The organism is Gilliamella sp. M0320 (assembly GCF_016101635.1).
GTDB lineage: Bacteria > Pseudomonadota > Gammaproteobacteria > Enterobacterales > Orbaceae > Gilliamella > Gilliamella apis.
Genome location: NZ_JACFQD010000005.1, coordinates 1 through 115,343 on the forward strand (window position 1 = coordinate 1; position 115,343 = coordinate 115,343).

At 34.2% G+C, this 115,343-nt stretch carries 99 protein-coding genes, 1 pseudogene and 2 riboswitches (1 of these 102 running past the window's edge); of the genes and pseudogenes, 41 read left to right on the plus strand and 59 right to left on the minus strand.

Annotated elements, in window-relative coordinates; translation table 11 throughout:
- Positions 1 to 155: 155 nt before the first annotated feature.
- The gene (locus tag H3T83_RS11575) at positions 156 to 245 is read right to left on the minus strand and encodes an HAD hydrolase family protein (RefSeq protein WP_110453591.1); all 90 of its coding nucleotides are present in this window, start codon (positions 243 to 245) and stop codon (positions 156 to 158) included.
- Between the two features lie 258 nt (positions 246 to 503).
- Here H3T83_RS11575 and H3T83_RS07245 point away from each other — a divergent pair, with 258 nt between their 5' ends.
- A complete protein-coding gene (locus tag H3T83_RS07245) occupies positions 504 to 1,109 on the plus strand; it encodes a hypothetical protein (protein ID WP_065650868.1) in 606 nt (201 codons plus the stop codon).
- A gap of 282 nt (positions 1,110 to 1,391) precedes the next feature.
- Here the strand turns inward: H3T83_RS07245 and clpB are convergent, their stop codons facing one another.
- On the minus strand, positions 1,392 to 3,962 hold the full coding sequence (clpB, locus tag H3T83_RS07250; RefSeq protein ID WP_110453593.1) for an ATP-dependent chaperone ClpB: 2,571 nt from the start codon (positions 3,960 to 3,962) through the stop codon (positions 1,392 to 1,394).
- Between the two features lie 274 nt (positions 3,963 to 4,236).
- A riboswitch (PreQ1 riboswitch) is annotated at positions 4,237 to 4,282 on the plus strand.
- Between the two features lie 3 nt (positions 4,283 to 4,285).
- Here clpB and queD point away from each other — a divergent pair.
- A complete protein-coding gene (queD, locus tag H3T83_RS07255; protein ID WP_065577977.1) occupies positions 4,286 to 4,714 on the plus strand; it encodes a 6-carboxytetrahydropterin synthase QueD in 429 nt (142 codons plus the stop codon).
- Positions 4,711 to 5,325, plus strand: a complete 615-nt coding sequence (locus H3T83_RS07260) for a 7-carboxy-7-deazaguanine synthase QueE (protein WP_110453594.1) — start codon at positions 4,711 to 4,713, stop codon at positions 5,323 to 5,325. The genes queD and H3T83_RS07260 overlap by 4 nt, the downstream gene beginning before the upstream one ends.
- Before the next feature lie 205 nt (positions 5,326 to 5,530).
- On the opposite strand, the gene pgeF is transcribed toward H3T83_RS07260, so the two are convergent.
- Together pgeF and rluD are read right to left on the minus strand one after the other, a co-directional pair.
- Positions 5,531 to 6,298: a peptidoglycan editing factor PgeF gene (gene pgeF / locus H3T83_RS07265; protein ID WP_110453779.1), complete on the minus strand. Its 768-nt coding sequence runs from the start codon at positions 6,296 to 6,298 to the stop codon at positions 5,531 to 5,533.
- 8 nt (positions 6,299 to 6,306) lie between these two features.
- Positions 6,307 to 7,281 (minus strand): 23S rRNA pseudouridine(1911/1915/1917) synthase RluD, encoded by a 975-nt coding sequence (rluD, locus tag H3T83_RS07270; RefSeq protein ID WP_065577979.1) that lies wholly within the window; start codon positions 7,279 to 7,281, stop codon positions 6,307 to 6,309.
- A gap of 93 nt (positions 7,282 to 7,374) precedes the next feature.
- On the opposite strand from rluD, the pseudogene bamD reads away from it, so the two are divergent.
- From bamD to infA, 6 genes and pseudogenes are all read left to right on the plus strand, one after another.
- A pseudogene (gene bamD / locus H3T83_RS07275) lies at positions 7,375 to 8,097 on the plus strand (outer membrane protein assembly factor BamD); the annotation flags it as partial.
- 255 nt (positions 8,098 to 8,352) lie between these two features.
- A complete protein-coding gene (gene leuS / locus H3T83_RS07280) occupies positions 8,353 to 10,935 on the plus strand; it encodes a leucine--tRNA ligase (RefSeq protein WP_065614277.1) in 2,583 nt (860 codons plus the stop codon).
- 38 nt (positions 10,936 to 10,973) lie between these two features.
- Positions 10,974 to 11,465, plus strand: coding sequence for an LPS assembly lipoprotein LptE (lptE, locus tag H3T83_RS07285; RefSeq protein ID WP_065614278.1), 492 nt, complete (start codon positions 10,974 to 10,976; stop codon positions 11,463 to 11,465).
- 9 nt (positions 11,466 to 11,474) lie between these two features.
- The gene (gene holA, locus H3T83_RS07290) at positions 11,475 to 12,479 is read left to right on the plus strand and encodes a DNA polymerase III subunit delta (protein WP_034903005.1); all 1,005 of its coding nucleotides are present in this window, start codon (positions 11,475 to 11,477) and stop codon (positions 12,477 to 12,479) included.
- Positions 12,473 to 13,129, plus strand: coding sequence for a nicotinate-nucleotide adenylyltransferase (nadD, locus tag H3T83_RS07295; protein ID WP_034903002.1), 657 nt, complete (start codon positions 12,473 to 12,475; stop codon positions 13,127 to 13,129). The genes holA and nadD overlap by 7 nt, the downstream gene beginning before the upstream one ends.
- 235 nt (positions 13,130 to 13,364) lie before the next feature.
- Positions 13,365 to 13,583: a translation initiation factor IF-1 gene (gene infA / locus H3T83_RS07300; protein WP_025315083.1), complete on the plus strand. Its 219-nt coding sequence runs from the start codon at positions 13,365 to 13,367 to the stop codon at positions 13,581 to 13,583.
- Between the two features lie 127 nt (positions 13,584 to 13,710).
- On the opposite strand, the gene H3T83_RS07305 is transcribed toward infA, so the two are convergent.
- Together H3T83_RS07305 and H3T83_RS07310 are read right to left on the minus strand one after the other, a co-directional pair.
- Complete coding sequence (locus H3T83_RS07305) at positions 13,711 to 15,177, minus strand: amino acid permease (RefSeq protein WP_255518728.1); 1,467 nt, start codon at positions 15,175 to 15,177, stop codon at positions 13,711 to 13,713.
- A 178-nt stretch (positions 15,178 to 15,355) separates the two neighbouring features.
- Complete coding sequence (locus tag H3T83_RS07310; protein WP_232351133.1) at positions 15,356 to 15,721, minus strand: YkgJ family cysteine cluster protein; 366 nt, start codon at positions 15,719 to 15,721, stop codon at positions 15,356 to 15,358.
- Between the two features lie 12 nt (positions 15,722 to 15,733).
- On the opposite strand from H3T83_RS07310, the gene yeiP reads away from it, so the two are divergent.
- Together yeiP and ttcA are read left to right on the plus strand one after the other, a co-directional pair.
- Positions 15,734 to 16,306: an elongation factor P-like protein YeiP gene (gene yeiP, locus H3T83_RS07315; protein ID WP_034884126.1), complete on the plus strand. Its 573-nt coding sequence runs from the start codon at positions 15,734 to 15,736 to the stop codon at positions 16,304 to 16,306.
- A gap of 14 nt (positions 16,307 to 16,320) precedes the next feature.
- A complete protein-coding gene (gene ttcA, locus H3T83_RS07320; RefSeq protein WP_034901359.1) occupies positions 16,321 to 17,217 on the plus strand; it encodes a tRNA 2-thiocytidine(32) synthetase TtcA in 897 nt (298 codons plus the stop codon).
- Positions 17,218 to 17,337: 120 nt separating this feature from the next.
- On the opposite strand, the gene glnE is transcribed toward ttcA, so the two are convergent.
- The 8 genes from glnE to rplM all read right to left on the minus strand — a co-directional run bounded on the left by glnE (position 17,338) and on the right by rplM (position 28,414).
- Positions 17,338 to 20,175: a bifunctional [glutamate--ammonia ligase]-adenylyl-L-tyrosine phosphorylase/[glutamate--ammonia-ligase] adenylyltransferase gene (glnE, locus tag H3T83_RS07325; RefSeq protein WP_198215443.1), complete on the minus strand. Its 2,838-nt coding sequence runs from the start codon at positions 20,173 to 20,175 to the stop codon at positions 17,338 to 17,340.
- Positions 20,176 to 21,404: 1,229 nt separating this feature from the next.
- Positions 21,405 to 22,322, minus strand: a complete 918-nt coding sequence (locus tag H3T83_RS07330) for an inorganic triphosphatase (RefSeq protein WP_198215444.1) — start codon at positions 22,320 to 22,322, stop codon at positions 21,405 to 21,407.
- Positions 22,323 to 22,389: 67 nt separating this feature from the next.
- On the minus strand, positions 22,390 to 24,120 hold the full coding sequence (locus tag H3T83_RS07335) for an ABC transporter ATP-binding protein (RefSeq protein ID WP_198215445.1): 1,731 nt from the start codon (positions 24,118 to 24,120) through the stop codon (positions 22,390 to 22,392).
- Positions 24,113 to 25,978, minus strand: coding sequence for an ABC transporter ATP-binding protein (locus H3T83_RS07340; RefSeq protein ID WP_198215446.1), 1,866 nt, complete (start codon positions 25,976 to 25,978; stop codon positions 24,113 to 24,115). Before H3T83_RS07340 ends, H3T83_RS07335 begins: the two co-directional genes overlap by 8 nt.
- 205 nt (positions 25,979 to 26,183) lie before the next feature.
- A complete protein-coding gene (locus H3T83_RS07345; RefSeq protein WP_198215447.1) occupies positions 26,184 to 26,594 on the minus strand; it encodes a ClpXP protease specificity-enhancing factor in 411 nt (136 codons plus the stop codon).
- 51 nt (positions 26,595 to 26,645) lie between these two features.
- Positions 26,646 to 27,278 (minus strand): glutathione S-transferase N-terminal domain-containing protein, encoded by a 633-nt coding sequence (locus H3T83_RS07350; RefSeq protein WP_110453601.1) that lies wholly within the window; start codon positions 27,276 to 27,278, stop codon positions 26,646 to 26,648.
- Between the two features lie 303 nt (positions 27,279 to 27,581).
- Positions 27,582 to 27,974, minus strand: coding sequence for a 30S ribosomal protein S9 (gene rpsI / locus H3T83_RS07355; RefSeq protein WP_034901366.1), 393 nt, complete (start codon positions 27,972 to 27,974; stop codon positions 27,582 to 27,584).
- Positions 27,975 to 27,985: 11 nt separating this feature from the next.
- Positions 27,986 to 28,414 (minus strand): 50S ribosomal protein L13, encoded by a 429-nt coding sequence (rplM, locus tag H3T83_RS07360; protein WP_034901369.1) that lies wholly within the window; start codon positions 28,412 to 28,414, stop codon positions 27,986 to 27,988.
- Between the two features lie 275 nt (positions 28,415 to 28,689).
- Between rplM and H3T83_RS07365 the strand changes: the two genes are divergently transcribed.
- Positions 28,690 to 29,310, plus strand: a complete 621-nt coding sequence (locus tag H3T83_RS07365) for a YrbL family protein (protein WP_065614287.1) — start codon at positions 28,690 to 28,692, stop codon at positions 29,308 to 29,310.
- Here the strand turns inward: H3T83_RS07365 and pmrB are convergent.
- The 10 genes from pmrB to H3T83_RS07415 form a co-directional block, all read right to left on the minus strand.
- Positions 29,282 to 30,379, minus strand: a complete 1,098-nt coding sequence (gene pmrB / locus H3T83_RS07370; RefSeq protein ID WP_198215448.1) for a two-component system sensor histidine kinase PmrB — start codon at positions 30,377 to 30,379, stop codon at positions 29,282 to 29,284. The two genes, H3T83_RS07365 and pmrB, sit on opposite strands and share 29 nt — an antisense overlap.
- Positions 30,380 to 30,411: 32 nt before the next feature.
- Complete coding sequence (pmrA, locus tag H3T83_RS07375; protein ID WP_034901372.1) at positions 30,412 to 31,074, minus strand: two-component system response regulator PmrA; 663 nt, start codon at positions 31,072 to 31,074, stop codon at positions 30,412 to 30,414.
- Between the two features lie 89 nt (positions 31,075 to 31,163).
- Entirely contained in the window at positions 31,164 to 31,700 is a 537-nt protein-coding gene (locus H3T83_RS11580; protein WP_370528020.1) for a phosphatase PAP2 family protein, read from the minus strand.
- A gap of 122 nt (positions 31,701 to 31,822) precedes the next feature.
- The gene (locus H3T83_RS07385) at positions 31,823 to 32,509 is read right to left on the minus strand and encodes an amino acid ABC transporter permease (protein WP_198215449.1); all 687 of its coding nucleotides are present in this window, start codon (positions 32,507 to 32,509) and stop codon (positions 31,823 to 31,825) included.
- Positions 32,510 to 32,515: 6 nt separating this feature from the next.
- A complete protein-coding gene (locus H3T83_RS07390) occupies positions 32,516 to 33,241 on the minus strand; it encodes an amino acid ABC transporter permease (protein ID WP_198215450.1) in 726 nt (241 codons plus the stop codon).
- 3 nt (positions 33,242 to 33,244) lie between these two features.
- Positions 33,245 to 34,072: an ABC transporter substrate-binding protein gene (locus tag H3T83_RS07395; protein WP_065577995.1), complete on the minus strand. Its 828-nt coding sequence runs from the start codon at positions 34,070 to 34,072 to the stop codon at positions 33,245 to 33,247.
- Between the two features lie 173 nt (positions 34,073 to 34,245).
- Complete coding sequence (locus H3T83_RS07400) at positions 34,246 to 35,526, minus strand: MFS transporter (protein WP_065650881.1); 1,281 nt, start codon at positions 35,524 to 35,526, stop codon at positions 34,246 to 34,248.
- A gap of 32 nt (positions 35,527 to 35,558) precedes the next feature.
- Positions 35,559 to 36,509, minus strand: coding sequence for a phosphoglycerate dehydrogenase (locus H3T83_RS07405; RefSeq protein WP_086365214.1), 951 nt, complete (start codon positions 36,507 to 36,509; stop codon positions 35,559 to 35,561).
- A gap of 82 nt (positions 36,510 to 36,591) precedes the next feature.
- Complete coding sequence (locus H3T83_RS07410) at positions 36,592 to 37,470, minus strand: dihydrodipicolinate synthase family protein (protein ID WP_065650883.1); 879 nt, start codon at positions 37,468 to 37,470, stop codon at positions 36,592 to 36,594.
- A gap of 26 nt (positions 37,471 to 37,496) precedes the next feature.
- Positions 37,497 to 38,633 carry an iron-containing alcohol dehydrogenase gene (locus H3T83_RS07415; protein WP_198215451.1) on the minus strand — a complete coding sequence of 379 codons (1,137 nt, stop codon included), beginning with the start codon at positions 38,631 to 38,633 and terminating at the stop codon, positions 37,497 to 37,499.
- A 227-nt stretch (positions 38,634 to 38,860) separates the two neighbouring features.
- On the opposite strand from H3T83_RS07415, the gene H3T83_RS07420 reads away from it, so the two are divergent.
- From H3T83_RS07420 to H3T83_RS07430, 3 genes are read left to right on the plus strand one after another with little or no spacing between them, the layout of a single operon-like run.
- Positions 38,861 to 40,123 carry a four-carbon acid sugar kinase family protein gene (locus H3T83_RS07420; protein WP_198215452.1) on the plus strand — a complete coding sequence of 421 codons (1,263 nt, stop codon included), beginning with the start codon at positions 38,861 to 38,863 and terminating at the stop codon, positions 40,121 to 40,123.
- Positions 40,124 to 40,135: 12 nt separating this feature from the next.
- The gene (gene pdxA / locus H3T83_RS07425) at positions 40,136 to 41,116 is read left to right on the plus strand and encodes a 4-hydroxythreonine-4-phosphate dehydrogenase PdxA (protein WP_198215453.1); all 981 of its coding nucleotides are present in this window, start codon (positions 40,136 to 40,138) and stop codon (positions 41,114 to 41,116) included.
- Positions 41,117 to 41,161: 45 nt separating this feature from the next.
- Positions 41,162 to 41,923 carry a DeoR/GlpR family DNA-binding transcription regulator gene (locus H3T83_RS07430; RefSeq protein WP_086357046.1) on the plus strand — a complete coding sequence of 254 codons (762 nt, stop codon included), beginning with the start codon at positions 41,162 to 41,164 and terminating at the stop codon, positions 41,921 to 41,923.
- 67 nt (positions 41,924 to 41,990) lie between these two features.
- On the opposite strand, the gene ndk is transcribed toward H3T83_RS07430, so the two are convergent.
- The 8 genes from ndk to coaA form a co-directional block, all read right to left on the minus strand.
- Positions 41,991 to 42,413 (minus strand): nucleoside-diphosphate kinase, encoded by a 423-nt coding sequence (gene ndk / locus H3T83_RS07435; protein WP_086357045.1) that lies wholly within the window; start codon positions 42,411 to 42,413, stop codon positions 41,991 to 41,993.
- A gap of 15 nt (positions 42,414 to 42,428) precedes the next feature.
- Positions 42,429 to 44,726 carry a penicillin-binding protein 1C gene (pbpC, locus tag H3T83_RS07440; RefSeq protein WP_198215454.1) on the minus strand — a complete coding sequence of 766 codons (2,298 nt, stop codon included), beginning with the start codon at positions 44,724 to 44,726 and terminating at the stop codon, positions 42,429 to 42,431.
- A gap of 97 nt (positions 44,727 to 44,823) precedes the next feature.
- Positions 44,824 to 49,950: an alpha-2-macroglobulin gene (locus H3T83_RS07445; protein ID WP_198215455.1), complete on the minus strand. Its 5,127-nt coding sequence runs from the start codon at positions 49,948 to 49,950 to the stop codon at positions 44,824 to 44,826.
- Between the two features lie 255 nt (positions 49,951 to 50,205).
- Positions 50,206 to 50,877, minus strand: a complete 672-nt coding sequence (locus H3T83_RS07450; protein ID WP_065614295.1) for a 7-cyano-7-deazaguanine/7-aminomethyl-7-deazaguanine transporter — start codon at positions 50,875 to 50,877, stop codon at positions 50,206 to 50,208.
- A 44-nt stretch (positions 50,878 to 50,921) separates the two neighbouring features.
- The gene (queC, locus tag H3T83_RS07455) at positions 50,922 to 51,578 is read right to left on the minus strand and encodes a 7-cyano-7-deazaguanine synthase QueC (protein WP_198215456.1); all 657 of its coding nucleotides are present in this window, start codon (positions 51,576 to 51,578) and stop codon (positions 50,922 to 50,924) included.
- Between the two features lie 23 nt (positions 51,579 to 51,601).
- Positions 51,602 to 52,075, minus strand: coding sequence for a preQ(1) synthase (queF, locus tag H3T83_RS07460; RefSeq protein WP_065578003.1), 474 nt, complete (start codon positions 52,073 to 52,075; stop codon positions 51,602 to 51,604).
- A gap of 2 nt (positions 52,076 to 52,077) precedes the next feature.
- Positions 52,078 to 52,122: riboswitch (PreQ1 riboswitch) on the minus strand.
- Between the two features lie 156 nt (positions 52,123 to 52,278).
- Positions 52,279 to 52,734, minus strand: a complete 456-nt coding sequence (locus tag H3T83_RS07465) for a DUF1090 domain-containing protein (RefSeq protein WP_034901394.1) — start codon at positions 52,732 to 52,734, stop codon at positions 52,279 to 52,281.
- Between the two features lie 17 nt (positions 52,735 to 52,751).
- Positions 52,752 to 53,687 (minus strand): type I pantothenate kinase, encoded by a 936-nt coding sequence (coaA, locus tag H3T83_RS07470; protein ID WP_198215457.1) that lies wholly within the window; start codon positions 53,685 to 53,687, stop codon positions 52,752 to 52,754.
- Between the two features lie 166 nt (positions 53,688 to 53,853).
- On the opposite strand from coaA, the gene yihI reads away from it, so the two are divergent.
- Positions 53,854 to 54,354: a Der GTPase-activating protein YihI gene (yihI, locus tag H3T83_RS07475; protein ID WP_065614299.1), complete on the plus strand. Its 501-nt coding sequence runs from the start codon at positions 53,854 to 53,856 to the stop codon at positions 54,352 to 54,354.
- A 222-nt stretch (positions 54,355 to 54,576) separates the two neighbouring features.
- A complete protein-coding gene (gene hemN, locus H3T83_RS07480) occupies positions 54,577 to 55,974 on the plus strand; it encodes an oxygen-independent coproporphyrinogen III oxidase (RefSeq protein WP_086354206.1) in 1,398 nt (465 codons plus the stop codon).
- Positions 55,975 to 56,019: 45 nt separating this feature from the next.
- Here hemN and rsmC read toward each other — a convergent pair whose 3' ends face one another.
- Positions 56,020 to 57,060 carry a 16S rRNA (guanine(1207)-N(2))-methyltransferase RsmC gene (gene rsmC, locus H3T83_RS07485; RefSeq protein ID WP_198215458.1) on the minus strand — a complete coding sequence of 347 codons (1,041 nt, stop codon included), beginning with the start codon at positions 57,058 to 57,060 and terminating at the stop codon, positions 56,020 to 56,022.
- An 86-nt stretch (positions 57,061 to 57,146) separates the two neighbouring features.
- Between rsmC and H3T83_RS07490 the strand changes: the two genes are divergently transcribed.
- The 6 genes from H3T83_RS07490 to cyaY all read left to right on the plus strand — a co-directional run bounded on the left by H3T83_RS07490 (position 57,147) and on the right by cyaY (position 60,439).
- Positions 57,147 to 57,548, plus strand: a complete 402-nt coding sequence (locus H3T83_RS07490; RefSeq protein WP_034901402.1) for a DNA polymerase III subunit psi — start codon at positions 57,147 to 57,149, stop codon at positions 57,546 to 57,548.
- Positions 57,523 to 57,984: a ribosomal protein S18-alanine N-acetyltransferase gene (gene rimI, locus H3T83_RS07495; RefSeq protein ID WP_086354204.1), complete on the plus strand. Its 462-nt coding sequence runs from the start codon at positions 57,523 to 57,525 to the stop codon at positions 57,982 to 57,984. The genes H3T83_RS07490 and rimI overlap by 26 nt, the downstream gene beginning before the upstream one ends.
- Before the next feature lie 21 nt (positions 57,985 to 58,005).
- A complete protein-coding gene (locus H3T83_RS07500) occupies positions 58,006 to 58,635 on the plus strand; it encodes a thiamine diphosphokinase (protein ID WP_198215459.1) in 630 nt (209 codons plus the stop codon).
- A gap of 76 nt (positions 58,636 to 58,711) precedes the next feature.
- Complete coding sequence (locus H3T83_RS07505; protein ID WP_065614304.1) at positions 58,712 to 59,509, plus strand: hypothetical protein; 798 nt, start codon at positions 58,712 to 58,714, stop codon at positions 59,507 to 59,509.
- A complete protein-coding gene (locus tag H3T83_RS07510) occupies positions 59,510 to 60,025 on the plus strand; it encodes a surface-adhesin E family protein (RefSeq protein WP_198215460.1) in 516 nt (171 codons plus the stop codon).
- A gap of 102 nt (positions 60,026 to 60,127) precedes the next feature.
- Positions 60,128 to 60,439: an iron donor protein CyaY gene (cyaY, locus tag H3T83_RS07515; protein WP_198215461.1), complete on the plus strand. Its 312-nt coding sequence runs from the start codon at positions 60,128 to 60,130 to the stop codon at positions 60,437 to 60,439.
- Between the two features lie 60 nt (positions 60,440 to 60,499).
- On the opposite strand, the gene uvrD is transcribed toward cyaY, so the two are convergent.
- The 12 genes from uvrD to H3T83_RS07570 form a co-directional block, all read right to left on the minus strand.
- A complete protein-coding gene (gene uvrD, locus H3T83_RS07520) occupies positions 60,500 to 62,719 on the minus strand; it encodes a DNA helicase II (protein WP_198215462.1) in 2,220 nt (739 codons plus the stop codon).
- A 183-nt stretch (positions 62,720 to 62,902) separates the two neighbouring features.
- Positions 62,903 to 63,616 (minus strand): 5-amino-6-(5-phospho-D-ribitylamino)uracil phosphatase YigB, encoded by a 714-nt coding sequence (yigB, locus tag H3T83_RS07525; RefSeq protein ID WP_034901415.1) that lies wholly within the window; start codon positions 63,614 to 63,616, stop codon positions 62,903 to 62,905.
- The gene (gene xerC / locus H3T83_RS07530) at positions 63,616 to 64,539 is read right to left on the minus strand and encodes a tyrosine recombinase XerC (RefSeq protein ID WP_065614306.1); all 924 of its coding nucleotides are present in this window, start codon (positions 64,537 to 64,539) and stop codon (positions 63,616 to 63,618) included. The genes yigB and xerC overlap by 1 nt, the downstream gene beginning before the upstream one ends.
- A gap of 9 nt (positions 64,540 to 64,548) precedes the next feature.
- The gene (locus H3T83_RS07535) at positions 64,549 to 65,283 is read right to left on the minus strand and encodes a DUF484 family protein (protein ID WP_086320380.1); all 735 of its coding nucleotides are present in this window, start codon (positions 65,281 to 65,283) and stop codon (positions 64,549 to 64,551) included.
- Between the two features lie 57 nt (positions 65,284 to 65,340).
- Complete coding sequence (gene dapF / locus H3T83_RS07540; protein WP_034901419.1) at positions 65,341 to 66,165, minus strand: diaminopimelate epimerase; 825 nt, start codon at positions 66,163 to 66,165, stop codon at positions 65,341 to 65,343.
- Between the two features lie 117 nt (positions 66,166 to 66,282).
- A complete protein-coding gene (lysA, locus tag H3T83_RS07545) occupies positions 66,283 to 67,536 on the minus strand; it encodes a diaminopimelate decarboxylase (RefSeq protein ID WP_198215463.1) in 1,254 nt (417 codons plus the stop codon).
- 12 nt (positions 67,537 to 67,548) lie between these two features.
- The gene (locus tag H3T83_RS11585) at positions 67,549 to 67,689 is read right to left on the minus strand and encodes a lipoprotein (RefSeq protein WP_108720888.1); all 141 of its coding nucleotides are present in this window, start codon (positions 67,687 to 67,689) and stop codon (positions 67,549 to 67,551) included.
- A gap of 393 nt (positions 67,690 to 68,082) precedes the next feature.
- Positions 68,083 to 68,973: an L-ribulose-5-phosphate 3-epimerase gene (locus H3T83_RS07550; protein WP_065650899.1), complete on the minus strand. Its 891-nt coding sequence runs from the start codon at positions 68,971 to 68,973 to the stop codon at positions 68,083 to 68,085.
- Between the two features lie 67 nt (positions 68,974 to 69,040).
- Positions 69,041 to 69,685 carry a 3-keto-L-gulonate-6-phosphate decarboxylase UlaD gene (locus H3T83_RS07555; protein ID WP_034901424.1) on the minus strand — a complete coding sequence of 215 codons (645 nt, stop codon included), beginning with the start codon at positions 69,683 to 69,685 and terminating at the stop codon, positions 69,041 to 69,043.
- 14 nt (positions 69,686 to 69,699) lie between these two features.
- Positions 69,700 to 70,398 carry an L-ribulose-5-phosphate 4-epimerase gene (locus H3T83_RS07560; protein WP_198215518.1) on the minus strand — a complete coding sequence of 233 codons (699 nt, stop codon included), beginning with the start codon at positions 70,396 to 70,398 and terminating at the stop codon, positions 69,700 to 69,702.
- 3 nt (positions 70,399 to 70,401) lie between these two features.
- On the minus strand, positions 70,402 to 70,875 hold the full coding sequence (locus H3T83_RS07565; RefSeq protein ID WP_086320379.1) for a PTS sugar transporter subunit IIA: 474 nt from the start codon (positions 70,873 to 70,875) through the stop codon (positions 70,402 to 70,404).
- 24 nt (positions 70,876 to 70,899) lie between these two features.
- Positions 70,900 to 72,663 carry a PTS ascorbate-specific subunit IIBC gene (locus H3T83_RS07570; RefSeq protein WP_034901427.1) on the minus strand — a complete coding sequence of 588 codons (1,764 nt, stop codon included), beginning with the start codon at positions 72,661 to 72,663 and terminating at the stop codon, positions 70,900 to 70,902.
- 424 nt (positions 72,664 to 73,087) lie between these two features.
- Between H3T83_RS07570 and ulaR the strand changes: the two genes are divergently transcribed.
- Both ulaR and ulaG read left to right on the plus strand, forming a co-directional pair.
- Positions 73,088 to 73,849 carry an HTH-type transcriptional regulator UlaR gene (ulaR, locus tag H3T83_RS07575; protein WP_034901429.1) on the plus strand — a complete coding sequence of 254 codons (762 nt, stop codon included), beginning with the start codon at positions 73,088 to 73,090 and terminating at the stop codon, positions 73,847 to 73,849.
- A 26-nt stretch (positions 73,850 to 73,875) separates the two neighbouring features.
- Positions 73,876 to 74,943, plus strand: coding sequence for an L-ascorbate 6-phosphate lactonase (ulaG, locus tag H3T83_RS07580; protein WP_198215464.1), 1,068 nt, complete (start codon positions 73,876 to 73,878; stop codon positions 74,941 to 74,943).
- A gap of 156 nt (positions 74,944 to 75,099) precedes the next feature.
- Here the strand turns inward: ulaG and recG are convergent, their stop codons facing one another.
- From recG to pmbA, 6 genes are all read right to left on the minus strand, one after another.
- Complete coding sequence (recG, locus tag H3T83_RS07585; RefSeq protein WP_198215465.1) at positions 75,100 to 77,193, minus strand: ATP-dependent DNA helicase RecG; 2,094 nt, start codon at positions 77,191 to 77,193, stop codon at positions 75,100 to 75,102.
- 5 nt (positions 77,194 to 77,198) lie between these two features.
- Positions 77,199 to 79,307, minus strand: a complete 2,109-nt coding sequence (gene spoT, locus H3T83_RS07590; protein ID WP_198215466.1) for a bifunctional GTP diphosphokinase/guanosine-3',5'-bis pyrophosphate 3'-pyrophosphohydrolase — start codon at positions 79,305 to 79,307, stop codon at positions 77,199 to 77,201.
- Positions 79,308 to 79,326: 19 nt separating this feature from the next.
- On the minus strand, positions 79,327 to 79,617 hold the full coding sequence (gene rpoZ, locus H3T83_RS07595) for a DNA-directed RNA polymerase subunit omega (RefSeq protein ID WP_034903119.1): 291 nt from the start codon (positions 79,615 to 79,617) through the stop codon (positions 79,327 to 79,329).
- Positions 79,618 to 79,756: 139 nt separating this feature from the next.
- Positions 79,757 to 80,977 (minus strand): CinA family nicotinamide mononucleotide deamidase-related protein, encoded by a 1,221-nt coding sequence (locus H3T83_RS07600; RefSeq protein ID WP_198215467.1) that lies wholly within the window; start codon positions 80,975 to 80,977, stop codon positions 79,757 to 79,759.
- A gap of 37 nt (positions 80,978 to 81,014) precedes the next feature.
- On the minus strand, positions 81,015 to 82,751 hold the full coding sequence (locus H3T83_RS07605; protein WP_034903113.1) for a SulP family inorganic anion transporter: 1,737 nt from the start codon (positions 82,749 to 82,751) through the stop codon (positions 81,015 to 81,017).
- Between the two features lie 6 nt (positions 82,752 to 82,757).
- Entirely contained in the window at positions 82,758 to 84,110 is a 1,353-nt protein-coding gene (pmbA, locus tag H3T83_RS07610) for a metalloprotease PmbA (protein WP_198215468.1), read from the minus strand.
- Positions 84,111 to 84,187: 77 nt separating this feature from the next.
- Here pmbA and yjgA point away from each other — a divergent pair, with 77 nt between their 5' ends.
- The 3 genes from yjgA to H3T83_RS07625 all read left to right on the plus strand — a co-directional run bounded on the left by yjgA (position 84,188) and on the right by H3T83_RS07625 (position 85,930).
- Entirely contained in the window at positions 84,188 to 84,724 is a 537-nt protein-coding gene (yjgA, locus tag H3T83_RS07615) for a ribosome biogenesis factor YjgA (RefSeq protein WP_198215469.1), read from the plus strand.
- Between the two features lie 69 nt (positions 84,725 to 84,793).
- Positions 84,794 to 85,324, plus strand: coding sequence for an inorganic diphosphatase (gene ppa / locus H3T83_RS07620; protein WP_065578025.1), 531 nt, complete (start codon positions 84,794 to 84,796; stop codon positions 85,322 to 85,324).
- A 396-nt stretch (positions 85,325 to 85,720) separates the two neighbouring features.
- Positions 85,721 to 85,930, plus strand: coding sequence for a cold shock domain-containing protein (locus H3T83_RS07625; protein ID WP_025315032.1), 210 nt, complete (start codon positions 85,721 to 85,723; stop codon positions 85,928 to 85,930).
- A 140-nt stretch (positions 85,931 to 86,070) separates the two neighbouring features.
- Here H3T83_RS07625 and gapA read toward each other — a convergent pair whose 3' ends face one another.
- Complete coding sequence (gene gapA, locus H3T83_RS07630; protein WP_034903096.1) at positions 86,071 to 87,066, minus strand: glyceraldehyde-3-phosphate dehydrogenase; 996 nt, start codon at positions 87,064 to 87,066, stop codon at positions 86,071 to 86,073.
- A 454-nt stretch (positions 87,067 to 87,520) separates the two neighbouring features.
- On the opposite strand from gapA, the gene mutS reads away from it, so the two are divergent.
- Positions 87,521 to 90,079 (plus strand): DNA mismatch repair protein MutS, encoded by a 2,559-nt coding sequence (gene mutS, locus H3T83_RS07635; protein WP_198215470.1) that lies wholly within the window; start codon positions 87,521 to 87,523, stop codon positions 90,077 to 90,079.
- A gap of 83 nt (positions 90,080 to 90,162) precedes the next feature.
- Here mutS and dld read toward each other — a convergent pair whose 3' ends face one another.
- Positions 90,163 to 91,878: a D-lactate dehydrogenase gene (gene dld / locus H3T83_RS07640; protein ID WP_198215471.1), complete on the minus strand. Its 1,716-nt coding sequence runs from the start codon at positions 91,876 to 91,878 to the stop codon at positions 90,163 to 90,165.
- Between the two features lie 243 nt (positions 91,879 to 92,121).
- Positions 92,122 to 92,502 carry a hypothetical protein gene (locus H3T83_RS07645; RefSeq protein WP_198215472.1) on the minus strand — a complete coding sequence of 127 codons (381 nt, stop codon included), beginning with the start codon at positions 92,500 to 92,502 and terminating at the stop codon, positions 92,122 to 92,124.
- Between the two features lie 231 nt (positions 92,503 to 92,733).
- Between H3T83_RS07645 and H3T83_RS07650 the strand changes: the two genes are divergently transcribed.
- Together H3T83_RS07650 and H3T83_RS07655 are read left to right on the plus strand one after the other, a co-directional pair.
- Positions 92,734 to 94,572 (plus strand): DUF262 domain-containing protein, encoded by a 1,839-nt coding sequence (locus H3T83_RS07650; RefSeq protein WP_198198535.1) that lies wholly within the window; start codon positions 92,734 to 92,736, stop codon positions 94,570 to 94,572.
- Between the two features lie 103 nt (positions 94,573 to 94,675).
- A complete protein-coding gene (locus H3T83_RS07655; RefSeq protein WP_110453625.1) occupies positions 94,676 to 95,110 on the plus strand; it encodes a hypothetical protein in 435 nt (144 codons plus the stop codon).
- Between the two features lie 127 nt (positions 95,111 to 95,237).
- On the opposite strand, the gene proP is transcribed toward H3T83_RS07655, so the two are convergent.
- A complete protein-coding gene (proP, locus tag H3T83_RS07660) occupies positions 95,238 to 96,737 on the minus strand; it encodes a glycine betaine/L-proline transporter ProP (RefSeq protein WP_065614167.1) in 1,500 nt (499 codons plus the stop codon).
- Between the two features lie 482 nt (positions 96,738 to 97,219).
- Here proP and H3T83_RS07665 point away from each other — a divergent pair, with 482 nt between their 5' ends.
- Both H3T83_RS07665 and surE read left to right on the plus strand, forming a co-directional pair.
- Positions 97,220 to 98,089, plus strand: coding sequence for a neutral zinc metallopeptidase (locus H3T83_RS07665; RefSeq protein WP_198215473.1), 870 nt, complete (start codon positions 97,220 to 97,222; stop codon positions 98,087 to 98,089).
- Positions 98,090 to 98,111: 22 nt separating this feature from the next.
- Positions 98,112 to 98,891 carry a 5'/3'-nucleotidase SurE gene (gene surE / locus H3T83_RS07670; protein WP_065650911.1) on the plus strand — a complete coding sequence of 260 codons (780 nt, stop codon included), beginning with the start codon at positions 98,112 to 98,114 and terminating at the stop codon, positions 98,889 to 98,891.
- A gap of 79 nt (positions 98,892 to 98,970) precedes the next feature.
- Here surE and H3T83_RS07675 read toward each other — a convergent pair whose 3' ends face one another.
- Positions 98,971 to 100,152: a sugar efflux transporter gene (locus H3T83_RS07675; protein WP_198215474.1), complete on the minus strand. Its 1,182-nt coding sequence runs from the start codon at positions 100,150 to 100,152 to the stop codon at positions 98,971 to 98,973.
- Positions 100,153 to 101,276: 1,124 nt separating this feature from the next.
- On the opposite strand from H3T83_RS07675, the gene H3T83_RS07680 reads away from it, so the two are divergent.
- Positions 101,277 to 103,586, plus strand: a complete 2,310-nt coding sequence (locus tag H3T83_RS07680) for a zinc/cadmium/mercury/lead-transporting ATPase (protein WP_198215475.1) — start codon at positions 101,277 to 101,279, stop codon at positions 103,584 to 103,586.
- Between the two features lie 67 nt (positions 103,587 to 103,653).
- Here H3T83_RS07680 and birA read toward each other — a convergent pair whose 3' ends face one another.
- The 3 genes from birA to murB are packed head-to-tail and all read right to left on the minus strand — an operon-like array spanning position 103,654 to position 106,774.
- A complete protein-coding gene (gene birA / locus H3T83_RS07685; protein ID WP_065578326.1) occupies positions 103,654 to 104,607 on the minus strand; it encodes a bifunctional biotin--[acetyl-CoA-carboxylase] ligase/biotin operon repressor BirA in 954 nt (317 codons plus the stop codon).
- A gap of 7 nt (positions 104,608 to 104,614) precedes the next feature.
- Positions 104,615 to 105,727 (minus strand): MFS transporter, encoded by a 1,113-nt coding sequence (locus tag H3T83_RS07690; RefSeq protein WP_065650915.1) that lies wholly within the window; start codon positions 105,725 to 105,727, stop codon positions 104,615 to 104,617.
- Positions 105,728 to 105,763: 36 nt separating this feature from the next.
- Positions 105,764 to 106,774: a UDP-N-acetylmuramate dehydrogenase gene (gene murB / locus H3T83_RS07695; RefSeq protein ID WP_198215476.1), complete on the minus strand. Its 1,011-nt coding sequence runs from the start codon at positions 106,772 to 106,774 to the stop codon at positions 105,764 to 105,766.
- A gap of 482 nt (positions 106,775 to 107,256) precedes the next feature.
- Between murB and H3T83_RS07700 the strand changes: the two genes are divergently transcribed.
- The 7 genes from H3T83_RS07700 to H3T83_RS07730 form a co-directional block, all read left to right on the plus strand.
- Positions 107,257 to 108,486: a phosphopentomutase gene (locus H3T83_RS07700; RefSeq protein ID WP_198215477.1), complete on the plus strand. Its 1,230-nt coding sequence runs from the start codon at positions 107,257 to 107,259 to the stop codon at positions 108,484 to 108,486.
- A gap of 57 nt (positions 108,487 to 108,543) precedes the next feature.
- Positions 108,544 to 109,257: a purine-nucleoside phosphorylase gene (gene deoD, locus H3T83_RS07705; RefSeq protein ID WP_198215478.1), complete on the plus strand. Its 714-nt coding sequence runs from the start codon at positions 108,544 to 108,546 to the stop codon at positions 109,255 to 109,257.
- A 199-nt stretch (positions 109,258 to 109,456) separates the two neighbouring features.
- A complete protein-coding gene (locus H3T83_RS07710; RefSeq protein ID WP_065578321.1) occupies positions 109,457 to 110,710 on the plus strand; it encodes a nucleoside permease in 1,254 nt (417 codons plus the stop codon).
- 302 nt (positions 110,711 to 111,012) lie between these two features.
- Positions 111,013 to 112,182, plus strand: a complete 1,170-nt coding sequence (gene add, locus H3T83_RS07715) for an adenosine deaminase (protein WP_081300009.1) — start codon at positions 111,013 to 111,015, stop codon at positions 112,180 to 112,182.
- A 26-nt stretch (positions 112,183 to 112,208) separates the two neighbouring features.
- The gene (locus tag H3T83_RS07720) at positions 112,209 to 114,185 is read left to right on the plus strand and encodes a bifunctional 2',3'-cyclic-nucleotide 2'-phosphodiesterase/3'-nucleotidase (protein ID WP_198215479.1); all 1,977 of its coding nucleotides are present in this window, start codon (positions 112,209 to 112,211) and stop codon (positions 114,183 to 114,185) included.
- A gap of 7 nt (positions 114,186 to 114,192) precedes the next feature.
- The gene (locus H3T83_RS07725) at positions 114,193 to 114,609 is read left to right on the plus strand and encodes a cytidine deaminase (protein WP_305040921.1); all 417 of its coding nucleotides are present in this window, start codon (positions 114,193 to 114,195) and stop codon (positions 114,607 to 114,609) included.
- A 151-nt stretch (positions 114,610 to 114,760) separates the two neighbouring features.
- Positions 114,761 to 115,343, plus strand: the beginning of a protein-coding gene (locus H3T83_RS07730; RefSeq protein ID WP_198215480.1) for a pyrimidine-nucleoside phosphorylase. Its footprint extends 719 nt past the window's final position; the window shows 583 of its 1,302 coding nt (coding positions 1-583); the start codon lies at positions 114,761 to 114,763; the stop codon falls past the right edge of the window.

Consider the following 115,343-nt stretch of genomic DNA (forward strand, 5'->3'; position numbering starts at 1 on the left):
TTCTATACGGTGATTACGTCCGAGTTAAGAGGGTTGGCGCGAACCCTCTTTACAATCTCCCGCGGCGACCACGCAAGTGGTCACTACGTGACTGCCTTCCGCCTTCGTTCGCTTTTAACGCTCCTTGGCAAACATCCCTGTTTGCCATGCTAACCTCACTCGATAGTTTTCATCACAGCACTTTCGTTATTTGATCCAGTAATAAATTTAGCTACTGTTTTGATATCATCAAAGGCGTTTCGCATAGCAAAGCTATAGTTGAATCCCGATCATAATCGCCTTGATCATTTAAAAATGTTCCATCTAAATAAGTGATAATTAACTTTATCATGTCTGCTTTCTTTGGGGGGATTTGATCATCTTGATGTTTATTGTGCTTAATTATTTTTAGACACACAATATATTGTATTTGAAATATCAGGTCGAGATTAATATAAATATTTATTTGAAATTTAATCATTTTTAATTAGAATGAGTTTTTTGCATTATTAAAAGGATGACTTATGACCAATGAAACCACCCCAAAAAAGAAAAGTTCTATAATTAAGAAAATTTTGATTGTCGTTATAATTTTAGTAGTCATTGTAGCTATTTTTGGGAATAGTAAGAATGATGAAACTAAGAAAGAAGCAACACCTGAAATCCAATATCCTCAAGATCAAACTACATTAATTGAAGCAAGTAAAACTGCTATGGATAAAGCTATAAAAGCTGATAACGATATGCAAAAAGGCAGTGCCCTTAGAGAGAGAAGCAAGGCAATTTGTAACGGTATCACTAATTTGTCAGTTAAAGATTGGGTAGGAACTATTAAGAAGATTGATTCAAATTCTGATGGTTACGGTGTATTAGAAATTGAAATTGCCAGAAAAATATATGTTAAAACTTGGAATAATGCATTATCAGATTCGTTCCATAAAACATTACTTAAACCTGATACTCCTTTATTCGATAAAATTGCTAATATGAAAAAAGGTCAAAAAGTGAAGTTTTCAGGTAACTTTTTTAAAGATAACGAGACCTGCATCTATGAGTCAAGTTTAAGTTTGGATGGTAAGTTAACAGAACCTGAGTATATTTTTAGATTTTCCGATGTAAATCCATTGTAAAGTAAAGCCTTTTTTAGATAACTAAAAATAAGCCTGAAAAGCAATTTTCAGGCTTTTCATATTCTGATTGTCAAATGAGTTAACCTTTCCAAATCTATCAACTTAATTTTAATAAACCGTCAAAAACCCCTTTCCTCAATTTTTTTGTCAAACTAAATAAATTTGATTTTTTATAATCAAGAATACTAATGCTATAGATAAAAAAAAGCCTGAAAATTAATTTTCAGGCTTTTTGGCTTGTTTAATATTGTTGTATTTTCGACAACCAATCAATAAGTAGTTTTACTGTTTGGCAACAATATTACCTTCATCCAAATCTAGATGAATCGTTTTACCAGGAACTAATTTTCCAGATAGAATCTGTTGAGCTAATGGGTTTTCAATCTCTTGTTGTATTGCACGTTTTAATGGTCTTGCACCATAAATTGGGTCAAAACCAACTTTAGCTAGTTGTTCTAGTGCAGCATCAGAGATATCCATTTCATATCCACGCTCATCAAGACGTTTTTCAACATGAGCTAATTGAATTTTCGCAATTGCTTTGATGTTTTCTTGTCCTAATGGATGGAATACCACTGTTTCATCAATACGATTAATAAACTCCGGTCTAAAGTGTTTAGTTACCACGGTCATGACTAACGCTTTCATCTCGTCGTAACTTAGTTCGATTTGACCTTGAATCAGATCAGAACCTAAGTTAGATGTCATGATGATTACTGTATTGCGAAAATCGACAGTTCGACCTTGTCCATCAGTTAATCGTCCATCATCCAATACTTGTAATAAGATATTAAAGACATCTGGATGGGCTTTTTCGACTTCATCGAGTAAGATGACAGAGTATGGTCGTCGTCTCACAGCTTCAGTTAAATAGCCACCTTCTTCATAACCTACATAACCAGGAGGAGCACCGATTAATCGAGCCACAGAATGTTTTTCCATAAACTCAGACATGTCGATACGCACCATAGCATCTTCACTGTCAAACATAAAGTTAGCCAATGTTTTGCAAAGTTCAGTTTTACCAACACCTGTTGGTCCTAAGAATAAGAAGGAACCAATCGGTTTATTCGGATCAGAAAGCCCTGCTCGACTACGACGAATAGCATTGGCCACAGCAACCACCGCTTCATTTTGACCAATAACGCGTTTATGTAAGGCATCTTCCATATGTAACAGTTTTTCTTTTTCACTCTCTAGCATTCTCGATACAGGAATACCTGTTGCTTTCGATAAAACTTCAGCAATTTCGTTATCGGTGACTTTGTTACGCAATAACTTCATGGTTTTACCTTCTAGCTGTGTGGCTGTAGCTAGTTTCTTCTCTAATTCGGGGATTTTGCCATACTGTAGTTCGGACATCTTGTTTAAGTCACCCATTCGGCGTGCCTGTTCTATTTCAGTACGTGCTTTTTCCAACTCGGCCTTGATATTTTGAGTACCCGAAAGTGCAGCCTTCTCTGATTTCCACTCTTCTTCAAGTGATGCATAAGCCTTTTCTTTTTCAGCAAGTTCATCATTTAACATCTCAAGTCGTTTTTTACTTGCATCATCAGACTCTTTCTTGAGTGCTTGTTGTTCAAGTTTGAGCTGAATAATACGTCGTTCAAGCCGATCCAATGACTCTGGTTTTGAGTCCATTTGCATACGGATACTTGATGCTGCTTCATCAATTAAGTCGATCGCTTTGTCTGGTAACATACGATCAGAGATATAACGATGCGATAAAGTTGCTGCTGCAACAATTGCTGGATCGGTAATTTGCACATGATGATGCAGTTCATAACGTTCTTTTAAACCGCGCAATATTGCGATGGTATCTTCAACTGACGGTTCTGCTACATAAACTTTTTGGAAACGACGTTCTAATGCCGGATCTTTTTCGATATATTGGCGATATTCATCAAGCGTGGTAGCACCAACACAGTGTAACTCACCTCGAGCTAAAGCTGGTTTTAACATATTACCAGCATCCATTGCACCGTCACTTTTACCGGCACCGACCATAGTATGTATTTCATCAATAAAGAGAATAATACTACCTTCGGCTTTGGCGATGTCTTTAAGTACCGCTTTTAATCGTTCTTCAAATTCACCACGATATTTAGCACCGGCAATTAATGCCCCCATATCTAATGATAATACGCGTTTGTTACGTAAACCCTCTGGCACTTCACGATTAACAATACGTTGTGCTAATCCTTCAACGATAGCTGTTTTACCTACGCCTGGTTCACCAATAAGTACTGGGTTGTTTTTGGTTCGACGTTGTAATACTTGTATTGTACGACGAATCTCTTCATCACGACCAATGACTGGGTCAAGCTTGCCTTGTTCGGCTCTTTCGGTTAAATCAATGGTGTATTTTTTCAATGCACCACGTTGATCTTCAGCATTAGGATCGTTCACGTTATCACTCCCTCTTACTTGGTTAACTGCTTGGCTAAATTTGTCTTTGCTGACACCTGCTCTTTTTAAAATATCAGTTAAATTACCTTTTTCATCTAACGCAGCTAGTATGAATAGTTCAGATGAAATATAGCTATCGCCATTTTTTTGCGCTAGTTTGTCACATAGATTCAAAATTCTTACTAATTCTTGTGATGGAATAACTTCACCACCAATGCCTTGAACTTGGGGTAAACGTTCAATTGCTTGATTTAATTCTTGTTGTAATGTCGCAATATTTGCGCCTGACGCCACCAGTAATGGATTAATCCCACTGCCTTCTTGATTGAGCATGGCAGATAATACATGGATGGGCTCTATATATTGATTGTCTTTACCTAATGCGATTGATTGCGCATCAGCTAAAGCTTGTTGAAATTTGTTAGTGAGTTTATCTAACCTCATATTATTTATCTCCTAAGCAATAAATTTGGTTTAAATGTGTAACACATTCAATCCATTTGCATAATCACTAAATGAGTGTGGAAGAATAAATTTCAAGAGCTGATTAACAATATTTTTGACGAATTTTTGCAATAAAATCGTTTATATTTTACTCGCGTCTTTATAAAAGATAAAGTAGTTTGAAAAACCAGCACTTAAGCAAAAATGTTTAGTAAATTTGGATGACACTCAAGCTGTTATCCTTTATATTAGCCAATTCATTTTGTTAGGTTAGCTAACCGTGGTTCGTAATCCATCCCACGAAAAAAAACTAGGAAAGAAATATGTTTAAAATTGCTAAAGAGTTCCAGTTTGATGCTTGTCATATGTTAGATGGGCACAATGGAAAATGTCATAACCTACATGGTCATACCTACCGTTTGTTAGTCGAGATCAGCAATGAACTTATTACCAGCGGTTCAAGTGCTGATATGGTAATGGATTATGCTGACATAAAATCAATTGTAAAACAGCAAATTATTGACCAACTCGATCATGCTTATCTTTATAATCAAAATAATGCTAATGAAAGCCAAATAGCTGAGCTTTTACAGCAAATGCAACGTAAAATTTTTGCTTTCCCTTGTCGCACTACTGCAGAAGGAATGAGTAAATTTATTTTTGACCGCTTATCACAATTTCTACCTGTGTCGATGATTAAGCTTTGGGAAACCCCTACTTCTTATTGTGAGTATCATCGGAGCGAAAAATGATTGAATATCGTATTGTTGAAATCTTCGAATCTTTACAAGGCGAAGGTTATAACACTGGTATGCCAGCTATTTTTATTCGTTTTGCCGGTTGTAATTTAAACTGTAGTTGGTGTGATACTAATTTCCGCAAATTCCAACGTTTTACGTTAGAGCAAATACTGACAAAAGTTAAACAATATAAAAGTAGCAATATTATAATTACCGGTGGTGAGCCCACAATGGTTAAAGAGTTATCTTTATTATTAATGCATTTAAAACAAGCTGGTTACTATATTGCAATTGAGAGTAATGGACTAGGTAAAGTCGATCCGCTGATTGATTATATTGCACTGAGTCCTAAATTTTGTTATCACCATCGTTATCAAAAAATTTTGCAATCAACAGCCAGTGAAGTAAGAATTGTCGCAGAGAAACAAATGGGATTTATCGATTTTTGTTACTATATTGAGCAGCATATTCAAGCTAAGCGTTATTATTTGTCACCTTGCGAAGTCAATGGTGAGATGAATATGTTTGATACCATTAAGTTGTTAGGTAAGATTAATCATAATCGTATTGACAATAAATGGATGCTAAGTCTACAAACACATAAATTTGCCAATATTGAATAGTTAGATTGGCAAACTTTCACTATAGGTTATAAAAATAAAATAGACTATTATCCTATACGATAAAATACCTTCAGTTATGATGATTCATTATTAAGGGAATAAGGATTTTTACCTAGTTATTGGTATGGCAGAAATGATAAAAACAGATCATCTAGATCTGTTTTTATCATGATTAATAGATTATTCGAAGCCTTGTTTAGTGGTTTTATTCAAACCAAATCATTGTTGCCATCCTTCCTGTCTTATTTTCTCGACGGTAGGAGTAAAACAAGTCTCGCTCGGTATAGGTGCAATAGTTACCACCATAAATCTGGCTTATACCGATTGAATTTAATCGCTGTTTGGCAATCATATAAAGATCCGCTAAATATTTTTGTTGTTTAGCATCTATTAGTTTAAATGCATGATGCGCATTTGCATCGTAAGCTTCAAACTGTTTTTTTACTTCGCCACCTACTTCAAATTTTGTAGCGCCAATTGCAGGACCAAGCCAAACTATGATATCAGAGGCCTTACAGTAAAATTTCTTTGCCGTTTCTTCTAAAATACCATGACAAAGTCCACGCCAACCTGCATGGGCAGCGGCAACTTGATTACCGTCGACTGAACAAAATAGTACTGGCATACAATCAGCCGTTAACACGACACTAACTTGATTTGCTTGCCGGGTATATGAGCCATCAGCTTCAAAACGTTCACTATTACCAATCAATCCATGTGCGGGTTGTAGTTGAATTTCTGAAATATCAAGTACAGTTGTGCTATGGGTTTGATTTAACCAATAAGGTTCGCTAGGGATTTTTTCAGCACTAATGATAAGACGACGATTTTCAACAACATCATTTAAATCATCACCAGTACGGCTACCTAAATTTAGGCTATCAAACGGCGCAGAACTCACGCCCCCGATGCGAGTTGTAGTAAAAGCACGAATATTTGTCGGTGCCGGCCAATAGGGATAAATTGATTTAATCATAACTATTACCAATCAAGTTCATCTTTGTGGAGTTCGGTATCTAATTGTAATTCTTGAATTAATTTTTGCATATCATCAGGTATTGGTGCATGCCATTCCATTAGCTCGCCAGTAATTGGATGATATAAACGTAACATAGTGGCATGTAAGGCTTGGCGATCAAAATCACGTAAAGTTTGGATAAATGATTCGCTAGCACCTTTCGGTGGTCTTGGTCGACCACCATAAAGAGGATCACCGACTAATGGATGGGCAATATGTGCCATATGTACACGAATTTGATGGGTACGCCCTGTTTCAAGTCTTAAACGTAATCGGGTATGTAACCGATATTTTTCCATAACACGATAATGGGTTACTGCTGGTTTTCCGGTTGGAAAAACCGCCATATGGGTCCGTTTAGTTGGATGGCGAGTAATTGGTTGATCTACGCTACCGCCAGCGGTAATGATCCCCATAGCAACCGCTTCATACTCACGAGTAATTTCTCGTAATTGTAATGATTCTACTAAATGAGTTTGTGCTTCAATGGTTTTAGCAACCACCATTAATCCTGTGGTATCTTTATCTAGACGGTGGACGATGCCTGCTCTTGGTACCCGTGAGATATCTGGATAGTGATAAAGTAATGCATTTAATACGGTACCATTTGGATTCCCTGCACCAGGATGAACAACTAAATCTCGAGGTTTATTAATAACCAAGATATGATCATCTTCATAAACGATATTAAGTTTTATATCTTCTGGTTGGTGATAGGTTTCTTCTTCAATTTCAACTTCAATAATTATTTTTTCGCCACCAAGTACTTTATCTTTGGGTTTATTTACAATATTATTGTTAACTAGTACTTTATTATTTACGATCCATTCTTTAATTCTTGACCTTGAGTAATCAGGGAAAAGCTCGGACAAAGCCTGATCCAAACGCATTCCAAGCTGGGTTTGTTCGATTTCAGATGAAAGTTTTAACTTATGCATGTGTAATTTATCTATTTTAAGCTGTTATGTTTTAGAGTATTATATACTAATCATCGCCTTTAATGTTTAATTATATTTTGGATTGAAAACTGAATGAAATTGCGTTTACAAACTTTGTTAGCTATCGCTTTAAGTAGCATGCTAATTGGCTGTACAAGTACAAAGCATGATGTTGAAAATGTGCCAGAGATTGAGCTCCACAATAAAGCTAAAACAGAGCTTGAGAGTGGAAATATCAAATCCAGTATTAGTGTTTTAGAGGCTATAGACAAAAATTATCCATTTGGACCTTATTCACAACAAGTTCAATTAGATTTGATTTATGCCTACTATAAAACAGCGGATTATCCACTGGCCATTGCATCAATTGACCGCTTTTTAAAATTAAACCCAACGCACCCAAATATTGATTGGGTAATTTACATGCGCGGAATTTCAAATATGGCGCAAAATGACAATACAATTCAGGGTTGGTTTAATGTCGATCGTTCAGACCGAGATCCTGAGTTTGCTATGGCTGCATTCAAAGATTTTACTTATTTGGTAACTAGTTTTCCAAATAGTAGTTATGCCGCAGATGCCAAAAAGCGTTTAGTATTTTTGAAAAACCGTATTGCTCGTCATGAATTAAAAGTATCGCAATATTATACTAAACGTGGTGCATATGTTGCAGTGATTAATCGGGTTACCCAAATGTTAGCTTTATTCCCTGATACTGATTCAACTAAGAGCGCACTGTTATTGATGCGTAATGCTTACAATGAATTAGGTTTAGTTGATGAGAGCCAAAAAGTTGATCAACTTATTCAGGCCAATTTAGAAAACATACCAAAAGAAGAACAAAAATCATTCTTCTCCAAGTTTACTAGTGTATTCAATGGTGGCTAATTATTTACTAAGCGGGCATAGCCCGCTTTTTACGCTTTTATTAATGCACAATATCCAAATTACATCTTTTAATTCCTAATAAATCAATCTTACAATTCACATAACGTTTGTAAAACACCTCAATAACCAATACAATTAGCAAATTATTTTTATTAGCAATAATAGATAGGACATTAATTCGTCATGCAAGAACAATATCGCCCAGATGAAATTGAAGCCAAAGTACAAAAACATTGGCAAGAAGACAAAACATTCCACGTTACTGAAGATCCATCTAAAGAGAAGTATTACTGTTTATCGATGCTTCCATACCCTTCAGGTCGTTTACATCTTGGTCATGTTCGAAATTATACAATCGGTGACACTATTTCGCGCTACCAACGTTTAAATGGTAAGAATGTATTACAACCTATCGGTTGGGATGCATTTGGTTTACCCGCCGAAGGTGCAGCAGTTAAAAATAATACAGCACCAGCCAAATGGACTTATGAAAATATTGCTTACATGAAGAAGCAATTACAGCTACTTGGTTTTGGTTATGATTGGGATCGTGAAGTGACAACTTGCCGTCCTGAGTATTACAAATGGGAACAATGGTTCTTTACTAAGCTATTTGAAAAAGGTTTAGTTTATAAAAAAACTTCAGCTGTTAACTGGTGTCCAAACGACCAGACTGTATTAGCTAACGAGCAAGTAGTTGAAGGTTGTTGTTGGCGTTGTAATACTCCAGTTGAGCGTAAAGAAATTCCTCAATGGTTTATCAAAATCACTGAATATGCTGATGAATTATTGAATGACTTAGATACTCTTGAAAGCTGGCCAGAACAAGTCAAAACAATGCAACGAAATTGGATTGGTCGTTCTGAAGGGGTAGAGTTTGATTTTGCCGTTGAAAACTATAGCGACAAGTTGCGTGTTTATACGACTCGTCCTGACACGCTAATGGGTGTGAGTTTTGTTTCGGTAGCTGCGGAACATCCACTCGCTCAGTTAGCTGCACAAAATAATCCAAAAATTGCTGAATTTATTGCTGAATGCAAAACGACTAAAACCGCTGAAGCCGACATGGCAACAATGGAAAAGAAAGGTATGGCAACAGGATTTTTTGCTATCCATCCATTAACCGGTGATAAAGTTCCAGTTTGGATTGCAAACTTTGTTTTAATTGAATACGGCACAGGTGCCGTAATGGCGGTTCCTGGTCACGATGAACGTGATTATGAGTTTGCATCAAAATATAATCTACCAATTAAACCTGTTATTTTAACACAAGATGATCAAGTGCCCGATCTATCACAACAAGCTTATACTGAACATGGTAAATTATTTAATTCTGGTGAGTTTGACGGTCTTAATTTTGAACAAGCCTTTAATGCCATCGCAGATAAACTTATCGCATTAGGTATTGGTAATCGTAAAGTAAATTATCGTTTACGTGATTGGGGAGTCTCTCGTCAACGTTATTGGGGTGCACCTATTCCTATGGTGACACTTGAAGATGGCACAACAATCCCGACACCAGAAGATCAACTGCCAGTCATTTTACCAGAAAATGTTGAAATGAATGGTATTACTAGTCCAATTAAAGCAGATCCGAATTGGGCAAAAACTACAGTTAATGGTCAACCTGCACTACGTGAAACGGATACTTTTGATACCTTTATGGAGTCGTCTTGGTACTATGCACGCTATACCTGCCCTCATTATGACAAAGGTATGTTAGATGAAAATGCAGCAAATTATTGGTTGCCTGTTGATCAATATGTTGGTGGTATTGAACATGCAATTATGCATTTACTCTATTTTAGATTCTTCCATAAATTAATGCGTGATTTTGGTTTAGTAAAATCAGACGAACCAGCTAAACGCTTGTTATGCCAAGGTATGGTTTTAGCTGATGCGTTCTATTACACCAGCCCTACCAATGAACGAATTTGGGTTTCACCAACTGAAGTCACTATTGAACGTGATGACAAAGGTCGTATTGCTAAAGCCACAGATAGCAAAGGTAATGAACTTGTTCATGCTGGTATGACAAAAATGTCTAAATCGAAAAATAATGGTATCGACCCGCAAGAGATGGTTGAAAAATATGGTGCAGATACCGTTAGATTATTTATGATGTTTGCGTCTCCAGCCGATATGACTCTTGAATGGCAAGAATCTGGTGTAGAAGGTGCTAATCGATTTATTAAACGTGTATGGCGTTTAGTATATGAACATGCTCAACTAGGTAAAACAACAACTCTTGATCTATCTAATTTGACTGCCGATCAAAAAGCGTTACGTCGTGAACTACATAAAACGATTGCTAAAGTCAGCGATGATATTGGTCGCCGCCAAACCTTCAATACCGCAATCGCAGCAGTAATGGAATTTATGAATCGCCTACAAAAAGCGCCACAAGATACAGATCAAGACCGTGCGTTAATGGATGAATCATTAAATGCAGTTGTTAGATTACTTTATCCTATGATGCCTCACGCTTGTTTTATTATGTGGCAAGCATTAGGTAATGGTGAAACCATTGATAATGCGTCATGGCCTACTGCTGATGAGTCAGCAATGGTTGAAGATGAAAAATTAATTGTGGTACAAATCAATGGTAAAGTGCGTGGTAAATTTACCGTTCCTGCGGATGCCGAACAAGATTTTGTAGTAGAGCAAGCGAAGCAAGAACCAAACATTCAAAAATATTTAGCTGATACAACTATTCGTAAGGTTATTTATGTGCCAGGCAAATTATTGAATTTGGTTGTAAGTTAATAATGTTGGATATAACTAAGATATAGGTGATGATACCAATGAAAAAATATTTGGCTTTGATGTTATTGACAATATTGTTGTCTGGATGCGGTTTTCATTTGCAATATGAACCCGAAGTTCCTGCTCGCTTTAAGACACTGTCTTATGAGAGTGGTGATCCATACGGCCGATTGTCAAGGGATATTAAAGAGTTGCTACGCGATAATGGGGTTACATTAGCTGAAGCCAATAATAAAGCTAAATATCCATCATTACGCATAGTCAGTGATTCATTGGATAGAAGTACTATATCAATCTATCAAGATGGTAAAGCTGCGGAATATCAGTTAGTATTGGCTATTCAAGCTCAAGTAGTCATCGCTGGCGAACAAATTCATCCAATTACCGTTCGTATATTCCGTACCTTCTTCGATAATCCAGCAGCTGCATTGGCTAAGACTGTAGAACAAAATTTGATTGAAGATGAAATGTATAAGCAAGCAGCTAAAGACATCATCCGTAAATTGAAAGCAGTTGATGCAGCAAACTAACGACTTGTTATGATAAAAATTAGTGCTGAAAAAATAACCCAGCAATTAGGATCGCCTTATTATTTAATTTTAGGTAGCGATCCTTATCTGCAACATTATGTACAAACTCAATTACGTTATGCTTTTAAGCAAGCTCAATATGACGAGCAACTTTCTTTTACCATAAATAGCCAAACAGATTGGTCGGCAATGTATGATAGTTGCCAAGCAATGAATCTATTTTCAAGCAAGACTTTACTCTGTATAGATATTGGAGAAGGTGTGTTAAATGTTTCGGTCGCAGCAAAATTAAACACATTATGTGAAATGTTGACGCCTGATATTGGCTTGATAATTAGTCTAGTTAAGATCACTAAGAACCAAGAAAATGCATCATGGTATAAGGCTTTATCTGACAAATTAGTGGTAGTGAATTGTTCAACACCTGAAGCAGCACAATTACCACAATGGATCAAAAGCTATTTGCAACAAATGCAAATAGTTATTGAATCTCCTGCGATTGAGTTACTTAGCTATTATTATGAAGGTAATTTGTTGGCGTTGACACAGCTTATTGAACAATTAAATTTACTCTATCCCAATCAAACTATTTCTTATGAGCAAGTTGAATCAAATATTAATGATTCAGCAATATTTACGCCTTTTCATTGGATTGATGCAATGCTTTCCCATAAAGCAAAACGTGCAACACATGTTTTACAACAGCTAAAAATGAATGACTTTGAGCCATTAATATTGATGCGGATTATTCAACGTGAATTGATTTTGTTGATTAATTTAAAATTAGCTTTGGCCGAAAAATCACCCCGTCAAGTTTTTGACGAATACAGAGTGTGGCAAAATAGAAGAACCATGTATAGCTATTATTTGAATCGTTTTGATATCAAAGCATTATTCGCCCTTCTAGCAACTTTAACCGACATTGAAATTAGTCTAAAACATAATAATGATTTACCTATCTGGGATGCGCTGTTGAGTTTAACTATGCAGTTTATGGGGCTAAATAAGTGCTAACTGCGTTATTTGGTGGAACCTTTGATCCAATCCATTATGGACATATACGCCCAGCTTTAGCCCTAGCCAAAGAGGTAGGATTAACTAAAATTAATCTGTTACCTAACCGTATTCCACCTCATAAACCACAACCTGAGGCCAATACTGAGCAACGTTTAGCTATGTTGGAGCTGGCTATAGCTGATTATTCTCTATTTTCAATTGATACTCGAGAATTAGAACCAACGCTAATCAATCAGCCCTCTTTTACCATTGATACTCTCAAATCATGGCGTCAGCAAAATGGTACTCAGCAAAGTTTAGCTTTTATAATGGGGCAAGATTCTTTGCTTAGTTTACCAACATGGAAAGAATGGCAAAAATTACTTGATTATTGTCATTTGCTAATATGTAAGCGGCCTGGTTATGCTCAAACCTCTTGTGATACCAAGTTACAACAATGGATTTATCAACACCAAACCCAAGTTAGTCAAACATTACATCAATGTCCTAATGGCTATATTTACTTTGCTAATACTCCGCTTGAAGCAATTTCAGCAACAGAAATCCGACAAAATATTGATAATCAACAAAGCTGTGAAAAGTTATTATCGCCTAAAGTTTGGCAATATATACATGAAAATAGGCTCTATAATGCAAAGAAATGTTAGAAATGACTTTACATCTGAGAGTTTTTTCGGCATTATTTCGCCGCTATATTTAGATAATTTGGATGTAGCTGTTCTGTGTTTATACTCAAATCAATCACTTTATCTTGATCAAAAAACATTTTGGTAATTTAGTTGAGTTTGATTAATTCGCTTTTCTAGTTAATCGTAAAGAAAATGAGAATGATGTTTTTTAATTTGAGTGTATTTAATTTGTATTTAATATTAAGAGGCCCCAATGGCAAAAGAAGATAACATTGAAATGCAAGGTACTATTCTTGATACTCTTCCGAACACGATGTTTCGTGTTGAACTTGAAAACGGTCATGTTGTTACTGCACACATTTCTGGAAAGATGAGAAAGAACTATATTCGAATTCTAACTGGCGATAAAGTAACGGTAGAAATGACACCTTACGATCTTTCAAAAGCACGTATCATATTCCGTAGTCGTTAATATCGTTATCACGCTTGTTGTTTTACATTATTAACTAATAAGTTGATTAGTTATTTTCTCTTTTTTAATACAATTCCGTCGACTAAAGTCGACGGAAGTGCAAGTCATAATTTAGGTTACTATCTAATTAATCCATTTGAGAAAAATCCATTTGCTCATACTTTATCCATTTAGTCTTTTTAACGATTTTATAACCAAAATAAATCGAAAGAAATAATGGAATACCAATGTAAGTGGCAATGACACCGTTCCAATCAATGGTCTCTTGTAAAAATGCTTCATAATTTTGACCTAATGTTATCGTCAAACAAAGTATAAAGGCAAAAATAGGGCCAAATGGGAAACAACTCGAACGATATGGTAATTTATTTAGATCATGTCCTTGTGCTATGTAGCCTTTTCTAAAACGATAATGGCTAATAGCAATACCAAGCCAAGCAATAAACCCTGTCATACCTGACATATTAAGTAACCATAAATAAACTTCCTGATCTTTGTATAGTGAGGTTAAGAAGCAAAGCATAGCCACTAATGTTGTCGCAAATAATGCCATATCAGGTACACCTGATGAAGATAATCTTCCGAAGATCTTCGGTGCTTTACCTTCTTTAGCTAAAGCATATAGCATACGGGTTGAAGCGTATAACCCTGAGTTACCGGCAGAAAGTACTGAAGTTAAAATCACCGCATTCATAATAGCTGCTGCAGATAATAATCCAGCATGCTGAAAAACTAAAGTAAATGGACTTACGCTGATATCAGTTTCATCATTACGTAGTAAGTTAGGATCAGTATATGGGATGATTAAACTAATAACTAAAATTGCCAAAATATAAAATAATAATATCCGCCAAAATACTTGTTTCATTGCTTTTGGAATATTTTTTTCTGGATCTTTTGATTCTCCTGCTGCTATACCAATTAGTTCAGTACCTTGGAATGAGAAACCAACTACCATCGCAACGCCAATCATTGAGGAAAAACCGCCAACAAATGGGGCATCGCCAACTTGCCAGTTTTGCCAACCAGCAGTTTCAGCACCTTTTAAAATGCCAATAATCATTAATAAACCAACTAAAATAAATAAAATCACAGTGACGACTTTAATTAACGAAAACCAAAATTCTGCTTCACCAAAGCCTTTTACAGAAATATAGTTCAAGCAGAAGATGATGCTTAGGAACAATAAACTCCATAACCAACTATAAGCACCTGCATCAAACCAATAGGAGATCACTAATTGTGCCGCAACTAAGTCAACGGCAACGGTAATCGCCCAGTTGTACCAATAGTTCCAACCAATAGCGAAACCAAAGGCTTCATCAACATAGCGAGCCCCGTAAGTTGCAAAAGTTCCTGAAACAGGAAGATAAGCAGCAAGCTCACCAAGGCTAGTCATTAAAAAATAAACCATTATGCCAATAATCGCATAAGAGAGTAAGGCGCCACCTGGTCCCGCTTGTGCAACAGTAGCGCCTGAAGCGACAAATAACCCGGTTCCGATAGAGCCACCAATGGCTATCATCGCTAAATGACGGGCTTTTAAATCACGCTTTAATTTATTATTCATATCAATTTTCTTCTTGTTAAACAGATTCTAAATATACTTAGTTACTACCTTATGCTTTATATCTAGGTTAATAACTGATTTAAAATAATTTATTCCGATATTTATCATTAGCTGATAAATTGCGTTGAAGTGTATCAAAAAAATTTCTTTGCGAGATAAATAATTCTAATAATACAACTGATATGTTAAATATTCGCAATACTTAGTTGCTAGTTAACTGTTCTAATTGAGTTAAATAATCCATCGCTTGATCGCGATTTGTTCCACACATTTCAAAACAAGGTTTTAAACGACTACAGACTAGAGGTCTACTAGCATTACCAAATAATTTACATTGAAAATTCTCATCTAAATGAAAACAGGCAATCCCAGCTGGTTTACCATTAGGCATACTAGGTATAGTAGATGAAATTGATGGCGCAATACAGCATGCACCGCAATTTTTACGACATTTAAATGAATCAGTCATTGGATTTAGAGGAATTTGTTGTTGTTTTATAAATTTTAATGGTGACAATAGCAAGTTAAGGGTAAAATAGCGAGCTAAATTTTTAAATCTATTAAACATGAAGAAAGTATTATGGCTAAAGCAAATGAAATAAAACGTGGTGATGCGGTCACCTATAATGGCAAACTATTATTGGTGAAAGAGATTGATGTTCAAAGTCCTAGTGCACGTGGTGCTAGTACCCTTTATAAAATGCGTTTTACCGATGTGAAATCTGGCGGTAAAGTTGAAGAACGTTTTAAAGGTGATGATATTTTAGATACTATCGAATTATTTCGACGCCCTGTTAGCTTTTCTTATATTGACGGTGATGAATATGTGTTTATGGATAATGAAGACTATACGCCGTTTATTTTTAAGAAAGATCAAATTGAAGAAGAACTGCTATTTATTCCTGAAGGTGGTATGGATGGCATTCAAGTTTTAATGGCTGAAAGTGAAGTTGTGGCTTTAGAATTACCACAAACAGTTGAACTTGAAATCATTGAAACGTCGCCAAGTATTAAAGGTGCGTCGGCAAGTGCACGCACTAAACCGGCTACACTCTCTACTGGTCTTGTTATTCAAGTACCTGAATATATTGATAACCACGAAAAAGTTAAAATTCATATTGCTGAACGCCGATATATGAGCCGAGCGGAATAATCAATTAAATCGTGATGAATACATACAATCAAAATAAATTACATAAACGCTTACGCCGTCTTACTGGCGAAGCAATCGCTGATTTTAATATGATTGAAGAAGGCGATCGTATAATGGTCTGTTTATCAGGCGGTAAAGATAGTTATACATTGCTAGACATTCTTATTAATTTAAAAATCAGTGCTCCAGTGCAATTTGAATTAGTTGCCGTTAATTTAGATCAGAAACAGCCAGGATTTCCAGAGCATGTTTTACCTCAATACCTAGAATCCTTAGGTATTGAATATAAAATTGTTCAAGAAAATACTTATGGTATTGTTAAAGAAAAAATCCCTGAAGGCAAAACTACATGTTCACTCTGTTCTCGGCTTCGACGTGGTATTTTATATCGCACTGCAACTGAACTTGGTGCAACCAAAATAGCGCTTGGACATCATCGTGATGACATTTTGGAAACCTTGTTTTTAAATATGTTTTATGGCGGCAAACTTAAGGCTATGCCACCTAAATTGATGAATGATTCAGGTGAGCATATTATTATTCGACCTCTTGCATATTGCAAAGAGAAAGATATTGCAAAATATGCTGAAATAAAACAGTTTCCTATCATTCCTTGTAATCTTTGTGGTTCACAGCCTAATTTACAACGGCAAGTGATCAAAGAGATGCTAAATGATTGGGATAAGAAATATCCTGGCCGTATCGAAACCATGTTTCGTGCTACACAAAATATCACCCTTTCGCATTTATGTGATACCAATCTTTACGATTTCAAAGGGATTAAGAAAGGTGATATTGATATCAATGGTGGCGATTTAGCCTTTGACCGTGAAGAATTGCCAGCCATGGTCGGATTTGATGCGTCAGAACTCGACGATCAAGATCTAATTCTGTGGAAAGAGGCTAACTAGCAATTAGCTATTCTCTATAAATTATCTTTTTATCGGTGATAATCTATATCGCCGATAAATCACCTAAAATTTATATTTATTAACGATCTTAATTAATCATAACTATATTCAGGCTAATTATTATTTAAGCCATTTCAACCAACTTTGGTTAACAATCTGTTTTTCTGATTTAAAACAGGAATCATCAACGGTGCTAGGTAAAAGTTGTAATGATAATTGATGTATTTCATTACGCATATCAATATAAGCTTTAGTTAGTTGCTCTGCTTCTTGACTATCCATAATTTGATAATTTGCCGCTAACTCTAGAATTCGTACGTTATCACTCCATGTTGTCATTTTAGGATATTGATGAGCATAATTAAGTACCAGATATTGAGATAAGAATTCAATATCACCAATACCGCCTTCATCAATTTTCAAATTAAACCGATGAGATTCAGTAGTACCTAAATGGGCTCGCATCTTTTCACGCATCTCTCGGACTTCGGTTTTTAATATATTTTCCTCACGTTTTTTACATAGAACATCATGTCTGATTTGGTTAAAGCGTTTAATAAGGTCTATTTCACCATAAACAGCTCTTGCTCGAACCAGTGCTTGATGCTCCCATGTCCAAGCTTCATGCATTTGATAGTCATAAAATGCATTTAAACTACAAGCTAATAAACCAGCATCACCTTGTGGACGTAAACGAACATCAACTTCATAGAGAATTCCAAAGCTGGTGCGAACATTAAATAGATGAATGATCCGTTGTACTAATCGTAAATAAAATTGACGACTATCAATTTGCTTATCTCCATTAGTCATGCTATCTACAGGACAATCATGAAGAAATACCAGATCTAAATCTGAACCATAACCCAATTCCCAACCACCTAATTTGCCATAAGCGATAATAACCAATCCTTTTTGATTGTCAGTTAAATGTGTAGGTTTTCCATAACGAGCAACCATTTGATTCCATGCCATTTGCACAACAAAATCAATTAGTGATTCTGCAACATAGGTCAAATGATCGCTTACTTTCATAGTACTTAATACTTGTTCAACATCAGCAGCAGCTATATGCAGTAATTGCATTTGCTTAAATTGTCTTAAAGCTTCAAGTTGTTGTTCTTCATCATCAACCTGAATTCTCAGTAAATATTGATAAAGTTCACTTTTGTATTCATTAGGTGCAACAGTTTGATAAAGAGAATTAATATCTATTAGTTCATCTAATAAGATTGGATAATGAGCAAGTTGCTCACTAATCATTGGCGAGGCACTACATAATCGAATTAACTGTTTTAATGCTGTTGGGTATTCAAGTAGTAATTCTAAATACGTTGTTCGACTAACAATATTCACTAATAGCGGTAAAATCCGCGACAATACGATTAGCGCATGCTTATCATTACAAACCGACTCCAATAATCTTGGCATTAGCTGATCAAGGATTTCTCGGCCGCGAACACCAATCGTCCTTTTACCGATATCATCACGAAATTGGCAAAGCATCTGATAGAGCTTTTCAGCATCATCATGTGCATAGTTGGTTAATATCGAAGTAACGTCACTTAATTGTAAATCTGGTACCCAAAGATCAGCATATTGGTCGTTGTTTACGTTATGAACTGTTTCTGTTGATTCATCACCGATAAGCTGATTGAATATTTGTCGAGTAAATTGCATTCTTCGAGTGAGTTCCGTTACAAATTCGTTCCAGTTACTAAAATTCATGCCGATTGCTAAACGTATTTGGTCTAATTCATCTTCTGGTAGAGTTTGCGTTTGCTCATCATGTATCGCTTGTAATAGATTTTCACAGCGACGTAAGAAAAAGTAATTTTCTCGTAAAGTATCTACTTCATTAACACTAAGTAACGATTCTTGTTCTATTACTTGTAAGGCATTTAATAATGAGCGAGTTTGTAGACCTACAACACGTCCACCTCGTATAAGTTGAAAAACTTGTACAATAAACTCTATTTCACGAATACCACCTGCACCAAGTTTGATATTGTTAGTCAAACCTCGACGCCGAACTTCACGCTCTATCATACTTTTCATATTTCGTAATGACTGCAATACACTGAAATCAATGTAACGGCGGTAAACAAATGGTTTTAACATTTGGTAAAGCTCTTTGGTGTAAGGATCTTGCTGATCACCAAGTATTTTTGCTTTTACCATGGCATAACGTTCCCAGTCTCTCCCCTGCTCTTGATAATAATCTTCCATAGCAGAAAAACTTAAAACCAGCGGACCGCCATCGCCAAGTGGGCGTAAACGCATATCAACGCGGTAGACAAAACCATCTTCAGTAATTTGGTCTAGTGTTTTAATTAAGCGTTGCCCTAAACGGGTAAAAAACACCGCATTATCTAATTCTCGCCGGCCACCTTGTGTTTGACCATGTTCAGGGTAGGTAAAAATAAGATCAATATCGGAGGAAAAATTCAGTTCGCCACCACCTAATTTTCCCATACCTAGGATAAGTAAAGGTTGTGCTTGTCCTTGTAAATTACATGGCGTTCCCCATTCTTTACAACTAAGCTCATAAAGCCAATCACGTGCAGTGATAATAATCACTTCAGCTAACTGCGAGAGTTGTAATAAAATCTGCTCATCACTACTTGTGCGGGTTAATTGTGACCATTCAAGCCTTATCAGAATATAACGCCTAAATAATCTTAATACTTTCATTAGAGCTAATTCATCAAATACTGATACTAGTCTTTCATTTAACCATTGTTGATAGAAACATCTTTCATCAGCTTGAGGGGGGTAAGTAATAATATCTGTCAGCCACTCGGGAAATCGATAAAAAGCATCAACCAGAAAATCACTTTGCAGCAAAATATCAAGGTTATCGAGCACCTCTTTTGCATTACATTGTGACAATTGGGATATAATCTTTTGTTTTTGCTCAACAATTAATGGTGAAACTAACGAGCTTGGCTGGGACATAATTAGCACTCACTTAAAATATTTATATATACATAAAATCACCTAATTAAATATTATAAATGACTTTTTAAGTTCACCTATCTTTTTATTAAACAAATCGTGAAAAACAGTATTGATACTTTTTCGCAATCTGTTTACCGATAAAACTATAACTGCTGACTATCGTTAGGTCTTATATTGCTTGTTTACCTTATCATTGTTATTGGTTATAACGTAACGGCCAATAACAATGTTATATTCTTTGATTCGAATAGCGGGTTAATGTTTATCAAAAAACAACTTTGTCATCTTTCTTACCAATAAACAACTTGAAATCAACAAAGTAATTAAAAACATCCATAAGTAGAACAATTTAAAAGTATTAGAGATAATATCGAATGGTAGGAAATTATAGATATAGTTGTAAATGTATAGAATAAGTATTAATAAAAGGCAGTTTAATATAAAGGTAATAAGCGAACTAAAAATTACCTTTTTTAAAGCCAAAATTTCTGTTACTGCTGTAAAGCATTTTCTTAGCAAGAAATAACCAATTAAATTTACTATTGATAAAAATATCGCCAATAAGACTATAGAGAAAATCAGGTTACTTAAACTGTAATACATACCATCGAAAAGCAACAAATATGACATGGTTATAAAGAAACAGTTATAAAAACAGATGAATAACACCATATGTAAGTTCTGACTTTCTGTTTCGGTTAATATGATTTCGTTACAGATATAATTTTTTTTGCATAATTTAATACTAAGATAAGTACCAAGTGTTATAAAAAAATAGAAAATGAGATACTCTGCGAGATGAAATATATATGCCGAAAAATTATCTCCATCATTAATATTTAAAAATCTTAGTTTAGACACAATCCAATCATAACTATAAGAGTAGTAACTCAAGCGAAAAACCATATCGCTTAATACAATAAATATGGCAACTAAGAAGGTATTAATAATGTTTTTCCGATTAATTATGGAAATGGAATACTGATTAAATGCTATTGTGGAAATAGTAAAAAGAACTACTGAATTAGGTATTTGAAGAAAAAAACTGATTAAAACTTGCTTAACAATTTTCAAGGCAATTTGGTCAGTCCCAACATATAACGATATAAAATCGTTATCAAATCTAGTAAGATAAATAACGGTAAAAACACTATATAATAACCAATAAAATACCACTAATAATAGTGGTAATTTAAAGAGGGTTGTTTTCATTTTAATTCGTATACCTATTTTTTATTTATTTCAGCCATTAACATCAACTTGAACTTGGTATTCACCTCGCAATAAGCAAACTGTTTAATCGAGTCAATAAATGGTATCGCCATTTGCCACTGTTTAAATTCAGGCTCAATTTGCAGATTTTTGTTAATAAGTATCTCGTTTATTTGAATAAGTAGCTGTTTATAAAAAATTAAATCATTATTTGCTAAAGCATATTCTTCATTTTGTTGCCAAAAGTTTAGTAGATCGGCTAAATCTTGCTCAATTTGTGAGGAAAGAATAGTAGGAGTTAAGGTTAAGTTATCTAATAAACGATAGCCCCGAGAAGCCTTACTTTGAGAAAATAGATGTAAGTTAAAGCGACTTAATTCGATCGCAAAGTTGAGCAAATCTTGCTTATTGCCTTGTTTGATTTCTAACTCTACCTCTTGTATTGGCATAGATTGACCATTTGAGGTAATTTGCCCCAAATCTAAAGCAACTTCAATTTCGCTATTGGCAAATGAAATCAGCCAAGTTTGCCGTTTAAAATTGGTGGTAAAAAGTGGTCTTAACTGCGTTAACCCATTAGGTAATGCCTCTTTCGGTAGGACACTTAAATCGAGCTTATCATTAGGTAAAGGTTGGTTAATTTCAATGCGTTCATGTAATCCACCTACAGAATTACCTTTAGATTTCAAGGTAATTTCAAAACACTTACTTTGCTCAGTTTCTGTAGTTCGAATTCGAAGACCACAACCATTAAGTCGTAAAAAATGATCTTCAGTATCGTAATAAGTGTTAATCAGATTTAATTGACTAACCAAATGTTGTTGCGATGAAAACTCGGCTTCATCACAACAAACCCATTGATTTAAGTAATATTGTAACTGCTCTATATCACTTTGATTGATTTGAAACTTTAATTCAATTTCGTTACTCATTTGTCTGTTTTTTATCAGTTATTTTGTTATATGATATACTGATTATTTTCAGAAATATAGCCAATCACTAATTAATAGACAATGTCTGTTTTTGTAGGCTATAAAGCTTAGTAAATAAGCCATTTTTAGCCATTAATTGCTGATAATTGCCTTGTTCTACAATTGAGCCTTTATCTAAGACAATAATATTATCAGCGCCAATGATGGTTTTTAAGCGATGAGCAATAACAATGACAGTTCTATCTTTTACTAGATTAGCAATGGCTTCTTGAATATAAACTTCATTTTCTGGATCCAAAGAAGCGGTAGCTTCATCAAGCAAAATAATAGGTGCATTTTTTAATAATGCCCTCGCAATTGAGATACGTTGTCGTTCACCGCCAGAAAGTTTACTACCGTTTTCACCAATTAATGTATTCCAACCATCTGGTAATCGAGCTACTAGTTCGTCACATCTAGCAATTTTAGCCGCTAGTTTTACCTCTTCATCAGTAGCATTATGCCTACCAATTCGAATATTATTCATGATAGTATCATCAAACAATACCACCTGCTGAAAAACAAAAGCCATTGAATGCATTAATGTTTCCGGATCTATTTGCTTAATATCTTGATTATCTATAGTAATTTTTCCTGAAGTTACATCCCAGAAACGTGCAATCAACTGTAATAAAGTACTTTTACCACTACCAGATGGTCCAACTAGTGCTGTCATTTTTCCTTCAGGTATAGTGCAACTTACATTATTAATAACACTTGTCTGGTTATAGGAAAAATTAATCTGATCAATATTGATATTATAATTAGTAAAAGTCACATCATCTTTACCTTCCATAATAGTCTCATTTTGCAGACTCTTCATTCTATCGATAGAAACCAGCATATAGAACAGTTCAGGTAATAATGTTAAAACTGAAATTAAAGGACTATAAATTCGTGAGCTAATAATTACAAAGGCAATAAAAGTAATTGGATCCAAACTTCCAGAAACCATTAAAGTTACTCCGAGTAAAACAACAATACCTAGACCCACTTGTAATGTCATAGTAGACAAAGTAACAATAATTCCACCTATTCCTTCAAACTTAATCGATGCCCACATCATATTTTTCAAAGCTTTATCTAAGCGCTGGAATTTTTTACCACTTAACCCAAAACCTTTTATGATTTTTATACCATCGAGATATTCTTGAACCTCATCGGAAACGGCTAATTTAGCTTGAACATGTTTTTCACCCAATTTTTGTTCGAGTCTTTTACCGGCAACAACAATAATAATAGCAATCGGCAGAGTACAAAAAATAGCTGCAGCCATCCGCCAATCATAGAATGCTAATAAGCAACAAGTTATTAGACTACTAACGGAATATCCTATTAATTGCGGTATAACGTGACTAAGCATATTTTCAATAACCGCACAATCACCCATAATATTTGCAGTAAGTTCAGAAAGATCTTTTCGATTAAAAAAGCTTAGTGGTAATTTGCGAAGTTTTTCAGCGACCGCAATTCTAGTATTGGCCGCTTGACTAAAAGCATTAGCGTAAGTCTTTTTATATTCTCTTTTATAACAGATTAAGAACAAAATTGCCGATAACACGCCTAAGCCTGCCATTATCCAAAGATAATAAACATTCACTTGTATTTGATTAGTTAAAGGCTCAATTAACAACATGATTACCTGTAATAAAATTACAAAGGGCAACATTAATGTCAAATTGGATAAGGTACAAGCAATGATAGCTTGATTAAGATTTTTACTTTCTATATCTGACAACATCAATATTTTTTTAAACATTTGCAACTCCATCATTATGACAAGAGTGATCTGAATGACAATTTTTAGTAGATTTTGGCTGATCCATTTGCCAATCTAATGTTTGTCTGTAATATTGCCACATTTTGTAATAGGTATTTTGTTTATCAATAAGTTGTTGGTGGGTTCCTTTTTCAACAATACTTCCTTTATCTAATACCACAATTTGATCGGCATCTTTTATTGTTGATAGACGATGAGCAATCATAATAACGGTTTTACCTTCCATTAATACTTTTAAGGCAAGTTGAATTTTGTATTCATTTTCAGGATCAGCAAAAGATGTAGCCTCATCAAGAATCAATATAGGTGAGTTTTTTAGTAATGCTCGAGCAATTGCTAATCGTTGCATTTCTCCACCAGACAAATGCAATCCTTTAGAGCCTATTACAGACTGATAGCCATCTGGTAATTTTTCAATAAAATCATGACACTGAGCAGCTTTAGACGCGGCAATAACTTCGTCTAGATCGGCGTCTGGTTTGCCGATTTTAATATTATCTAAAATTGTTTGCTTAAAAAGAAAAACATCTTGAAACACAAAGCTAACTAATGACAATAAATATTCACTACTCATTTGTTTGATATCTACACCACCAATGGTTATTGATCCTTCTCCAGGATCAAAAAAGCGCGGAATAAGTAATGAAATGGTACTTTTGCCACTACCAGAAAGCCCAACTAATGCGGTCGTTGTTCCCTGTTTGGCAGTAAAAGAGATGTGATTGAGGGCATTACTTTCTAAAGAATCATTATCTTTATTCTCATTATAAGAGAATGTAACATCATTAAAACAAATGTCATAATTATCAACTTCAAGACCTGATTCAGGTTCAGCCAATGATTTTATATTGAGGACATTATCCATATTTTCAACACTTTTAACTGCTCTTTGAAAACCTTGTGATACATATAAAAGTTTGAAAAAAGGCGCAGGTAAAGCTAATGAGAAAATTAAATAGAAAATAGATGACAAAATAAAATTGGCATAATTTTCTGTTGTACCTAGTAATAAAATCATTACTGGAATAATAAAAAGATAGATATTATTTAATATGAGCAAAAATAGTGCCATATGATATTTAAAACAATCTATAAATTTAAGGCAATATTGTTGATAAGCTTTGATCGATTCATAAAAGCGTTTAAAAGAAAAGAAAGTTTGATTAAAAGCTTTAACCACTGTTATACCACGAATATATTCAACTGATGCATTACTCATATCAATTAATCGGGTTTGGAACTCTTGCATATTGTTTTTAATTTCTTTACGACGATAACCGCTTTTCAAAACAATATAAGCTAAAATGATTGGTACCAATGTTGCCAAGCCTAAACGCCAGTCGAAAATGGCTAAAATAATAAAAATAATAATTGGAGTAGCAAATGAGCCAATCATATCAGGCAGCTGGTGTGCAATAAAAATCTCTATTTTTTCAATATCATCATCAACAATTTTTCGTAATTCACCACTTGAATGTTTAGTGTAAAATCCAAGAGGCAAACATGATAAGTATCGAATAAAATTGTACTTTAAATGATAAAGCGTTTTAAATGCAGCAATATGCGAAAGACAAAGTGCAACAAAATTTAAAAATATAGATGATGCCGCAGCAATAAAAGCTACCCACCCATAATCGATAATAAGTTCATTATTTAATGTAGTGTTGTTGGTTAGACTGATAATAATTTCATAAACAATGTAATATACTGAAATAAAAGGAATAAAAGCAGTAGCGACGCTTAAGATTGAAAATAAACAAGATAAAATGATAAGTATTTTATATCGAAAAGCAAGTTGCCAAAGACGAGAAGTAGGATTGTTATTACACGTTTTCATAAAATGAACACTCCATTGTGGTAATAATAATCATTATCAGTTATAAATTTTAAAATAACAATTACTTTTGCCCCTACTTTGATTTATCTTAGCTATTACTATTATAGATATTACAGACAAAAAAAAGACTATCCTATTTATGACTAAATAATAATATTGTAAATAAGATAGTGAAAAATTTGATTATTCTTGTAATTAAGAATAATTATTTGACAACTCGGAAAGGATTAACTGGCTTCGGTTTAACATTTTCTGCTGGTTTATTCGCACCTTCTCTGAGAGCTTTATAATATGGTTCATCCTCAAATCCCATACCAACACCATTTTCACGAGCATAAATAGCTTCAATAGCCGCCATGGGTACAACAATATGTTGAGGTATACCAGAAAACCTAGCATTAAATTCGATTTGTTCATTATTAACTAAATATTGGCCAACCGATTGTGGAGCAATATTAAGTACGATTTGATTATCTTTTATAAACTCTTGCGGTACTAATACACCATATACAGAAGTATCAACCACAATATACGGAGTTAATTCGTTATCTAATATCCAGTCATAAAAAGCCCGAAAGATATAAGGGCGACGAGGAGTCATGTTATCAATTTCCATAACGGCTACCTTGTTTAATTGCTAATCTGTCGTTAGATAAAAAATAAACTATTATGCTCTAATTTTCTTTTCATCTTCAGTTAAAGAGTTTATAAAAGCTGGTCGTTCAAAAATGCGAGCCATATAAGCAAGATAATTCTTCTCGGCTATTTTTGGCAACTCAATACCAATCATAGGTAAACGCCAAAGTAGAGGAGCAAAATAACAATCACATAATGTAAAATCATCACTCATAAAGTAATCTTTTTCTTTAAACATTATGGAGATTGATACTAGATCATCAAGTAAATTTTTACGTGCTTGTTTAGCAGCTTCGCTGTCCGGATTAGCTAAAATTGTTTCGTAAGCGCTATACCATTCTTTCTTAATGCGATACATGGTTAATCGAGAATTCGCTCTTACAATTGGGTAAACAGGCATTAACGGTGGATGAGGAAAACGTTCATCCAAATATTCTAATGCAATATGTGGTTCATATAAGGTAAGGTCACGATCAATTAGTGTTGGAATTGAACCGTAGGGATTTAAATCCAATAATTCTTGAGGTAGATTATCTGCTGTAACAAACTCGATCTCAGCTGTTACCCCTTTTTCTGCCAACACAAAACGAATCTGATGGCCATAAATATCTGTTGTATCACAAAATAATGTCATTACAGAACGTTTATTAACAGCAACAACCATGTTCACTCCAAATATGCAAAAAGTTTAAATAAGTTTATATTAATGACTATTCTAACAAATTGGATAACAAATTTGTTAAAAAAAATGAATTTTCTTTTTGTTTTTTCTCAGATTTGTATTTTTTTCGTCTTAGAAAAAGATTATATTTTTAGATGAGAATAAAATATTTATGATATATCATATTGAATAATAATAAATTATTTTTATTTAGGTGGTTGTTATCTAAATTTATATAGTAATAAATAAAACAGAAAAAAAACCCAGCTTGCGCTGGGTTTTTGAAACAAATTTGTAACGTAGCAATTAACGTTTGCTGAATTGTGGACGACGACGAGCTTTGCGTAGACCCACTTTTTTACGTTCAACTTGACGCGCATCACGAGTAACAAAGCCCGCTTGACGTAATGAAGAACGTAAAGTTTCATCATATTCCATTAATGCACGAGTAATACCGTGACGAATTGCACCAGCTTGACCTGAAATACCACCACCTTTAACAGTAATGTAAAGATCAAGTTTGTCAGTCATTTCAACTAACTCAAGCGGTTGCATAACAACCATACGAGCTGTATCACGACCGAAGTATTGCTCTAATGAACGTTTATTAATAACGATATTTCCACTACCTGGTTTGATAAACACTCGAGCAGCGGAACTTTTGCGGCGACCTGTACCGTAATATTGATTATCAGCCATCTTCTATCCCCTTAAATATCTAATACTTGCGGTTGTTGTGCCGCATGATTGTGCTCACTACCTGCATAAACTTTTAGTTTACGGTACATTGCACGACCAAGAGGACCTTTCGGTAACATGCCTTTTACAGCAATTTCGATGACTTGTTCAGGATGACGTTCAATCATTTCTTTAAAAGTCGCTTCTTTAAGTCCACCGATGTAACCAGTATGACGATAATAGATCTTATCAGTGCGTTTTTTGCCTGTTACAGCAACTTTTTCTGCATTGATAACGATAATATAGTCACCTGTATCAACATGTGGTGTATATTCTGCTTTGTGTTTACCACGCAAACGGCTTGCGATTTCAGTAGCTAAACGACCTAACGTTTTACCTGCTGCATCAACAACATACCAGTCGCGTTTAACTGTTTCTGGTTTAGCTGAAAAAGTACTCATTCGTATTTATCCAAATTTTAATTAATCTCACGTTAATAAATCATTTGATTTATTTACACTTTTTGATTGCTACTATTAACTAACTAACCCCTTCGAGTTGCTATACTAATTTTGACAATCGAAAACAGTGTTGGGAAGAACACTGTTGTAACGTGGGTGGCAATATTATACAGAAATATTATAAAAGCGCTAGAACTTATAATAAAAAAACCATAGCGATAAAAAACACTAACTGCTACACTTTTAGCTAACCTTTAATTACACGATATCAATTGATGAAAAAATTAATTCAACTTACCGAAAAAGATTATATAAGCAAAGGACTACATAGAAAGTGCTACCACCATCCAGATGATCCGAATAAATGTATCAAAGTGAATTATAATGATGGTGCCGAAGAGGAAACAAACCGTGAAATTGCTTATTATAAACATCTTATAAAACGCAAAATATCGTGGGATGTTTTAGCAAAATATTATGGCCCAGTAACAACTAATTTTGGACAAGGACATGTTTTTGAATTAATTAGGGACTATGATGGGAAAATTGCTACACCGTTAGAAAAATATCTCTTTCACGAACAATTAACTCAACAATATTATAGTGAGTTAGTTGTATCACTTAAAGCATTAAAAACAGCGTTATTAAAAGATCGAATTATTACCATGACAATCAAGAGTAAAAATATTTTATTTCAACATTTGTCATCTGAAAACAATCGCTTAATCATTATTGATAATATAGGTAATTCAACCTTTATTCCGATTGCTAATTATGTCGGATTTTTTGCCAAAGCAAAAATAGAACGCACTTGGCAACGTTTTTTGTCATCACTTATTAAAGAAAATCAATATAACAATTTAATAACTAAGTTAATTGATGAAGTGAATCATTAAGTCTAACTTCGGCAATAGTACCTGTTTGACGGTCCTGCCGATTTCTTAATGTAAATTGCCCATGATGTAATTTAGTAATTCGATTAACGATACTTAAGCCAAGCCCTATTCCATTATGTTTACGATCCATTCGGAAGAAGGCTTGGGTTAAATTTTCAGTCTTTGATTCATCAATACCACAACCTTCATCTTGAACAGTAATAATAATATCTTGAATGTCTTTATAAAAGCATATCGTAATTTTACTTTTAGTCGGACTATATCGATAACTGTTTTCAACAAGATTGCGAATCAGTAAACGAATCAGAGTAGCATCGCCACTAAAAGTAATCTTATTAGTAATTTGCCATTCAATCGTTTGTTGTTTCTGTTCTGTTAATTCAGTTAACTCATCAAAAAGCGGCATTTGAATATCATCATAAAAATTAATTTTTTGATACTGACCTAACGTAAATTTTTGACTAGCCCTAGCAAGCATTAAAAGTTGTTCTACGGTATTGACTAAACGATCTATACGTTCAATTAATTCACGACAATCGATTTTATTTTTTGCTTCAAGTAATTCTAAATGCAGACGAATACCAGCCAATGGTGTTCTCATCTCATGAGCAACATCGGCAGTGAATAGACGTTCTTGCGAAAGAGCATTATTGAGTCTCTCAAATAAATTATTCAATACCTGTGTAATCGATCTGATTTCGCGCATATTACTAATTGGTTTTATCGGCTTAAGATTATCCGCGGTTCTTTGATTTAGATCCTTTTCCAGAATCTCTAAAGGTTTAGTAATCCATTTAATAGCTTTATAAGCTAAAAATAATGTCACAGCCATCATAGAAAAAGCTGAACAAAACAGAGCAAAAATAGCCTCTAACTCCTCGTGCTCAACTACTTCGTCGATTTTATTTTTACTTAATGTTAAATTAACTAGAACATCAATTTGCTCTTTACTTTCATGCCATAACCAAAATACCGTAATAATTTGGCAAATTAACATAATAGCGCCTAAAGTAAAAAAAAGATTCCAACGAATACTATGACGTATCTTAGTCAAGGATTTTTCAATCATAAATTTATCATTCACTAAATATAGAATAATAGCTAATTATCAATATTGAGTTGATAACCATATCCACGTACAGTTTTGATTAAATGTTTACCTAATTTATTTCGTAACGCATGAATATAAACCTCAAGCACATTTGAACTAGGATCACTTTGCCAATCATATAAATCATTTTGCAATAAATTACGATGTACTTTTTCTCCAGCTTTTAACATTAATCTAGACAATAAAATAAACTCTTTAGGTGTTAATATAACTTCTTGTCCATTTAATGTCGCTGTTTGTCGTTTAATATCAATGCTAATCGGGCCATAATTAATAACATTATCAGCTGTTCCTTGATTTCGACGAATCAAAGCCCTGACTCTTGCTAGTAATTCAGTTAAAGCAAAAGGCTTAATTAAATAATCATCAGCACCAAGATCTAAACCTTCTACTCTATCTTCAATAGTATCACGAGCAGTTAAAATAAGGACAGGAACCTCAATTTGTTTTTTACGCCAACGAGTGAGTAAATCTAAACCATCGCAATCTGGCAATCCCAAATCAAGAATAATTAAACTGAATTGCGAAAACTCTATATGTTCTTCCGCTTGCTTACCATTAGATGCCACTTCACAAACATAGCCATCAGACGTTATACCATCGTATAACCCTTTTTGTAATAAACTATCATCTTCGACTATAAGTATTTTCATTATAGTTCAACCTTAAGTAGATTTGAAAAATACCCTAGCTAGCATAGTTAACTAGTATATGCCTAACCTTAAACAACTTAAATTTTTAATCATTTATAAATTTTGGAATATAGAAACCAAAATTTTTTAATTAAATAAACTGATATAAAACTTAATAACATACCAACTAGAATATCTAGTGGCCAATGAACCCCTAAGTAGATACGACTCCAACAAACAAGCAAAGCAACTACAGTAGATAAATAAGCAAACGATTTAAATTGCTTTTTATAATTTAAATAAATAGAAAAACAGATAGTCCAAATAAAAACAGCATGCTGACTCGGTAACGAACTGGTTTTATCATGAGTTAAAAAATTAGTACCAACATTAAGTACAAATGGCCGTGGCGAATAAAATAGATGCCTCATAATAAAAGTAACAGTTAGCACCAATGCTAAACTTATTAAAATTTTTATCACCAATGTTCTATATACTGGTTTGTATATACAGTATATTGCTAATAAGCCAATAGGTAGCAATATTAAGTAATTAGCACAAAACACAGCAAAAAGAATAAACAACTTCGAAGCGTGTTCTTGAGCATTAATTAATAAAAAAAGATGAGTGTTCATATTAAGTAACATATCAAAACCAATATTGATAATATTTACTTATAATTTAGCAAACAAAGCTTAAAAGAACCTTAATAACCTTTTTGACTTTTTTAGAGATGTTTTGCTCAATACTATTAAAACAAACCATCTAGCTATTTTTTGCGAGAAAATAAATGATATTTTGGTAATACTGATACTGTAAAATCAAGTGTGGCACAAATAATAAAATAAACCATAATAACAAACAAAAAAATCTCTGTAGGATAAATCATACTACGATTATTAATTTGGGTAGCAATAAAGGTAAACTCTGCAACACCAACGATATAAGCTAGAGAGGTATCTTTAATTAATGATACCCACTGATTAACAAAGGAAGGTAACATCATTTTTAATGCTTGTGGCAAGATAATAAAAATAATGACTTGGGTTTTCGTGAAACCTAATGAAAAAGCTGCTTGCCATTGTTCTTTGCCAATAGCTACCATTCCTGCATGAACAGAATGACCAATGTATGCACCACCAATTAATGATAAAGCAAAAATCACAGTAGTGATAGCTGGCACATCAATATTTAATAAAACTGGCAATAAAAAATAAGTCCAAAATATGAGCATAATAACGGGAATCGCTCTTAAAAAACCTAATACAATAACTAAAAGTTTACGTAAAAATCCGTCACAAACCGTTAAACCGACTCCCGCGAAAATACCCAAAATGGTCGAAAAAACAATAGCAGCAAAACTCATTAACAATGTTAATACTACGCCACCAGGGAAATTACCAAAAATAAGATAATCGAGATTATGCCAAATAATTTCAAAACCCTTAAAATCCATAACGTATTAGACCTTGCCTATTTGTAAATATTTTGATTGATAAATATTGCCTAGGGTACCCACAATAACAATAGCGAAAATATATAAAAAAGTTGCTACTGCAAAATCCTGAAATGTTTTTAACGATTCGGTTTCTACTTGACGAGAAACATAAGATAGTTCTAACACACCTATTGCCATGGTTAGCGATGAGTTTTTGATAATATTCATATATTGACCGATCAATGGAGGAAAAGCGATACGAAAGCTTTGCGGTAAAATAATAAATCGCATACTCTGCCAACGAGTGAGACCTAACGCTAATGAGGCTTGTTCTTGTCCATTACTCACCCCCATAATACCAGCCCGGAATTCTTCAGCAATAAAAGCACTGGAATAACATGTTAAACCAATTAAACCAATAATAAATTCAAAAGATGGCATTTTTAGAGTGAACAAAAACAGTTGAATTTCTGGTTCATCAAATAACCATAATTTAAACTCAATCGGTAACAAATTACCAATACCAAAATACCAGAAAAAAAGTTGCGGTAGTAATGGCGAATAACGAAAAATGGCGTTATATCCAATAACAACGCCTTTGATAATTTTAATATGACTTTGCTGAGCAATAACTAATAAAAATCCTAATGTGGTAGAAAAGATAATTGTTAAAAAAGAGATAGCCATAGTGACTAAAAAACCATCCCACAACCACCACCAATAACGTGGCGCTAGTAATTGCTCAAACATGCTTTATTGACCTTTACCTATTTTGAAATCACCACGAGGCATCGCAGAATTTGTATCTGGACCAAACCAGCGGTTATAAATAGTTAATGCTTCACCATCATTTTCAAGTTTTAACAATATTTGATTAACTTTTTCTTTTAAACGAGTTTCACCTTTTGGAACACCAACAGCTTGATATTCTTCAGTAATACTAAATGGTGAAATTTCAAAAACAGCACGTTGTTCTTCTGGGACATTTGCAAGTAAACCAATTAACTTAGCATCATCTTGAGTAATAGCTTGTACCACTCCATTACGTAATGCGGCAAAAGCAAAAGGCGTATCATCATAAGAAATCACTTTAGCGGTTGGGAACTTTTCACGTAACGTAATTTCCATTACAGTCCCTTTATCAGCCCCTATACGAAGATTTTTAAGATCATCAGCTGTTTTTAACAATCCTTTTTTAGCCACAAACTTCTGACCAGTGGCAAAATAAGGCAAACTAAAATCAACTGTTTTAGCTCGCTCATCAGTAACCGTAAAGTTGGCAACGATCAAATCCGCTTTTTGCGAGGTAAGTAATGGAATACGATTAGCTGGATTAGTTGGAACAAGTTCCACTTTTACATTTAATGCTTTAGCTATTTCATTAGCATAATCAACATCTAGCCCGGCAATTTTATTGGTTTTTTCATCAATAAATCCAAACGGAGGATTACTATCAAATACAGCAATCTTAATCTCACCTCGTTTTTCAATATCGTCTAAACGATCTGCATAAGCAGTGTTCACGCCTAATAGTGTGCTAATCAAAGCTACAGCTGTTAATGATTTAGTTAGAAATTTCATGACAACATCCTTAATAAGAGAGGTATTTACATAAAAAGTCTAACAATAAATAGTCTTTAGGATAAATAACAAATATTTACATCTATATAACTATTGGTTATATAGATTCTTAAATTTATATTAAAAAAGCCCCAAGAAGGGGCAATAGACATCTAAATAAATGAAAAGCAAAATTACGAATCTATAGGTTTTACTTTACCTAATAAGAAAATATAGTTAAACATTCCTAATATGAGTAGGCCTGCTGAAAAAATTAGTGCCCAGGTAAAAGAACCTGTTGCTGCAACAAGAGCTCCCGTAATAATTGGACCAAATGCTCCACCAAAATTTGAAATAGTATTTTGTAAACCGGCAACAGTAGAAACCATATTTTTAGGCGCCACATCGCCAGGTAAAGACCAAACTTGTGAAGCAGCTACAGCTGTACCTGATCTAGCTATACACAACAATACCACAGTCAGAACAACAGAATCTGTTAATGGAGCAAAACCAACACATAAAGCCATACACATACCAATCAATAAAATTGATTTACGAGTAAAAGATAATGAAAACTTTTTACTACTATGCATACGATCCGAAATCCATCCAGCTGTCATTTCAGCGGCCATACCACAAAGCAATGGAAGTGTAGCAACAAATCCCATTTTAATTAATCCCATACCTTTTTCTTGTACTAAATAAGTTGGTAACCAAGTGATAAAGAAATATGAAGTATAGTTAATAGTAAAGAATCCTAAACACATTGCCCAAATTGGTTTGTATCTAAGTAATTGATACCACTTCATCGCAGCACCTTGCTCAATGCCGTGTTTTTGAGCTTGACCTTCACGAATATAATTGATTTCAGCTTGATTAATCATTCGATGTTTTTCTGGTGAATCTGAATAATAAATCATCCAAAATAAAGCCCAAATAATACCGATACTACCAAAAATACAAAATGTAATTCTCCAATCAAATAAGTACATTAACCAAACAATTAGTGGCATAGCTACCGCACCACCAAATTTTGATGCACTATCAAATAATGCTGACACAAATGAACGTTCTTTATCTGGAAACCATCTAGATGCGATACCCGCGTTACTTGGATATGCAGCAGCTTCTCCAGCACCTAAAATAAAACGCATACATAACAATGATTTAAAGCCTGTAGCAACACCCATACACATAGTTGCTACAGACCACCAACCTACAGCCCATCCTAATGTTTTCTTTTGTCCTACTTTGTCCGCTAGCCAACCAGCAGGAATTTGTAAAAGAGCATAGGTCCAGAAAAATGCTGACATAATCCATCCCATTTCACTTGGTGTTAAACTAAACTCCTTAATTAAATGGGGACTTGCAGCTGCTATAATTGCTCTATCTAAATAATTTACTGCAATCGCAGCCCACATTAACCCAGCAATAATCCAACGAATATTTGATTTTTTTTGTGGTACTAAATCCATAATAGACCTCACTATATTTTTAAAATATAGACTTAAAGCTCATTAACTATATTTACTGGTCTTTGACCATGAACAATAGAATTAATAATATTTTCGACACAACTTTTCCCTATTTCACTTACTGCACCATCGGTATAACCGGCTATATGAGCGGTTCCAATAAAGTTTTCGAGTGAAAATAATGGGTGTGTAATTAAAGGTTCTTGAACGAATACATCGGATGCTGCGCCTGCAATAATATTTTCAGACAATGCAGTATAGAGATCATCCTCATTAACAATTCCGCCACGTGATAAATTTAAGAGAAAAGCACTTGATTTCATTTTGCGAATAAGTGAAAGATTAAATAAATTATTGGTGGATTCGATTAAAGGCATATGAATTGAAATAAAATCACTTTGTTGTACAAGCTCATCTAAACTGACATATTTAACACCATTTTCCTTGGCGAAATTTTCATCAGGATAAGGATCATAAGCTAATATATTCATATTAAATCCCTTGGCCCTTAACGCTACTTGCTTGCCAATATTACCTAATCCCAAAATACCTATTGTCTTTCCATAAGCATCGGTAGCAAATATTCTAGGCCACTCACCTTTTACTGTTTTACTCACTGCTTGAGGTAATTGACGAGCGGCACCAAGTAGAAGAGTGAAAGCAAAATCAGCAACAGCATGTTTATTTGCATTGGGAACATTAACTGCCCAAATATTTCTTCTTTTAGTAGCTTGTAAATCGATATTGTCAACACCAACCCCATGTTTACAAACAATTTTTAAGTTAGGCGCCAATGATAGTAGCTCTTCATCGATTTGTGTGAACGCAACAATCATTGCTACTGTATCTTTTAAATGAGGTTTTAACTCTTCCAAAGTAACATCTGCAGGAAAAGCCAAAAATTCAAAGCCATTTTTTTTAAGATTATCTATCGGCGTAGAATCATACTTGGCAAATGAAGGCGATGTAGAAATAACTTTCATACTAAATATCCTTATTAATACTTCAATACTTGAAAGTAAAAGCTGTTATTTCTCTAAAAATGACAGCTTTTAATTGCAAAGATTACAATTTGCTAACAATCTCTTTGATAGCGTTAATGTGTTCATCCGTAAACTCAATCGGATAGCGACTAACGCCAACTTCTTCTCCCATTAAAGTTAGCGCTTTTTTTACAGCCGCAGGAGAAAATACTGTTGCATATAAATTTTTCCTTAAATCGCCTACAGCATCTTGAGCTGCTTTAGATTTATCAAGATCACCTGCTTTAAAATTTTTCCAGATTGCATTGATATAGCCGGGTGCAACATTAGCAAGCCCTGAAATTGAACCAACTGCACCACCAACAAACCCTTGATATATCAATGAATCAGGACCAGTTAATACATCAAAGTTATCTAAACTATTTGCAACATCAAGAAATGCTTGCAAACTTTCAGCACTTCCTGCGCTATCTTTGATACCAGCTATGTTAGGATGTTCAGCAAGTTTGGCGGCGGTTTCAGGTAAAATAGTGTTACCTGTTCTGGCAGGAATGTTATATAGATAAACAGGAACAGTTAGTGCATCAGCAATTGTTGAATAATGATAGATTAGCTCTTCTTGTTTCAATGGGATGAAATATGGCGCAATTACTGATACCGCATCAACACCTAATTTTGCTATTTCTTTGCCAAGTTTTATTGTTTCTCGTGTTGAAATTTCACCAATGTGAGCCATTACTGGTGATCGTCCAGATATTTCATCTACACAAACTTCGGTAACTTTGATCTTTTCTTGCTGTGTTAAAACAAAAAATTCACCATTCGTACCATTACAAAAAACACTATTACCATTATTTAATTGGCGTTGAACCTGTTTGCGCATTCTTTTTGGGCAAAAATCACCATTTTCATCAAACGTTGTGACAATGGCGGTTAAAATTCCTTCAATTTTCTTACTCATATGTTTACTCCTTTAGGATAGGTTTCTTAGAACAGAGATTGATAAATAGCTAGAACATCTTGTTTAGAGACTTGTTTAGGAACGTTATTCATGAGGCGTTTTACGTCTAAAGCAGATTCAACAAGATATGGTAAATGTTCTGGCGAAATATTAAGTTCTTGTAATTTTGTAGGTAGGGCTAAACGCTTTACTAATTCTTTAAAATAACTGACCAGTGCATGCGATTTGTCTTCATCAGTTAAATTTAGGTTTGCATCTGGTAATAAGTCATAAGCTTGAGCAAATTTTTCAACCACCGCATCACGTACAAACTCCATGCAAGGAACAAGTAAAATGGCATTTGCCACACCATGAGGAATATGGTATTTACCGCCTAGAGGATATGACATAGCGTGAACTAAATGTGTACCAGAATGAGCAATCGCAGCACCACCATAGTATGAAGCCCAAAGCATATTCAGTTTTGCTTCTAAATCAGTTTTGTCATTTACTGATCTCTCAAGAAACTTAAATAATTTATCCATACCAATTAAGGCATAATTATCACCAACAGGATTGGCTATACTAGCTGTAAAGCATTCAATTAAATGACACAAAGCATCAATACCTGTAGAAGCAGCAATATGATTTGGCATAGAAATAGTTAATTCTGGAATCAAACACACATAATCAGGCAACATAACTGGTGAAATGATGCCTTGTTTAGTAGATTTCTCAGGAATAGCCAAAATAGCATTTGGAGTTGCTTCTGAACCTGTTCCAGCTGTAGTTGGGATAAGGATAGAGGTACATCTTTTAACTGGTTTCACACCTAACAATAATTGTTCAAGAGTCAATTGATTCTCTTTAGCACATAACACTGAAATTAATTTAGCAACATCAAGAACACTGCCTCCACCGACACCAACAACTAGATCAGCATTAGCTATTTTCATTCGGTTTAATAAATTTGTGACATCATGATGACTAGGTTCTGGCGGAATATCATCAATGAGAGTGAAATGAGGAACTGTATCTACAATTGTTTTTATTAATTTAGTTACCACTGGTAAATTAATAATATTTTTATCCGTCATAAATATGATATGACGATGTTGTTTAAATAGAAAATTAAGATCATTTAATACACCTTGTCCACTTAAGACAGTACTGTTAATGTGCATAGTTAACTCCAATCGATTGCAATATAAATGAGTATTAAAAATCATATTGATTTAATTTAATCATTTAATGTTATTTTAAGTTCGCGTATTGATCAATTTTAATATTATAAAACTATGATCCAGATCACATTATGACTAAAATGATTTATTTTAATCATTTTAGTTGTTTTTTTGATTAAATAATCGGTATAATCCTAAAAACAATTTTTTTTGAGTAAAATTAATCAATGATAAAATTAATAATTGCAGACGATTTCACTGGTTCTAATGACGCTGGTGTACAACTTGTTAACAAAGGGTTTATTGTAGATGTTGTTTTTGATTGGCGATCTAAACAGCCTTTAAAAACTCATCTTAATGATAAGAAAATTACGGTTGTTAATACTGAAAGTAGAGCAATCGAATATCACGAGGCCCAAGATAGAATTAAACAAGTTATTTCAAATAATCCACACTTACGACCTATTTATAAAAAAATTGATTCAACTCTACGTGGTAATATAGGTGGGGAAATAGAAACATTACTAGCGACGACTCAAGTTAAATTTGCTTTAGTTATACCTGCTTTTCCTAATATGAATCGTATAACTAAGAATGGGAAATGCTATGTTAACGGTATTGAATTAATCGATACCGAATTTGCTACTGATCCTAAAACACCTATTTGTTCATCTCATATTAAAACAATTATAAAACAGCAAACAGATTACCCATGTGAAGAAATCAATCTAAATGAAGTAAGAACGCATCAAGTAACAAAACGTATTGAAAACTTTGTAACTCAAGGAACTAAGATCATCATCATCGATGCAGAAACAAATCATGACTTAGAAACAATTATTGAGGAAATTCAGGGATTACTAGATAATATTTTACTAGTTGGCTCGGCAGGATTGGTTGATTTTCTTTCGCCATCTATAACAGAAAAAACACCAAAAATTGAAAGATTAAGCATAAAGCCAATGTTAGTCATTGCTGGATCAATGAGCGAAATTACTCAACTACAAATAAATTATACCATTCAAAATGATAACAAATGGAATATCGTTGATCTAAAAATATCGGATTTATTACCAGAACTATCAGCAACTACATTAGTAACATATAAGAATAAAATTCAAGAAATACTTAACGATAATCAACATTGTATTGTCAGAACCAGTACCAATAAACAAGAACGAGAAAAAATCGATTTATACTGCCAACAATATCAATTATCAAGAACCGAATTAGGTGAAAAAATCTGTAGTGGTTTAGGATTATTAGTTAAAAACTTAAAGTTTGGTAATTTATTTTTAACTGGTGGGGATGTAGCTATTTCCGTTGCTAAATCGTTGGGAGCAATAGGCTTTATAATCGAAGGACAAGTTTGTGAAGGTGTTCCTTATGGTAGATTATTAAGCCATGAAAATTTAGATTATCGTGTATTTACTAAAGCTGGTGGATTTGGAACAAAGGATATTTTTTTAAAATCATTAAGATTTATTTAAAGGAGATAAATTGTGTCAAAAATCATAGCGATAACTATGGGAGATCCAGCAGGAATTGGGCCGGAAATTATTGTCAAAGCACTACAATCAGATATTGTAAAAAATATAAATTCGGTTGTAATTGGTTCGGCTGATTTATTAAAAAAACAGTTAACAATGGGATTATTTAATAATGTTAATTTTAATATAATTGATAACGTGAGTGATGCTGACTTTTCAGAAAATGTCATCAATATTATAGATGTAAAATTAGAAGATATCGATTCATTGCAACCAGGAAAAATTCAACCACAAGCGGGAGATCTAGCTTATCGATGTGTAAAAAAAGCAACAGAATTAGCTCTTGCGGGCGAAGTTACGGCAATTGCAACAGCACCACTAAACAAAGAGGCACTACACTCGGCAGGACACATGTATCCAGGACATACTGAGTTATTAGCTAAACTCACTAATAGTAAAGATGTCGCAATGGTACTTTATACTGATTCACTAAAAGTGATTCATGTTACCACACACGTTTCACTACGAAACTTTTTGGATAAATTAAGTAGTGATAGAATTGAAAAAGTAATTAAAATTGCTGATGACTTTCTTAAAAAAGTAGGAATTTCTGATCCCAAAATTGCTGTAGCTGGTGTTAACCCCCATGCAGGAGAACATGGCCTATTTGGTGATGAAGAAATAAAATTTGTTACACCTGCTATTGAAAAAATGCGGCTTTGTGGCATTGATGCTATTGGTCCATGTGCACCTGATACAGTATTTTTACAAGCCCATCAAGGTAAATTTGATATGGTTGTCGCAATGTACCATGACCAAGGTCATATCCCACTTAAATTATTAGGCTTTTATGATGGGGTAAATATCGCAGCCGGACTACCATTTATTAGAACATCAGCCGATCATGGCACCGCATTTGATATTGCATGGCAAGGTATTGCAAAAGCCGATAGTATGATAGAATCAATCCGATTAGCGGAACTGTTATCATAGTGAACAATATTAATAAACATAGCAAAACAAAAAGGAGAATTTTCAGTGGGTAAATACAATCGACTTGATCAAATCATGGATTATCTTAAGATTCATAACTTAGTCACAGTCGAAGAGTTAGTTATAGCTACTGAAGCCTCTCCTGCCACAATTCGTCGTGATTTAATTAAATTAGATCAACAAGGAGTAATTAGTCGAACTCATGGAGGGGTTACTCTAAATCGTTTTATTCCTAGTCAACCAACTACATCTGAAAAAATTCATAAAAATTTTAATGAAAAACAGCTTATTGCAGATGTTGCAGCCGAACTAATAAAAGCTGGAGACTCAATAGCGCTTGATGCTGGGACAACAACTTTGGAAATTGCTAAAAGAATTACCCAAATGCCTGTCAGAGTTATTACATCAGATTTGCATATTGCTCTTTTTTTATCTGAGTTTAAACAGATTGAAGTGACCATCATTGGCGGTAAAATTGATGATAGTAGTCAATCATGCATCGGTGAACATGGACGTTCATTGCTACTACAAATTAATCCTGATATTGCATTTGTAAGTTGTAATTCATGGAGTTTAAGTAAAGGTGTAACTGCACCAACTGAAGACAAAGCATTAATTAAAGCAGGATTTGCTCAAAAGGCGGATAAAGTAGTACTTGTCGCAGATAGCAGTAAATACAATTCTTATTCTTTATTTACCTCTATACCACTCAATCGTTTTACCGATATTATTACCGATAACCATTTAGATACTGAAACAGTACAAAATCTTCAAAGCCAACCATTTAAGTTACATATTGCCAGTTAATATATTTCACAGATAAATCAATAAAAAATAAAATTCATTTATCTGTGATATTTGCCTTATTCTACAATTATCCAACTATTTCACTATCTACAAAAAAATAGGCAATTTCTCTTTCGGCGGATGAAATAGAGTCTGAACCATGTACTGCATTTTCTGTGGTGTTATCGGCAAAATCAGCTCTTAATGTTCCTCGCTCAGCGTTACTTAAATCGGTAGGTCCCATTAATTGGCGATATTGGTAGATGGCATCTTCACCTTCAAGCACTTGTACAACTATTGGACCAGAAATCATAAAATTAACTAATTTATCAAAAAAAGGCTTATTTTGATGTTCAGCATAAAAGCCTTCAGCTTGAGACTTTGTCAGCTTAATCATTTTCATAGCAATGATTTTGAGTTTTGCTTTTGATATTCGAGTTTCAATCTCACCTATGACTTGTTTGTTAACTGCATTGGGCTTAATGATTGATAATGTGCGTTGTATAGCCATATGAGAATTCCTTTATTAATCTGATATAAAAGTTAATCGAACAATTTGACCACTTTCATCTAATAATAATAAACGATGTATCCCCTTTTTGGTCACTGTTAAAGCAATTTTTTCATTATTATGGGAATTAGCTACTAAATCCCCATCTAAAAACCACCATTTTTCACCATAACCACCTTCTGGAATTAGATCAACAGTCACTTGATTAAATCCTGGTAAAGCTCTAATCAATTGTTTATCACGTAGCCCAACAATATTGAGAGAAGAAAAGATATCCTTACCCATTACAGGACATGTTTTATCTATTGGAGGTAATATTGATTTCCTTCGTTCTTTAGTTAGTAACCAATTTTCTAATGAAACAGGCCATAATGCTACCTGTTTTTTTTGTGCACCTAAACAATCAGCTGCGACACGTTCACCTCGTTCATTTACCCAAATATTTATCCAACCAGAACGGTAAATGTTGTTTTTCAATTCGCTATAAGTACTTAATGTTGGTGGTACCATTTTATCCAATACCCATGCTGTTTTTTGCCGATGACAATTCGCATCCGATTCTGGAAGAGGTTGTCCTAATGGCCAGCAGATTTTCATAGAAGAAACTGATTTAGGCATTTCATTATCAATAATAGGTCGATTCAAACGAGTTTCTCTGTTTAATAATATTGAATTCACTTGCTGTAAAATTGGCATTGCTGACATTGAACCATATTGTCCAGGAACAGGAGTACCGTCTGGTCGCCCTACCCAAACACCGATTAAGTACCTTGGATTGATTCCAATTGCCCAAGCATCCCGATAACCATAACTGGTACCAGTTTTATATGCTAATAAATTACTATTAATTAGCATTTGTCTTGTTATCCAAGCGCTACCATCAGAAATAAGTGGTTTATTTATTAAAGGTTCTTTTTGAGTAAATCGTAACGGACTCACCTCACCATGCCGAGCAAAGGCACTGTAAGCACTAACAAGATTATCCATTTTTAACGAAGCGCCACCTAATATATAAGAAATATTTGGTTCATTAGCAATAGAGGATAAGGGTAAACCAATACCAGCCAGTTTGGCGGTAAATCGCTTTGGACCATATAATTCAATTAACTGAACTGCTGGTAGATTCAGTGATTTACTTAATGCCTCTGATGCGCTAACAGGGCCATAAAAACCTTCATCAAAATTAGTTGGTCGATAATCTGACGTTATACGAGGAACATCTTGCAATAAAGATTCAGAATGAATCATACCCTCATCAATAGCAAAGGCATAAATAAATGGTTTTAATGTAGAACCAGGAGAACGTAATGAACTAATCATATCAATCTGGCCAAAACGTTCTTTATCATTAAAATCAGCAGAACCTACATAGCCTTTTACAGTCATATCAGTATGGTCAACAACTAAAATAGCCAGTGATGTTTTAGGAGGTAACTGTTTTTTACGGTTAATCGCTAAATCTTCTAAATTATACTGGATAGACACATCAATGGTTGAATGTATAATATCCTCATTAGGATATTGCTGTTTTAGTCGATAAGCTAATAATGGAGCCAACTGCGGAGTCTTTCGTGGATAAACCCAAACCTCATCTCGTCGGACTTGTTCAATCAAATCATTTGACCATATTTGATATTCAGCCAATCTATCTAGGACTTTGTTACGCGCTTGCTTAGCTCTTTCAGGAAACCGATCAGGTCGTAATCGACTAGGAGCTTGAGGTAAAACGGCTAATAAAACAGCTTCACTACGGGTTAATGCTTTGGGTTGTTTACCAAAATAAGACCAGCTTGCAGCCCCTATGCCTTCGATCGTGCCACCATAAGGTGCATGATTAATATATAAAGTTAGAATTTCTTTTTTACTATAATGTAATTCTAATTGAAAAGTACGAAAAATCTGTTTTAACTTACCAAGCAGTGTTCGATCATGAGGATATAATAACCGAGCCACTTGCATTGAAATAGTGCTGCCACCAGAAATAATTTTATCATTTGTTATATTTTGCCAAGCAGCACGTAGTAAAGAAATTGGGTTAATACCAATATGATCGTAAAAATAACGATCTTCATAATTTAATAAAACGTCTAGATAATAGTCAGGAACTTCATCAAGACTAACTGAATAACGCCAAATACCATTTTTATCAGCAAATCGCCATAATGGCGTTTCATCTTCAGCGATAACAGTCTGCGTAGTTTTATTTTGTGAAACAGATAATGGAAAAAGATAATCAGCAACAAAAAAGCTGCCAACGAATAAAACTAGTAATATCAATAAGAATTTAAATAGTTTATAAAAGCACTTTTTCATTATCGTTATTATATTATCCAGCTAAATTTATTTAGAAATAAAAAATTCCGCCAACTATATTGGCGGAATAATCATTTTATAAAATGTAATGGTGAAATTACTTATCACCTTCTTCATTGTTATCCTTTTTACTAGGACTGGATATTGTCATCAAATCAAGTGATTGTCCTATAGCAAACCGATCTGGTCGATACATAGACTCAACATAAGGATAAGGAATCATGTAATCACCAGTAGTCACTGCTCTAACTAAATAAGCAACGCGTTTACGATATTTATTTTCATTGACATAGGTATTGATATTCACCGCAGCAACATATCTATCATCTCTAAATTCCTGATATTTAATCTCGTTAATATCCTCATTTTTTAATAAATCAGCAACCCATGGAATTGTTGATAAATTTACACTGCTATTAGCAAGATTTTGATTTTCTAGCTCCAAACCTGCAGGTAAGAAATCAACAATTAAGGCATCATGCACAGCTTTTTGAGCTGTTACATCTAAAACGACAACCATCATTGAACCTACTTCTATATTCGATGGTATTATCTCTTTACCTTGTAAATCATAATAGGTACGCTTAATAGTTAAAAAACCATCTTGCGATGTTGGTGCTGGAGGTGTTTTTTCATAGCCTGTAACAGAAAATTTAATATAAAGCGGCTCATCATGAGCAGAATTATTAATAGATAATCCTTGTGCTAATCCATCAAAATCATAGGAGTGAGAAACAACTGAATCAACATCATCAATTTTGCCATTTATTGAAACTTTGAATTGATTACCACTTTTATGTTGTTCTAATGTCCAACCAGCAATAAATAACGCATTTAATTCCTGTGTTGAGAAATAACGTTGATCATTTAATAAATCTGACAAATTATATAGATAATTTGCTTGATTATTCTGCGCCATATTATTTTCTATCAATAAAGAAAGAATTAATGACTGATCACGAACTGTACTACCATAATTACCTAACCACCTATCATTATATGTATATGGAGTAGTAAAAACTAACGGCAATAATTTGTCATAGGTTGCCTGATAACCATTTAATTTTGCTGTTACCGCTAAATGAGCTAATGGTAATGGTGAGTAGATAAATGATGTATCACTGCTTATTATTTTATCGGTTAAATAATTAATTTCATTACGCATTGCTGCAGTGATTTTCTCTTGTTTAGAAAGTATCATCAACGCATAGGCTTTAATAGATAATTTATTAAACTCAAGCACGTCTAAATCACCGTAATAACTAAGATTATTAAATGCAGAGGCATCATAAATATATTGACCAATACGCGTCATTGCAGCATCAAGCGCTTTATCATTAACCTGATATCCGCGCTCTTTAGCTTGCAATAAAAAGTCTGTGGCATAGACTGTTAGCCAATGTTCTTCTTCACTATAGTTACTCCATAAACCAAAGCTGCCATTACTACGTTGCATTGATAAAATGCGTGAAATACCTGTTTGAACTTTTTCTCGGCGCTTTTCATCAGAATCAGTTTTAATGCCTAACTGCGCCAGTTGTTCACTGTTAGCATATAAAGATGGGAATAAGCCACTCGTAGTTTGCTCTAAACAGCCATATGGGTAAGCAAATAATCTTTTAATATATTGTGCAATATTTAACGGAGGTTGATTAGAGACCACTAACTGTCCTTCAACAGTATTTTCGATTAAACCAGTTAAAGCTTGGTCTGATAATTGCCAGCTTTCATTTGCATCTACTGCTGAGACATAAGATCTTGAAGTTGCGGCATATGCAGGTCTTATACCAATTGTCCAAGAACGACTTATATTGAAATCAGAATTATCTTCAAGCAAAATGCCTTTTACATCTATCTTTATTGTTCCTTTACCATAACCGTAATCGGCAGCAACAGGAATCTTAATAATATCTTTCTGTTTACTATCTAGTTTTACAGTAACCGATTTTGTTTCATTTTGATGAAGCAAACCACTAGTTGATACCTCAACTTGCATGTTTTGCGTACTACCAGTCAAATTATGCAAATCTAACGCTAAAATCGCTTGATCACCGCCAGATAAGAATCGAGGTGTTGTTAATTCAGCAATAACAGGAGCAGCAACTTTCATCGTTTTTTCAGCTCTGCCAAAACGATTGGTATCCCATGCTTGCGCCATAATTCGTAGTTCACCATTAAAATCAGGCAATGGTAAGTTAATTATCCCTTCGCCTTCATCATTTAACTGAATAGTTTCAAGTTGTTGTGCTACAATTAGGACGTCATTTAATGGTTTTTTACCACCAGCACCCATCGCATCACCACCAAAGCTCATGTTAACATTACGACCTGAAGCTTCAATCAATTTACCATAAACATCGTAAATACTGGTATCATAGCGTTTACGACCTAAAAATCCTGTATATGGATCGGGTGTAACAAAATCAGTTATATTTAATACACCGGAATCAACTGCAGAAACCAAAACTGTGACTTTTTTATCCTTTTGAATAAATTCTTTATCCATTTTGATTTTTATTGGCACAGTAGTTTCTGGTTCAACTTGAGCTGGTGCATTGATTGCAACATTTAACTGACGGTCTGTTGTGTCAATTGGTAAATATAATAACCCAATTGCTCGTTTAACTGTTTGTACAGCAGCATCTGTCGATGGACGAACTATCATAGTACTAATATAAATGTCATGTCGTCCCCAATTTTCAATTGGAATATCAACATCTAAACCATTTTCATCAATAGTTATTGATTTTTTCCAAATGGTACCACCATTACTTTCTAAAGAGATATAACCGGAGCCAGCAACTGGTGCCTGAACATTCACTCTGGCTATATCGCCAACTTTATAAGATGGTTTATCAATAGTTAACTTAACTTGATCTGGCCGTACAGATTTTGTGCCACGAGTATTATCTTCCCAATCATAACCAGCCCAAAAACGGAAACTTGTCACAACATTAGTTTGAGGATCAACAACTTCAACGCGATAAGAGCCATAATCAGTTGGCTGGAAACTTATTTTTGTTGTACTACCTGCATCAATAGATAATTGATTTTCTGAAACCATATATTCACTAGAATTATAGTTTACTCGCCAACCATCCTCATCTGACCAAGTCCAATAATAATTACGACGTTCGCGAATCAACCGAGCTTTTAGTGAATTTGTAGCTAACTTTTCACCTTCAAGATTAATATAAGCAATTTCAAATTCGGCATTATGGTCAATGTCAACGGTAGGACGATCATAATATTCATCCTGATTCCAATCATAATATGGTGAATCTTCAAATAGTGCTCGAATTGCAGGTAATTTATCTGCCGGCCATATGGTTTGTGTCGCATAACGTGTAACCGGTCGACCTCCTGAATCAAGTAGACTTGCTTGTAAAACCAATTTAGCAGGAGACTGTAATCCAGACCAATTATCTTTGCTAACCTCAATTTGAGTTAAACCATCATCATCCAACTCAACTTCAAGAGAATCAAGCTCACGATATAGGCTTTCGTCTGTCACTTTTCCAATTTTGAAGTCAGCTAGGCCAGTAACTGAATCGACGGTCTTTAAATAGAGATTAGCTTCTAAACTGTTACCTATTGCTGGTTCACCATATAAATACCAACCTTTAACATTAAAGTTAATATCTTCATTATTAAGAACCGCCCCGCTTGTAGTACTTTTGATTTCCATTGCCATACGCTCAGGCAAAAACTCTTCAACTTTAAAGCTCCAGTAACGATAATCATCATCGCCTAAATTAAAACGAATTGCCCATTTACCTGTTGCGGCATCATAAGGAATATCAAACGTTTGCTGATATAACCCATTTAAATCAGCATTACTTTTTAATTGGTAATTTTTAATCACTCGACTATCAGGAGAAAGAATATCAACAATGATAGGTTGATCTGGTAATGATTGCCCATCAGCATTACGTAATAATGCATTAAAATAGACGGTTTCTTCTGGACGATAAAGATCACGAGGTCCGAAAACAAACAATTGTTTTTGATAAAAAGGACTACCGGACAAATTGAAATCAGTCAAATTAAGCGCATTACGATCAATATTAACAAACGAAGTTTGCTGGCCATCACTGGCTGTTAATAACGAATAGTCATAATTATTACCTAGGTCAAATTCAGCATAACCATCTTTATCTGTTACTGCTGAAATTGTATGACATTTTTTTCTATTTTCATCTTTACGACACATTAATGATAAATCAATATTTGCTAATGGTTTACCATTATCTAAACCATGAGTCATTACTGCTATCTTAGCATTTTTATAACGATGAACTGACACACCAATATTACTAATTGAAAACAAAGTTGCTGGATTCGATTCGTTATAAATACCTGCTTCATTCATCACAGCAATATAAACACCTTCTTGATTAAGTTCAGCAATATTAGCAAGGTTTACTAAAACTGTTTCTTGTGCATTAGGTTTTGGATGAAGATCGAATCTTGATGAATAAACTAAATCAGCATATTTAGTCAATTCTTTTGAACGCCAAATCGAAAGCAAATCAATAAAACCAAAATCATCCACTAATTTAGATAATTTTTCTGGTTTAATTTTAAAAAAGTTAATATCAATTTTATTTACATTCAGCGTTGTGACAGGTAATCCGCTCATAGATTTACTTGGTAGTAATATACCCGAGCTTGCAAAACCTACTGTAGGTTGGCGGTCTTGAGTCGTAATTTCTTTTTGGTAAACAGATTCTAAATGACTGTCGTTGATAGCTGATAATAATTTATCAATGGTTAAAACCAGTTGTCGATCTGGTTGAAGATAACGATGTTTTAGCTCTAAACCATTATCGGATAATTCCCATGCCCCATCAACATTACCTGTTTTTCTATCAACTAATCTGAGTAAATTAGAAAAATTCAACTTAGGATTAAGAGGTACCGAAAAAGTCACTACTAAAGTACTTGAACCATCAATAATAACTTCAGAGCTATCAATGACGGTTAATTGTTTACCTTTGTACTTTTCAATTAATTCTGGTGTTGGATTAAAGGCATTATGAGATCCAGCCTCAGCTTCAGTTAAAGTTTCTGTTGCAACAGCATTGGTTTTATTGTCAATGACATCTGTTGCTACCTCAGTTTTATCAGCCTGTAGTGAATCTACTGTTTTATCTTTCTGATTATCACAAGCGCATAGCATCAAAAATAAACTTAACACCGCTAAGTGTTTTATCAATCTCATTATTTCACCTAATCCCTTACTGTTACAATGAATGTACTGTTTTTTTTATCGATATTATGCACTTTCAGACAAAGTTTAGCAAAACTTCTTTAATCAGATTTATAATTTTTTTTTATAATTAAGTTATGAATTTTGTTAAAAATTTTGAGGAACGGCCTTTTTGAGAAAGAAAAATAGGCAGTTAGAATTTACTATATTGTCAATAAACTCTAACTAGCGAATAAGTAATAAATTGTAGGTAAACTTAAAGTCAAGTTACTGAGATTTGATAAGCAATTTTTTTAAGATAAAGTTTAAAATAATTCCGTATAACGGTAAAAAGAATAATCCACAGATAATAATTTTAAAGCTATAATCGATAGTAGCAATTTCAACCCAATGCGTAGCCATAAATTCGTCATTAGTTTTATAAAACGCTATAGCAAAAAAGACTACAGTATCAATACCATTTCCTAATATTGCAGAAGCAGAAGGTGCTACCCACCATGCTCTATTTTTACGTAAATAATTAAACACGGTAATATCCATCAATTGACCTACTAAGTAAGCGGCAAAACTCGCTAAAGCAATCCGGAAAACAAAGCTATTAAACTCGGCTAACGCGGAAAATCCCATCCAATGGGTTTCAAAAAACAGTACTGAGATAGAATAAGAAAATAGTAAAGCGGGAATCATCACCACAAAAATAATCTTCCTCGCTAAACTCGCGCCAAAGACCCGAATAGTTAAATCGGTAGTCAAAAAGATAAATGGAAAGGTAAACGCTCCCCAAGTGGTATGGAAACCAAAAATATCAAAAGGGATTTGTACCAGATAATTGCTTGAAGCAATAACCAAAATATGAAAAAACGAAAGCCAACCAAGGGCTTTCATTTGTTGTGCGTGAGTAAATTGGCTAGTTTGTTCTGAATTAGTGTTCAGATACATAAATTTTTCCTTTTTTAATGGGGTAAGTGAACCCAGTGTTACAATTAATTTGAATGATTAAGATATTCGTTTAAACCTTTTTCGCGAAGAATACAGCTAGGACATTTACCACAACCACCATCAACGCCATAATAACAAGTATGGGTGTATTTTCGGACATAATCCAAATAACCAAGTTTATCGGCCATCTCCCATGTTTGAGCTTTAGTGAGATACATTAGCGGTGTAATAAGATTAAAGTTATAATCCATAGCCAGATTCATCGATACATTCATTGATTTAATAAAAATATCACGACAATCAGGATAGCCACTAAAATCGGTTTCACAAACACCAATAATAATGTCGCAAATATCTTGTTGTTTGGCATAACATCCAGCTAGAAGTAAAAACAGCATATTACGACCGTCAACAAAAGTATTCGGGTAATCCCCTTCTTTGGCCACTTTGATTTCTTGCGAGTCATCAATCAAAGCATTATTAGTGGTCTGTTTAATCACCGAAGTATCGATCACCGTTTGTTTAACGCCAAGATCTTCAGCAATCCATTTAGCTTTTTTCAGTTCAATTGCATGACGTTGACCATATTGAAAACTAATGGTTTCGACATTTTCACGACCATAATCAGCAATGGCTTGCAATAAACAAGTAGTAGAATCTTGGCCACCTGAAAAGATAACAAGAGCTTTACGATTTTGCATTTTTAACGAATCCAGTAGAAAGATTAACGATTATCGATTTTTTCAGGATAAAGGTCATGATTAGCCAAGCGATTCAAAGCTATTTGTTGCCAATCAGTACCCGCTTTTCCATAATTAACATAAGGATCGATAGATATTCCACCTCGGGGAGTAAATTTACCCCACACTTCTATATATTTCGGATCCATCAATTTAATTAGATCTTTCATGATGATATTAATGCAATCTTCATGATAATCACCATGATTGCGGAAGCTGAATAGGTAAAGCTTAAGCGATTTACTTTCAACCATTTTAATATTTGGCACATACGAAATATAAATAGTGGCAAAATCAGGTTGTCCTGTTATCGGACAAAGACTGGTAAATTCAGGACAATTAAATTTTACAAAATAATCATTTTCTGGATGTTTATTATCGAATGTTTCTAAAATTTCTGGACAATAGTCAGTAGGATAGCGAACGGATTGATCGCCAAGTAGTGTTATATTACTCATTTTTTTCCTTAGTTTTTTAGCGTGGGAGGTTTACGAACCACGTAATTAGGCGCCCACCATACTCTTTTTAAATAAAAAAGTCCAGTTTAAGCAACGTTGCGTGTCTTAACAAAAAGCACCATTAATACTAGATCAATGGTGCTTATTTATTGAGAATTTAGGTAAAAAGTGTGAGGAAAGCACTTTTTTAATTCAAATATAAATTATTTGCTGGTCAATTGTTTGTAATAATCAGCAAGTTTATCTTTAGCATCAGCTAATTCTTTTTCGGCATCATTTAATTTCGCTTTTAATGCATCGATTGTATCTTGATGAGCATTAACTTTATCTTTTGCATACTCTTTAGTTTTTTCAGCTAATTCTTTGGTTTTATCTGTAACATCTTTAGTTTTTTCAACTACTAATCTTTTATATTTTTGTTCTAAGGTTTCATCAGTACAATTGGTATTAACTTCTTGCAACGCTTTTTCAAGACCTGTCACTTCATTGGTATTATTCGCTTTTTTGGCTTGTTCTATTTTCGTTTCAATTGCTTGCTTTTTAGCATCACAATTTAATCCTTGGTTTTCGTCATTGCTTGATGCATAACTATTTACCGAAAATGCAGTAACTAAAGTGATAATGCTTAACTTACTTAATAACCTTATTGCTGATTTCATATTGATTCCCCTTAAGTTTATTTTCTTAATTGAACACAATCTACTTTATGATCTTTACCTTTGGTTAAAATTAAACTTGCTCGTTCCCGTGTTGGTAGGATATTTTCAATCAAATTTAATTCATTGATATCTCGCCAAAGGCGGTTAGCAATATTCACGGCCTCTTCCTCTGGAAGCTTTGAATAATGGTTAAAGTAAGAGTTAGGATCACTAAATGCCCCAGCTCTAAATTTTAAAAATCGGTTAACATACCAATCGTGTAATAGCGGTAATTGTGCATCGACATAGATCGAAAAATCGACATAATCAGAAACAAATACACGATTATTAGCTTGAGTATAGTTTATGGTGCCTTGTAAAACATTTAATCCTTCAAGAATTAAAATATCTGGACTATCAACAACAATATGTTCATCTTCAACAATATCGTAAACTAAATGAGAATAAACGGGCGCCTTAACTTCTGCTTGTCCTGACTTTACATCAGCAACAAAATTAAGTAATTTTTTGATATCATAGGATTGTGGAAATCCTTTTTTATTCATGATACCACGTTCTTCAAGATAACGGTTAGGATATAAAAAACCATCGGTTGTCACCAATGCAACTTTCCGATGCTCTGGCCAACGAGTCAACAATGCTTTTAGGACACGGGCGGTAGTGCTTTTACCAACAGCTACACTACCTGCAATACCAATAATATAAGGTATTTTTTGACTTTTCCCTAAAAATTTTGATAACACTGCCTGGCGGCTAAAACTGTTGCTTATATAATAATTGAGTAATCGAGATAAAGGCAAGTAAATTTCACTTACCTCATCCATGGATAAATCTTCATTAATACCTTGTAATGAAGTCAATTCTTCTGGCGTTAAAGTCATTGGTACCGCATTACGCAAGCTCGCCCATTCTTGTCGGGTAAATTGCATGTAAGGGCTCAAATGATTTGTCATATTTTATTCTCTATTGCTAGCTGATATAAATAATTTGGCTCAGATTATACTAAATCTATTTTTTTACAATCATAAATTGGTATTATCTCATGCTCATAGCTATATTGATGACTTACTGGTAAAATACGTTTAGTGAGTTAATAATCAGATATTAAATTGAGATTGTATGTTAAAAAATAAATCAAAACAAAAACCTAAAAAAACCCGCCAAGAGATTAATGAAGAATCTCGTGAGTTAAAGCGCAAACGTAAACATAAAGGTTTACCGAGTGGTTCACGTTTTAATGGTCAAGATAACAATCAAAATAACAAAGCAACTAAAACAATAAAAGATCCTCGTGTTGGCAGTAAAAAACCAATTTCATTGGTAATAGATGATAATTCATCTATTAAAAATATAGATAAAATTAATCAACCCAAAATAACTAAAGCCAAGTTAACACCACAACAAGAATTAGAACAACTTGAAAATGATACTAAACTGGATCAATTACTAGATTTGGTAGAGCAAGGTAAAATCTTAACTGACGAGCAACAAACTTATCTTGATAATAAACTAAACCGTATAGACAAACTTATGCAAATATTAGGTTATGAAGATGAAGATTTCGAGGATGAGCAAGAAGAAACCAAAGAAGATATCGTCAGTCTACTTAAACGTAATTAAGTTAGTTTTAGTTAAATATGCATTATAAACATCAATAATCTTATATACAAAATAACCACGATAAAGAGTCATATACCACCATGCTACTATTGATTATGCTAGGTTTATATTTAGGATTATTTATTTGCACATTATTATATTTAAAAAAAACTAATTACATTAAATTAAAAACACAAATAAGAGCAAAACAACGTAATACAGCAAAACGTTATGGAAATGACAATGTCAAACGCAGGATTAAATAAAAATGTGATTCAAACCCAGTTATGGGATCAAGCGTTAATTGAAAAATATAACTATTCAGGTCCAAGATATACCTCTTATCCAACAGCACTTGAATTTAACGAACAGTTTACTGAACAAGATTTCATTTTAGCGACCAACCTTTATCCTGAACGACCATTATCGCTGTATGTACATATTCCGTTTTGCCATAAACTTTGTTACTTTTGTGGTTGTAACAAACTGATTACACGACAAACCCACAAAGTCACTAAATACCTTGATGTATTAGATATCGAGATCGCTAAACAGTCCAGATTATTTAAAAACCGGACTGTAACACAAATGCATTGGGGCGGCGGCACCCCTACTTTTTTAACTGATGCTGAAATTAGCCGCTTGCTCTCATCGATCAAAAAACACTTTAACTTTGCTCAAGATGCCGAACTATCCATTGAAATAGATCCAAGAGAAATAAGTCCACAAACGATTGATCATCTAGCTAATGTTGGCTTTAATCGGTTAAGTATGGGGATCCAAGATTTCAATCATGAAATTCAAAATTTAATTAATCGCGAGCAAGATGAAAACTTGATCCGTTCACTAATTACCCAAGCAAGAAAAAATAACTTTCGTTCTATTAGTCTAGATTTAATTTACGGATTACCTAAGCAAACTGTTGAAAGTTTCACCGAAACATTAAATAAAGTGATTGATATTTCACCTGATAGATTAAGTGTTTTTAATTACGCACATTTACCTAGTCGATTTGCTGCCCAACGTAAGATCAAAGATAATGATTTACCTAATGCGAGTCAGAAATTGAAAATATTACAAACCAGTATTGAAAAATTGACTCTCGCTGGTTACCAATTTATAGGTATGGATCATTTTGCAAAACCAACTGATGAGTTAGCTATCGCACAACAACAAAACAAATTACATCGCAACTTTCAAGGTTATACTACTAAAGGGGATGCCGATTTACTTGGTCTTGGTGTATCAGCGATAAGTATGTTGGGAGACAGTTATGCCCAAAACCAAAAAGATTTAAGAAGTTACCAAGATCAAGTAGAACAAAAAGGACATGGTTTATGGAAAGGATTTACCTTAAATCGTGATGATAAAATACGTCGAGATGTTATTAAACAACTTATTTGCCATTTTCAGCTTGATAAAAAACAGATTGAACAACATTACCATATCCAATTTGATGACTATTTTGCTGAAGATTTAAAACTACTTGCACCACTAGAACAAGATGGATTAGTTGTCGTTAATCAAGATAGCATCAATGTTCAATCTAAAGGCCAGCTTTTAATTCGTAATATTTGCATGTGTTTTGATATTTATATGCGTCGATTGGTGCGACAACAACAGTTTTCACGCGTGATTTAATTGAATAAATTCACGCATGACCATTTAATGATACTGATTTAAATGTTAATGACTGGCTAAATAAACCTTAAATTTAGTCGTTTGAGCAATAATTTCAACACTTTTAAATGTTTCATCCAAGATCGATTGATATGGTAAAAATGAATTTGCCACAATACAAAGATAACCATTTAGTTTTAAGTGTTTTTTTGCTTCCTTAATCAACTTATTAACTGCGGTATAACTTGTTTCTTTGCCATCGTGAAAAGGTGGATTAGAGATAATTAAATGATATTTATCGCTTATATCTGAAAACACGTCACTAGCAATAACACGTGCCACAATGTTATTAGCAGCTAAATTCTCTTTACTTGATTCTAATGCAGCACTACTTACATCAGTTAATGTTAAGCTTATATCTTGATTTAGTTTACCTATTACTGTTGATAATATGCCCGAGCCGCAACCGACATCAAGGATATTTCCTTTGATAATATCACTATGATCCATAAGTGCATTTAATAACAGCTCACTTCCTGCATCTAAGGCTTTTTGGCTGAAGACACCTGGCAAGCTTTTAATTTCGATATCCTGATTTTCAATCGTTAAGTGATAACTAAACCACCAGTCTTTTACTTCAAAAGCCAAACGACTATCAGCTCGAAAATGATATAAACCACATCGTCTTGCACTATCTATTTTTTGGATAGAACCAAAGTTACTTAACAGCCCTTCCACACTTTTTACCCCAGAACGATTTTCACCAATGATAAAAATATCACTATCTTTAGGCATATTGTTCAATAAATATGATAACTGAAATTGTGCTTCACTCTTGGTTTTAGGCCAATAATAAATGAGGGTATTTATATCACTATAAAAAGATGTATCAGGATAGAGCGAAAATATAGTGTTATTAGCTCGTTTACTATTTTTAAAGCTTAAAAAAGTATGATATTGGGAACAATGAATCTTGACGATATTTGCTGCAATAATCGCAGGATAATTGTCTTGAATATCACCAGCAATAAGAATATTTTTATCATCAAAAAATGACTGATGACGTTCAAGTACTTGGCTAGCTGGAGTAAAAACAGATGTTGCCATAATGCCTCAATGAAAAACCTTTATAAATTGAAGCGAAGATTATACAATTAACTTTCTTTAATCCCTAGTAAAACCGTAATCTGACAATGACACAAACTGATTGGTATCTTAAGCAATGTAATATTACTCAATATGTTTTACGCAATTCGACCGTATTCCAGGGAGAACTTGCGACTCATATAGACGAAAAAATTCGTTTAATTGTCGTTGCTAAACAAAAACCAACACAAAAAATATATTACGATATTTTAAAAGCCATCCGTTTAACAGAAGAACAAGTATTATTTCTTACCCCTTCGCAATTAATTATTTCGGCGGATGAAGTGAAAATAGTGACATGGTTTATAGATGTGCTTAGCAATGAACCATGGCAAAATAATTTAACCATAAATACCAGTGATTTAGATTCGCTAGCGAAAGATCCACAACAAAAACGTAAACTTTGGCAGCAGTTATGTGAATATGAAAACAATTTCCATCCTGAATGAACATGATTTAACGGCAGCTTATGAGTTAGAGCTCATATGCCACCCTATCCCTTGGTCTAAAGAAACTTTTTTTTCAAATCAAGGTGAACGTTATATTAATCTTAAAATAACCGTTGATAATAAACTGGTCGGCTTTTGTATTTGCCAACAAGTTGCCGATGAAGCAACTTTATTTAATATTGCAATACATCCTGCCTATAGACAACAGGGATTAGCTAAAGCATTATTAAATCATTTAATTGATAATTTAACAGCCATAAACTCACCACAGGTTATTTCAACTCTGTGGTTAGAAGTTAGAGAATCTAACACGCCAGCAATTGAGTTATATCATTCAATTGGCTTTAATCAAATAACAGTCAGAAAAAATTATTATCCAACTGTTGATGGCCATCAAGAAGATGCAATTATTATGGCTTATACATTAACACTATAAATTAATTTAATGGGAATAATCATGCCCCAAAAAACAGCACTACTATTTGTCAATGGTGAACCTCCAAAAGATATTCCTAGTAATATAAAAGATTATACTTATATTGCCTGTACTGATGGTGCATATCATAGCTATTTATTTAAATCAGCCGTTGAACCTGATTTTATTATCGGAGATTTAGATAGCATTGACTCAACTAGGGCAATTCCGTCAAAAACACAAATTATTCATACTCCAGATCAATCTAAGCCTGATTTCGAAAAAGCATTACTATTTTTAAATAGTAAAGGTGTTACAAAATTTACAATATATGGTGCATCAGGTGGAGCTAGTGATCATTTCTTAGGTAACTTGTCTATAGCTATGCAATACTATCATCAGTTCAAAATGTTGTTTTATGACAATTATTGCTATTTTTTCTTCGCTGATCATCATCAGATTATTGACCACGTAAAAAATCATATTATTTCGTTAATGCCATTGTCGACGGTAACTAATTTGACTATAACTGGCTTTGAATACCCCTTAAAAGATCAAACATTAGTTCTTGGCGGCTGCATTAGTTTACGTAACAAAGCCATTAATGATAAAGTAGAAATCTCTTTTAAAAACGGTGACTTACTAATTTTAGTTCAAAATAATTTGAATTAGATTGACACAAATATTTACATTACTTTACAATACTATTACAAACAATTAGCGTGATTTTGGTGAAAGGAACCGCTTTATGATAATAAAAAAACTTACTGTGCTTGTTTGTTCTTCTTTCGTTTCTTGCATGGCTCTGGCGCAGAACGATACCGTAAGCATTACAGATAAGATAGTAGATAGTTTTCTCGCTTGTGATAACCATTTTTTTGAACAATTGGCTGAAAATAAACAATTATTCAGCGAATATGTTGATTTAACAACAACAGATAATGTTACTTATATTCCTGTAGAATCAATTTATCAACAAAATAAAGATAAAGTTAATTTCAAAAAACCTCTTAAATACCACGGATTAACAATAACTGGCTATCAAAACATCTATATTCCAACCAATTTATCGGGACAATATTACTATTGGGGCTTTATCTTCGATAATAGCCAAGAGGAAATTACTAAAACACTTAATAATTTAAAATGGTTACAATATAATAACAATGTTTATATTGCCAATGCCAAAATTTATGATCGAAATGCAAAATCACCAGTATGGCAAGATAATCCCTACTCGATTGATGGTGTTGTCCCCAAACTTGGTACCATTGAAAAATCTCTTTATTTAGAAACTTTTACTGATAATCAAAACCGTATACTCTGTTCTATTCAAGGAGATATTAAGAAAGACATTCTTTATAAAGATCGCCCTGATATGAAACCACTTGATGAACAGATGGATAAAGTGCGTCAAGAAAAGATCAAAGCTTATAAATTGAAAAAACAACAAGAAAAAGAACAAAAAGAAGCTCAAGAAAAACAGTCTCAAACTCAACAAAATAAACCAATTGAAAATAGCTCAAAAGAGGGAGATAAAATTTAAATGAAAAAATTATGTTTATTTTTAATGCTCTTTTCTTTTACCGCTATCACTCATGCAGAAGAAAAGAAACCACTTACTGAAGCTGAATTAGCCTCTCAAGCTAAAGAGGTACAGGTAATGCTAAGTAATCCTAAAATTGGTGCTCAATTTACACCTCTATCTAAAACTGATGAGGACAACACTATTGGTTATTCCTATCTTGATAAAAAATCTATAAAAATACATCCTTATAACAATAAAATTCGTATTTTTAAAGAAGTTTCTAATTATGTTCCAGCGTTAGTTCAAAATATTGATAATGTAAAAACACCATATCACACTGTAGTTATTAATTATTATGCTAATTGTGATAAAAAAGAAATTGCAAAAGGTAAAATTGAACTTATCGAGAACTATTTTGCCGAAGGTAAATTGATAAACACTATTGATATTCCTAGTCGATGGATGAGAGCAGAAAAAGGCGATGAAAAGCATAAATTAATGGTTATTGCTTGTTCCTTACCATTAAACAGTTAGTTCCATTTTCATTCGTTTTTACACTTGCCACCTAGCGGTGGCAGAGTATTTTTTTTTATGCTAATATCAATTTATTAACTACAAAATTGTAATCACATCAATATGAATATCACGCAATTCCATGCCTTAACGGATCAACTTTTTTATCAAATTGAATTATATCTAGATAAATACGCTGACGAACATGATATAGACCTCGATTATGAAACTAACGGCAACGTTATTACCATTAGTTTTCCAAACAATAGTAAAATTATCGTTAATACTCAAGAACCACTTTTTCAAGTTTGGTTAGCAACACAAAAGCAAGGTTATCATTTTGATTTGATTGATGACAAATGGATATGTAATCGAACAGATCAATCATTTGAAGAGATATTTGCTTTATCAGTACAAGAGCAATCAGAGCAATAATAATCCAAAAAGGATACTAAGCTAAAACTTAGCATCCTTTAATTATTTAGAATCTATCATTTACATTAAGGTAAGATTTGCCAGCTTCACTACTAGCCATTTAACCCCTTCATGAATGAAAGCAATTTGCACTCGTCTATGCTCACCTTCACCATCTAAATTAACAATGGTACCTTCACCAAAACGATTATGCTTAACTTTCCTACCTAATGTGTATCCATCGCTTTCTTTTTTCTTCTTAATATATGACTTTTTACGATCTTGGTAGAACTGCTCATTTTTATTGGAAGAATCATTATTATATGATGTTAAATTAGCTCGAGAATTGATTTCTTGCAAATTTTCAGTTGGTAATTCAGCTAAAAAACGTGATGGCAAATTACGCTCCTCACGGCCATAAAGTCGCCTTGATTCAGACAAAGAGAGAGTTAAAAACTTACGAGCTCGGGTAATACCAACATAAGCTAAGCGTCTTTCTTCTTCCATTTTTTCTCGTTCTTGAGAGCGTAGTGCAGGGAAAAGACCCTCCTCTAAACCAACAATAAAGACATTGTCAAACTCTAAACCTTTCGCTGAATGTAACGTCATTAATTGCACCGAATCTTGTTGATTTACTACGTCACGGCTTTCAAGAGAGGTAAATGCTAAAAATGATTCTAAAACAGTTAAGGTTTTGCCAGTTTCATTGTCTTGAATTACATTATCTTGGTTAACTCTAAAAAATTGCTCTGCAGATGAAACAAGTTCCTCTAGATTATCTAATCTAGCTTGTCCTTTAATACCAGGTTCTTGTTCATACATTTGCAATACGCCAGATAATTTAATAATTGCATCTAATTGTTTATAAAATGGTAATTCATTAACTTCGACATGAATAGATTCCATTAATTCTAAAAAACGACTAATACCTGAGCGTTGTCTTTCAGCTAAAGCATTTTTTTCGATCAGCATTAAACATGCATCCCATAACGAAATATTATTCTGCTTAGCACATAATCTAACTTTATCTAAAGTGACACTGCCTATGCCACGAGTTGGGGTATTTACCGTAGTTTCAAATGCCATATCATTATCATGGTCATGCAATAATCGTAAATAAGCTAAAGCTAATTTAACCTCTTGCCTTTCATAGAATCTTATTGAACCATAAATTTGATAAGGTATACCGGCTTGTAATAAGGTATCTTCAAAAATACGTGATTGCACATTATTACGATATAAAATGGCACAGCTAGCATAATTATGATTATCAGCATGATATTTTTTTATTTGACCTACAACAAATCGTGCTTCATCAATATCATTGAAACCAATATATAGTGAAATCTTTTCTCCGTCACCACTGTCGGTCCATAAATTTTTACCCAAACGATTGAGGTTATTAGCAATCAACTTATTTGCAGAGTCTAAAATAATGCCTGTCGATCGATAATTTTGCTCTAAACGAATGATTTCAGTTTCTGGATAATCATCGATGAACATTTGTAAATTATCAGCATTAGCTCCACGCCAACTATAAATTGACTGGTCATCATCACCAACAATCATTACGTTTGCTGTGTCACCAGCTAATTTTTTCACCAACCAATATTGAATTTTATTAGTATCTTGAAATTCATCTATTAATATATTTGAAAAACGATGGCGACAATAATTTAAAACAGTTTCATTACTACAAAGCAATTCATATGCTCTCAAAATTAACTCTGAGAAATCAACATAACCAACTCTATCACAAATTGCTTGATAATCACGATAAATTGTTTGCCACATTGCTTGTTTCGAATCTTCTGGTTTTAGATTATCTGCCCTAAGTCCTTTTTCTTTTTGCGTGGAGATAAAGTTAGCACACTCTTTTGGTGACCATTCCTTTTCATCAATTTTAAGTTCACGAAAAATTCGTTTGATAAGGCGGATCTGATCTTCACTATCAATAAGTTGAAAATTCTCAGGTAATTTAGCTTGTTGAGAAAACATACGCAACAAACGGTGGGTTAAACCATGAAAAGTTCCTACCCACATACCATTTAAGTATCCTTCACCAACTAAACCTTGTATACGCTCTTGCATTTCAGCCGCCGCTTTATTGGTAAAGGTAACGGCAAAAATTGAGTTTGGTGAATAATTTTTTTCAACACACAACCAAGTAATTCTATGAACTAATACACGTGTTTTACCACTTCCCGCACCAGCAAGAACAATGGTGTATTGGCTATCAGTTGTAACAGCATTTTTTTGTTCAGTGTTTAGGTCGATTAATAATGACTGTTTATTTTCCATGATGTGTTAACCCATCGCAATTATAGCAAACATTAATTAGTATTAATGTTGTAAATGTTGTAAACGTTTTTAATTTTTTCATTGTATTTATAATTATTATAAGTAGGTATAAAAAAGAACAAAGACAGGCATTAAATGTAATAAACATTTAATGCCTGTCTTTTTATACATATATGCACTGAATTATAACAGATTATCTAATTCTGGCAATTGTGTTATTTCAATATGTGGTAAACATCTAGCATCTGAAAGATGATAAATATCCTTACCAAAAATATTAATCCAACAAGCTAAAAAACCATTATTGATCGCACCATTGACGTCTGTCTGCAAATTATCACCAACATGCAAAATATAATTATTAGGAATAGCTAATTTCTGAGCGGCTAAAGCAAAAATTTCGGGAAATGGTTTTGAGCGACCATCAGGACCACCTCTTAGCGAAAATTTAAAATAGTCACCTAAACCGATTCTGTTTATATCAACATTACCATTAGTAATCACACCTAATGGGTATTTATTGGCTAATTTAGTTAGTAATATATGTGTTGATTTAGGAACAACCATTTTATGACGCCAAAAATTAAAACAATCAATAGCCTCATCAATAATCTTGCTATATTCATTTGAAGGGATATTGGTTTTATTTAATAACGATTTGATTGTCTCAACTCGCCAATCTATAACATCATGATATATTTCTGGATTTACAGCAAGAACCAACTTTTTTTCTTGATAATACAAATCCAAGGTTAGATACTGTAATGGCTCATATTGTTGTAAGTTTTTTATCACTTCCTCTTCAGCTTTATCAACAATCGTACTATTGTCATATAAAGTGTCGTCAAGATCGAATGTGATTGCTTTAATGCAGTTAATTGAACGATAAAAGTGCATTATTTTCTTCCTCTTTTAGCTCTTGGATGAGCCGAATCATAAACTTCTGATAAATGCGAAAAATCTAAATGGGTATAAACTTGGGTGGTGGATAAATCCGCATGACCTAGTAATTCTTGTACTGCGCGTAAATCACCGCTCGATTCAAGCATATGAGTAGCAAATGAATGGCGCAGTTTATGCGGATGAATATGTGAACTTAATCCCTGCTTTACACCCCATTGTGCAAACCGTTTTTCAACATTTCGTGGTGATATACGCTTACCCAGTTTAGAGATAAAAACGGCATCATCTTGTGGCTTTAAATCATTTCGCATAGTTAACCAGTGCTCAATCCATTTAATTGACTCTCGGCCTAAAGGTAATTTTCTCTCTTTATTACCCTTTCCTGTTACTCGGACTTCACCTTCAGTTAAATTTAATTCTCGGCAATTGAGACTCACTAATTCAGAAAGTCGTAATCCTGAGCCATACATTACTTCTAACATTGCTCTATCACGTACAGAAAGCGGATCACTATACTCAATATCAAGTAGTTGATTGATCTCATCGATATCAATATTTTTTGGAAGATGTTGACCCAATTTAGGGTTTAATACACCACGGGCTGGATTGGCTGAGATTTGATCGTTTTTAACCATCCAATCAAAAAAACTGCGTAATGCAGATAATCTTAATGATAAACTACGAGCTTGTAGGCCGGTTTGTCGACTGCGACTAATAAGTAACCTCACAGCAGATGAATCAATATCCTGCCATTTAGTAATATCTAAGCCTTCAGTTAAATCAATAAGCGCATAAAGTTGACGACGATAGTTAATTTGAGTATTTATACTAAGTTGTTTTTCAGATTTCAAATAATTTAAAAAATGCTCAACAGGCCCGGTTAAAAAAGAAGAGTAATTAGGATTAATTTTAACCATCATATTTCCTTACTTTTTTCGCATAATCCATTTTTCAATAAGAATTGGCAATATTTCACTGATCTTTTCTAACAACAAGGTTCCTTGTCCAGTCTGATAATGCTGAGGATCTGTACTCGTAAACATTAATAAACCAAGATCACCAAATTGCCCCAATAGTGATAAAGCTACAGAGCCAACATAACCATGTTTAGGTAATAAAAAATCTAATTCAGTTGTATTTAATGACCCCAAATAAAATTGGCTATACTGTAAATGTCTTACACGAATAAAATCAAACTGCGAGGAGTTTAAAGCTAAATAATGATAATTTGATGGTGCACTAAGTAACCATTTATCATCAAATAAATATAAATAGGCACCACTAAGTCCTAAATCTTTGGCCCAAATTTTTAAAGAATCTAATAATTCGTTTATATCTTTTGCTTTTATTAATTGAAATTGCAATTTTATTAACTGATTAAAGAGTAATTCGTTAGCACTTGCGTGCTCCATCAGTAATGTGATTTCTGACTCGAGTTGACTAATTTTATTACGTTGCCTTGCCATATGCCATTCAGGTAGTGAAATCATACCTCGCACAGGGTGTGGTACGCGCATGCGTTCAATATGAGTCGCATTTCGAATAAAAAAATCTGGGTTATCAATAATATATTGGCTAACCATTTCATCATTTAATTTAACAAATGATTTTTTTCGTCGCGGCTGTTTTAACTTCAATGTTTGTGTTTTTTTTACGACCATAATTTATTTCATTGTCTTTATGTAATCAGTTAATAAAATTCATAAAGTTTAGCGCAATTAAATAGCAATATAACCATCATATACATGTGTAGCTGGTCCAGTCATATAAAGCGGCGACTGATTACCTTTCCAATCTATTATTAATTTTCCTCCGGGTAGATTAACATTCACCCGCTGGTTTAATAATCCTTGATTAATGCCAACAGCAACAGCGGCGCAAGCTCCTGTTCCACAAGCTTGAGTTTCACCCACGCCTCTTTCATAAACACGCAAATTAATATTATCTCGATCAATAATATGCATAAAACCAATATTCGCTTTTTCAGGAAAGCGTTCATGTTGCTCTAATAGCGGACCTAAAGTTAATACTTGAGCAGTTAGCACATCTTCAACTTGAATTACACAATGCGGGTTCCCCATAGAGGCGACACCACATAAAACTGTTTGTTCTTGTGATCGAATAATATAAGTTTTTTCTTCTTTAATGGCTTTGAAAGGAATTTTATTAGGCTCAAAAATTGGTGTTCCCATATTAACCCGAACGGTTTCATCATCATTCACCGTCAAAACAATATTACCTTTCATAGTGCTGACTTTTAACACTCTTTTTTTAGTCAATCCTTTTAATCGCACAAAGCGAGCAAAGCAACGAGCGCCATTACCACATTGCTCAACCTCAGAACCATCGGCATTAAATATACGGTAATGAAAATCACTTTCAGGAGAATAAGGTGGCTCAACAATAAGTAGCTGATCAAACCCAATTCCTGTATATCGGTCTGACATACGTTTGATCATTTCACTTGAAAGATGAACATTTTGCGTTACTGCATCAATAACCATAAAATCATTACCCAGTCCATGCATTTTTGAAAAGTTCATCTCTAGTTACCTTTTATTGTAAATCATCAGTATTTTTTACTTTTTCATCATATTTGTTTGATTATATGGATTTATCAAGCAAAATTTAGAAAACATATTTATCAGCTTTATAATGAATTATAATACTAATTCACCACGCCATAAATCATCAAAAGTTTCACGCTCTCGAATCAATTTATGCTGATTACCATTTTCAAGCATGACTTCTGCCGGTCGAGGATGACTATTATAATTAGATGCCATACTAAAACCATAAGCACCTGCACTACAAATAACTAACAGATCATCTTGTTCAACTGAGAGTTCACGTTGATAAGCTAATACATCACTAGATTCGCAAATTGGCCCAACAATATTATAAATCTTTTGGGTATTCGAATCTGTTGATTCTTTAACAGGTAGGACTTGCATCCACGCTTGATAAAGAGCTGGTCGAATCAGATCATTCATTCCGGCATCAACAATCGCAAAATGATTGCCATCTTGATGCTTAGTATATTCAACTGTAGTAATTAATAATCCAGCATTGGCAACGATTGATCTACCTGGTTCGAAAACAATTTCAAGTTCAGGATAATTTTTTAACTTTTCAATTAGTTTTGATACCAGTAATGTCGCTGATGGTGGCTGTTCATCATGATAACAAACACCTAACCCTCCACCTAAATCAATATGCTCAAGATGAATATTTTCTGCTGCTAGTTGGTCAACTAATGCCAATATACGATCAGCTGCGTCAAGAAAAGGCGATAACTCGGTTAATTGAGAGCCAATGTGACAATCAATACCGACTATTTTAATATTATTTAATGATGCTGCTTTACGATAAGTATCTAAAGCTAATTGATAACTTATCCCAAATTTGTTTTCACGTAATCCTGTTGAAATATACGGATGGGTTTTTGCATCTACATCAGGATTAATCCGTAAAGAAATACTAGCTATTTTCCCTAATTGATGTGCAATGTCATTGATACGATATAATTCAGGTTCGGATTCAACATTAAAACATTTAATTCCTACTTCAAGCGCACGTCTAATTTCAACAACAGATTTTGCAACTCCTGAAAATACAATTTTTTTAGGATCAGCACCAGCTTTTAAAGCTCTCTCTAATTCACCTTGTGAAACAATATCAAAACCTGCACCAAGTTTAGCTAATAAGTTTAAAACAGATAAATTGCTATTCGCTTTTGCTGCATAACAAATCAAATGCTTCTTATTTTTTAAAGAATCTTGATAAGAAAGAAATTGCTTAGTTATATGATCAGCAGAATAAACATATAAAGGGGTACCATATTGATTAGCCAAATCACAAATAGCAACGTTATCCGCCAATAAATGGCCATTTTGATAATGTAAAAAGTCCATTATATTATTCCTTTAAGCCAATTTATTTGTATCATTAGATTCAATAATTGCATTTGACTGATCTGCAGGATAATAAAGTGGACCTTTTAAACCACAGCCTAATAATGTGAAAATAACTAAAAAAAGAGAAAAGAGTTTTAGAGCGGATTTCATAAAATATTCGCAATTTAATCAGATTTATAATGAAGACTATATTACACGATAGCCATATTCGTGCAAAGAACAAATCATTAAGTTTTCTAAGCAAGATACAAAAAAATTTGAATAATTTTATGCTATTGATAATAAAAAGTTATATAAAAATTGAATATAAATTACAACGCTTACATCATAGTATCGCTGAAATTTAGTTCAATTAATCATAATAATTATTTTATTATTGATAATCAGAGAGTCTAAAAATAAAATTATAATAGCAACTAATAAATCTAAAGTTACCATAATTGGATTAACTATATATCTTCAAATGATTTATAAAGTATATCAATGCTCCATTTTTAGAATTCATGAAACATGGAACATTGATAATTCATGATAAGATAGAAATCAATTAAACAGAACAAATTCGGCATTCTCGGCTATGGTTTTGAGTCGTTTTTGAGCTGTTATAATGTTTTCTCTCCATTTATGATCTTTTGCCCACATTTCAATAACAAGCGGAGCAGTATAATTTATCTGTTTTAGTATTTTAAATATAGCAAGAAAATCAACCTCCCCTTCGCCAATAGTTAAATCTCTAAACTGACCAGAATAATTAGCTTTAACCTTATAAGTATCTTTTAGATGTATTTGAACAATGTGCTCTCGACTTAACATAAGCTCTGTACAGACATCATAATTCCAACCAGAAATATTCCCTACATCTGGATAAGCCATAAAATAAGGAGAATTGACCTCTTTTTTTAGAATTTCAAACTTACTGAGTGAATTGAGATAACTAGTATCCATGATTTCAACGGCAAGCATTATCCCCATTTTTTCAGCTTGTTTCGCTGACCACTGCATTCCCGCAATAAATCGCTGGTGAGTCTGTAAATTGGCTGGTTCATAATAAACATCATATCCAGCTAATTGAATTACCCTTATTCCTAGTTTATAGGCGAGCATCAGTGCTTTATTCATAATAACTTTGGCTTGCTGACGTATACTTTTATCGGCAGATCCAAATGGAAATTTACGATGAGCACTTAAACACATAGAATGCAATGGTAGTCCATACTGTTCACATAATCGCTTTAATCGATAAATCTCATCATCTGACCAATTAAGTCTTGCTCTTCGCTGTTCTGATTCATCAATTGATATCTCGATAAAATTAAATCCTAATGTTTTCGCTTCGTGCAGTTTTTCTTGCCAAGTAAGCTCATTAGGTAATGCCTTTTCATAAATACCAATATAATTAGATTGATTGGTCGGATTAATTGCAAATTTTGCCATAATAAAACCTAATAATATTTATTTGAACATCAAATATGCAGTCATTTTACTGACTGCATCGCATCTATTACCAATATTTAGCAATTTGCTCTCTTAAAGCTTGAGCAGTTTGTTTACCATTTTCACTAGCAAGAGCTCGACCAGCAATAAAGGCTTTGGTTTTAATTCCTGCAAATAGGTGAATATCTTCAGGAATAATTCCGCCCGTTATGGAAAGTTCAAGACCTAAATCTGACAATTGTCGCATTCTAACCAAATCATCCTCTCCCCAACCAATACCAGCTAATTCAGCATCACGAGAACGATGATAAATAGCCTGTTTAATCCCCAATTTTCGCCATGCTTTGGCATCTTCGAGTGTCCAATGACCATATAATTCGATCTGAATTTCGCCATTAAATTCGTCAGCCACTTTTTTACACGCTTCAATGGTAGCTATATGCGCTGCAGCCGAAACCGTTAACCAGTTAGCCCCAGCTGAGAAAGCCATTTTAGCTAATATCGCTCCACCGTCAGTCGTTTTTAAATCACAGACTAATATATGGTTAGGATATAATTTTCTTAGATTTTTAACGCTTTCTATTCCGGCACCAAAGGCGAGAATAGTGCCAACTTCGATAATATCAACAAATCCTGAAACATTTTTTGCCACCTCCAATGCTGAGGTTAGTTCTGTTTGATCTAAAGCAATTTGTAATTTTGGTGTTGTCATGTTGGTTTCCTTATCTAATTTGATTTTTGACCATAATAAGCATTAGCGCCATGTTTGCGAAAATAGTGCTTATCGGATAATGTTTGTTGAATTTTGATGGTTTGATTAAGTTGTCGAGTTGAAATTGCCATCATTGCGACTTCTTCAAGTACCACAGCATTGTGTACCGCATTTAAGGCATTTTTACCCCAACAAAATGGCGCATGACCAGAGACAATAACCCCAGGCATTGCCATAGGATCAATACCGCGATGTTTAAATTCCTCGATAATAACGAGTCCGGTATTTTTTTCGTAATCTGTGGCGATTTCACTATCAGTTAGTCTGCGACTACAAGGTACATCGCCATAAAAATAGTCAGCATGAGTGGTACCTAATGCAGGAATATCCAATTCAGCCTGTGCCCAAACGGTTGCATAGCGAGAATGGGTATGTACAATTCCGCCAATATTTGCAAATGCCTTATAGAGTTCCAGATGAGTTGCGGTATCACTAGAAGGATTTAGTTTGCCTTCGACAATTTCACCGGTTAATGAAACCACAACAATATCATCTATGGTCATATCACTGTACTCAACCCCAGATGGTTTAATGGCCATGACCCCCTTTGCACGATCCACTTCTGATACATTTCCCCATGTAAAGGTGACTAAATTATATTGTGGTAGCAATAAATTAGCCTGTAGTACGCGTTCTTTTAATGCTTGAAACATCATTTAGCCTCCATTTAGCGCGCGATCGATAACCGCATAAACATCTTCTTTGCTGTTACAACGTCTCAATTTATCCAGATCAACACCTGTCTCACTATTTTCATCATCTAAAATTTGAGTCACTTCCATTAATCCTTCCATATGCTGATCAGAAGTACTGCCGGCGAGGGTAACTAGGACATCAACAGGATCTGCTTCCCCCTCAAAATAAACAGGTTTTTTCAAAGTTACTAATGCAAAAGCCGTACGATTAACGCCATCTTCTGGTCGAGCATGTGGCATGGCCAAATTAGGAGCAATAATGATATAAGGCCCCATGGTTTTAACGCATTGAATGATGGCATCATAATAACGAGGCTCAATCGCTTTAGACGCAACTAGCATATCTGTTCCTAACTTAACCGCGTCTTGCCAACTTGCAGCTTCTGCTTTAAGTAAAATAGAGTTATTTTCAATTAATGATTCTTTGAAAGCCATTGTTGGACTCCTTTAATATTCTGCCTATTTACCATTCACTTTATTGATAAGCTCAATAAGTTCATCGCCGAAAGTTTGAGGATTTAACATGTTTTGGACACCTAACGCATGTTGTCCTTCATTAACCTCGATTTCATGAATCAAATGTTTAGAAGCAACAATAATGTCGACATTAGGTAGTTTTGATTTGTAATCCGTAACTGCGCATGAATCCATGACATTTGCGATACCTTTTTTATCTAAATAATTGGCAATTTTCATCTTCATCATCATTGATGATCCTTGACCACTACCACAAACAGCAAGAATACGAATCGGTTGACCTTCACTAATTGCCACTTCATCCATTTTTTCAACTACGGCTTCATTAACATCATCATGAATATCATTGGTCGGTTGTTGTTTTTGTAAGGCTTCTTCAGCTCTTAATGATTTAGCTGCAAAGAACATATAGACCAGAGATAACGCAATCAAGACATAGATAAATAGATGAGAGAAAGATAAACCTTGTAAAATCGGCGGGAATAAGATTGCCCAATCAGCCATTCCCATCCAAGAATCAATTGGCGTACCATTTTGGGCGAAAATATTAATTACCCAAGCAGAGCCTAGAACCTCAACCATTCCCATAACAAAACAGAGTTTCATTACCGCTTTCCATCCACCATAATGATTGGCAAATACGCCAATGGTGGCATTAGAGAAAAACATAGGAATAAAACCAGGAATAATCATGATTGGCGATTTAAATACCAGTAAAAGCGCTATTGCTAAAAATTGACCTAATGCCCCCCAAATAAAACCAAATACCATGGCGTTAGGTGAAAAAGCATAGATAGCCGCACAATCGATAGCCAACACTGCATTTGGTATTAATTTTTCAGAAATTCCCTTAAATGCTTCAGATAACTCAGCTACAAACATTCTTACACCACCAACAATAACTTGGATGGCTACGGCAAATTTAAGTCCGGTTTCGAAAATGTAGATAGTCCAATGAGTTGACCCTGCCATTGTTTGTAAATTATCCAAACCAAATGAAAGAAGGATAATGCCGAAGAAGATTGTCATCACTATCGTTGTGGCAGCAATACTATCGTGGAAAATATGTAACCATTTTGGTAATTTTAAATTATCTACTGAATCATCTTTATCGCCCAATTTTGGCGCTAATTTCACCGCAATCCATGAACCTAGCTGTTGTTGATGACCAATAGAAAAACCTGCGCCGCCAGTTACCGCTTCAGTCGGTTTAAACATCATATTTGAAAAAATTCCCCAATATAATGCCGTAATTATTGCTGAGTAGATGATGGTTTCCCACATACCATAACCGAATAGGAAGTAGAAAAGTGTAATTAAACCAACTTGTTGAAACATGATATGACCGGTCAACATGATGGTTCTAATTCCGGTGAAACGTCTAAAGATGACCAGTAAAATATTAATCGCTAATGCAAGCAATACTGCATAACCAACCCATGAATATTGTTCACCCATCCCCTTTTCGACAGCCACCATTGAGGCATAAGTATCGATAATCGATCCGGTTATACCATGATATTCGGAAAGTTTAGCAATAACGGGTTTAAATGTTGAAACTAAAACACCTGAACCAACTTGTAACAGCATAAAACCAACAATGGTTTTAATCGTGCCTTTTAAAATTGTGGTGATATCTTTTTTTAAAAGACAATAACCTAGCAAGGTAACTAGGCCCAGTAATAATGGTGCCTTCGTCATAACTTGACTATAAAAGATATAAAAAATGTTATAAATTACTTCCATATGTCCCTCTCATTGGTTATCGACATTTCTAACGTTAACGTTATTGTTAAGGTATCTATAACCTTCAAATGTCTTTTTTATAATTACCTATCGCAAAACTCATAGATGGAACTTCAACCTATTTAATATTATTCAGTTCGCTGAATAACATTTGTTATATTCTACAATCACAAACAATCATTCAATGATTGTTTGTGATTATTTTGATATTGATCACTTTTCTAAATTTATTGACTTAGCAATTGTGATATCCATCACATTATCTTTAAAAAATAGAAGCAAAACTTAAAAATATAACTATTATTATCAATAAATTGAACTTATGATTATTGATATTAATATTTAAATAATTGACAAAATACAAAATGATAATTAACATCATTTTTAATCAAATTTAATCATATTAAATTAATAAGAGGGTACAATGAACGAAATATCACGCCACACCCAAATAGTGGCAATGGTTAATGAAAAAGGGATGGTAAGAGTTACTGAATTGGTTTCTTATTTTGCAATATCACCAGCGACAGCCCGTCGAGATATTACAAAACTCGATCAGGACGGAAAAGTAAAAAAAGTTCGTAATGGCATTATGCGAATAGAAGTACAAAAACCAATTTGGGCACCGATAGGAAATAATAATACCGATCATTATCATGAAAAAGCACGTATTGCCATAAGAGCGGCGAAGTTGTGTGGAAGTGATGAAAATATAGTTATTAACTGTGGCTCAACGGCATTTTTATTAGGTCGTGAATTATGTGGTAAAAATGTTTCGATCATTACCAACTATTTTCCTTTAGCTTGTTACTTGATTGAACATGATCACGAAAACGTCATCATTATGGGAGGATTATATAACAAAACACAAAACATTATTCTAAATCCTATAGCAAATATAACTGATTCTTATGCAGGAAAATGGATGTTTACCAGTGGTAAAACATTAACACCAAATGGGCTGTATAAGAATGAAATACTGGGAGCGGTAGCTGAACAACAAATACTTGAAAAAATTGAAAAATTAGTAGTCGTTGTTGATAGTTCTAAAATAAATACCAAAGCAAATTCTGGCATGCTTTTTTGCCCGGTTACTAAAATTGATATTTTAATAACTGGCAAACAAGCAAATAAGGAAGTAATTGAAAGCATAAAGGAACAGGGCACAGAAGTGATTTTAGTTTAATAATTAAATTGTAAAAGGAACAAAGTATGAGTAAAGTAAACGAAATTACCAGAGAATCTTGGATATTAAACACCTTTCCTGAATGGGGAACTTGGCTTAATGAAGAAATAGAAACAACAGAAGTTAAACCTAATACGTTTACGATGTGGTGGCTTGCTTGTACAGGGATTTGGTTGAAATCAGCAGGTAATACTAATATCTCTGTCGATTTTTGGTGTGGTACAGGTAAAAAAACTCACGCAAATCCATTAATGAACAAACAACATCAAATGATGCGAATGGGTGGAGTACGTGAATTACAACCTAATCTTAGAACTAGCCCATTCGTTCTTGATCCTTTTGCAATCAAAGAGATTGATGCGGTAATGGCAACCCATGACCATGCTGATCATATTGATGTCAATGTTGCAGCGGCAGTCATTCAAAACTGCTCACCAAAAGTCAAATTTATTGGTCCTAAAGCATGTGTTGAATTATGGAAAAGTTGGGGGGTTCCTGAAGATCGCTGTATCGTTGCCAAAGTAGGTGAAACTATCCAAGTTGGTGATATTACTATTCGCGTTTTAGACTCTTTTGATAGAACTTCATTAGTCACTCTACCGAAAGGTGTTTCATCCACCGATAAATCCATATTAGATGGTATGGATGATCGTGCGGTTAACTATTTATTCGAAACCTCAGGCGGATCACTTTATCATTCTGGAGATTCTCACTACTCGAATTATTATGCAAAACATGGTAATGATCATAAAATTGATGTTGCTTTGTTATCTTATGGAGAAAACCCACGCGGCGTAACAGATAAAATGACTTCATCAGATATTTTACGTGCGGCGGAATCGTTAAATACCAAAGTTGTGATTCCATTCCATCATGATATATGGGCAAATTTCCAAAGCGATCCTCGTGAAATAGAAGTACTTTGGCGAATGAAAAAAGATCGTCTTGAATATCAATTTACACCATTCTTTTGGCAAGTTGGTGGGAAATATACATATCCAACTGATAAGCATAAAATGAACTATCAACATTATCGCGGATTCAGAGATATTTTTACCGATGAACCAGAGCTGCCATATCGTTCATTTTTATAATTAAAAAGCTAACTAATGTGGACTAGGACAACTTTCTAAGTCCACTTTTTTATTGTTCTTTTCTATTTTGTTATATCTTAGTAAGAAAAAAAGATTTCAACAAAACAATAATCACTAACATTCAAAACTAAAAGCAATTTATCAATAAGAACAAGATTAAGCATTAATATATTTTTGCCGTTCAGGAAGCCAACAATCAACAAGTTGTTTAGCACACTCCGGAGACTCGCTTAAGATAAGATATGATGCTTTTTGCACCTCGCTAATTAAATGCTGATCACGGATTAAATCAACAATTTTAAAATTTGCTTCCCCCATTTGCCTAGTCCCTAAAATTTCACCACTACCTCTAATTTCAAGATCTTTTTGGGCAATAACAAAACCATCATTGCTTTCACGCATTACTTTCATCCGAGCCTGAGCAATTTTACTTAATGGAGCTTGATACATTAACACACAATGTGAAATTGCACTGCCTCGTCCTACCCTACCTCGTAATTGATGTAGCTGAGCAAGTCCTAAACGTTCAGCATTTTCAATGATCATTAAGCTTGCATTGGGCACATCGACCCCAACTTCAATAACCGTTGTCGCAACTAAAAGTTGAACCTCTCCCGCTTTGAAAGCCTGCATAACAGATTGCTTTTCATCAGATTTCATTTTGCCATGGACAAGTGCTATATTTAAGTGTGGTAACCTTTCTTTCAATTCCTCAACTAACATTTCAGCGGCTTGAGCATCTAGAGTTTCTGATTCTTCCACTAAAGTACAAACCCAATAAACCTGACGATGACTTAAACAAGCTTGATTAACCTTGTCGATAATTTCTTCTCGACGGGAATTAGGAATAACAATAGTGGTTACTGGGGTTCGTCCTGGAGGTAATTCATCAATTATTGAGACATCCAAATCTGCATAAACTGTCATTGCCAACGTTCTTGGTATTGGTGTTGCTGTCATGATTAATTGATGTGGGTGTATGGCATTTTTAATACCCTTTTCCCACAAACTTAACCGTTGATTCACACCAAATCGATGTTGTTCATCAATAATAACTAGCCCCAAATTGGAAAATTCAACTTTATCAACAAACACCGCATGGGTACCAACTAACATCGTGATTTCACCTTGCTTTAAAGCTTCATATCGCTGCTGCTTATTTTTAGCTGTTAATCGACCAGATAACCAATCTACAGTAATGCCTAATGGTTCAAACCATTGTTTAAAATTATTAAAATGTTGCTCTGCCAATATTTCGGTTGGCGCCATTAAAACAACTTGATGACCATTCTCTATCGCATTTAAGGCGGCCATAGCTGCAACTAAAGTTTTACCTGAGCCTACATCACCTTGTACTAGTCGCATCATTGGAATATGCTTTGTCATATCTTGATAGATATCTTGTACAACTCTTTGTTGAGCATGAGTTGGATTAAATGGTAATGAAGCTAGAAAAGGTAGAGTCAATCGCTGATTACTGTGCATTGAATAAGCATGTTGCTTTTGATTATCTCTTTTAATCATTAACATGCTTAAATGATAGGCAAGTAACTCTTCAAATACAAAACGTTTTATAGCTGGGTGTTCACCAACTAATAACTGATCAATATCAGTCGTAATAGAAGGATTATGAATGATGTTCAATGCATCTAAAATAGGTAAATAATTTTGACTTAATGAATCAGGTAATATTTCATTTGGTAAATTGTTTTTTAGTAAAATTAATGCCGATTTTATCATTTTACGGATTACATTTTGTGTCAATCCATATGTAGAAGGATAAATAGGTGTAAATCGCTCTTCATTTAAATCGCTTAGCGATGCTCGTTCACCTTTATTCGCTTTGATGTTAAATTGCGGATGAATAATTTCTAAATTAGTTTTACCGCTTTTTATTTCACCATATGCACTTATCCATTTTCCTACTATCATCGACGCTTTCATACCTGCATTAAAATGCATAAAACGTAAAATAGCGATTCCAGAATCATCTTGAATATAACATAACAGCATTTGGCGACGCTTAAAAATAATCTCTGTTTTAATTATGCGCCCTTCAATAGTGGTATATTCGCCAATTGTAGCATCACCTATAGCGCAAGAAGAACTTCGGTCTTCATAACGTAGAGGAAAATGTAATAATAAATCTTGAATGGTTTTAATGCCTAGTGCATGGAATTTACTTTCTAAACTAGCACCAATACCAGCTAATTTGATTAGTGGTATATGGTTTAGTAAACGATCAGACATGATAATTAATTGATATTACGTATCACACTCACTACATCTTGTTGTAGTGATAATTTTCTAATTAAATCATTTAATTGTTGTGAATTTTTAACTTCAAGCTGCAAAATAATTGTATAAATTTGTCTATCTTTTTCTTCGGTATTTAGCCATTGAATATGAGCTTTTTCGTCATTAATAATCGAAAGAATATGACCTAAAGTACCTTGACTATTAAGAATATCTATCCAAATCTCTGCAACAAATAGTTGTTCAATATTTGGTGCCCACTTAAGTGCAATATATTTTTCTGGGTTATTCTGATAACCACTAATATTGCGGCACGATTCATGATGAACGGTTAAACCTTTTTCAGGGCTAACATGGCCAACAATCGGATCATTAGGAATAGGATGACAACATTTCGAAAAGGTCACTAAAACCCCTTCACTACCGGTAATAACTAAAGTTTTATTGGTATCAGATTGATTAGATAAAAGCGCTTTATGTTCTAAACCTTTAACAATAAAATGGCTCATGATGTTACCAAGACCAATTTCGGCTAATACATCATCGAAGCATGTTAACTTGGTTAACCCAACAATACGATCTTTCTGTTTCAGTGTTAATGACTCAATACCGCCTGATTTAATTAACGCTAAATTGAGTAGACGACGCCCTAACTCAATTGCATCTTCTCTTTTTAACGTTTTTAGTGCTTGGCGAATACGAGATCGTGCTTTAGCACTAACGACAAAATTTAGCCAGCTTGCATTAGGACGACTTTCTGGCGAAGTTATTATTTCGACAGTTTGGCCATTACTTAAAGGTTGAGAAAGCGGATAAGGTTTACGATCAACCAACGCACCAATACATTGGAAACCAATATCAGAATGCACTGCATAAGCCAAATCAACCGCTGTTGAACCTTCTGGTAATTGGACGATACGACCTTTTGGAGTAAAAACATAAATCTCTTTTGGAAAAAGGTCTGATTTAACATTTTCAATAAATTCGAATGAATTACCGACACTTTGCTGAAGTTCTAGCAAACTTTGCATCCACCGTTGGGCTTTAATCTGAGTGGTGGTGTTGTTTAACTCATCATTCTCATTATAAATCCAATGCGCAGCAACGCCCATTTCCGCCATTTGCTCCATATCTTCAGTTCGTATTTGAACCTCTACCGGGGTACCATGCGGACCAATTAATGATGAATGCAACGATTGGTAACCATTAGCTTTAGGAATAGCAATATAATCTTTAAAACGATTAAGACGCGGTTTATATAAATTATGCACTAAACCAAGCGCACGATAGCAAGCGTCAACATCTTCCACTACAATTCGGAAAATATAAATATCCATAATTGAATGAAAATGTTGCTCACGCAGTTGCATCTTCTGATAAATCGCATAGATATTCTTTTCAAGCGCTTCTACTTGAGCATCAATACCTGCATCTGCTAGACGACCTCGTATTTCAGAAAGAATTTGTTGGATCAGTTCTTTTCTAGTTCCTCGAGCAATTTTAACCACTTTTTTAAGAACCTTAGCTCGATTAGGATGCATAGCAGTAAAACCAAGTATTTCAAGCTCAGTTTTAATATGATGAATGCCTAAACGATGAGCCAATGGCGCATAAATCTCTAAAGTTTCTTTAGCAATACGGCGACGTTTATCTGGCCTTAAAGCACCAAGAGTACGCATGTTATGCGTTCTATCAGCTAATTTAATTAAAATTACTCGCACATCTTCGGTCATGGCTAAAACCATTTTCCGAAAATTTTCAGCTTGAGCTTCTTGGCGATTTCTAAATTTTAACTTATCAAGTTTTGAAACCCCTTCCACTAAAACTGCAACATGCTTACCAAATTTTTGCGTAATGTCTTGGAAGGTGACCGGGGTATCTTCGATAGTATCATGCAAAAGTGCAGCGATGATGGTTTCATAATCTAGCCGCATATCAGCTAAAATGGTTGCAACAGCAACCGGATGGGTTACATATGGTTCACCGCTACATCGGAATTGCCCTTCATGTGCTTGCTTAGCAAAGAGATATGCAGTTTGGATCAATTCAACTTGCTTGACAGGAAGATAAGATGCAACTACCTCTTTTAAGCTTTCAAAATATTGCATGGGCAATTCTCTGCAATGTTTATTCGTATGATGGAGTATTTTCTAAAAGTACCGTTTCATGAAGAGCTGTGCGCACTTCTGATTCTTCATCTTGACGAGCTTGGAATTCAGCAGTATCAAGAATTTGTTTATTGACAAGTCCATCTTCAATTTCGCGTAAAGCAACCACAGTTTCTTTATCGTTTTCTTCTGGAATTAGTGGCGATTTATTTTCGACTTGTAATTGACGAGCACGTCTTGCGGCAACTAAAACGAGATCAAAGCGATTACCAATTTTTTCTACTGCATCTTGGACAGTTACACGAGCCATTTTTACCTCTAATATTTTAACTTATATGCTTCAATTGAAAGATCCGCTATTCTACTTAATTTTGTAGCGAATTGTCCATAACTAATATCACTATGTTATGCAAAATCCATTATTTTAGATGAATTAAAATAATAAATATCTATTCCATTACCTCTAGCCAAACATTAGCACCTATTATAGGCATATCTAAAAGGTAACGTCGTAAGCCATCCAACGCAATTGCTGCCAAAACTTGTTGCTGCGTTCTTTTGCTTTGACTTCGACCAATATACTTTAAGTTGAAATGCAATACTTTTTTTAATGTTGCAATAATTAAAGTAAATTGACTATTCTTTTCTTGAAAATTGATAATACCGATCGCAATATTAGCACCTTGTTCTTTTAATAATTTTGTGAAATAACTGCTCGGCTCATCCAATAATAAAGGTACAATCTCTGATTTTATGACAGGCGCATCAGCTTCGAGCAATTGATAACTAATCATCCCCGCTGATTGCTGTTCAATAATAACGACAGATTGATTTGTATCGTGCAATAATTTTGATACCACATGAGCCAATCCTGACTCATCTGATTCATTTAATACACCTTCATAAAGCAAATTAGCATTAACAATCGATTTAATTTGTTGCCATAGCTTATCCATTTCACTTTTTTGGCTTTCAGGACCCGTTACTTTTAATTCAATAATAGGCATTGCGGCACGATAACCAATCGTGATATTTTCCGGTATATCCAATGTGGAGTCAATTTCTTGTGCTAAATCGCTTTCAGTTCGGCCCATTGTTGTTAATCGATAACAAAGTTTGCTTTCTGCCAGTGGATAATTCAACTTGATCTCAGGAATAATCTCATTTTTAATCATTTGTTTAAATTCAGAAGGCACACCGGGAGTAAAGAATAATAGACAATTATTCAGCTTGATTTTAAAACCGCATGCGGTACCAATAGGATTATCAATTAACGTCGCACTTTGAGGTAGCATGGCTTGTTTAATATTACTTGCAGGCATCGTTCTACCACGATTAAGAAAATAACGCTCAAGTGACTTGAGCCATTCTTCGTGTAAAACTAGCGATTCATTATTGGCCAGTGCAGCTGCTTGGGCACTAAGATCATCACTAGTCGGCCCTAATCCACCATTGACAATTAAAATATCATTTTGCAAACTACGCTCTTTTAAAGTTTCAATCAGCGTTGATAAATTATCTCCTATTGTATGACGAGAGGTAATAGTAATACCCTCTTGAAACAGAAAATCAGATAACCATGCAGCATTAGTATCAATAATTTGACCATATAAAACTTCATCACCGGTACTAATCATTTCAATTTTAATACGATCTTTGATGTTACTCATAATTACCCTTAGTTAATTAAAAATGATTATTCAACATTTAGTTAATAACTTCTTCATCCACTTTATTGTCCATATGCTCCTTACTTTGCACTAATCGCACAGCAAAATAGAGGTCATAAGCAAATTCAATATAATCACTATCTAATTTAAGATTCATCTGTTTAAACCAATTTTTTAGTGTTTTGCGTCGACCAGCCAAAATTAGCACGACATTTCTAACTTTTAATGAATTCACCAATTCATCAATACCCGTCAACACACTAACATCTTTATAAGTAAAACAAGGTATCGCATCAACAATAACATAATTGATTTGTTCGGCAGAATCATCAATATAATTGATAATTCTACGTTTAAAATAGGCAATGTTAAAATAGGTAAGTGGTGAATTAAATCTATAAATCATAGTATTACTCAATGGTTTGACGTCAGAACCAATTGAATGAATTCGACCACTATCATCAACACCTAATAACTGATCATTCGGTCTAAAAACACGACGCAAAAATAAAAATAATCCCAATAAAACTGCTAGCGCCATCCCCGGAATAATACCAATAACTAAAACCGAAATGAGTGTAGTTAAACTTAAATAGAATGCATCGCGATCAAATTTAAAAAACCGAATAATAGTTTGAAAATTAATCAGTGATAACGAAGAATAAATTAGAATCACGCCTAATACACAAGTAGGAATGTATTGTAATGGAGATAAAAAGAACAACACCACAAAGCCAATTAAAACAGCTGCTATGATTGACACTAACTGGGTTTTACCGCCATTAGCATCATTAACAGCTGTTCGAGATGAGGTACCACTAACAACAAATCCTTGAGATAACCCGGCAACTATGTTGGCCATACCCAATGCTTTAAATTCTATATCGGCATTGGTTTCATAATTATTTTTAGAAGCAAAACTACGTACCGTTATCATCATACTAACAAAACAGATAACGGCAATATTAAGAGAAGGAACGACTAAATTTCGCATTAAGCCTTTATCAAAATCTAACCATGACTCTGCTGGGATGAAATCACTGGTCACACTACCAATAATCCGTACGTTATATTGTTCAAAATTAAACAGCCATGAAAAAAAAGTCATAATTATGACGGCGAACAGCGGTGCCGGATAACGAGGTTTGAATTTTTTTAAAGCCACCAATATCACTAAAGTAAAAAATGATACTAACGCAGTTAATACATGAATTTGTGATATCTTCAAAGGAAAATAAACAATGCGCTCAATCAAATAAGAGTAGTCATACTTAAATCCCAATGTTTTGGCTAGCTGATCAACCATAATCGTAATTGAAATACCATTTAAAAGACCAATTAGAATCGGTTGGCTTAATAAATCAGCTAAAGCCCCTAGGTGAAGTTTACCGGCAATTAGACACCAAATACCAATCATAATGGTTAATAATACAACTAATTGCCAACGTAAAACGGGATCATTAGCCGCTAAAGGGAAAACTACAGCGGCTACAACTGCGCAAGTTGCTGTATCTGGCCCAACGATTAGTTGCTTAGAAGAACCAAATAGTGCATACACAATCAGTGGCAAGATCGTCGAATATAAACCAGCAATTGCTCCTACGCCAGTGAGTTCAGCATATGCTATTGAAACAGGTAACGATACAGCTGCTACTGACAATCCAGCTTTAATATCAAAACCAAGATACTCTCGCTTATAATGCAATAAACTCGTCAGCCCTGGCATCCAAAAAATGATTTTTTGGAATAATGCACTATTGGTAAACTTTCCCATGTATAATTACTTTCCTGCTATACTCATTTTCTCAATCAATATTGAACCACATTGAATATTACTTCTTGTTTCAATATCATTACCTATTGCTACAATATTTTGATACATTTCTTTAAGATTACCAGCTACTGTAATTTCATTAATAGGATATTGGATTTTACCATTTTCAACCCAAAAACCCGTAGCTCCACGTGAATAATCACCTGTCACATTATTGACACCTTGTCCCATTAATGACGTAATAACAACACCTTTATCGAGTTTTCTTAACATTGCAGTAAAATCAGCATCAGTTTGACTTGATGAGACTAACCAATTATGTATACCACCTGCATGTCCGGTAGATTTCAAACCTAATTTTTTGGCTGAATAATTACTTAATAAATAAGTTTGCAAAATACCTTGATCAATAATATTGCGCTTAACAGTTCTCGTCCCTTCACTGTCAAATGGTGAAGAACCTACTCCTTTTAAAATGTATGGATCTTCCAAAATTGTCAGCCAAGCAGGGAAAACTGCTTTTCCTACACTATCCAACAAAAAAGAAGACTTTCGATAAATCGAACCACCACTAATTGCAGAAACTAAATGTCTTATTAAACCAACAGCTACATCCGAACAAAAAAGGACAGGTACTTGCATGGTTGGAATTTGTTTAGCACCTAAATGGGCAACAGCTTTCTCAGCAGCTTGTTTTCCGACCCAAACTGGTGATTGCAGTTCATTAATATCCCGAGAAGAAGTATAGGCGTAATTTCGCTCCATTTGTCCATTTTGCTCAGCAATCACCGAGCAAGAAAGTGAATGTGAACTGGCACAGTAGCCTTGTAACATTCCTAAACTATTACCATAGACATAAACACCATAACGGCTATTAAAGTAACCACCATCACAACTTATTAATGAAGATTCAGCAAGCGCTGTTAGTTCCACCTGTTTTGCTTGTTCTATTGCATTATCAACATTTAAATCACTTGGATGAAAAAGATCTAAATCGGCATTATCAAATGCCATTAACTCACGATCGCCTAAACCTGAACATGAATCAGGCGAAGTATATTGCATAATATTAATTGCCATATCCACAGTTTGGCTGATCGCCTGTGGAGATAAGTCACTGGTAGATGCGCTACCTTTACGTTGATTTTGATAAACGGTTATACCTAATGCTCCATCACTATTAAATTCAACATTTTCAGTATCACCTTCTCTTGTACTGACACTAATACCAGTAGATTGATTAATCGACACCTCTACTGAATCGACCCGAGCTTGTGCTTGTTTAATAGCATCGGCAACAATAGCGGATAGATGTTGTTGTTGGCTTATCGCATCTTTTTTAATTTGTTCAATACTCATTTTATTATTTTCTACAATTCTGCTAGTGATACGTTATAATATGCCAGAATTTAATTTTAGTTAACAAAAGAAATAGCATGAATAACAATCAAGAGCCAAATCTAGAACCCGACTTCAATATAAATCAAGAAGATGATGAAATTATTTACGTTAGTAAAAGTGAAATCAAAAGAGATGCCGAGGTGCTTAAAAAATTAGGTGTCGAACTTGTCAATTTAAGCAAAAATGAAATAAGTAAAATTCCACTTGATGAAGATTTATTATATGCTATTGAATTAGCTCAAAAAATAAAAAAAGAAGGCTATCGCAGACAAATTCAATACATAGGTAAATTGCTTAGAAATCGTGATATTGAACCGATTACACAAGCATTGGATAAACTCAAAAATCGCCATAACCAGCAAGTTGCCATGTTTCATCGTTTAGAGAAATTACGTGATGAGTTAATTGAAACTGGCGATGCAGAATCAATTATGGAGCTATTTCCTACCGCAGATAGACAGCAATTACGTACACTTGCACGTTCAGCTAGAAAAGAACTGACTGCAAATAAACCGCCAAAAACAACCAGACAAATTTTTCAATATTTAAAAGAATTGAGCGAAACAGAGTAAATTTTTATAATGTTCGTTTTATATTTATGATTAAACACTACTTACTAATAAAAGATAGAGGATACAAAAATGGGACTATTAAACGTACCAGCCGGTAAAGAATTACCTGATGACATCTATGTCGTGATTGAAATCCCAGCGAATGCTGACCCAATTAAATATGAAGTCGATAAAGATACTGGTGCAGTATTTGTTGATAGATTTATGGCAACCGCAATGTTTTATCCATGTAATTACGGTTATATTAATCACACTTTATCACTTGATGGAGATCCGGTTGACGTATTAGTTCCAACTCCATATCCATTACAACCTGGTTCTGTAATTCGTTGTCGTCCAGTTGGTGTCTTGAAAATGACTGATGAAGCAGGTTCTGATGCTAAACTAGTTGCTGTACCGCATACTAAATTATCAAAAGAATATGACCATATTAAAGATGTAGACGATTTACCAGAGTTATTAAAATCTCAAATCAAGCACTTCTTTGAGCAATACAAAGCACTTGAAAAAGGCAAATGGGTAAAAGTTGATGGTTGGGATAATGCCGAAGCTGCTCGTAAAGAAATTATTGAATCTTTTGAAAGAGCAAAACAGAAGTAATCCTACCTAAATTATTCAAAAAAGTAATCATTTCTACTGAGTCATAAAAAATAATTTTTATGACTCAATCTTTAAACTTTTTTTTACTTTCGAAATAACTTCAATGACTTAGCGTTGCAACAATTTGTCATTTATCAAATTAAACAAATTAATATAAAAATTTTATATAAAACCGTACACTAAGATGAAAAAATTGTCATTAAAATCTTGCTTTCGATTTTAAATTGTGAGGTAATAGTAATGGGCTAACAACAAGAAGCATTTTTATGAAAACGATTAACTTTTTAATTTAGTTCCAGACTAGTTAGATTAGTTTATGAGTTGGTGTATTAATGTTAGTTAATGCCTAAACAGCCGATAAGGCAAATTATTAATTATTGTTAGGATGTCTAGTAAATGAATAAAAAAACAGGCCAAGTAAAATGGTTCAACGAAAGTAAAGGTTTCGGTTTTATAACTCCAGCCGATGGCAGCAAAGATGTATTCGTACATTTCTCTGCAATCTCAGGTGATGGCTTTAAAACCTTAGCTGAAGGACAACAAGTCGAATTTGCTATCCAAGATAGCCCTCGTGGACCAGCAGCGGCTGAAGTAGTTGTTATCTAATTAAAATTTAATTAAATAATAAAAGCAAAACGCCTATTTCTCGAAATAGGCGTTTTTTTATAAGGGTATCATTTTAATCCCTTTACTAGAACTAAAAAAGCGACCCAAGGCCGCTTTTTTGCAATTACAACCGCTTCTAATTATTTAGCAACAACTGCAATTAAGTCTAATACTTTGTTTGAGTAACCAACTTCGTTATCGTACCAAGAAACTAATTTAACAAAGTTATCACTTAATTGGATACCAGCTTTAGCATCAAATACAGAAGTACAAACTTCACCTAAGAAATCTGTAGACACAACGTCATCTTCAGTATAACCAAGAACACCTTTCATTGGGCCTTCAGCAGCTGCTTTGATCGCTTTACAGATGTCTTCGTATTTAGCTGGTTTTGCTAAACGTGCAGTTAAGTCAACAACAGAAACGTCTGGAGTTGGAACACGGAAAGCCATACCAGTTAATTTACCATTTAATTCAGGAATAACTTTACCTACAGCTTTAGCAGCACCAGTTGATGAAGGGATGATGTTTTGAGCAGCACCACGACCACCACGCCAATCTTTGTGAGATGGACCATCAACAGTTTTTTGAGTTGCTGTAGTTGCGTGAACAGTAGTCATTAACGCTTCAACGATACCGAAGTTATCATTAACTACTTTAGCTAAAGGAGCTAAACAGTTAGTAGTACAAGAAGCATTAGAAACGATATCTTGACCTGCATATTCTTTATCATTAACACCCATAACAAACATTGGAGTATTGTCTTTAGATGGGCCAGTTAAAACAACTTTTTTAGCACCAGCTTGGATGTGTTTACGAGCAGTTTCATCAGTTAAGAATAAACCTGTTGCTTCAGCTACAACATCAACACCTACTTCATTCCATTTTAAGTTCGCAGGATCTCTTTCAGCAGTAACGCGGATTGTTTTACCGTTAACGATTAATTTACCGTCTTTAACTTCAACAGTACCGTCAAAACGACCGTGAGTTGAATCATATTTAAGCATATAAGCCATATAATCAACGTCTAATAAATCATTGATAGCAACGATTTCAATGTCAGAGCGTTTTTGTGCAGCACGGAAAACAATACGACCGATACGGCCAAAACCATTAATACCTACTTTGATTGTCATAACAATTACCTTCTTTTTGTTTTAAATGATAAAAATAACTTGCAGTAAACTATCAAATTTTGGGGTCTTATTCAAGACCATTACACATAATTAGGCACGAATTAATCAAATAGTTTTTAACCATAAAAGAAATCACAAACAATAATCAATAAAATCAATTGGTTAATGTAATTAAAAATTTTACTCTCAGCATAAAAATAACCACTGCATTAAGTAAAAAAAATTCGTTATAATAATAGATTATTAGCATGGTACATCTTTAAATTAAGTAACAATTACATAGCGAAGATTTTATCGACCATAAACCTAATATATATTATCCTAGCAATAATATATGCTAGCTTATTTTAGTTACAAATTTTTACTATCATAAGCTATTTGTTGGCAGTCCGACTATGAGAATCTGCGATAGATTTGATACATTGAATTTAAAAGATTAAAGAACTAACACACTATGACAGATAACCAAGATTTTACCGACCACACACCAATGATGCGCCAGTATCTAAAGTTGAAAGCTGAAAACCCAGATATTTTATTGTTTTATCGTATGGGTGATTTTTATGAGATGTTTTATGAAGATGCCAAACGTGCTTCACAACTCTTAGATATTTCGCTAACCAAACGAGGCTCGTCTAATGGTCAACCTATCCCGATGGCAGGAGTACCTTATCATGCGGTTGAAAGTTACTTAGCTAAACTCATTTCACTTGGTGAATCAGTCGCAATTTGTGAACAAATCGGCGATCCCGCTACAAGTAAAGGGCCGGTTGAACGTAAAATTGTTCGTATTGTTACTCCCGGCACTGTAAGTGATGAATTATTATTAGAAGATCGTAAAGACAACTTACTTGCCTGCATATGGCAACAAAAACAGCACTTTGGCTATGCCACTTTAGACATAAGTTCAGGTCGCTTTTTTGTATTTGAATGTGATAATCCGGAAGCAATGCAAGCTGAATTACAGCGAACCAGCCCAGTTGAGTTACTCTACCCTGAAGACTTTCCATCAATGTATTTAATCGAAAATCGTCACGGATTAAGACGACGCCCAATTTGGGACTTTGATCTGGAAACCGCCAAACAGCAACTTAATTTACAATTTGGTACCAATGATTTAGTCGGTTATGGGGTGGAAGATTGCCATTATGCCTTATGTGCAGCTGGCTGTTTATTGCAATATGTCAAAGATACCCAACGCACAGCCATGCCACATATTCGCTCAATAGTTAAAGAATCTTCAGTTGATTTTGTGGTGTTAGATGCCGCCACTCGTAGAAACTTAGAGATCACCGAAAACCTATCAGGTGGTACTGAACATACTGTGGCCGACATTTTAGATAAAACCCAAACCGCTATGGGTAGTCGAATGCTTAAACGTTGGTTACACTCGCCAATTCGTAATTTGGCCATTTTAGAAAATCGACAACAAGCCATTAAAGAGTTACAAAATGATGTCACCGACCTTCAACCGCTATTAAAGCAAATTGGTGATCTTGAACGAATTTTGGCAAGATTAGCACTACGAAGTGCTCGGCCACGCGATTTTGCTCGGTTACGTGATGCCTATAACCTATTACCACAACTCCAACAACAGTTAGCGCAATTTAACGCACCATCACTTATTGCATTACGCGCCAAAATTAATCAATTTGATCAAATTGCCGATCTATTAAATCGAGCAATTATTGAATCACCACCAGTAATTATTCGTGATGGAGGTGTCATTGCTAGCGGTTACAATCAAGAGTTGGACGAACTGCGTGATCTAGCCGATGGTGCAACCAACTATTTAGAACAGCTCGAAATTCGCGAGCGTGAAACTTTAGGCATTGATACATTGAAAGTTGGTTTTAATGCGGTTCATGGTTATTATATCCAAATTAGCCGTGGCCAAAGTCATTTAGCACCAATCCATTATACCCGAAGACAAACACTAAAAAATGTCGAACGCTATATTATTCCTGAGTTAAAAGAGTACGAAGATAAGGTCTTAACCTCAAAAGGCCGTGCATTGGCACTTGAAAAACAGCTTTATGAACAACTGTTCGATCAACTGATACCAGAATTAGCCAATATGCAAACCAGTGCAGATGCTATCGCCGAACTTGATGTACTGACTAATCTTGCTGAACGAGCCCTAACACTCAACTATCATTGCCCAACATTAACTAATCAAACAGGCATTGAAATCAAAGATGGGCGACACATTGTGATAGAACAAGTATTACAAAAACCATTTATCGCCAATTCACTATCTCTCTCATCAGATAGACGAATGCTGATTATTACTGGCCCAAATATGGGCGGAAAAAGTACTTATATGCGTCAAGCAGCATTGATCGTCTTACTCGCTTACATTGGTAGCTTTGTTCCAGCGTCTAAAGCGACAATTGGCCCTGTTGATCGTATATTTACTCGAATAGGGGCATCAGATGACTTAGCTTCTGGTCGTTCAACCTTTATGGTGGAAATGACTGAAACCGCTAATATTATGCATAATGCGACACCAAATAGTTTAGTTTTAATGGACGAAATTGGGCGTGGAACGTCAACTTATGATGGTCTATCGCTAGCATGGGCATGTGCTGAAAATTTGGCTAACCAAATCAAAGCGATGACTCTATTTGCTACCCACTATTTTGAACTAACTCAATTGCCAGAACAAATGCTAGGTGTTTATAACATCCATTTTGATGCCATAGAACACGACAATACCGTCGCTTTTATCCATGAAGTCTCAGAAGGTGCAGCTAGTAAGAGTTTTGGTATAGCGGTAGCAGGACTTGCAGGTGTACCGAAAACCATCTTAAAACGCGCCAAACAAAAACTAAAAGAGCTAGAAGTCATCTCTAAACAATCAGCTAATAGCCATATTGAAAGCTCACAACTTACCTTTATTGGCGATGCAGAACCATCAGAAGTCGAACTAGCCCTACAACAGATCGATCCTGATGCACTAACGCCAAAACAAGCGTTAGAAACCATTTACCAATTAAAAAAATTACTTTAACTAATCAACAATAATAGTAAATTAATAAAAAAACCGCCATTAAATCAATAATGGCGGTGTTAATTTTAAAATTTTGCTTTGAATTATTTCCAAAATTTCTTTTTGGAGGTTTTACCAATACCCGGATTGAAACTATTAGTTGGATCTAACTCATGGTAAAAGTTTTTTAAATCTGAATTAGCATGATACAAATGGCCAACATTATGTTCAGCTGGATATTGCGCTCCACGCTGATCAAGTATCACCAACATCTCTTCTTCCACTTTTGAACAGTCAGTACCTTTTTTAGCTAAATAGTCTTGATGGAAAACCGAACAGAAAAAATGACCATAATATAATTTATGAATAAAATGCTGACTAATACTTTCTGGCAAGGTTTCAAACCAATCTTTATCATTGCGTCGCAAAGCGATATCTAACGCGACTAAATCCTCAACTGTTTTAGTATGCACATTACGATAAACTGTCGCAGCACCAGCAACGGCAAAACGGTGCAACATTGCTGCTTCCGCTTCTTTATCATTACAACGAAAATAACCGCCATTACGTTTTTCTGTAGAACTGGTAGCAAAATAATCTTGTAAAAACGTCTCGGCTTCAGCTATTCCATCATCAGACATTTTTAAAATTAAGTGATGTTCAAAACGATCACGATAATCCCGTAGCGATTTTGGCAAATGATTTGGCCACAATTTACAAACCATCACGGCAAATTTATCGGAAAAACTACCCGAAATGAAGGGAATTTTACTCATTATTCGATCAACAAAATTCTTCAAAGCATACATACGAGGTATGGTATCGGTGCCCAACTTTTGGATCGCCAAAAATAGATGTTTACCATATACTGCCGCTATATCAAACGCATCTCGATGAATATACTCGCCAGATACTGGCAAATTTTTAAATTGTCCTAAAATATGACGACGAATATCATCCAGTTCATTGGTATTATTCGTGCCAATATAAAACACCGCTGTGTTTTCTTCTAATGGAAACGTGTCTAACCGTACCGCAAATACCATTAAACGCCCAGCACTACCTGATGCCTCATAATGACGAGCTGGATCGGCATTATATCGAGCCGGTGTATCAGCATCTATCTGTCGCACATGATCGCAATAATGGTGATCATGCCCTAACCCAGCATTTGGGTTAACATCTTTATCGGTATAAACACGATTTTGTAGATTTTGTAATATTTCCTCGGGCGTATCACCTAATTCAATACCTAAATGATTAATCAAATGTAACTGCCCTTGCTCATCCAACTGAGCAAATACTGCCATTTGAGTATAAGCAGGCCCCCTTTGAATTAACGCACCACCCGAATTATTACAAATCCCACCTAACACTGAAGCACCAATACATGACGAACCAATTACAGAATGTGGTCCTCGATGATATTTTTTTAGTTCTTTTTCTAAATGAAATAATGTACTACCGGGCAAACAAACGACCTGATCGCCATTTTCAATGACTTGAATTCCATCTAATCGACGAGTGCTTACAATAACTATCGGTCTATCATAATCATTACCATCTGGTGTGGAACCACCCGTTAAACCAGTATTAGCAGATTGGGTTATTACAATAACATCAGCTTCAACACAAGCTTTTAAAACTTGCCATTGTTCTAATAGTGTCCCAGGTATAACCACCGCTAATGCATCCCCTACTCCAAAACGCGCACCTTGGCGATAAAGTAAAGTACGACTAGGTTCAGTTAAGGTATATTTATCACCAACAATACTTTTTAACTTTTCAACAAGTCTTGATGTAACATTATTTACAGTCATTTTGGTTCCCTTATTTAGATTGGAATTAGACAAATATTCAACTCTTTTTGATTATATTATAATCAATGCAATTCATTGAAAAGAGCGCTTTACACTTTATAGAGAGAAAGAACAAAACTGACACAAAAAGCTAAAAAGAATCAAAAATAAAAGATAATCATTAGTATTATTGAAAGGTTAAGAATGAAGATTAAAGTTTTATCGAACAAGATATACAATTTTGAATTTTAAAAATCCCTTTCCTCAACTTTTTTTCCTAAAAAACTCTTTTAACCTATAAAAATACTTCCACAAAAAATTAAATATACGGTGTTTGAAATTATTCTTTTTTAGTTTTTTAAATTCTTGGATTGATTTTATTAATGGTACATCTGTTTTGGATATTTTTTTCGGTTTCTTTGATTTGCTAATATTTTTATTTTTTATTCGATTCTCTATAGCTCCAACAATACTAACCATAACAACAAATAATATGATTAAAAATTCAGAAAAAACAAAGGAAAATACCTGTTCACTGTTGCCGCTAATAGTATAAAATCTTGTAAATCCTACAGCTGCATTGGTATCTGTGATACTTAGCAAAAATAGAATGAGAAATAAAAAAACACTTTTCAAATTTAACATTTGTTTATCACTATTTTCTTAAATAATGACTGAAAAGAACTATACCAAAAATATAAAATTAACAGATAAATTAAACAATTTTAAATTTTTTTCAGTAAGAAATCCTTTAATTTTTGCAATTATACTACTTAAGTAATTTAGGTATTAAATTATTTAGATAACCTAAACATTGTTGCATTATAGATTTCATAAAGTCATAATTAAAAAAATATAATTTAATGGATTTTATTAATGGCCGGACCAACATTTCAAACTAATCCTATTGATCTTTCAACTTTACTTAATGAATGCCATACAGGAAAATTACAATTACCTGATTTTCAACGAAGCTGGGTATGGGATGAAGATAGAATAAAAAGTTTAATCGCTTCAATATCACGTTCATTTCCTATTGGTGCATTAATGACCTTATATACTGGTGGACAAGTTGAATTCAAACCCCGAATAATTGAAGGAGCACCTGAAAAAGCAAAATATGAATCGCCACTTTCATTACTATTAGACGGTCAACAACGAATAACTTCAATGTATCAAGTAACAATTCGAAAACAAGTTGTTGAAACAATAACAGCTAAAAATAAAAACGTTAAACGCTGGTTTTATATTGATATAAAAAAGGCCTTAGATTCTAATATAGATAGAGAGGAAGCAATTCTAAGTATTCCTGAAGATAAAAAATTGACAACTAATTTTGGAAGGGAAATTGAGTTAGATATATCATCTGCTGAAAAAGAATATGGTAATTTTGTCTTTCCAATGACTGAAGTTTTTGATTGGGATGAATGGCAAGACGGTTTTGATAGCTATTGGTCCGGTGATATAAATAAATCCAACCGAGAGCTGTTTAGACAGTTTAAAAAAGAAATTTTAGAAAACTTTAAATCTTATAGAGTTCCTGTTATAGCTTTAGATAGAGAAACGAGCAAAGAGGCAGTCTGTGTTGTATTTGAAAAAGTAAACACCAAAGGAAAAGCACTTGATGCTTTTGAATTAGTAACTGCAATTTATGCTGCTGATGGACATGAATTACGAAAAGATTGGTATGGTGATCAAACTTATTCGGGTCGACAAAAACGTTTTGCTAATACTTATCGTTTATCAGGACGAAAACAAGGTATTATCGGCAATGTTTCAAACACAGATTTCTTGCAGGTCATTTCACTTTTTTATACAAGAGAAAAAAGACGACAAGCAGAACAAGCAGGAAAACAGGGTAAAGAGTTACCAGCAGTATCTGGAAATCGTCAAGCTTTGCTAAATCTACCATTATCTGCCTATAAAAAATATGAAAAACAAGCAGAAGAAGGTTTTCAAAAAGCAGCAAAATTCCTCCATTTATTAAATATTTATGAGATTTATGATCTACCATACCAATCACAAGTTGTCCCTTTAGCAGCAATATTAGCTGATATAAAACAAGATGATTGGGAACATGGAACTATTCGACGAAAATTAGAACAATGGTATTGGAGTGGTGTATTTGGTGAGCTATATGGTTCTGCGGTAGACTCGCTCAATGCTCGTGATTTTCTACAAGTACCAGATTGGTTAAAAGGCGGAGAAGTACCTTTAACTATTAGCGAAGCTCAATTTAGACCAGATAGGTTAAAAACGATGAAATCTCGTTTATCTGCAGCTTATAAAGGTGTTAATGCCTTACTAATGAAACAAGGTGCACAAGATTTTAGATCTGGTCAAAAATTTGATGATACAGTATTTTTTGGTGATGCAGTTGATATACATCATATATTCCCTAGAATCTGGTGTAATAAGCAAGGAATTAAATCAGAAATCTATGACTCAATTATTAACAAAACGCCACTTAGCTATAAAACTAATCGTAAAATAGGTGGTGTTGCACCTTCACAATATTTACTAACATTAGAAAATGGTAATGCAGACTCACCTCAAATTTCGCCTAGCATATTAGATGGATATTTAGAATCACATTGTATAGATCCTAAATTATTAAGAGCTGATGATTTTAATGGGTTTATGGAAGATCGACAAAAAAAATTATTTTCGTTGATTGAAGAGGCGATGGGTAAACATAAAGAACTAGAAGATTAACTCTGATTTAATTCTTTGTATATTTAACTAGTTAATATCTTAAAATTTAGACAAATATTAAAAAGTATTGGGAATACAATAACTAAATTTTATCTTAATTAATATGATGAAAAAATTTTATTTACTGATTATTTTCTTATTACCATTTTACAGAAGTAACTCTGCAATGGCCGAAGAAAAAGCTATTGAGGTAAATCCTATTAAGGAAGCATCAATAGTGACAAAAATAAATACTCAGTCTCAATACACTTCTTATGACCTGATAAAAAATTTATCCATGGATGATGCGCTAAAGAAATTTCCTTCCTATAAAAAAGAAACATATATTTTAGGAACTAATGAAGGTCTAATAACAGAATTTAGGATAGGCCTGCTTAATATTTTCAAACCAGACGAAATTAAGCAGGGGAAAATTAAAATAACAGAAATAACTTGGCAAATTAATGCTAAAGAAAATTTAACAGTTTGGTATCATTTACAAAAAGAGCAATGGTTGCCTATAGACCATTATATTTGGGATAAAGATCTGCTGTTTTAATCTGTTAAAAATAGTTTGCCACCAATAACAACACTATCTAAAATTTAATAAAACGATTTGAGCAAACTATTTTTTAGTTACCCGCGACTATATTAATAATTTTATTATCTATTTGAAATAGCATTCTCTAATCCAATTTAGGATGCTGATCAACCAATTCTTGCCTTTTATTTTGTAGTTCTTCGATTTGTTGATCAATATCTTCAACTTCACCCTCGATAGAATCAAAATGTTCAGATAAGAGTGCTTTGGCCTCATGGCGATTAGCCGCAGTTGGAGTCGTATTGTGCAATGGTTTTTTAGCTGTTTCGTGCATTGCAAGACCAGTAATAACACCAATAAAACCTATCATCATTAAGTAATAAGCTGGCATAAATAAATTGCCGGTTGCTTCAACTAACCATGCCACTAGTGTTGGTGTTAACCCAGCAACGATAATCACAATATTAAAAATACTGGCAATGGCACTATAACGAATATTAGTTGGAAACATTGCCGGCAATATTGAAGTAATAATTCCAGTGAAACAGTTTATGAATAACGCTAAAATAAACACCCCTAAAAAGACGAGAGGAATATGCTGGCTATTAATTAACACAAATGCTGGATAAGACAAAAGCAGTAAGCCTATACTACCAATCAATATAAAGGGCTTTCGACCTATTTTGTCACTTAATAAGCCAACTATGGGTTGAATAATTAACATCCCAACCATAATAGCAATAATAATTAGTAAGCCGTGCTCAGTATCATAATTGAGGTTATGTGCTAAATAGCTTGGCATATAAGTTAATAATAGGTAAAAAGATACATTAGTCACAATTATCAATCCGGCACAAATTAAAATATGTCGCCAATATTGGCTAATAATTTGCTTTAGTGCAGTAGTTGATGAAGTTTCAGCTATGTTCTCTGATTGTCTGGCATCGAGGTGTTGTTGAAAAGTTGGGGTTTCTTCTGAAATATGGTGCAATATAAAGCTAATAATACCTAAAGGTAAAGCGATTAAAAATGGGATACGCCAGCCCCAATTGTACAATGCCGACTGACTAAGTAGCATAGACAAAAATACTACTAGCCCTGCCCCTAAAATAAATCCAACCATTGAACCAAAATCAAGCCAGCCACCAATAAAACCGCGTTTACGATCAGGTGAATATTCAGCAACTACCGTTGCTGAACCAGAATATTCGCCTCCGATTGAAAAACCTTGAGCTAATTTAACAATTAATAACAGAACTGGCGAGGTAACACCAATCGTTTCATAAGTGGGGATAAGGCCAATACAAAACGTGCTTAATGACATAATTACTAAACTAATCGATAACACTTTTTGACGGCCAATATTGTCCCCAATTAAGCCAAAAATAATGCCACCTAATGGACGAATGAAAAAGGGAATCGAAAAAGTTGATAGCGCAGCAATAATTTGCACACTAGGAGATATATGAGGAAAAAATATCTGTCCGATAATATAAGCCAAAAAGCTGTATACTCCAAAATCATACCATTCAATAGCATTACTAAAAGCAGATGCCCAAGTCGCTTTTTTTAATTGATTATCATCAATAATGGGAATATCAGTAATATCTAACGGTTTTTTCTTAATTTTATTCACTTTTGCCATTAAATACCGCCTTTTAAATTAATCAATATTAAGATTTAAATCCAAATAATTAACTTTAATCAGCTACTATGCCAAACAGAAGTAATTATCATTACCAGACTTGATGTACTTTTCTGTTGAAAGTGTACAATTATTATTAATAGAAGGTCATATCACAATGATTGATATAGTAAAAAGATAAAATCATAAAGTTATAAAACTGTATAAAAAGTAACACTAACAAATAATTAGAGTTATCTAAATGACTAGATAAAGAATTAAGTTAAAACTTTAATCACATATAATTGCAAATTTAGTTTTGTTTATACGAATAATACACCAAAGAGTATAACCAAAATTATATACCTAAAATCAGCAAAAAAAACGCTTTTATCACATCATTTTATCATCTCCTTTTTTTGATCATGTAATGAGGTCTATAGCTAGTAACCTTATCTATAATCCTTTAAAATGATATTACTTAAACTGATGAGGTATTCCCTATGCGTTGGAGAAACCAAAGAGAGAGTGATAACATTGAAGATCGCCGCTCACAATCAGGAAGTGATATTGGAACAAGGATTCCAATTGGTGGTAAAGGTAAAATTGTTTTATTTATTGTTGTGTTAGTTGCTGGTTATTACGGCGTTGATTTAACTGGCTTACTGAATAGCAATCTGATTGATTTAGACGATACCACATCCATATCATCAACATCGCCTGTTGATAATAGTTCTATAAATAATAATGCAACTAAATTTACCTCAACTATCTTGGCCAGTACTGAAGATTATTGGAGTCAAGAGTTTCAACAATTAGGTAAAACCTATATTGCGCCTAAATTAGTACTTTATAGTGGTGCAACTCGAACTGCATGTGGCACAGGTCAAGCAATGATGGGGCCATTTTATTGTAATCTCGATCAAACGGTTTACCTTGATCTATCATTTTATCAAGAGATGAAACAACGCCTAGGTGGCGGTGGTGATTTTGCTCAAGGCTATGTGATTGCCCACGAAGTAGGACATCATGTACAAAACTTACTTGGAATTTTGGCTAGGGTTGAACAATTAAGGCAAAATCAATCTAACGAAACCAGTAACCAGCTATCAGTCAAACTTGAACTACAAGCCGATTGTTATGCTGGATTATGGGGAAATGCTATGCAAAAACAGAATATTTTAGAGATGGGTGATATCGAACAAACCTTAAATACCGTACAAGCAATTGGCGATGATCGCTTACAACAGCAAAATAATGGTTATATAATTCCTGATAGTTTTACCCATGGTTCATCAAAACAACGTTATAACTGGTTTAAACGTGGTTTTGATAGTGGAGCAATTAATCAGTGCAATACATTTATTCAATAAGGAAATTAAAAAGGAAATAAGTATGTCGAAAAAATTAGTCAACCGAGTTTTATTAGTTAATGATGATGGAATTGATGCACCTGGGATCCGAATTTTAAAAAGTATTGCTGAAAAGATCGCCAACGAAGTTTGGATAGTCGCACCAGTTGTCGATCAAAGTGGTGTTTCTTGTTCAGTTAGTTTGAAATCACCATTTCGCGTACAAAAGCGTAACCAAACAGAATATGCAGTTTATGGTACACCAGCTGACTGTTCATTATTTGCCATCAAATCATTAATGGCGAAACAATTGCCTGATTTGGTTCTATCTGGGATTAACAATGGTTCAAATTTAGGCTTTGAAACTGTATTATCAGGAACGGTTGGCGCCGCAATGATGGCTATGACACTCGGTGTGCCAGCAATCGCATTGAGTCAAGTGAGTAGTGAAGACAATATACCAACAGATTGGCATTGTTCAACTCATCTTGCTGAGTCAGTGATAAGACAATTGCTATCCCTAACGACACCAAAGAATACTTGTTTTAATATTAATTTTCCTAATTGCCGAGCAGAGCAAATAAAAGGAATTAAAATCACCAAACAAGGGACTGCTGATGTTAGCAAATTTGTGGTTGCTGAAACACAAGATCCTGAAGGACATGAATATTTTTGGTTTAGAGCACAACGCAATCAAAATGTGCTTGATGATGATAAAGAGCTCGATGCAGCCAATAATGGCTATATCGCGATTACACCATTACATTATGAACGTACTGATTACGACTTTTATCAACAAATAAAAGCTACATTTAACGTTTAACTTTTTGTTTGATGGAATTAATGCGTCTTCCTTGATTAGCTAAAAAATCAGGAAGACATAAAATATAAAGCTTTTGAAATTATTTCTTAACCAATGCACAAAAGACAAAAGAAATAGTAACCATCACTAAACCAATCCAATAAATTATTTCATGACCATATGCTTGTGATGCAAAACCTTGAATAATCCCAGCCAAAATAACACTACAAATAATGCCATTATTAAATAAAGTTGAAGCAACCCCCATTCGAGTTGGTAACAAATCTTGGAAATAGATAATACCAATATTGGCAACAATGCCAATAAATAGTGCGTTAAAAAGCTGCAATACATATAACATGATTGGGTCAATAAATAAAATCATACCAACATAAAATAAAATTCCGCAAATGATAGCGATAAAAAACAGATTACGCTTACCTAATGCTGGTACCATATAACCAGCAATTATCATTACTGGAATCTCAATCCCTGCTGCCAACCCCATTAACGCACCAGGTAATGAATCAGAAAGATGCAATACCTTTTCAACATAAATTGGCATATCGATAATATACATCATATTAGCAGTCCACATAAAAATAGTAGAAAGTAGCAAACACATAACATTACGATTAGTAAAAATTGATTGATTAGCGGTAGCTAACTGACTAGGACTAAGTGAGCTGATTGACTTCTTTTCTACTGGTGGTAAAAAAACTGCTACTACAAACATGGATATGATAAACATCGACATCGCACATAAATACATTGAGGTAAAACCATAATGGATAGCTAAACCAAATGATAATGGCGGACCAATAACCCATGCCAATGATAATTGTGCTCTAATCAATGAATTAAAGGCAACGGCATTTCTGCCACTTTTTTCAGCATATTCGCGCGCCATAGCAAAAACTTGTGGCATGGCAGCCGAAGCTAACGCGGCAAAAAATACGCCTAATGTAATTAATACATAATAGTTACGCGAATAAGCAAAAATCAGACTATTTGCTAACCCCATCAAGCAACAAAAAATAACAATCTTACGTCTGTCACCTTTGTTGTCTGAATATTTAGCTAGCAAATAACTACCAATAATACTGGCTAATGCATTAATTGAGAAAAATAAACCTACTAAACGAGGGTCAGCACCCACTTCAAATGATAAGAAACGACTTAAGGTAGGTGATTGCAATGCACCAGCGACACCAATAATAAATGTAGTTACTAAAAAAGCGCCAAAAATTACGCTCGATTTTCGAAGAGATGATGAAGTCATAATAGGAACTTAACAATATGATAATGTGTAACAATTATATCCCTAAAAGTAGTGCGAATATAGGCTTTAGTTAGATCATTAGCTAATTATTCAAGCAATAGTTAATTTTAATAATAAAATAAATTTGTGCTAATCATTTTTTCACCATTAAATTAATCATTCTAGTTTGAAACAAAAATCTTATTTCAACGTTATTCTTTTAATCGATTTTCCCAATTCATTACTTAACCAACTTTCTATGATTTTTATACTATATTATTAAAGAAATAACTTAATACAGTAATAAATTAGTTATCTTTAGGTAAACCTTGCTTAGGTGATTACCGAATTAATAAAAAAGCAAATTGTTCGTAAGGAAGATAAAATTTATTAACTAAATCAAATTGCTTAAGTAAATTATCAATAGTATTAGAATTTTGTACTATTAAGCTTCGTCAAGTTAAATAAACATTTATGTTAAGATTGCCAATAATTTGTAATCCTCATGACATAGTTTTAGATCTCTGTTCTAATATAGAAAGAACTCTTTATTTGATGATTAAATATTAGTAGTAATAGAGGATAACAAATGAGTTTTTTAAGAAGATTTCTTAATTTTAATTCGAAAAAAGACAAAAATTTAATATTTTTAATTATCCAAAAACCCCTTTCCTCAAAATTTTTAAACATCATTCTTAATGCAAAAATTTGAGCCAAAAAAGTTTTGATATCTTAGTTATTAATGAAGAAGCAAATAGATAAGTGACATGGTTTAGTAAAACTAAAATAATATATAAATTTGGTAAATTGATTTGAATCAATATGATAGATAAACACTAAATGAATTCATATTAAACTAAAACAGAAAAAATCTCGATAATGACAAAAATTTATGATTATTCCAATCTTAGGTTAGGAAACATCCTTGTTGATTAACAAAAAAATACATTTTTTTGCGATAATTAGTATAAATAATTTATTTTTTTTTACAATTTAAGTTTTAAAAAAAATTGTTAAGATATGTAAATAAATTCTAAGATTACTATTTTCTTTTCATTACTATTTTTTACTTATTTAGTTAAAAAAGATTTCTTTTTGTTTTTTTGAGTGTACAATCAAAATCATCCACAAAAAGAGGTAACGTTATGTTATATAATAACAAATCCACCCAAACTCACCATGATAATCACGAGCATTGTCATGGAGATTGTCATAATATTGCTCATAATCATGTACATGATTCTCACCATTCTCATGAAGCTAGTCACACCGCATGCTGTGATGGGCATGATAATAGCTCATCACAAAAATGTGAGATTGAAGATCCCCCCGAAGACCCAGAGCGGAGTAGCCAAGGCGTTAAGTTAACTTGGAAAATTCAAGGTATGGATTGCGCCCATTGCGCAAGCAAAATCGAAAACGGTGTTAAAACACTACCTAATATTAATCAAACCAAAATCATATTCTCAACCGAAAAATTAATCGTTTTTGTTCCTAAGCATGATAATGCAGTAATCAAGATGATTGAAGATAAGGTTACGGAACTAGGCTATACGCCGATTTTTGAGTCTAGCCCGGCTCATCACCATGACCATTCGCATAGTTTTGATAAAAAGGCATTTATTCCATTAGCGGTTTTAGGTGTATTGATTGTGGTTAGTTATCTCATTTTGTTGGTGAATAAAACCGCAGGTGAATATGCGTTTATTGCGACAGCTGTAGTTGGGATTATCCCAATTTTGAAGGAGGCCATTGTTTTAACCCGTAGTGGTACGCCGTTTGCGATTGAAACACTAATGAGTATTTCGGCAATGGGTGCGCTGTTTATTGGTGCAGCCGAAGAAGCCACCATGGTGATCTTTCTGTTTATGATAGGCGAGATGCTAGAAGGCTTTGCAACCAGTAAGGCAAAAAAAGGTATCTCATCACTGGCCGAGTTAATGCCTGATGAGACGGTGATTATTATTGATGGTAAAAGGAAAACAGTTGCTAGTCATACCTTAAAACCAGATGATATTATCGAAATTTCATCCGGTGGTCGATTACCAGCTGATGTTATTTTGGTTAGCGAACAAGCCAGCATTGATGAAAGTGCGCTAACCGGTGAGTCCATTCCGGTTAATTATTTAAGTGGCGATAAAATTTTAGCCGGGTCGTTAGTAGTCGATAATACCATTCAACTTAAGGTGATTTCAGAATCGGGACAAAATGCTGTCGATCGTATTTTACAGCTGATTGAAGATGCCGAGGATCGTAAAGCGCCAATAGAGCGGTTTATCGATAAGTTTAGCCGTTATTATACGCCGGCGATTACATTATTTGCGTTTTTAGTGATCCTAATTCCACCATTGTTTACCGGCGCTGATTGGTATACTTGGATATATCGAGGGTTGACGTTGTTGTTAATTGGTTGTCCTTGTGCGTTAGTAATATCAACTCCAGCGGTGATTACCTCGGCCTTGTCTAGCGCGGCTAAATACGGTGTATTAATTAAGGGCGGTGCTGCACTTGAGCGTATTGGTTCAATTAAAATGTTGGCGTTTGATAAGACAGGAACATTAACCGAAGGTAAGCCACAAGTGACTGATGTCATTAATCGACACTGTTCTAACGAGGAGCTGTTAACGATTGTTGCTGCGGTTGAAAGCGGCTCACACCATCCTTTAGCTAAAGCATTAGTCGATTATGTTAAGCAACAGCCGATCGAGTTTGCCGAAGCAAATAATCGTAAAGCAATTGCTGGTGTTGGGATCCAAGGTGAATTAAATCAGCAAACCTATTTTGTTGTGTCACCAAATAAGATCGAGACAGTGTCAACTGCGCTTAATGCCGAGGATGCTCATACGATTACTCAGCTTGAAGATGGTGGTAAGACGGTTGTAGTCGTTACCACCAGTCAACAGTTGCTGGGGATTATTGCTTTGCAAGATGTACTGCGTGGTGATGCTTTGCCGGCTATCACAGAGCTTAAGCAACTTGGTTTGCAAACCTTGATGTTAACTGGCGATAATCAACGCGCCGCAAAAGCAATTGCCGGTCAATTAGGTATGGAGTATCGTGCTGAGCTATTGCCGGCAGATAAGTTGGCCAAAATCGAAGAGATTGGTCGGCAGACTCCGATTGCGATGATTGGTGATGGCATTAATGATTCCCCAGCGATGAAAGCCGCCACAGTCGGAATTGCCATGGGCAGTGGGACTGATGTTGCACTCGAAACGGCGGATGCGGCGTTGACTAAAAACAATTTGTTAAGTTTGCCAATGTTGATTCGCTTAACTCGCTTGGCTAATCGAAATATTAAGCAAAATATTACCATTGCTTTGGGAATTAAGTTGATATTTTTAATCACTAGTTTATTTGGCGTGACAGGGCTTTGGTTAGCGGTGTTAGCTGATTCTGGTACTACGGCAATCGTTACCGCTAATGCTTTGCGGTTATTAAGAATTAAAAAATAGGTAATAATTTTATCATGCCCCATTTATGCTTAAATGGGGCAATTTTGTGACAGCGACTATTGACTATTTATTCATCACTCCTTAATGAAATTTCGCCACCGATAAACGCCTTGGTTTCGCCATTTTGTTCTAAAAGTAATGCACCCTGCTCATTTATACCTTTAGCAACACCTCGGATCACATTGTCACCAATTAATAATTTAACCGGGCGATTAACAAAATTGTCAAGTCGTTGCCAATCATTAAGAAATGGTGTTAGACCGTGTTGTTCAAAGTCACGAAGTTTAGTTTTGAGGTTTTTAGCTACCTTTGCTACCAGTAAATTGCGATCAACTTTACCTAAATTAGCCCATTTTTGGTTGACGATGTTGGGATCGGGGTTGGTCATCATTAAGTTGACCCCCACACCAATAACAACATGCGCGCAATCACCGGTTTTACCCGCAAGTTCGACTAATATGCCTGCAAGTTTTTGATCATCAAGATACAAATCATTAGGCCATTTAACTTTGATATCTTGACCAGAGATTTCCCGTAATGTATCAGCCATCACAATACCAACCACTAAACTTAGTCCCATAGCAGCTGCAATACCTTGATCAAGTCGCCAATACATCGAAAAGTAAAGATTACTGCCAAACGGTGCGAACCATTGTCGCCCTCGTCTGCCTCGAGCTTTAGATTGAAACTCGGCTACACAACTGTCACCTGTTTGTAATTTTTCAATATTATTTAATAGATATTGGTTGGTCGAGTCGATGATCGGCAACACCTCTACATGACTATCCTCACCATAATTTTCGTCGATTTTGACTTTATCGAGTAAGTCAATTGGTGATGCTAAACAGTAACCTTTACCTTGTACGGATGATAAGGTGATGCCCCAATCTCGTAGTACTTTGATATATTTGTTGATGCCAGCACGGGTAATGCCAAATTGGTTGGCAAGTTCCTCACCTGAGTGAAACTGTCCATCAGCTAATATATTGATTAATTTCAATGGATTTTGGTTGCTGCGCATTCAATCCTCACTTTTTGAGCAATAATAAAACAACAAAATAGAGTGAAATTATAGCAAAACTAATAAATAAGTAAGTATTGCTTAATGTGTCCATTATAAAAGCTATCACTGCCGGAGCAACTAGACTTCCGAGTGTATTGGTTAATAGCATGGCTTGGTTCATCGATACAATTTCTTGTTTGCGAACACATGAGCAAGCCCACGCCATGGAGATTGGGTAAATGGTGTAAATGGTGGCACCAAGTAGAATAATGGCTAATACACCGTAAACGTTGAATATCAGCAAGCCACAGGCGATCATCATGAAAATTGATTCAACTAACAATACAATACGGCGACCAAACCTATCTGCACACCAGTTAGCCGGCATTTGGGCAATCACACCAGAAAGTATTAGTAGTACCATCCAATTGGCGACTTGGTTATCGCTGTAGCCCAGATGTGAATAGTAGGCTGGCATTAACGAATAGAGTGAACCAATTAACATACCGGCAATCGCACAACCAATCAAGCCAACGCGAGAAGGTTTATACATTATCATTGGCATAATGTTGAAACTGCTTTTTTTCTTCTTCGGTAATTTGTAATGGGTTAACAATATAAATAAGATGGCTAATCCCATTAATACGGCAATCACTAAACCAAAATAGAGAACCTCTTGCGGAAAATATTGCAGCAAAGCTTGCCCTAATACGGTGCCTAAATAGTAGGTAGTGAGATAGACCGCCAACATTTTGCCGCGGGTACGCACCGTACCGGTAACTAAGATACAACTTTCAATCACCACCCAAGTAACAGCACAAGCGATCCCAATGAAAAATCGCCAGATAGCCCAGCTGTAAAAATCCATTGAGAAGCTTAAACCGATAGTCGCAATTGCAAAGATGATACAACTGTAGGTGTAAGTAAATCTGGCATTAAATCGGCTAATAAACCAATTTGCCATGATGGTACCTACTAAGTTACCAGTAAAATAGCTTGAACCAACTAAACCTATCTGTCCAAGCGAAAAATTTTCACGGACTAACCAAAGCGGCACTTGGGTATTGAGTGCCGATAAAGCGATGGTAACAAATAGTAGACTCGTTAATAAAATAGGAAATGAATACGAATGTTTCATAAGTTTGTAAGTAATTTTGTTGTTTTTAGGACGTATTTATAAAAATTTATCCACGTCAATTTCACCTGTCGCTCCCATAAATCGAATTTCAGGCGATAGGTGCACCGAAAACTTTTGCAATACTGCATTGATGATATAACGCGCTAATGCGACAACATCTTGCGCGGTCGCATTATCTTTATTGACTAATACCAGAGCTTGTTGTTGATGGACTGCTGCACCACCAATTTGGTATCCTTTTAGACCACACTGATCAATTAACCAACCGGCAGCTAATTTTATTTGATCTGCTGTTTGTGGATATATAGGCATTGTTGGATATTTTTCAAGTAGTTTATCCGCAAGTTTTTTATCGACTATCGGATTTTTAAAGAAGCTTCCACCATTACCTAGTACATTAGGATCAGGCAATTTGCTTCGACGGATTTCACACACTTTATCAAAGATCATTTTAGGGGTGACGCTATTTGCATCAAAATTTCTTAATTCACCATAAGTTAGTACTGGATTCCACTGTTTTGGTAATTTGATACCAACATAGACAACGGCATAATCATTGGCATATTTTTGTTTGAAGATGCTTTCACGATAGCCATATTGACCATCAGTGACAGTAATAATTTTACCGGTTGCAAATTCAAGTAATTCAACATAATCCGCGACTTTTTGAAATTCAACCCCATATGCGCCAATATTTTGGATGGGTGCAGAACCAACACAACCGGGTATTAAAGCCAAGTTTTCAAGGCCAGGGATGTTCTGGTTAATAGTGTTAGAAACTAAATCATGCCAATATTCGCCGGCCCCCACTTTTAAATGCCAGTGAGTCGCGCTTTCGGTTATGGTTAATCCTTTAATTCGATTAACTATGATTGTACCAGCAAAATTTTCAGTAAATAATGTATTACTGCCTTGTCCAATAATTATAAAAGGTTGATTATCGAGATTGTTTTTCCAAACTTGCATTAGTTGTTCAACAGTTGTGACTGTTTCGACCCGGTTGGCATAAACATCTAGAGCAAATGTATTAGGAATTTTTTGGTTCATTAATGACTACCTTTTATAAAAAATACTTTTAAATTCGATTAAACCAATTTTATTTGACGCTTTTGATAGACATTCAGTATTTAGAATTAATCAATCAATGCGTTATCAATTTTTGATAAAACACTTTATTTAATCATTGTTTATTTATTTGCTATCTTAACACAATGCAAAACGATCTTTTATGGATTAAACTATTTTTTTACTTATCTTGACTTTTTATTTATTGATAAAAATGTCAAAAGATTAGCCAAATAATCAATGAATATGAGCTAATCCCTTTTTTGTTTTTTTTTATCATGTATTATAGCTAACCAAACGATCTTTTTTATAAATTTAGTTATAATCTATTTTACTCAGCCTTATGGTAAACGTTATTATTATTTTATAAAATTCGAGAAATAAGTTATCGATCACGGTTTTAAATGAAGTTATGCTTCAAGATGGTAGCTCTGTTTTATGGTAGTTGAGATTTAGAGGAAATTATGAAAAGAGTTTTTATTATGATCCTCGATTCCTTCGGGATCGGCGGTGCTGAAGATGCCAAAAAGTATGGCGATGAAGGTTCGGATACTTTAGGTCATATTGCCGAAGCTTGTGCTTTAGGTAAAGCAGATCATGGTCGACAAGGACCATTAAGATTACCAAATTTAGGGAAATTAGGTTTGATCGAGGCCGCTTATGAATCTACAGGTGCATACCCTAAAGGAATGGCTACCAAAGGTGATGTAATTGGTGCTTATGGTTATGCCAGTGAAATTTCATCTGGTAAAGATACGCCATCTGGTCACTGGGAGATCGCCGGCGTACCGGTATTATTTGACTGGGGTTACTTTACCAATACTACCAACAGCTTTCCGCAAGAATTATTAGATAAGATTGTTAAACGTGCTAATTTACCGGGCTATTTGGGTAATTGCCATTCATCGGGTACCGTGATTCTTGATGAGCTTGGCCTTGAGCATATGTCGAGCGGTAAACCTATTTTTTATACCTCTGCTGATTCTGTTTTTCAAATTGCCTGCCACGAAGAGACTTTTGGTCTAGATAAGCTTTATGAAGTTTGTGAGATTGCGCGTGATGAGCTTAATAAAGGCGATTATAATATCGGCCGCGTTATTGCTCGACCATTTTTAGGTAATAAGCCTGGTGAATTTGTCCGTACCGGTAATCGCCATGATTTAGCTGTCGAACCACCGGCGCCAACAATGATAAAAAAATTGGTTGATGAAAAACAAGGTAATGTTGTGTCGATCGGTAAAATTGCCGATATTTATGCCGAAGTGGGTATTACAAAAAAAGTTAAAGCAACAGGTATTGAAGCGTTATTTGATGCTTCACTAAAAGAAATCAGACAAGCGAAAGATAACACGATTGTGTTTACCAATTTTGTTGATTTTGATTCATCTTATGGTCATCGACGTGACGTTGCTGGTTACGCAGCAGCGTTAGAATATTTTGATAAACGTTTGCCTGAGATGTTAGCGCTTATTGAGCCGGGCGATCTTTTAATTATTAGTGCCGATCATGGTTGTGATCCAACTTGGTCTGGTACGGATCATACTCGTGAACATATTCCAGTTTTAGTTTACGGTGATAGCGTTCCTGCTGGGTCATTAGGTCATCGTAAAACATTTGCTGATATAGGACAAAGTGTTGCCGATTATTTTGATTTATCACCAATGGATTATGGTGAATCATTTATTCGCAAATAGTAAGCTGTTTTTTGTTAGTGTAGTAACGTTTTTTTAGTAATAAATCAGGAGATTTAAATGCCTACCCCACATATTAACGCCGCCGATGACGCTTTTGCTCAAACGGTTTTGATGCCCGGCGATCCATTACGCGCTAAGTTTATTGCCGAAACTTTTTTAGAGAATGCTAAAGAAGTTACCAATGTTAGAGGAATGCTAGGTTTTACCGGTGACTATAAAGGAAAGAAAATATCTGTTATGGGGCATGGTATGGGCATTCCATCTTGTTCTATATACACAACTGAACTGATTAAATTTTATGATGTTAAAAACATCATTCGCATCGGTTCATGTGGCGCCATCAGCCCCGATGTCAATCTTGGTGATGTGGTTATTGGCATGGGTGCCTGCACTGATTCAAAAGTCAATCGGTTACGTCTTAAAGATCATGATTTTGCCGCCATTGCTGATTTCGGTTTAATTTGTAATGCTGTTAATGCAGCGAAACAATTAAATGTGAATGTTAAAGTGGGTAATCTTTTTTCTGCTGATCTATTTTATAGCGTCGAGCCTGATCTTTTCGATATTATGGAAAAATACAATATTCTAGGCGTCGAAATGGAAGCCGCTGGTATTTATGGTGTAGCAGCAGAATACGGAGCTAAAGCATTAGCGATCTGTACAGTTTCAGATCATATTCGCAAAGGCGAAGCTATGTCATCTGAACAGCGCCAGCTGGGTTTTAAAGAGATGATTACAGTCGCTTTAGAGTCGGTATTAGTTAATTCATAATAAATAATGGCAGAATATCTGCCATTTTTTTTGGTTACTCAAAAAAGAGGAACCAAGAATTTTAACATTGACGTTATTATTAACGGTAAATGTTGTTGAGCGTTATAACTAGATTATTAATAGTAATAACAAAATTTTATCTTTATTCATTAATTTTTATCTAATAGGTTAGAAAGATCTCATTTAATAAGGAATCAAAATGAATACCAAGCTACAACTGAAAGTTATATTATTTTTACAATTTTTTATCTGGGGGAGTTGGCTAATTACCTTAGGCTCCTATATGATGATTAAATTAAAATTTACTGGTATTGAAGTTGGCGCCGTATATGGCACCATGGGTATTGCTTCAGTATTTATGCCTAGTCTGCTTGGTATCGTAGCTGATAGATGGATACCTGCTAACCGCTTATATGTGCTTTGCCATTTGATTGGTGCAGTAACCTTATTTATCGCTGCATCTATCACATCGCCATTTTTAATGATGAGTGTGATGCTTATCCATTGTCTTGCATTTATGCCAACCATTGCAATTTCTAATTCAATTTCTTACTCTTGCTTAGAATCACAAGGACTAGACGTTATCGAACAGTTCCCGGCAATTCGAATCTTCGGCACTATCGGTTTTATCGTAGCAATGTGGATGGTTAGCTTTATGCAGTTAGAACTCAGTAATATGCAACTTTATATTGCAGCTGGTAGTTCAGTTTTATTGAGTCTTTATTCATTAACCTTACCTTTAATTGAAGTTGCAAAAAATGATGGCAAAGAAAAGTCTATTATAAGTTCATTAGGTTTAGATGCATTTATATTATTAAAACAACCTAGATTGGCTATCTTCTTTTTATTTGCTGTGTTATTAGGTGGGATTTTACAAATTACTAATACTTTTGGTAATCCGTTTCTACATGACTTCGATAAAGTACCAGAATATGCAGATAGTTTAGTGGTTAAATTCCCATCAGTTTTATTATCTATTTCACAAATTTCAGAAGTCGTATTTATCTTATTTGTACCATTTTTTATGAAAAAACTTGGTATTAAATACGTGATGTTAATCAGTATGTTGGCATGGGTTGCTCGCTTTGGTCTTTTTGCTTACGGCGATCCATCACCATTCGGCTTTGTACTGTTACTGTTATCGATGATTGTTTATGGTTGTGCCTTTGATTTCTATAATATTTCAGGCTCAATGTATGTTGAAAAAACAGTATCACCTAACATCCGTAACAGTGCTCAAGGATTATTTATGACAATGACTAACGGTATTGGTGCTTATTTAGGTTCAATGATTAGTGGTATTGTTGTTGATCACTATACTTCAGAAGCGGGTATTGATTGGCATAATGTATGGCTTGTCTTTGCAGGTTATTCATTAGTGCTTGCAATTATTTTTGTTTTAATTTTCCAAAATGATACTACTGAGCAAAAAACTGCAACCGTTAGAAACTAACTAACATAAAATTCAATTAATATTAAAATAAATAGTTGAATCAGGTTATTAGCTAGTAACTTAATAACATCAATAATTAGGCAACCGTTAAATTGTTGCCTAATTCTTAACTAGGCTAAAATGTTACCAGCCTCACATAAATTCGATAAGTCACACAAAATGTATGGAAAATAAGTGTCTTATCAAGGTAGAATAAAATGCTTGTAAAAAGAGTGCCAATTCAGCTTTTGTTACTCTAATCAATTGCTGAAATATGACTATTACAAGTGCCCTATAAGCATAATTGAACAGATTAGAATTAGATGAATAAGCAAATAATCCCAAAAGTTATACTTCATGAGCATGTAGAAGGCAGTATTACTCCCTTTATGGCTAAAAAACTAGCCGATAAAAATCATCTACCTTTTCCTGATTCATTGTGTTATCAAATCGGCGATTATAATGAGATCGAGTATAAAAATGGTCGATATAATTATGATGAATCTGACTTTGTTTCATTTATCCAAACCTATGATACTGTTTCTAATTTTGTGAAAAATCCTGACGATTATTACTTAATTACCTACGATTTTTTAAGTAGAAATGCTAAACAAGGGTTAATTTATTGCGAATTATTTCTGTCACCTTATCATATTTGTGCAACAGAAAACCAAGGTAAAGTTGTTTGGGATCAAGCAAGATTTCAACAAACACTAAATCAAATGGATAAAGCGATTATCGATGTTCAAAAAGAGCATAATATAACGGTACGATATCATGTTATTGGCGTACGCCATCTTGGCGCCGAAGTAGTATACGATACATTGCATTTTATCGAAAATAATCCGCATCCATTTATTACTGGATTTAATATTGCCGGCAATGAAAAAGCTGGGCATTTTGATGATTTTGAAAAAGCTCATCAACTTGCTGAAAAATTAAATTTAAAAAAATCCTATCATGCAGGTGAAATTGATTCGGCTGAAAGTATTATTCAAGCTTTGAAACATGGTGCAAATCGTATCGGGCACGGTATCGCAGCAATTGAAGATGATAGCTTGATTAAACAATTAGTTGATAACGAAATCACGTTAGAAATAGCTCTCACCAGTAATCGTATTTTAGTCAATAATTTACATGGTGATATTCATAATCACCCAATTCGACAACTTTATGATAAAGGGGTAAGAATTACCCTTAATACCGACGATGCTGGTATTTTTGGTACCGATATCGAAAAAGAGTATCAGCTAGCCGAGCAAGCGTTTCATTTTTCACGTTTGGAATTATTTGATATTACCCTTTGTGGAATTGATGCCGCATTCGTTGAGTCTAACGAAAAAACACGTTTATTAAACGAAGTTTTATCTTGTTTTAACAACAATGATAAACGATCTTTACAACAAGCAATTAATACTAACCAGTATCATCCGGCTATTATTGCCAGATTTAAAAAATACCAAGATTTATTATTACAACATGTTAATGGATAACCGTATCAGAAAAATAGGAAATAAATATGAATAAAACTCGACTAACCCTAAGCCTACTTACCCTATTAATTTCTGGAACACTGCAAGCAGCAACGGTTGATTTAAGAATTATTGAAACGACTGATCTGCACGGTAATATGATGAATTACGATTATTTTAAAGATCAGTATATTGATACCTTTGGTTTAGCTAAAACAGCCAATTTAATTCATCAAGCGAGGGAAGAGGTAAAAAATAGCGTATTAGTTGATAATGGTGATCTGATTCAAGGTAGTCCGATGGCTGATTATGCGCTTAATAAAGGATTGAATAAAGGTGATATTCATCCGGTTTACAAAGCCCTTAATACGCTGGATTATGTAGTTGGTAATATCGGTAATCATGAATTTAATTTTGGTTTGGATTTTTTACAAAAAAGTCAGGCTGGGGCAAATTTTCCTTATGTTAATGCCAACGTTTATGATGCCAAAACGAATAAACCTTTCTTCAGACAATATATTATTCTAGATAAACCGGTTGTTGATAGAGACGGTAAACAACACACTATTAAAATCGGTTATATTGGTTTTGTTCCACCACAAATCATGCAATGGGATAAACTTAATTTGGAAGGAAAAGTAATAGTCAAAGATATTACCCAAACCGCCAAAGAGTTGGTACCTGAAATGAAAAAACAGGGGGCAGATATTATTGTAGCGATTCCCCATTCTGGCGTTTCTGCGGAACCTTATAAGGCTTTAGCGGAAAATTCGGTTTACTATTTAAGTCAAGTTGAAGGTATTAATGCCATTATGTTTGGCCATTCTCATGGCGTATTCCCAAGTGATGATTTTAAATCACTACCTAATACCGATATTAATACCGGAAATATTAACCATATACCGGCGGTGATGCCCGGACAATGGGGAAGTCATTTAGGTGTAGTCGACTTAGTGATTGAAGGAGACAAATCTAACTGGAAAGTTGTTTCTGGTAAATCAGAAGCCCGCCCTATCTTCGATAATAAAAATAAAAAAGCACTTGTTGATGCCAATAAAAATATTACCAAAGTATTAAAAGATGATCATGAAGGTACCCGTGAATTTGTTGGTAAACCAATTGGTAAGGTATCAACCGATATCAATAGTTATTTAGCCTTAGTCGAAGATACCTCCGCTTTACAGATTATTAGCGATGCACAGATTGATTATGTAAAACAATTTGTGCAAGGTGATCCTGATCTAGATGGATTACCAATTTTATCGGCTATTGCACCATTTAAAGCTGGCGGTCGCAAAAATGATCCGACAGCTTATGTTGAGGTAAAAAAAGGGGATTTGACATTTAGGAATGCAGCCGATATCTATCTTTATCCAAATATTTTATCTGCCGTAAAAATTACTGGAAAAGAGGTTAAAGAGTGGTTGGAATGTTCAGCAGGTGTTTATAATCAAATTGACATTAATTCATCAACACCACAATATTTAATCAATTGGGATAAGTTTAGAACTTATAATTTTGATAATATTGATGGCGTAAGTTATGAAATTGATATCACTAAACCAGCCCGTTACGATGGTAGTTGTCAATTAATTAACCCTGAATCAGAACGTATTGTAAATTTAACCTATCAACAAAAACCAATTGATCCAAATCAAGCATTTTTAATTGCTACCAATAACTATCGTGCTTATACCGGCGCATTTCCTGGTACCGGTGGAAAAAATGTTAAATTTAATTCACCTGATGATTTAAGAGTTATTCTTTCAGCTTACATAACTAATCACACTAAAAAGCATGGACAAGTTAATGTAACTGTTGATAATAACTGGCGAATTGCACCAATTACCAGCCAAACTAATTTGGATATTCGTTTTGAATCTTCACCAACTGATGAAGCTAAAACTTATATTGAAACACATTCATTATATCCAACTAAGTTTGTTGAAAAAGATAATTTAGGCTTTGGTGTCTATCAACTTAATTTACAAGCACCAACAAATTTACAGTCTAAAAACCGATAACATCTTGATGACGACAAAGATTATGACTATGCAAATTGAAAAATTAATCGAACTAGCAAAAACAGCACGTTCTAAAGCTTATGTACCCTATTCTAAATTTCAAGTAGGTGCGGTATTAATTACCGAAGATGATGAAGCAATTTTAGGTTGTAATATTGAAAATGCTTCCTATGGACTTGCTAACTGTGCTGAAAGAACAGCGATTTTTAAGGCAGTATCAGAAGGAAAGAAAAAATTCAAAAAATTGGTTGTGATTGGTGATACTGAAGGGCCTATCTCACCTTGTGGTGCTTGTCGTCAAGTAATCAGTGAGTTTTGTGCTAAAGATATGCCAGTTATTTTGACCAATATGCAAGGCAAAATCCAAGAAACCACTGTTGGAGAATTGTTACCTTGGTCATTTTCACCGAGTGATTTAGATTAGATTTATTATTGAACTATGTAATTTAGCAATATTGAAAAATAAAAAAAGCGATTGATGATAATTAACCAAGATTAGCACAATCATCAATCCAAATTTTGGATGAGAAGAATATAATCCTAATTTGCTTTATAGATATTAAGAGAGATGTGTAATGAGATTTGTAGATATTATTGAAAAAAAACGTGATGGCAATGCTCTAACAACCGAAGAGATTCAATTTTTTATAACCAACTATACCAATGGTTCTATTCCTGATTATCAAGTCAGTGCCCTACTGATGGCGATTTATTATCAAGGTATGACTTCAAAAGAGTGTGCTGACTTAACTAGTGCGATGATGTATTCAGGTGATACCGTTGACCTATCCTCAATTAAAGGTATTAAAGTCGATAAGCATTCAACAGGTGGTGTGGGCGATACAACTACCTTAGTATTAGCACCTTTAGTTGCAGCATTAGATATTCCAGTAGCTAAAATGTCCGGTCGTGGATTAGGCCATACTGGCGGAACGACAGATAAATTTGAAACCGTACCTGGTTTTAAAATTGAATTAGATAAACAAGAATTTATCGATCAAGTTAATCAAAAAGGTGTCGCTGTCATTGGTCAATCTGGCAACTTAACCCCTGCTGATAAAAAACTTTATTCATTACGTGACGTAACAGGTACGGTTAACTCTATTCCTCTTATTGCTAGCTCAATTATGAGTAAAAAACTTGCAGCTGGTGCAGATA

Excerpts from the sequence above, each read along its gene's own strand:
- H3T83_RS11575 (WP_110453591.1), bottom strand. The coding sequence starts at position 245 with ATGCGAAACGCCTTTGATGATATCAAAACAGTAGCTAAATTTATTACT.
- H3T83_RS07245 (WP_065650868.1), top strand. The coding sequence starts at position 504 with ATGACCAATGAAACCACCCCAAAAAAGAAAAGTTCTATAATTAAGAAA.
- clpB (WP_110453593.1), bottom strand. The coding sequence starts at position 3,962 with ATGAGGTTAGATAAACTCACTAACAAATTTCAACAAGCTTTAGCTGAT.
- queD (WP_065577977.1), top strand. The coding sequence starts at position 4,286 with ATGTTTAAAATTGCTAAAGAGTTCCAGTTTGATGCTTGTCATATGTTA.
- H3T83_RS07260 (WP_110453594.1), top strand. The coding sequence starts at position 4,711 with ATGATTGAATATCGTATTGTTGAAATCTTCGAATCTTTACAAGGCGAA.
- rluD (WP_065577979.1), bottom strand. The coding sequence starts at position 7,281 with ATGCATAAGTTAAAACTTTCATCTGAAATCGAACAAACCCAGCTTGGA.
- leuS (WP_065614277.1), top strand. The coding sequence starts at position 8,353 with ATGCAAGAACAATATCGCCCAGATGAAATTGAAGCCAAAGTACAAAAA.
- lptE (WP_065614278.1), top strand. The coding sequence starts at position 10,974 with ATGAAAAAATATTTGGCTTTGATGTTATTGACAATATTGTTGTCTGGA.
- holA (WP_034903005.1), top strand. The coding sequence starts at position 11,475 with ATGATAAAAATTAGTGCTGAAAAAATAACCCAGCAATTAGGATCGCCT.
- infA (WP_025315083.1), top strand. The coding sequence starts at position 13,365 with ATGGCAAAAGAAGATAACATTGAAATGCAAGGTACTATTCTTGATACT.
- H3T83_RS07310 (WP_232351133.1), bottom strand. The coding sequence starts at position 15,721 with ATGTTTAATAGATTTAAAAATTTAGCTCGCTATTTTACCCTTAACTTG.
- yeiP (WP_034884126.1), top strand. The coding sequence starts at position 15,734 with ATGGCTAAAGCAAATGAAATAAAACGTGGTGATGCGGTCACCTATAAT.
- ttcA (WP_034901359.1), top strand. The coding sequence starts at position 16,321 with ATGAATACATACAATCAAAATAAATTACATAAACGCTTACGCCGTCTT.
- glnE (WP_198215443.1), bottom strand. The coding sequence starts at position 20,175 with ATGTCCCAGCCAAGCTCGTTAGTTTCACCATTAATTGTTGAGCAAAAA.
- H3T83_RS07330 (WP_198215444.1), bottom strand. The coding sequence starts at position 22,322 with ATGAGTAACGAAATTGAATTAAAGTTTCAAATCAATCAAAGTGATATA.
- H3T83_RS07335 (WP_198215445.1), bottom strand. The coding sequence starts at position 24,120 with ATGTTTAAAAAAATATTGATGTTGTCAGATATAGAAAGTAAAAATCTT.
- H3T83_RS07340 (WP_198215446.1), bottom strand. The coding sequence starts at position 25,978 with ATGAAAACGTGTAATAACAATCCTACTTCTCGTCTTTGGCAACTTGCT.
- H3T83_RS07345 (WP_198215447.1), bottom strand. The coding sequence starts at position 26,594 with ATGGAAATTGATAACATGACTCCTCGTCGCCCTTATATCTTTCGGGCT.
- H3T83_RS07350 (WP_110453601.1), bottom strand. The coding sequence starts at position 27,278 with ATGGTTGTTGCTGTTAATAAACGTTCTGTAATGACATTATTTTGTGAT.
- rpsI (WP_034901366.1), bottom strand. The coding sequence starts at position 27,974 with ATGGCTGATAATCAATATTACGGTACAGGTCGCCGCAAAAGTTCCGCT.
- rplM (WP_034901369.1), bottom strand. The coding sequence starts at position 28,414 with ATGAGTACTTTTTCAGCTAAACCAGAAACAGTTAAACGCGACTGGTAT.
- H3T83_RS07365 (WP_065614287.1), top strand. The coding sequence starts at position 28,690 with ATGAAAAAATTAATTCAACTTACCGAAAAAGATTATATAAGCAAAGGA.
- pmrB (WP_198215448.1), bottom strand. The coding sequence starts at position 30,379 with ATGATTGAAAAATCCTTGACTAAGATACGTCATAGTATTCGTTGGAAT.
- pmrA (WP_034901372.1), bottom strand. The coding sequence starts at position 31,074 with ATGAAAATACTTATAGTCGAAGATGATAGTTTATTACAAAAAGGGTTA.
- H3T83_RS11580 (WP_370528020.1), bottom strand. The coding sequence starts at position 31,700 with ATGTTACTTAATATGAACACTCATCTTTTTTTATTAATTAATGCTCAA.
- H3T83_RS07385 (WP_198215449.1), bottom strand. The coding sequence starts at position 32,509 with ATGGATTTTAAGGGTTTTGAAATTATTTGGCATAATCTCGATTATCTT.
- H3T83_RS07390 (WP_198215450.1), bottom strand. The coding sequence starts at position 33,241 with ATGTTTGAGCAATTACTAGCGCCACGTTATTGGTGGTGGTTGTGGGAT.
- H3T83_RS07395 (WP_065577995.1), bottom strand. The coding sequence starts at position 34,072 with ATGAAATTTCTAACTAAATCATTAACAGCTGTAGCTTTGATTAGCACA.
- H3T83_RS07400 (WP_065650881.1), bottom strand. The coding sequence starts at position 35,526 with ATGGATTTAGTACCACAAAAAAAATCAAATATTCGTTGGATTATTGCT.
- H3T83_RS07405 (WP_086365214.1), bottom strand. The coding sequence starts at position 36,509 with ATGAAAGTTATTTCTACATCGCCTTCATTTGCCAAGTATGATTCTACG.
- H3T83_RS07410 (WP_065650883.1), bottom strand. The coding sequence starts at position 37,470 with ATGAGTAAGAAAATTGAAGGAATTTTAACCGCCATTGTCACAACGTTT.
- H3T83_RS07415 (WP_198215451.1), bottom strand. The coding sequence starts at position 38,633 with ATGCACATTAACAGTACTGTCTTAAGTGGACAAGGTGTATTAAATGAT.
- H3T83_RS07420 (WP_198215452.1), top strand. The coding sequence starts at position 38,861 with ATGATAAAATTAATAATTGCAGACGATTTCACTGGTTCTAATGACGCT.
- ndk (WP_086357045.1), bottom strand. The coding sequence starts at position 42,413 with ATGGCTATACAACGCACATTATCAATCATTAAGCCCAATGCAGTTAAC.
- pbpC (WP_198215454.1), bottom strand. The coding sequence starts at position 44,726 with ATGAAAAAGTGCTTTTATAAACTATTTAAATTCTTATTGATATTACTA.
- H3T83_RS07445 (WP_198215455.1), bottom strand. The coding sequence starts at position 49,950 with ATGAGATTGATAAAACACTTAGCGGTGTTAAGTTTATTTTTGATGCTA.
- H3T83_RS07450 (WP_065614295.1), bottom strand. The coding sequence starts at position 50,877 with ATGTATCTGAACACTAATTCAGAACAAACTAGCCAATTTACTCACGCA.
- queC (WP_198215456.1), bottom strand. The coding sequence starts at position 51,578 with ATGCAAAATCGTAAAGCTCTTGTTATCTTTTCAGGTGGCCAAGATTCT.
- queF (WP_065578003.1), bottom strand. The coding sequence starts at position 52,075 with ATGAGTAATATAACACTACTTGGCGATCAATCCGTTCGCTATCCTACT.
- H3T83_RS07465 (WP_034901394.1), bottom strand. The coding sequence starts at position 52,734 with ATGAAATCAGCAATAAGGTTATTAAGTAAGTTAAGCATTATCACTTTA.
- coaA (WP_198215457.1), bottom strand. The coding sequence starts at position 53,687 with ATGACAAATCATTTGAGCCCTTACATGCAATTTACCCGACAAGAATGG.
- yihI (WP_065614299.1), top strand. The coding sequence starts at position 53,854 with ATGTTAAAAAATAAATCAAAACAAAAACCTAAAAAAACCCGCCAAGAG.
- hemN (WP_086354206.1), top strand. The coding sequence starts at position 54,577 with ATGTCAAACGCAGGATTAAATAAAAATGTGATTCAAACCCAGTTATGG.
- rsmC (WP_198215458.1), bottom strand. The coding sequence starts at position 57,060 with ATGGCAACATCTGTTTTTACTCCAGCTAGCCAAGTACTTGAACGTCAT.
- H3T83_RS07490 (WP_034901402.1), top strand. The coding sequence starts at position 57,147 with ATGACACAAACTGATTGGTATCTTAAGCAATGTAATATTACTCAATAT.
- rimI (WP_086354204.1), top strand. The coding sequence starts at position 57,523 with ATGAAAACAATTTCCATCCTGAATGAACATGATTTAACGGCAGCTTAT.
- H3T83_RS07500 (WP_198215459.1), top strand. The coding sequence starts at position 58,006 with ATGCCCCAAAAAACAGCACTACTATTTGTCAATGGTGAACCTCCAAAA.
- H3T83_RS07505 (WP_065614304.1), top strand. The coding sequence starts at position 58,712 with ATGATAATAAAAAAACTTACTGTGCTTGTTTGTTCTTCTTTCGTTTCT.
- H3T83_RS07510 (WP_198215460.1), top strand. The coding sequence starts at position 59,510 with ATGAAAAAATTATGTTTATTTTTAATGCTCTTTTCTTTTACCGCTATC.
- cyaY (WP_198215461.1), top strand. The coding sequence starts at position 60,128 with ATGAATATCACGCAATTCCATGCCTTAACGGATCAACTTTTTTATCAA.
- uvrD (WP_198215462.1), bottom strand. The coding sequence starts at position 62,719 with ATGGAAAATAAACAGTCATTATTAATCGACCTAAACACTGAACAAAAA.
- yigB (WP_034901415.1), bottom strand. The coding sequence starts at position 63,616 with ATGCACTTTTATCGTTCAATTAACTGCATTAAAGCAATCACATTCGAT.
- xerC (WP_065614306.1), bottom strand. The coding sequence starts at position 64,539 with ATGGTTAAAATTAATCCTAATTACTCTTCTTTTTTAACCGGGCCTGTT.
- H3T83_RS07535 (WP_086320380.1), bottom strand. The coding sequence starts at position 65,283 with ATGGTCGTAAAAAAAACACAAACATTGAAGTTAAAACAGCCGCGACGA.
- dapF (WP_034901419.1), bottom strand. The coding sequence starts at position 66,165 with ATGAACTTTTCAAAAATGCATGGACTGGGTAATGATTTTATGGTTATT.
- lysA (WP_198215463.1), bottom strand. The coding sequence starts at position 67,536 with ATGGACTTTTTACATTATCAAAATGGCCATTTATTGGCGGATAACGTT.
- H3T83_RS11585 (WP_108720888.1), bottom strand. The coding sequence starts at position 67,689 with ATGAAATCCGCTCTAAAACTCTTTTCTCTTTTTTTAGTTATTTTCACA.
- H3T83_RS07550 (WP_065650899.1), bottom strand. The coding sequence starts at position 68,973 with ATGGCAAAATTTGCAATTAATCCGACCAATCAATCTAATTATATTGGT.
- H3T83_RS07555 (WP_034901424.1), bottom strand. The coding sequence starts at position 69,685 with ATGACAACACCAAAATTACAAATTGCTTTAGATCAAACAGAACTAACC.
- H3T83_RS07560 (WP_198215518.1), bottom strand. The coding sequence starts at position 70,398 with ATGTTTCAAGCATTAAAAGAACGCGTACTACAGGCTAATTTATTGCTA.
- H3T83_RS07565 (WP_086320379.1), bottom strand. The coding sequence starts at position 70,875 with ATGGCTTTCAAAGAATCATTAATTGAAAATAACTCTATTTTACTTAAA.
- H3T83_RS07570 (WP_034901427.1), bottom strand. The coding sequence starts at position 72,663 with ATGGAAGTAATTTATAACATTTTTTATATCTTTTATAGTCAAGTTATG.
- ulaR (WP_034901429.1), top strand. The coding sequence starts at position 73,088 with ATGAACGAAATATCACGCCACACCCAAATAGTGGCAATGGTTAATGAA.
- ulaG (WP_198215464.1), top strand. The coding sequence starts at position 73,876 with ATGAGTAAAGTAAACGAAATTACCAGAGAATCTTGGATATTAAACACC.
- recG (WP_198215465.1), bottom strand. The coding sequence starts at position 77,193 with ATGTCTGATCGTTTACTAAACCATATACCACTAATCAAATTAGCTGGT.
- spoT (WP_198215466.1), bottom strand. The coding sequence starts at position 79,307 with ATGCAATATTTTGAAAGCTTAAAAGAGGTAGTTGCATCTTATCTTCCT.
- rpoZ (WP_034903119.1), bottom strand. The coding sequence starts at position 79,617 with ATGGCTCGTGTAACTGTCCAAGATGCAGTAGAAAAAATTGGTAATCGC.
- H3T83_RS07600 (WP_198215467.1), bottom strand. The coding sequence starts at position 80,977 with ATGAGTAACATCAAAGATCGTATTAAAATTGAAATGATTAGTACCGGT.
- H3T83_RS07605 (WP_034903113.1), bottom strand. The coding sequence starts at position 82,751 with ATGGGAAAGTTTACCAATAGTGCATTATTCCAAAAAATCATTTTTTGG.
- pmbA (WP_198215468.1), bottom strand. The coding sequence starts at position 84,110 with ATGAGTATTGAACAAATTAAAAAAGATGCGATAAGCCAACAACAACAT.
- yjgA (WP_198215469.1), top strand. The coding sequence starts at position 84,188 with ATGAATAACAATCAAGAGCCAAATCTAGAACCCGACTTCAATATAAAT.
- ppa (WP_065578025.1), top strand. The coding sequence starts at position 84,794 with ATGGGACTATTAAACGTACCAGCCGGTAAAGAATTACCTGATGACATC.
- H3T83_RS07625 (WP_025315032.1), top strand. The coding sequence starts at position 85,721 with ATGAATAAAAAAACAGGCCAAGTAAAATGGTTCAACGAAAGTAAAGGT.
- gapA (WP_034903096.1), bottom strand. The coding sequence starts at position 87,066 with ATGACAATCAAAGTAGGTATTAATGGTTTTGGCCGTATCGGTCGTATT.
- mutS (WP_198215470.1), top strand. The coding sequence starts at position 87,521 with ATGACAGATAACCAAGATTTTACCGACCACACACCAATGATGCGCCAG.
- dld (WP_198215471.1), bottom strand. The coding sequence starts at position 91,878 with ATGACTGTAAATAATGTTACATCAAGACTTGTTGAAAAGTTAAAAAGT.
- H3T83_RS07645 (WP_198215472.1), bottom strand. The coding sequence starts at position 92,502 with ATGTTAAATTTGAAAAGTGTTTTTTTATTTCTCATTCTATTTTTGCTA.
- H3T83_RS07650 (WP_198198535.1), top strand. The coding sequence starts at position 92,734 with ATGGCCGGACCAACATTTCAAACTAATCCTATTGATCTTTCAACTTTA.
- H3T83_RS07655 (WP_110453625.1), top strand. The coding sequence starts at position 94,676 with ATGATGAAAAAATTTTATTTACTGATTATTTTCTTATTACCATTTTAC.
- proP (WP_065614167.1), bottom strand. The coding sequence starts at position 96,737 with ATGGCAAAAGTGAATAAAATTAAGAAAAAACCGTTAGATATTACTGAT.
- H3T83_RS07665 (WP_198215473.1), top strand. The coding sequence starts at position 97,220 with ATGCGTTGGAGAAACCAAAGAGAGAGTGATAACATTGAAGATCGCCGC.
- surE (WP_065650911.1), top strand. The coding sequence starts at position 98,112 with ATGTCGAAAAAATTAGTCAACCGAGTTTTATTAGTTAATGATGATGGA.
- H3T83_RS07675 (WP_198215474.1), bottom strand. The coding sequence starts at position 100,152 with ATGACTTCATCATCTCTTCGAAAATCGAGCGTAATTTTTGGCGCTTTT.
- H3T83_RS07680 (WP_198215475.1), top strand. The coding sequence starts at position 101,277 with ATGTTATATAATAACAAATCCACCCAAACTCACCATGATAATCACGAG.
- birA (WP_065578326.1), bottom strand. The coding sequence starts at position 104,607 with ATGCGCAGCAACCAAAATCCATTGAAATTAATCAATATATTAGCTGAT.
- H3T83_RS07690 (WP_065650915.1), bottom strand. The coding sequence starts at position 105,727 with ATGAAACATTCGTATTCATTTCCTATTTTATTAACGAGTCTACTATTT.
- murB (WP_198215476.1), bottom strand. The coding sequence starts at position 106,774 with ATGAACCAAAAAATTCCTAATACATTTGCTCTAGATGTTTATGCCAAC.
- H3T83_RS07700 (WP_198215477.1), top strand. The coding sequence starts at position 107,257 with ATGAAAAGAGTTTTTATTATGATCCTCGATTCCTTCGGGATCGGCGGT.
- deoD (WP_198215478.1), top strand. The coding sequence starts at position 108,544 with ATGCCTACCCCACATATTAACGCCGCCGATGACGCTTTTGCTCAAACG.
- H3T83_RS07710 (WP_065578321.1), top strand. The coding sequence starts at position 109,457 with ATGAATACCAAGCTACAACTGAAAGTTATATTATTTTTACAATTTTTT.
- add (WP_081300009.1), top strand. The coding sequence starts at position 111,013 with ATGAATAAGCAAATAATCCCAAAAGTTATACTTCATGAGCATGTAGAA.
- H3T83_RS07720 (WP_198215479.1), top strand. The coding sequence starts at position 112,209 with ATGAATAAAACTCGACTAACCCTAAGCCTACTTACCCTATTAATTTCT.
- H3T83_RS07725 (WP_305040921.1), top strand. The coding sequence starts at position 114,193 with ATGACGACAAAGATTATGACTATGCAAATTGAAAAATTAATCGAACTA.